Source organism: Paenibacillus sp. 1A_MP2 (assembly GCF_052244825.1).
In the GTDB taxonomy this organism is placed as follows: Bacteria; Bacillota; Bacilli; order Paenibacillales; family Paenibacillaceae; genus Paenibacillus; species Paenibacillus vandeheii.
Map to the genome: position 1 here is coordinate 6,456,853 of NZ_JBQQCS010000001.1, position 115,343 is coordinate 6,572,195.

Sequence of the window (115,343 nt, forward strand, 5' to 3'; positions counted from 1 at the left end):
CCCAGATCAGACCCAAATAGTACACTTGGTTACCCTCCTTGCACGAACAGACGCTTGCGCGCCTGACGCCAGATCAGCATCATCGGAATGAGCAGTATGACAAACCAGAACACCTGAATGCCGAGTACACTCCAGATGCCAGTGCCTTCCACTCTTCCGGTGAAGACGGAGCCGGGCAGATAGGTAATGGCCTGAAAAGGCAATACTTTCATCACTGCGGACATCCAGCCCGGATAGAGGCTGATTGGGATAATCAGACCGGAGAACAGATCAACCACGACGCGTTTCATGCGCATCATGCCCTCATTGTTTTCCACAAAGAATGCGGCCAGTCCCGTAATGACATTAATCTGGGAGTTAATCAGGAAACTGAAGAACAGCATGACCAGAAAACCAATCCACGCGGACGGCGCCGTGGGCAGTTCAACCGGGAACAACAGAATGGCAATGAGCATTCCCGGAATCATGAGCAGCAGGAAACGGAAAATCCCTTCACCCAGACCCTGCATCATTTTGACCATGACATAATTGATCGGTCTTATAAATTGAATGGCAATGGAGCCATCCCGAATGTCTGTGGCTATTTCCCGGTCCAGGTTGTTAAAATAAAACGCACGCGCCATCCACGATACCGCCACATAAGTCGTCATCTGAGCTGCCGTAAAACCGCCTAGTTCACCACTACTGCCGTAAATGGCTTGCCAGGTAAAGTAATACACGCCGATATTCAGCGTATATATCAAAATGCCGGAATAATAATTCACCCGGTATGCAAGCATCGTCAGGAACCGGATGCGCATAAAATCAAAAAATGCACTATTCATCTTAGGATACACCCACCGTTCCGTTCCCGGCTCCCACAATCTCGGGACGCTCAGCGGAACCGGATTGGTAAATACTGCGCACGATCTCATCCGTGTTAATCTCAATAATCTGAATATCGGTAATATCTGCCTGTCCAACAACACGCCCAAGCACATCCGACACATTGAGTTCAAGTGGAATCCAGACCGATGCGGACAGTTCATTCTCCACCGTCCAGCGAACAGGCAGTGCAGCAGTCCATTCCAGCATTTGCTCCATGGTGTGACCCGTGCCGAACTTGAATCGGATTTCTCGTTCCTTGCCCCACTGGGACTTCAGATGATCCAAACCGCCATCATAAATGATATTGCCTGCATCGAGCATAATAACTCTTGAGCATAACGCTTCGATGTCCTGCAGATCATGGGTAGTCAGCAAAATGGTTGTTCCGTGTTCCTTGTTCATGTCTTTCAGGAATTCACGAATTTCCGATTTCACGACAATATCCAGACCAATGGTTGGCTCATCCAGGAAAACAATATCCGGATTGTGCAGCAGTGCAGCGACCAGTTCACAGCGCATACGCTGTCCAAGACTGAGCTTACGAACCGGACGATTCAGCAGATCCTGAAGCTGTAACCGCTCAACCAGTTCATCCAGACGTTTGCGAAAATCGACCTCACCTACACGATACACCTTGCGCAGCAGATGGAAGGACTCAATGACACCGATATCCCACCATAGTTGGCTGCGTTGACCAAATACGACACCAATATTCTGTACAAACTTCTCACGTTCCTGATACGGAACATATCCACCAACCGATATCTGCCCTGAAGTAGGCACCAAAATGCCGGTCAACATCTTGATCGTTGTTGATTTACCGGCACCGTTCTCCCCAATATATCCGCATATTTCGCCCTGCGGAATCTGAAATGAAATATCATTTACAGCCAATACCTCCTGGTATTGACGTGCAAACAGGTCTTGGAATGCGCCCTTGAGCCCTCCTCGGCTTTTCTGGACGCTAAACGACTTGCGCAAATCTTTGACATCAATCGCCAGCATGATTATACCTCACTTGGATTTTGTTGAAATTGCTTGTAGCCCAAAAAGAAATTATAATAGTATCAGTCAAATTTCAGCAAGCTTTAAAAAAATAGTCTGAGGCCGCGTCCTCTGTTGCATCTCACAGAAATGTCGTGTACGGAAAGCCCGGGCTATATCAAATTGGAATCATCTTCATTTATTTTGAATACAAAGGAGAGCTAGCATGACCAGAAAGACGAAGAGAACCATTTGGATTTCTCTTGCCGCCTTCGTGCTGATTGTTGGAGGCGCTGCGGCATTTTATTTCGGTTCTATTCTCAATCAGTTGAATGGCTTGCAAAAGGAAGGCGACAAATCGCCGTTTGCCGGTATCGAAAATGTTGAAAAGTAAGTACACCAGACCCTCCAAAATGGGAAGGCACCGAAACGGTCAATATTCTCGTTATGGGTGTCGATGCCCGCGGGCTGGAGAAGGGGAAGTTCCCCGTTCTGACAGCATGATGGTCGTTTCGCTTGACCCACTCACCAAAAAAATCAATTTATTCTCCATTCTGCGCGACACATACGTCAATATTGACGGGTACGGCAAGGAACGAATCAATACCGCCATTACCCATGGCCCCAACGTGGCAATGAAAGCTGCAGGAGACTTGCTGGGTATCCCTATCCAGTATTATGTGTACACCGATTTCCAGGGATTCATCAAATTGGTTGATGCTGTTGGCGGTGTGGATTTTGACGTAGAGAAGGACATGCATTATACAAGTAAAGCGGACAATAACGAATACGATATTGATCTAAAAAAGGCTACCAGCATTTGGATGGCGATACAGCTCTCATGTACGTTCGTTTCCGTCATGATGCCATGTCGGATTATGCCCGCTCTGAGCGGCAGCGTGAATTTCTCAAAGCTGTAGCAGCGAAAATGCAGTCAACGACAACGATTGCCAAGCTGCCTTCCATTCTGGAAGAAGTCAATCCTTATGTAGATACCAATCTGACCCTCTCCGACATGTGGAAGCTGGGCGGACTCGGATATCAGAGCAGCATGAACGGCAGCGAGCAAATTCCGCCAATGAAAATGCTCAAGGAAGAGCGTACACCAGGCGGAGCTGAGGTGCTGTCGGTAACCAATGAAGAAAAACTTAAGCAATATATTCAAGATATCATTCATCCTCCTGCTCAAGAAGAAGGCAGCACTACCGGAGCCGAAGACAAAACGGCAAGTGGTGACGAGCTAGATACCAAGCAACCCGCACAGTAAAGAAGTGTAACACGCAGAGGGCAGCCCATATGCTGCCCTCTCGCTGTGTTTTGTTTATCTAATACGAAAGGAAGTTATCTAATGAATCCATCACGTACCCGTTCCGAAATTTTATACGAAGAAGCCCTTCAACATATTGTAGGAGGTGTAAACAGTCCCTCCCGCTCGTTCAAAGCTGTAGGCGGCGGTGCACCTGTATTTATGAAAAAGGCGCAAGGCGCGCACTTCTGGGATGTCGATGACAACCGATATATCGATTATCTCGCGGCGTACGGCCCGATTGTTACAGGGCATGCTCACCCCCATATAACCAAGGCCATTACTGAAGCAGCAGCGAATGGTGTCCTGTACGGCACACCAACAGAGCTTGAGATCCGGCTTGCCAAAATGCTGAAAGAGGCCATTCCTTCCATGGACAAGGTTCGTTTTGTAAACTCCGGTACAGAAGCGGTCATGACCACGATCCGTGTTGCACGTGCCTATACCAAACGTAACAAGATTGTGAAATTTGCCGGATGTTACCACGGTCACTCCGACCTGGTCCTTGTGGCAGCAGGTTCGGGGCCTTCCACGTTGGGTATTCCGGATAGTGCCGGCATTCCCACGAGTATCGCACACGAAGTTATCACAGTACCTTTCAACGATCTAGATAGCCTGAAAGCAGCTCTCGAGCGTTGGGGCGATGATGTCGCTGCGGTCATGGTTGAACCGATTGTGGGCAATTTCGGGATGGTTATGCCGGAGCCAGGCTTCCTCGAAGGACTCTGTGCCATGACTCGGGACAACGGCTCGCTGGTCATTTATGACGAGGTAATTACAGCCTTCCGTTTCCACTACGGCTCTACACAGACGTACGCGGGACTAGACAACCATGCCGAGATTGAACCGGATCTGACGGCACTTGGCAAAATCATTGGCGGCGGTCTGCCGATCGGTGCTTACGGTGGTCGCAAACAGGTCATGGAGCAGGTTGCTCCACTCGGCCCAGCCTATCAAGCCGGAACGATGGCTGGTAACCCTGCGTCTATCTCTGCCGGTATCGCTTGTCTTGAAGTTCTGCAAGGCGAAGGTATATATGCGGAGATGGAGCGTCTAGCTATCGACCTGACAGCAGGCCTTCAGGCTTCTGCAGATCGGTATGGCATTGCTTTAACCATCAACCGAATTCGTGGTGCCTTCTCCACCCACTTCTGTGACCATCCGGTTACGAACTATGATCAAGCACAGGATACCGATGGTGAACTGTTCGCTTCTTCTTCCGTCATATGCTGAATCGTGGCATTAATCTGGCTCCTTCGAAATATGAAGCCTGGTTCCTGACCACAGCACATACGGACAAGGATGTTCAAGAAACATTGGAAGCTGCTGAAGCTTCCTTCAAAGCTATGGCTCAGGAGTAATCAGTCATCTAACCATTCCCACATCGCACCAGAGCGAGCACTTTTGCAAGCATATAGAAATTATCACATGAAATAAGGCGTCCCACGAGCGATTATTCCGCTTGTGTGGACGCCTTTTGCAGTTTCGCTATCTCCTCACGGATAATCCGCATCCCTTCCTTGATTCGCTGCTTGGGTACATTGGATATGTTTAACCGCAGCATTTTATCCTGAAGTATCCCCTGTGCACCTTCCGGATAATATCGTTCTGTTGTATCGGCAATAACTCCCCGTTGATCCAAACGAGACAGCAAGACCCTGAGCGGCATATCCTTAGGCAGTGGAAGAACCGTATGCTCCCGCCTGTACGCGGCGCCTGTGCAAATGGAGCAAAGTCCGGGAAAGCATTAAGCTGTTGATACAATTTGTTCATCCGGGCAGCATAGCGGCTGCGGATGACTTTACCATGGTGAGCAAACATCCCGTTACGGATGTAAACCTCAAGTGCAGCCTGGGACAGTACCGCAGTGTCAATGTCGAGCATTTTTTTGTATGTACTAAACGATGCAGTAAGACTTGCAGGCAGAATAGCCACGCCAATCCGCAGGCCAGGAAACAGGATTTTGGAGTAACTTTTCAGATAAATGACCCGCCCTTCCGTATCATACGACATTAACGGGTCCTGCTTCGTGTTCTCTTCCAGATCAGCCAAAAAATCATCCTCTACCAGATAGACATCGTAACGCTGCGCCAGCCGGATCAATCTCTTCTTCTCTGCTGCAGTCAAAGAAGTGCCAATCGGGTTATGAAAACGCGGCATGACATAAAAAAATTTGATATCTCCTTCACGGAACTGTCGTTCGAGCGCGTCCCAATCCAGGCCATCCATTGAGCGTCTGACACCTGCAATCGGCACATTCAGCCCTTTCAGAAGCGAAGGCATATTATGATAACCCGGCAGTTCCAGCATTACCTTCTTTTTCCCATTCGGAAAAGGCATTAGCGCCAGCACAGCCAGTGCCTGCTGCACCCCTGACGTAATAAAGAACTGCTCTTTCCGGGCGAATACCTGGTAATCGGCGAATTGCTTCTGCAGCAATTCAATCAAGGAAGGCAAGCCCCTCTCGGTTCCGTACAAAAACAAGTCCGCCTGCTTCTTCTCCATCGCCTGGTCCACACAATGGCGAAAATCCGAATAAGGAAATACCCGCGGGTCAGGAGCTGCGGAAGCAAAATCCAGCGGGCCCTGCCACTCTCCATCCTCCACTTCGGCTCCATTCTGTACCGCATAATACCCTGACTGAGGCACCGCGTAGACCAGATGTCGCTCTTCCAGCCACTCATATGCGCGTATGGCTGTACTCACACTGCATTGATATTGCTCAGCCAGAACACGTACAGCTGGGAGCTTGATTCCTTTGTCCTGCCATTGTCCACTGTTTTGCTGCCGCAATTGATCCTGTATCCATTTCTTTAGCGATTCGGCGATCATTTCGTATTTCCTCATTGGATTCCGCCTTTCCTCCGACTTCTGTCTCACCTTAATTGTACCGGTACAGTAAACGTTTTTGTCTATTGTACCACTCTTTGTCTGGCAGTATATTGAATAAGGCCAGACAGCGTTCACAGCAACATATGCGCCGCTGTAAAAGAAAAGAAATTCGTATTTTATTGGAGGAAACCCCATGAACAATAATACCCAGTCTAGAACATACGCATATGTAGCAGCTGTTTTATATGCAGCCATTATTGGTTTATCCTTTTTGTTTGTCAAAATGACGGTGAGTGTTGCACATCCGATCGATGTACTTGCACATCGTTTTGCTTTGTCTTTACTCGTAGTCAGCATCCCTGTCATTCTCGGATGGATCAAGATCAAGCTAACTCTTCGTGATCTGTGGCGTATCATTCCGTTAGGACTGCTCTCTCCTGTTTTGTTCTTTGCCTTTCAGGCATTCGGACTCGTCTCGTCCAACTCATCGGAAGCAGGCATTATTCAGGCCATGGCCCCCGTATTTACACTTGTGCTGGCCTCTATCTTTCTGAAGGAACGTACAACAATCATGCAAAAACTGTTCCTGCTGCTGTCCGTGGCTGGTGTAGTCTTTATTTTCCTGATGAAAGGAAGCGGGATGTCGGCAGGCAATTTCAAAGGTATTGCTTTATTGCTGCTCTCCACGGTATGTTTTGCAGGATATGGAGTATTGGCAAGACCCTTGGCCCAAAAATACAAACCGATGGAATTAACCTGGGTTACCCTGATGGTTGGATTTGTAGTCTTTAACGCGGCTTCCCTGATTCGTCATGCTTCGGGGGAACCATGATGGATTATGTGAAGCCACTCGGAGATGCTTCTTACTTGGGAGCACTGGCTTATCTGGCCATCCTCTCCACCATGTTCTCCACACTTCTGGCGAGCTATGCCCTGACTCATCTGGAAGCTTCCAGAATGAGTGTATTCAGTAATTTGTCCACACTCATTTCGATTGCTGGCGGAGCCTGGATATTGCATGAACCAGTGCATGGATACCACTTCATCGGAGCCCTGCTGATCATTGCCGGTGTACTTGGCACCAATATGAGCGGAAGAAAACGCAGGCTGGTCATTCCAGATAAAGCGTGAAACAATGTGAAAAATTGTAAACGGGCATTATAAGCTTCGTCCATCTATTCTGTTCCCATCTGGGAAACAGACTGAAGGACGAGGCTTTTTTTATTTATTTACCTATAACTGTTGCAAGGATTGCAAGAAGATTGCGGGCATTGCAATTAACGAGCTGCTCTCCCTTTTCGAGAACGGCGACAGTACTATGAACAACGTGGGCAGGAAGTGAAAGAGATCCTCGTGGAAGGCACACGTCAAGCCCGCCGGGCTGCCCGTGAGACGATGCTTGAGGTTCGTGAAGCGATGGGAATACGTTATTTCGACTGACAGTATGAGAAGGCTTGATCACGTTAACACTGCTGAGAACAGTCCATTGGGAAAAGAGGTCCCCTCAGCATGAAACCAACACAGCCTTCTTTTTTGCAAGCCATGATGTTAATAATGTTATCTGTCGGCCTGATCAGCCACGTCCTGATCATCCCTGCCCTTTTGTCTGCAGCCAAAAGAGATGCATGGATATCCGTTCTGTTGTCTGCAGGCCCTTATCTTTTATTCACTTTAATGCTTGCCTATGTCTCGCGTTTTCTCCAGCACCAAACCCTGCATGAATGGCTGACTTCCCATCTTGGCAAGCCTCTTGGGCTGCTGTTTCGGGTGGTAAACAGCCTCTTTTTTCTGTCCGTAATCTATCTTACTCTGCATGATACCACCACTTGGGCCAAAACCAATTACCTGACAGAGACGCCAATATTGGTTACAAGCATTGCTCTTATGTCTCTCTGTGCCTATGCGGCGTATAAAGGAATACGTTCTCTGGCATTTACAGCAGGATTAGTCCTGCCCTTGGTTGTGCTGCTTGGCTTCTATGTCGCTATCGTTAATACACAATACAAGGATTACAGCCGTCTGCTGCCCGTGCTTGAACAAGGCTGGCGCCCCGTGCTCCACGGCACAGTCTACAGCCTTTCGGGCATGTTTGAGCTGCTGTTCATCTGGTACATACAGCCTCACCTCTCCAAGCAGATACGTGTATGGCAGTACCTCATGCTCGCGCTAATTATTCTTGGGCTGACACTTGGCCCACTTATTGGAGCTATCGTGGAATTCGACCCTTTTGAAGCTGCCAAAATGCGATATCCTGCCTTTGAAGAATGGCGCATTGCCTCCTTGGGCAAATATATTGCCCAGACTGATTTCTTTTCCATTTACCAGTGGCTTGCCGGTTCTTTTACCCGTATTAGTCTCGCCATGTATATTGTAATAGAAATTTGGAATATTAAGAGCGCCTCCAGAAGGATCCTATGTTGTGCCATTCTTGGCGTTTTATTTATTCTTTCCATGCTGTATCCTCTGGATGATATGACATTCGAAAGGCTGCTTGTCCAATACATATTCCCGTTCAATCTCATGTATCTGAGCGGACTAGCGGTGGTTGCAACAGCAGTTGCATACATCAGTTCACGCCATCAGAGGAGGAAACATCATGGAGCACCAAACGATTGATACCACGTCCCATGAAACACTGCTTGCCTCTTTCGAAGAGCAGTTCAGTCCCTGTGCAGATGTTGTTATTCAGACCTTTCCCGCCAAAGACACAACCGATATGTCGGTGATCATGCTCTATTGCGACGGTCTGGTCGACGGCAAACAAATCAATCAGTTTATTATCCCGCGGCTGGAACGGCATTCTCTGTTCATAGAAGAAGCACACCCCAAAGAGTTGGGATTAACATTGAATCCGGTAGATGATCTCACAGATGTAGAAAACTTAAACCTGTTGATTTTTAGCGGACAATTACTGCTTGTTTTCGGAAATGGTGATCAGTCCTGCAGTCTGGATATTGCGAATATCCCTGGGAGAAACCCTGAGGAATCGGCGATCGAGTCATCGATTAAAGGGCCCCGGGATGGGTTCACTGAGGAGCTGTCCGTGAATATCGGCCTCGTTCGCAAACGAATGAAAACCTCTTCCATGTGTTATGAGAAATACGTTAAAGGCGGTCGTACCCAGACCACTATTGGTCTGTTGTATGTCAAAGACATTATTAACCCGGATATTCTGAAAGAAGCACGCCAAAATCTCGACCAAATTGAAATTGATGGCCTTCTCGGTACCTCCATTATGGAACGTGCGATTATGGGGGGAATTCGCAGCATCTTCCCGCTCACGGATAACACGGAGCGACCCGATTATGTCGTGGACTCCCTATTAAATGGGCGCTTTGCTGTTCTAATTGAAGGTTCACCAGTAGCTATTATCGCTCCAACCACTCTATTCAATCAGCTGAAATCGCCCGAAGATGAGAGTACCCCTTTTTTTATTGTTACTTTTGAGCGAATTTTGCGCATTTCTGGATTACTGATTGCCTGCTTCTTTCCTGGCTTTTATATCGGCCTGACCAGTTTCAATGTGGAGCAGATCCCCCTGCCTCTGCTCGCAACCATTTCAGGTACCCGGATGGGTCTACCCATGCCAGTAACGCTGGAAGCATTTTTAATGATATTTATGTTCGAGCTATTTAATGAAGCTGGCCGCCGACTTCCACGTGCCTTGGGACAGACCGTCAGCGTGGTGGGCGGGCTTATTATCGGAGATGCAGCTATTCGAGCAGGAATTACTTCCCCACGATCATTGTCACGGTGGCTATCTCGGTTATCTCCAGCTATATTTTGGTGAATACCGTGCTCAGCGGGGCTACTGCTCAAGTCCGGATTGGGATGCTTATTATTTCTTCCATCCTTGGATTATTCGGTTTCATGCTTGGACTATTCGGTCTGCTGGTGCACCTCGTATCCTTGGAGTGTTATGGCGTCTCGTATCTCTCACCCGTCTCACCTTATATTCCCGGTGACTTCACCCAAGCCGTATCCATGCCTCCTTCCATGAAACGGACCAATCGTCCGGCCGTACTCCATACACAGGATTCCACTCGCCGGAGGAAACGCCCGTGACAAGATGGACGGCTAAGGTTAGCTTGTTTATAAGCTGCTTCATCCTGCTGACCGGGTGCTGGGATTCGAAAGAGGTTCAGAGCATTAACTTTATCACGGCTGTAGGGATAGACTATGTGGACAACCACTACATTGCTTACGCGCAACTGATTGACTTCTCCAGTATTGCCAAGCAGGATGGACCAACTTCAAGGGAAGCAAGTGATATCTGGATCGGACGGGGTGAGGGTACAACGCTGAGTATGGCTATTGACGACCTGTATCAAACTTCTCAGCAACAAACGCTGTGGACCCATGTAAAAGCGATTGTCTTATCGGAAAATGTGTTGAATGGAAAGCTGGAGGATGTCTTCAATACCCTGTTGCATTCAGGCCAACTAAGATATACCCCATGGCTCTACGGTACAGATCATAAAATTACAGATGTACTTACTCCCTCTGCCTTGCTGAACCAATCCGCCCAGACCATTGAGCTGTTTGAACCGATGAAGCTGTATAAGCAGCATTCCAGTTATGAACCCATCCGGCTTCATCAACTCATTGACGGATTTCGGGAGCCTGCTTCAGTTATTCTTCTGCCTTCCATTACTAATCAGAATCGGACATGGTTTAACGGAGATAAAACTCCCCCGCTGATTAGAATGGATGGGTTTTATGTCATTTCAAACGGTAAAAATCAAGGCAAGGTGACGGGCAAGGACGCTGATGGTACACGATTCGTAAATTATGACCACGTCTATCAATATCAGTTATACGTATACAGGAGTGGAAAAAAAACTCCGGCTCTGACGCTTAGGCTTAATAACCCGAAGACCAAGATTAAGGCGAGGAAAGAAGGAAATGGTGTTACCTTTGATCTGGTTACTTCGGTTAAAAGCGCTATCATTGAGGATCATGACTCTCACCAGTCTCCCCATGCCATGGAAAAGGAGGCGGAGAAACAGATTGAGTCCGAAATCCGCGATACGTTTGAAAAAAACAAATCACGCAAGATTGATTCCTACGGTTTTGTGGAACACCTCTATCGCCATGAACTCCCCTTATGGAGACAAGAGGTATATAAACGGGCTAATCCACTTGAGCGGTTTAAACTCGGAAAGGTGGAAGTTCATGTGAAAATCCTTAATGCCAGTACGTATAAATACAATGAGTAACCCAAAAAGACGATCAGCAGCCTGTAGTTCATCATCAGGTTCCTGGTCGTCTTTGCTATTTATAATTCATAAGTTATCTCAGTGGAAAAGCCATAACACTCATGAGTGCCAGTTCAGGCTGAGTTGTATCCAGGCGACTGTACTGGACGATAACTGGAACATTGCTGGAGACGGTAATCGCATAGGGTACTCCCGGGGGTATCAGTTGTTCATCCGATTTTAGCAACGCTGTCCGGATATGTTTTGTTCTCCGCGCAGGCACCTCAGCCATGATGTTTTCGAGCGGTTCCCTGTCTTCGAAGTAGATCGTTATTTGCAGCTGTGCGTCCACTGTGCCTGTATTTAATACACAGATGCTCTCATGACTCTCCAGAGAGCCTGAGCTGTCCGGTGGAATGTAACCATCGGGAATCACCCAGTAGGTGTGACCCGTCGCTGCGGAAGATGATTTACGTGCTGAAGTGTTCGTCTGATCCTGTTCCAATGAATTTCCTCCTTTGCCAAAGCAATAATTAGTTAAACACGCGGGGGCTAGCGGGGCAGACGCTTCGACGGGCGGATCGGGCTGTGGGCCGCTGTTGGCTCGGGATTTCTTTTCATTCCCCCTCAGCAGGGGAAATCCCGCTCCAAAGGCGGACGCTTCGCTCCCTCTGCTCCGATGCAGCCCTCCTTCGCTGCAACGCTCGCCATGGCTTTTTAAAGGCTTATTGCCTTCGCTATGCTCGCGGGGCAACTTTTCGAGATGCTCGTTATTTCATTAACTCGCTGAATAAAAAGGCTAATCGCGGGGCAGACGCTTCGACGGGCGGAACGGGCTGTGGGCCGCTGTTGGCTCGGGATTTCTTTTCATTCCCCTCAGCAGGGGAAATCCCGCTCCAAAGGCGGACGCTTCGCTCCCTCTGCTCCGATGCCGCCCTCCTTCGCTGCAACGCTCGCCATGGCTTTTTAAAGACTTATTGCCTTCGCTATGCTCGGTGGGCAACTTTTCGAGAGGCTCGTGTACTTCGTTAACTCGCTGAATAAAAAGGCTACTCACGGGGCTGACGCTTCGGCGGGCGGATCGGGCTGTGGGCCGCTGTTGGCTCGGGATTTCTTTTTCATTCCCCCTCAGCAGGGGAAATCCCGCTCCAAACGCGGACGCCTCGCTCCCTCTGCTCCGATTCCGCCCTCCTTCGCTGCAACGCTCGCCATGGCTTTTTAAAGGCTTATTGCCTTCGCTATGCTCGCGGGGCAACTTTTCGAGAGGCTCGTGTACTTCGTTAACTCGCTGAATAAAAAGGCTAATCGCGGGCAGACGCTTCGACGGGCGGATCGGGCTGTGGGCCGCTGTTGGCTCGGGATTTCTTTTCATTCCCCCTCAGCAGGGGAAATCCCGCTCCAAAGGCGGACGCTTCGCTCCCTCTGCTCCGATGCCGCCCTCCTTCGCTGCAACGCTCGCCATGGCTTTTTAAAGGCTTATTGCCTTCGCTATGCTCGCGGGGCAACTTTTCGAGAGGCTCGTTATTTCATTAACTCGCTGAATAAAAAGGCTACTCACGGGGCTGACGCTTCGGCGGGCGGATCGGGCTGTGGGCCGCTGTTGGCTCGGGATTTCTTTTCATTCCCCCTCAGCAGGGGAAATCCCGCTCCAAAGGCGGACGCTTCGCTCCCTCTGCTCCGATGCCGCCCTCCTTCGCTGCAACGCTCGCCATGGCTTTTTAAAGGCTTATTGCCTTCGCTATGCTCGCGGGGCAACTTTTCGAGAGGCTCGTGTACTTCGTTAACTCGCTGAATAAAAAGGCTAATCGCGGGCAGACGCTTCGACGGGCGGATCGGGCTGTGGGCCGCTGTTGGCTCGGGATTTCTTTTTCATTCCCCCTCAGCAGGGGAAATCCCGCTCCAAAGGCGGACGCTTCGCTCCCTCTGCTCCGATGCCGCCCTCCTTCGCTACTTACCTCAAATACATTTGCAGCGGCTGCAATCGCAGCTCGCGGATGGCTTCTGCCACCTCTATGGCGAGACGACGGGCACCTCGCTCCTGAAAGTGCGTGTTATCCTCCACGCCTGCCGGGAAGTTCACGTACTCGCCCGGCAGCACCCACATGAAATCCTCCTTGCTGCCTTCAACACCCGCTTGCTCGAACAACATGCGGCTTCTCTCAGCCAGATCGATCAGCGGTACCCCTTCCTCTTCGGCCAGCTCACGCACGGCGATGATATAATCGCCATGCGTGTCGGTCAATGTGCCGTCATCGGCGAAGTAGCGCCGATGCACCGGAGTTACCAGCACCGGGTGAGCACTCGCTCCGCGGGCTGCATCAATATACTTTTTCAGATACTCCTTATATGTTGTGAAAGGTTCCGTTCCCCGGTCAGGGCCCGGCTTCTCATCGTTATGTCCAAATTGAATAAACAGAAAATCCTCCGGCTTCATCTTCTCCAGAATGGCATCCAGTCTGCCCTCATTGATGAAGCTGCGGGAGCTGCGCCCAGACTGGGCATGATTATCAACAGCAACATCATGTTTGAACTGAGCCGGTAACAGCTGTCCCCAGCCACAGTATGGATATCCACTCTCCGGCTGATCCGTCACGGTAGAATCACCAGCGAGAAATACAGTCATCGTCTGATTCGCAAGCGTGATCTCCAATGCATTGATCCGTGGCGCGGGACCGGAGAACGATAATCTAAGCTTCCCACCACGGACCACAACGGAGAATCGTACTTCTGCCCATTGTCCAGGAAGGGCACGAATGGTCGGCAGCATCAGTCTGCCCTCTCCGGCTTTGACCCGGGTAATCGTCTCTGCCCATTCATCGCCTGCAATCAACAAGACTTGGTAGGTTCCATCGGGTACATCAACGATGAAAGATGCCTTGAGCGGAATACAAAAGCTTGAACGTAATGGGACAGACACATTGGCCTGACCTTGTATTCTATCATTTTCCTTGCCGGTGTCAGCCATCCCATATTCACTTTGCCGCTGCTTCTCATACACAAGGGAACCGGATTCAAAACCGTATTCCCCCTGTACTTCATATAGGGTGCTGGCAGACACTTTCAGATAACCCTCAATCTCACCCGAACTACCCGAGTCCGGTCCAAAATTGAACTTCCAGTGGGTGACGGATTCTTTACCGCCCTCTAACGTTACCTCCGTGGTAACAGCCTGACTCCCCTGAGCATTATTCAATAGGAAGAACCTCCTTTTTCAACGTGCTAATCCAGGTTAGGATCCAGTGAATATCGTTTATCCTTTCAATCCGCTGGTGCTCATGCCCTGTACAATTTGTTTTTGGAAAATAAAGAACACGGCTACAACGGGTACGAGACTCACAATGGACATCGCGAACATCGCACCCCAGTTGGAAGCAGATTCGCTATCCAGGAACATTTTCAGTGCCATCGACACGGTATATTTATCCGGCGAGTTCAGATACAGCACTGGACCGAGCAGATCCTCCCATCTCCAGTAGAAGGAGAAGATGGCTGCCGTTGCGAGTGATGACTTGATTAGCGGCATAATAATCTGCACATACAGTCTGAACTTGTTACATCCATCAATAGTAGCAGCCTCATCCAGCTCTTTCGGAATTGTACGAATGAACTGAACCATCAGGAAGATGAAGAACGGCATCCCGAAGAATGTAGGTACAACAATCGGCAGAATGGTATTCAACCAGCCAAGCTTCGTAAAGATAATATATTGGGGTACGAGTACAACGTCATGCGGTAACATCAGGGTTAACATCATCAGGGAAAACCAGAAGTTACGTCCTTTAAAGTTGAGCCTCGCAAAACCAAAGGCAATCAGCGATGAGGATAACACGGCACCAATCGTGGAAATGACTACAATAACGAGAGAGTTCGTAATGTAATCCATAAACGGTCTTCCGCCTGCACCTTTCCAGCCATCCGCGTAGTTGCTCCAGATCCATTCTGTAGGAAACAGGGACTCGGCAGTCACGAAGATGGTGCGGCTTTCCTTGAAGGAGCTGAACAGCATCCATAGCACGGGATAGAGCATCAGGAGGGCCAAAGCTGCAACGAACAGATGATAGATAGGCCATTTCACATTTCTCCAAACCATCGTTACTTCCCTCCTTCGGATTCATAAAACACCCAGAACTTGGATGTCAGGAATACCGCAACTGTGAGTATACCGATCATAATAAGCATGATCCAGGCCATGGCCGAAGCATAACCCATGTTGTTAAACATAAAGGCCTGACGGAACAGATACAGCGAGTAAAGCATGGTACCGTCCATTGGCCCGCCCTCGCCTTTAGAAATGATATATGCAGGTACAAAGGTCATGAATGCACCGATAGTCTGCATAATCAGGTTAAACAGAATGATTGGGCTGAGCAGCGGTAAGGTGATACCAAAAAATTTGCGTACCGGATTGGCACCATCCACACCTGCTGCTTCGTACATCTCGGGAGAGATATTTTTCAGACCGGCCAGAAAGATGAGCATGGAAGATCCAAACTGCCAAACTGATAGCGAGATCAGCATAACCAGGGACGCATTCGGATCACCAAACCAGCTGATTGGCCCAATTCCGATTGCCGTTAATGCGCTGTTGATGACACCTTCATTACTAAAAAGGTTACGCCACATAATGGACACGGCCACACTACCACCGATAATGGATGGCAGGTAGTACAAGGTTCGGTACGTTCCGACCATGCGGGAGCCCGTATTCAGGATCATGGCCACGAAAAGTGCAAAGACCAGCCTTAGCGGCACACCAATGAACACGTACAGGAACGTTACCTTAACCGAGTTCCAATACTTCGGATCATCAAAGAACATCTTGGTGTAGTTGTCCATCCCAATCCACCGTGGAGAAGTGAACAGATTATAACTCGTAAACGACATGTATAGAGATACAAACATCGGAATGAGCGTAAAGCCCAGAAAGCCGATGATAAAAGGACTAATAAATGCATACCCGGTTAAGTTTCTGCGCAACGACGAATATTGCCTCAACGGAACGAACCTCCTTTATGGATCTGATTACTTCCCACAGCCTTCGCTTCGATCTCATGGACGGGGAAAGGCCCTCGCAGTATGCGAGTAGCCCCCGTTCCCATCCATCCCGGTAATAGGATGAGCAAGCAATCATTCAACTGTTATTTATTGTTGGCAAGAACCGCTTCGGCATTTTTGCGGAATGTCGCTGCTGCTTGTTCCGGTGTAATCTTGCCAAAGTTCAGTTCCTCCACAACATCCGCCAGAGAAGCAATGACTTCCGGCGAACCTACCGGCGGCGGTGGGCTCATTGGCGAAGCTTTAGGCTCCATGGCCGCTACGAAGTCAAATACCTGTTTCGTTGCATCACTCAGCTCAGGAGCGATAGCTTCCTTGATTTTGCCCGAGATTGGCACACCGCGTTCGCCCTTGATCAGTTTGTTTGCTTCCACGTCGTTCACCCAGAAATCGATGAATTTGGCTGCTTCTTCCTTCACTTTCGAGTTCGATGTTACAGCCCAGTACATACTTGGCTGCATATAGAGACCTTTTTCCATGTCCGGTCCAGGCATTGGTGCAATCTCCAATGGACGATTGGCTACCTGCTGCAAGGCTACAAACTGGTTGGACCATTGCCATACACCAATTCCTTTTTCTTTGACCAGGTCGGATTCCTCGATAATACCTTTGGTTTGGTTCGCCAGATCCGGCGAAGGCGCTGCGCCCTGCTCAATCATCCGGCGCATGAGTCCGAAGAACTCAACGAACAGTTTGTCGTCATCATAGCCAAGACCCGTTCCTTCAGCATTGTACAGGGATAATCCTTTGGTCCGTAGGAAATAGTGGAAGAAGATATCCGGCGCCACGCCTCCATCCAGGAAAAGTCCTTTGGCAGCCGTTTGCTTGCCAAGCTCTTCATACGATTCCCAGGTCATATTTTCAGGTAGGCATCCACACCCGCTTTTTTGAGCAGAGCCGGATCATACTGGAAACCCAGTACGTTAACACCCGCAGGTACCCCATATTGTTTTTCATTGATAATGCCTGTGCTGATTACGTTCTCGGATACATCGTCCACTTTGATCTGATTTCCGAGATATGGGGACAGATCTTCGAGCTGTCCGTTCTGTGCATATTGGCTGATGTAGGAAATATCCATCTGTACAATGTCCGGCAGTTGATTCGCTGCAGCTTGTGGAGCGAGCTTTTTCCAGTAGTCATCGAACGACGCATATTCCACGTCAATTTTGACATTCGGGTTCTTCTCTTTGTACAAGTCAATGACCTTCTGTGTATACTCGTGACGTGCATCCGATCCCCACCACGCGATACGAAGTGTTACCGAACCATCCGCAGATGTTTCGCCCGATCCTCCGCTGCTGCTGCATGCCGTTGTTAATACCAGCAATGCCGCCATCATCAGGAATATTGCCTTTTTCACCATGCCAATCTCCCCTTTTATGTTGATATGGTTGTGTGAATGAGTTACCTTCATTTTCTGATAACGCTTTCACAAACTTTATATTGTCATTTTCGCAAATGTGAGACCATAGTTGAATACACAAAACCGTCTTGTTGGTTCAAAAAACAGAGGAGGACAACTGCACCCTCCCGGTGCGGTTCGTCCCCCTCATACTCCGACTACATGATCGTCAGTCTATTGTTATAAGCCAGTTCTGCGGAATTCGGTAGGTGTCATGCCAGTCCACTTTTTGAATACCTGACTGAAATATTGCGAGTTCCCCCGAAGCCAAACAATTCGGCAAGCTCAAATACCTTCACATCCCCACCTCTGCGAATATGTTCGCAGGCACGCTCAATGCGCAAACGATTCACATAATTGGAGAAGTTCTCGCCGGTTACTTTTTTGAAAATTTTACCTAAATAATCCGGGTTCATATATAACATCTGATGAGCGACACCGTTAAGGGATAGATCAGCTTCGCCATAATGACGGTCTACAATATCCATCATCTTCTCCACGGCAGAAGACTGACGGCTAATGTGGTTTTTGTAATAACCGGAGGTTATTCGGGCTGCGCTGCTTGCGACAAAGGATTTTAAGCCAGACAAGGTATCGATATGGGGCAGCTCTGCCATACGCTGAGTGAATTCCGTTGCCTCCTCAGGTGGACAGACATGAATCATAGCGGAGTACAACTGCACCACATACGAACGGGTAATCCCAATTTCAAGCTGCTGACCGGATAAAAGATCGAAGAGGCGATCCACTTCCGCTGCAGCTTCTTCGGTATTACCTGACTTAATCAACTGGCACAGCTGCTCTGCATCCTGTTCAACGTGTACCCCAGCACATTCCCCGGCCAGGGCCAGATCATTTTTGGTAATCAGCTTGCCTTCGCCAATAAAAAAGCGGTGGTTCAGGCATTGCATAGCCTCACGGAACAAACGCCTGGATTGAATCATTCGATCCGCCTCACTAAGGGCAGCCGTAACTTCGAGTTTATACAGTCTGGTAAAAGCAGCCCGCACTTCCTCAATGCTCTCCTTCAAACCGACCGGATCGGAAGAGTCCCCAGCAAAATTAACAGTTTGCCTTCAATGGTCGTGCTTAACAGAACATGGGGCAGCAGATCACTGGCGATGTTTTTGATCGCAAATAAATGACTATAATCATGTTCATCTGCAATCCGGAACAGCAGCAGCCGAACTTCACTATCCTCCAGCTCCAGTTCAAACAGCTCCTGGTAATACTCCAAATCAACCGGACCATAGGTTTGGTTCGTCATAAACTCCAGCAGGAACTGCTCCTTCACATGCGGGAGTACCCGTTGCAGCCGCTGTTTCATCTCTCCGGCCACATGTTCCTTCACCTGGGCATCCTGGTGTTCCTGAAGCAGCTCGGACAAGGCATCGTGGATCTGGTTCTCGTTACACGGTTTGAGCAGATAATGCTTCACTCCATATTGCATGGCCCGGCGAGCATATTCGAACTCTTTGTAACCAGACAACATGATAAACCGGAGTCCAGGGTAAGCTTCGGACGCCTTTTCAATTAATCCAAGACCATCCAGACCCGGCATGGAAATATCCGTAATGATAATATCCGGTCTGGAATGACCGATCTTATCCAGCGCTTCAATCCCGTTTCTCGCGGTATCCACCAGCTCCGTTCCTGCTGCAGCCCAATCCACGACTTGCGAAATCCCCTCCAGAATGACACGTTCATCATCTACGAGCATCACTTTGTACATCGTCATCGTCCTCTCTGATCCAAGGTATTCTGATCGATACTACGGTCCCTGATCCGGGATTGCTGCTCATGATCATTTCGCCTTCGTCCCCGAAGGTCAGCCTGATCCGTTCCTTGATGTTCGACAGTCCGATCCCCTGTCCCCTCGTCTGAATACGTCCCTCCTGCAATTGCTCCAGAAATTCGGGAGTCATGCCTGGACCATCGTCCTCCACCTCAATCACAATGTTGTCCCCATCCGCTCTCGCTCTGATCCGAATACGGCAAGGTTCTATGCTTGGCTCCAGAGCATAATGGATGGCGTTCTCCACCAATGGCTGCAGCGTTAACTTCGGAATGCGCGCAGTTCCCACTTCGGGCGCAATGTCCATGTCAAAATCAAGCCTTTCCTCGAATCGCGTGTGCTGGATTGTCACATAACTACGGACAATTTCCATTTCTCGTTCCAAAGTAATCCACTTCTCGGACATGTTCACGGAGCTTCGCAGCAGAAATCCAAGGGCCTCAACCATTTTAGAGATTTGATGCTGCTTCTGCACTTTCGCAAGCCAGTTGATTGATTCCAGTGTGTTGTACAGAAAATGTGGATTAATCTGCGCCTGAAGCGCTTTCAATTCAGTCTCTCGTATCACGAGCTGTTTCGCATAATTCTCATCAATGAGTTCGCGTATGCGCTGTAACATCATCTTGAACGTGCGATGCAGCAACCCAACCTCATTCTGCGAAGATACCGGAACGTTGCCAAGCGCTGCTTCCTCCAGCTTATCCAGATCCCCTTTTTCGATATTGCGCATTTTCTTGATCAACTGGGCGATCGGCTGTGTAATACTGCGCGAAAACTTAGCTCCAAATACAAGCGCCGCCAGGAATATCATGATAAAAATGACAGTCACCAGCTGTTTGACAAACTGGATCTGCTTAAACATTTGGTCAAAAGGCGTCATGTACAGGTACACCCAATCCGTATAGGAAGAATGTGCACGGGCGACAAAATTTCTACCCTGCTCAAACATGGCGATCCCATAAGGCTGTGTCCGCTTCAGTTCACACTCAATTTCAGATTTGCTGACAGTCGACTCTGTCGGGTAGATCACTTCCCGGCCATCTGTAATTAATAGCTGTGAATCCTCTGCCGGATGCTGCATCTGGTCCTGAACAATCCGATCCAGCCGTACTCGAATAACGAGGGTGCCCAGCTTCTCCAGCGTGAATGCTCCACCGGTAAAAGACTTTACCTGTCTAACCGACAGTAATCTGGCTTGTTGGTCCCACCCGTGTACCAGGCATTGGAGCCTGAATATTGCTGTCCCAAAGCAACCAATTCACTTTGCTTTGCTTCCGAGATTCCTTCACGGTTTCCAGCCGCCATAACATTATTATCATTATCGATAAAGATCATGGAATAGACGTATTTCTCTGAACCTGCATAGGCCACCAATCTGTTGGTGATTTTTTTGCGCAGGCCATTTTGCTCATATCCCGTTTCGGCATTTTCCAACTGGAGAAGGTATTGCTGTAGTGGTTCGTCAGACATGACTTTAAAGGATAAATTGGAAATCTCACGCAGCTGGTTCTCGATGCCCACCGAAGACATATTAAGCACCTGTGAGGATTTCTCATAGATTTGTCGGTCATAAATGTTGAACACGTATCTCAGGACAGATACATAGAATGTGAAGCTGATCAACATCAGAAGTCCGATGAGAAGAATGGTTTTGTGATGAATCGGCAATCTCGTGAAAGCGTTCTTAATTTTTCTCATCCAAAACGCTCCTTTGGCTTGCGAAGGGTGCTGTCATTCGAAATGGTTTTCGATCTACTGTAAGTTATTTTCATATTTACACATCCATGGTCAGATGACAAGCCATATTATATTTGGGCTTTACCATGTATTTTGATTCTCTAGTCGATTAACTGATTTAGTTAGTAAATCTAGAAAAATCTCAGGTAAATCTTTGAGATAGTTTTTCGACCGATTTAATTTTGGGGGAGGACTAGATGCATAACTAAAGAGTTTTCCACATATTTACCATATATCTACTCACTGATAGAAATCGGGAACAATGATTAATATCAAAGTTCCGTTCATTTTCTTTACTCAGGATAGACGGGTCTGCCAGTCCGCGCAATCCATAATTCGTCAAGGAAGCAAAAGGATACGTAAATCTTAGTATGTCTAGTAAACAATCTTATGTTCTAGCGTTAATGTTCTTCAACGTCTGTCATTATATTTTTTCAGATAATATGTTTTTTCGCTAAGAAACGGTTTAGTTTCACCTTTGTCCAGCAATGGCATCTGCAGTTCAGCAAAGCGCCAGCATTCCTCCATAGTTGTTTACTTGAAAACGATCCAAACTATTGACTAGAAATATAATTACCATCGCTGGACGAACTATATCAATGAAGGCAGCAAAATCCAAATGATAGCTTTTCAATGTAGAAACTACTTTACAAGTAAACGGAATCTATATGTTCAAGGATAATGGTAAAGTTCAATTAATATATTTTTCCAATTGCTTATTCGTGTTCGGTGGGGAAAAACATCCGAAGACTTGCCCTTCAAAAAAAGTTAGTTTTGGTTTTCTAAACTACTGTAACTGTAGATAGAACTCAATTGTTTTTTACTCCTATCTTTGAAAACTAATTATCATTTTTTTCTAATTCTAAAATCCTTCTGTCTCTTTTAAAAACTATAACCCCATAATATGGTATCCATTATAGAAATTCGCAATATTGATCTAAATAATTTGAATCGTATTTTTTCTATTTCGGGTTGGTCGTCACAAAAAAACAAGTTTTCCTAAAAATAATAAACGACCGTTTTTCCGGTCGTATAAATTGACATATCAACATTCAAAAAAAAGTTCCTAGAACAATAAAAATATTTCTATCTTTTTATAAATTTCTTTAGAGAGGATTAACTTTCAGATATCATAAGATCAGTTCACTATTTTTTGCACAGGTATAAACTTTATTTAGTGAATCAATTAACTCTTGAGGTTGAGGTAAAGACGCTTCAGAAAATAATATATTCCCACTAGAAGCTTCTATAGAATGAGCGGAGACATTTAAGAAATGAAAACCATCTTCTTTTAGTTGTTTAACATTGCGTTGTACAGAATGTGAGTTCCACATTAGAGGATTCATATTTGGGGCTACACACACAGGACCACCATAATTCAAAATAGCTAATGTCAACAAATCATCTGCAGCTCCATTGGCTATTTTAAACAAGAAATTTGCTGTTGCTGGTAATACCAAAAATAAATCTGCATCTCTTGGTAAATTAGCATGAGGAATTTTAACGCGGCTATGATCATTCATATTTGTATAAACATATTCTACATATGGGAGACATGCATTACTTACTAAGAATTTCTGAGAATTCTCCGTCATTATTAAATTTATTTCATATTCTTGTGCCAAATAAGCTAAGTAAGTGGGGACATTTGAAGCACCTATCGAACCCGTAACTCCAAACAATAATTTTTTCTTATACATATAATTCTTCCTCATGTATTAAATTTATATATCTTTTAATATTTTTTTTAATTGGTGGACAAGGTGTTCTATTAGCCTCTATTCTCTCTAAAGGACAAGCATTCCCTTGACAAGAAGGCCTGAAATAACATTTTGTGCAGTTGGAATCTTCATTGGCACCACCAGTTACCCACAACATTAATCTTTCCTCAAAAATTTCAAGGAATCCGTCCTCTTTTAAATTTCCTACGTGGTTATCTTGGTTATTAAAGGCAACCGTACATTTATAAATCATTCCATCTGAACCAATTACTAAAGAGTTTGGATTGGAAGCATAACATTCAGATCCATTAGGTCTAAGCGGTCCCTTATAGAAATCAAATGAAAAACCTTTTTCTTGAGCGTACTCATAGTACGGAAATAATTCTTTTGTATCACATAAATGGAGGTCTCCTGACTGTGACCCCTTTAGATCTTTTACTGTAACAAAATGGATGTCAAATCTTGGATCATCTTTGAAATATTCGTCTACTAAATCTATGTAGTTTTCCATGACCACCTTAACTGGATCACTTACATTAGTTCGAAGTAAAATGTGAAATTGATGAGAAGTATTTCGTAAGTTTATTAGATTAGAGAATATCGTAGCAAAAGTAGCTTCCCCTCTTTGCCCACTCGGAGTTTATCATGCGTTTCATCGATACCATCCAAAGTTATCTGAAAGCTTCTAACACCAAGTTTATTTAATTTATCCATTACATCAGGCGTAAGCAAATATCCATTAGTGGTCATTCCACTAGAGTACATAACGTTGTTTTCCTCACAAATTTTTATTATTTTATGTGACAGGAGCTCTAGTGCTCCAAGCGAAATTAATGGTTCCCCACCAAACCATTGAACTTGAAGATAATCATAGTGTTTTATATTGTTTAATAGAAAGTTTTCTATCCCTTGTATTGTAATGCTCGTTATCTCTTTCTTTTTAAAGTCTTCATAACAGTATACACATCTAAAATTACAATCCTCATTAACAAGGATGATTAACTGCAGTGTTCTATCTGATGAAACTGATCTCAATTTTTGTGCAGTCGCCCTTTTGAATTCATCCAATGATTGATCAACCAAATATTCATTCTCATATAAATATTTAATAAGTTCATCAGACTCAATATCTAAATCAGTTATTTTATTTTGTAATATTCTTTTGGCTTTATCGTAATGTTTCGAATCTATTTTTATAATTTTTCCAGTTAAACTATTATAAAGTTTAAGACCTCCATCCTTAGTATCTGAGATTACATTATATCGTGAAGCTTTAAACCCTTTCTTCAATTCTTTATTTTTAAGAAAATTACTATCTCTATTAAACATAGCTCTCCTCCTTATTAGTAAAACACACCACCCTAATTTCTTAGGTGGTGTGTTTTTGGGTTTCCTTAACAAAAAGCATTAATTACTGTTGGCTTATCATTGTTTGCTTGTTCGATCACAACCATTTATCTCAACTCCTTCCTTCAAATCAACTTACAAGTAGATTATAACAAATATTACCTTGCGTTGTAAATATTTTTTTCGGTAAATTTTTTTTTAATTTGCTTTCTCCTCTAATTTTACCCCTGTTACTAAGTGCGAAGAATTGCTTGCAGTAGATATTCCTCTTAAATTTGGATTCGATAACCAGTAAAGCGAGACATATATCAGACCTATTCCAGCTCCGATAAAAGCATATATACTTCCTAACCATTCAGAAACGAATCCACCTACAAGATTACCAAGCGGTGTGGCTACTACAGTTAAACTAACTATTAAAGAAATGACCCTGCCCAAGATGTTCTCATCAACAGAATTTTGAATAAGTGTCATAAAAATCACATTTGTTATCCCCATAATAATTGATGCTAAACCAAGTAGGATAACCGATATATAAGGGTTGGATATTAATCCAGAAGCCAGCCAAACTAAACCACTAAATAAGAAACCAATTATAGTTAGTTTACCTATTTTTACTTCCTTTAATAATAATGCTAACAAAGATCCTACAAGGGATCCTGCTGAAAAAGCTGCTAAATAATAACCATAGAATTCTACACCACCTCGATCTTGAGCGTAACTAGGTAAACTCACGATAAAAGCACCTATTAGGAAATTTGCAATGATCGATCCAAGCAATATCTGTGGTATAAGGGAATTCCTAATATAACTAAATCCTTCAGTTAGTTCAGAATAATAGTTCTTAATTAATTCATATATGTTCTCATTTGGAGTAGGATTTTCATGACTTCTCAGGTTTTTATATCTGATCTTTGTAAATAATATCGAGGTCACCAAAAACAAAAACGAGTTGTAGAAAAGAACTACATGAGTCGCTGTAATTGTAATTAACACTCCTGATATAGCCATAAATAGAATATCTGTCCCTTGATAGGCAAGTGCCATTAAAGAATTAGCTCTGGTCATACTATTTTTATTTACAATTCGAGGCAAAAGGGACATTTGTGCTGGATAGGCAAAAGCACTGGCACAAGAGGCAGCAAACATGATGAATAATAATGTGTATACATTTAAAAAGTTATAGTGGTAAAAAATAGGAATAGAGATTATCAATGCAAATTGCGTTAGTTGAGAAACAATCATTACCTTCTTTAGATTAGCTTTGTCTATATATGGTCCAATCAGAAACTGTAATCCTGATGGAACCATAGTTAAAAAGCCAGCTATACCTGTGAATACACTATTGCCTGTTAATTCAAAAATTAACCACATCGCTGCTACCGAGTATAGACTATCTCCAATATTGCTAAAAAGTCTCCCAGAGACTAAATACCAAAAATCTCGTTTAATAAGTCACTCCTCCATTTAAATTAATTTTAACGTTTAAAACAATTTTATTTCCATTTTTTTATTTTGTCAAATGTTTATATTTTTAGTTAATTACATAAACATAGTACGTAATAAATTGAACAATAAATACTTCTACTGTATGCTTTAGTTGAAGTGCTGGTTATTGTTATTGTATTAATTTAATGCTTTCAAATGAATTGAATATAGGAGTGATTTTCTTTGGAATATAATCATGAGAAGTTGGCAAAGGCTTTGCTAGATAAAACCAAGCAAAGGATTTTAGAATCAATTAGTTCTGAGGAAAAAACAATTAAACAAATTGCTGAAAGTTTAAACGAAGACGCATCCCGTTTGTATTATCATGTAAAACAATTGAAGGAATTAGATTTAGTTAAGATATCTCGAAGTGAGAATTTAAATAATCTAACTCAAAACTACTATTTATCGAATACTGAAAAAAATGTAAATATAACTTTTGATGGAACATTAGCTAAAGAAAGTGCCATTATTCTAAGCCAAAAAATTAATGAAATTTATACTAAGGGTATCTGGGTTTTGAACAGGGATTTTAAAAGAGGGGCGTCTAAAGAGAGTTCTGATGTTGAAGTAACTGTTACAACTTTATCTCTCACTAAAAAACAATGGAAGAAGGTCAATGAGGAAATTCGTCAAATATTAAATAACATTTACACCGAATCAGAAGAAAACTGCGAAGGCATAGAAGATAATCAATTCGAATATTTATTTCTAACTTATAAAAAAGAATTTTGAAACAATATTATGTGAACCTGAGTCTTACCATCAGATATTCACAATCAGAAAACAACTATATGTTATATTCATCATGAAAACGAGCCTTAGAAAAATCCTATAGGCTCGTTTTATCTGGCTATAAATTTGATTTCAAGTTGTTGTTTACGTTACGGATTCACAAATACAGTTTTTAACTTGGCTACATACTGCACATCAAAGCCAAGACCCTCGGCTACCATGGCGAGAGGTACATACGTTTTGGATTCTGTGCCCACTTTGTTCAGGAATGCAGGTGTATCCACAGTCACGGATGCTCCGTTCACTTGAACGGCAGCGGCACCGATCTTCACGGCAACCTTCCGGTCTCCGTATGTAATGGTTGCAGTTGAGGTTTTATTATCCCATACCGTGGTTGCGCCAACAGCGTTCACGATATCCTGGATCGCCACAAAGTTTTTGCCATTACGGATGATTGGTTTGTACGGTGTATCCAGCGTTTTACCACTTACGATGATATTCATCGGTTCACCACTTGCAGGAGCTGTCAGCTTGGTGTAGTCGCCCAGATCGTTTCTGCGAATACTTTGGCAATCGCTTCATATCCGAACTGATTCGGATGGAAATCGCGGTCCTTAATCATGTGCGTCATCGTGCCTTCTCCACCAATAAACTCCTTGGCGACATGAGCCACTTTTATATCCATCCCTTTAGCGGAAAATTCAGTCGCAATTCCATCAATGGTCTTCGTAAACCCTTGGGAAGCTTCCATTAGTTTCGCATAAAGCTCCTTACCAGCTACTTCTGGCATAGGTTGGTATTGATCTGCGATTACGATCTTGGCATTAGGATTAATCTCATGAATATCATTGATAACTGCGCTAACATTGGCTGTATAGGATGATAGCAATTCTTTCACTTTTGCTTCCAGTTCCGCATCACTCAGCTTATCTGCCGAGCCGAGCAGCTCGGATACATCGTTCCCTCCGATTGTGATAGCAACGAGATTCGCTCCAGCTACACTCTCCTGGATGGCAGCAATATTGGCTCCAACTTGTGCCGCTCTTGGATCAGGAAGACTCGGTTGAATGGCTTCGGAAGTGAGCGCTTTCCCTTCTTTAATCGCATCTGCAAAGTTTTTCAGACCACTGCTCTTCAATCCGGCTATACCATAGTTGTCCACCTGAGTACGTCCATGAAGCAGGCCTTGTTCCTGTAACCGTTCCACATAACCATACGGCAGTTCTTTCAGGTTCGGCTCGTAACCCACGGTAATAGAATCCCCCAAAGTGACGATGCGGAATTCCTTGGTTACTGCTATGGCATCCTTGTTCACAGGCAAAGATGCTGTTGTAGTTCCCGCAGGTAACGTATTGCTATCCGCAGCAAGAGCGGACTGGGCGGTTGATGCCAAAATCAGCATCCCTGCCAGCATACTTGCCGTTAATCCCGCGGCGGTACTTCTCCATATGCGTTTACGCTTCATTCTTAGAACACTCCTTGTCTCGTATCTATACTAAGTAAACAATAATTGCATATTACACTTTCCACTGCGATGACAGAAGTTCGTGTAACTCTATTCTAACATTATTAAAGGGGTGCTGTCGTCTGTACGAAAAAGGAGGAGCTCTCACTATACACGTAAATAGACTACCCCGAAGTCGTTCACCCACCGGTCGTCGTCGCTGGACCCTACGCTGACGATCAAAAGGAGCTTCCGTCATATTCATGCATGACTATTGGAAGCCCCTCATTTAACACAGATAAAATATCAACCTGTCAAGATTTCTGTTTACTTCGCGTCGCCAGAATCAGAACTATCCGTGTCGTTTTCCGGTTCGTTCCCGGCAGAACGCTCTATATAACGATCATAGCGATCGTCCACTTCGCGTGCCATATCCCGGTACTTCAACGTTTCCTCAACAATCGGATCACGTTCTGTCTGGATGCGCACCTCGTACTTGGGAGGAATGAGCTGGCGTTCACGCTTGTCAGCATCGCCGGACTCCTCCATGTCCCCTTCAGTCAGCATATCACTCAAACGTCGTTCCAGTTCTTTGGATTCATCCATTGTTGTTCGCTCCTTAGATTAAAGTCACAAATGCACTAATCTTACTATTACATTTTCACTTCGTGGACAGACAATCTCCACTCACTCCAGGCCGGTTGCCTTTGCTTCCTTCAGCACACCTGTCAGGGCATCATGAATCTTGCCATTGCTGGCCACTACATGACTCACCGAGAGTTGATAAGGCGTTCCGATGGTGTCAGTGACCTTGCCTCCGGATTCCTCCACCAGCAGTGCCCCTGCGGCGATATCCCATGGCTTCAGGCCAACTTCGGTATAAGCGCTGAGGCGCCCCGCTGCAACATACGCCAAATGCAGGGCGGCGGAACCGCCTGCACGCAGACTGCGTACTTGCGGTGCAAGGGCCTGGACAGCGGCCATGTTGATCGGCAAGGCGTATGTCGTATCTGCCGGGAAGCCAACCGCGATCAGGCTCTGAGCCAGTTCCTGTTCACCCGATACAAGCATCCGGTTTCCATGGACGTAAGCGCCTTTTCCTTTTTCCGCAACAAACATCTCGTCACGGGAAGGATCGTAGATTACTCCCACAATTACCTCACCGTTATGGGCCAAAGCGATGGATACGGAGTAGAACGGAAAACCATGTACAAAGTTCGTCGTTCCGTCCACCGGGTCCACAATCCAGAGAAACTCTTCTTCCTCAGCTTCTTTCAGTGCTTTGGCCGAAGCTTCCGGTCCTGGTTCTACGCCTTCTTCACCCAGAATGGCATGATGGGGAAAATGCGTCAGAATCAGGCGGCGGATCATCTGTTCCGCGCCTTTATCCACTTCAGTAACGAGATCCTGCGGGGAATACTTGGTTCCGGGCTCCCCCACAGTTCCGAGACGGCTCTTGATCCACTCTCCAGCTTTGGAGGCTGCATTAATGGCGACGGCAGTATAGCTTTTGCTTGTCACGACATAAGGTGTTTTTTCCTTCTCATTCAAAGCGTTCACTCTACTTTCTATATCAATCTACGAAAAATTAAAATACTTGTTAAAAGTATACGCCCCGAGGCTCGTAAAGTTTCTCGCTGCCCAGGCCCCTTTTGGCGCTACGGATGAATGATAACCGTCGACTCGTCCACCCACTCCACACCCTCTTCGTGATAGAATGCTAGTTTCTGCATCAGTTGAACCAATGCTTCATCCTTGCGCTTCGCCTCAATCATCACATCAAGGGCGGGCGTATCTGCTGCGATATGGCGCAAGAAAGTGAGCAAAGGCTCCACTTCAACACCGTCAGCATGACCTCGCAGGTCCTTCTCACTCTTGGGACTGGACACGTGAATTTTGGGCGGCAACGGCTTATCTGCCTGTGAATCCGCTTGGGCAAGCGGGGATTCCCATGTCTTCAATATATCAGTCCAGAGATCCCACGGCTGTTCGCCTTCATTGTTCACCCATTGATGATGAATATCCAGTACCATGGGCAGCCCCATCCGCTGGCATACTGCAAGTGTCTCGGGTGCATTGAAGGTCTTGTCATCATTTTCGAGCGTCAGCCGCTCCTGAATATCCCGATCCAGCTTTAGAAAATTCTCCTCAAAACGCAGCGCAGCACTAGGCTTGTCTCCGTATGCACCACCAATATGTATATTGTTCTTGGCAGTGGCATTCAGCCCCATCGCATCCAGCATACGTACATGATGACGAAGGTCGCGCATGGAATTGCGCAGCACTTCCTCCGCGGCGTGCTGAGTACTGTAAAATGATCCGGGTGGAAAGATACACGCATCTCGTTCTCCTTCACAAAATCGCCAATTACAGCAAAATCCTGCTTAAGCGCGGGAAACGGGTCCCAATCACTCAGATCCTCATGAGTAGCCAGCGGAATTAATTTGGAGGAGAAGCGATATACATGAATATGGCTGCCTTTATTGTGTCTGAGCAAACGTAATGTATTATGCAAATTCTCGGCTGCAATTCGTTCCAGCTTGCGAATTGCCGCTTCCCTATCATCAATTTTCTTAAAGCTGGACATGGTCATCGTCCGGGAAGGTGAAGCATTCTCCACAAGCACGGACATCGCCACATAGCCAAAACGTACGAGCATGAATTTCTTCCTCTCTATTAGGGCGGAATTCCTTCCCGGCATATGAAGCCGGCGGTCTTCCCTTCACTGTATATAACCAAGTTTTACCCTAAAAGAGTGACCATAATCGTAATTTCGACAAATCCGTCCATTCATTCCGGTCCATGTGTAACAAACTACCCCTGTGCCTGTTCACCAAAGAACATCTCGTCCGCAAGAGCGGTCTGAATGCGTGATTCTTCCTCGTTCAGTTTACGGATCAATTGCATCTCCACTTCGGTCACTTCCTGCCCCTGGAAGTTAATCTCTGCAATGGAGACTACGATTTTTACGATGGCTACCGCCACGTTATCCGGTGTGTAAGCAATGACTTTTTGTCCGGTAGGAAATACACGAAAGCCTTGTTTGACCATTTTGCCACGGCCGTATTCAAGCAATTCGAAAAGCTCTTGTTCATTCTTGAATTTGCACACGGAATTGAATTCGGTCTGAAATCCCATTCATACCCCTCCCTATATTGTCGTCCTCAGGCTACACCTGTACGCCGTTCTCGTAGTTCAGCGCCTGCTTGCGGTTGTAGCGTTCCAAAGCCAGCTCAATCATGCGATCCAGCAGTTCTGCATACGATACACCCGTCTCACGCCACAAGAGTGGATACATGCTGTAGGGGGTGAAACCAGGCATGGTGTTTACTTCATTAATAAGCAATGCCCCATCCGATTTGCGAATGAAGAAGTCGGCCCGGGAGATCCCATTGCCTTCAATCGCACGGAATGCCTGCAATGCGGCCTCGCGGATGCGATCTGCGGCTTCCGGGTCAAGCGGAGCAGGGATCAGCATCTGAGACTGACCATCGATGTATTTAGCTGCATAGTCATAATATTCACCAGAGGATACAATTTCTCCTGGTACGGAAGCCATCGGTTCGTCATTGCCAAGCACACTAACCTCGACTTCACGCGCCTCTACAAACTCCTCAATGACAACCTTCGTATCATAACGAAGAGCAAACTCCACTGCTGTCTTCAGTTCACCCCGGTTACGCGCTTTCGAGATCCCCACGCTGGAACCGAGATTGGCCGGCTTAATGAAACAAGGATAGCCCAACTGATCCTCCACCTGCAGGATCATTTCATGTTCGGTCTGCTTCCACTGCGTAGCGTTAAAATACGTAAAGGCACATTGGTCGATTCCAGCCTGTGCGAACAGTTTCTTCATGACCACTTTGTCCATACCACCTGCCGAAGCCAGTACACCTGCCCCAACATAAGGCATATCCGCCATCTCGAACATGCCCTGAATGGTACCATCCTCACCAAACGTGCCGTGCAGCAGCGGGAACATCACGTCCATCGCCTCTTCCCCGCCATATAAGCGGCCAAACAGCGCTTTCAGCGCTTCCTGGGTTCCGCCCGACGCCTGCTCCAGCTTCAAATCTTCAATCTGCGCGAATGGCGCATGCATGACAGATCCTTTTTTCCACGTACCCTGCTTGGAGATATAAAAAGGAACCAGTTCATACTTCTCATAATCAAATGCGTTCGTTACAGCAAACGCCGTTTGCAGCGATACCTCATGCTCGCCTGACTTTCCGCCGTAAACGACGCCTACTGTTAATTTATCCATACTCATGTGTAACCTCCGATTATCTGTGCAATGATGCTGTCATGCCTGCATGTTCAGCACCACTTTTATTCTGTTATCTAGACTTATTTTACACGGAACCTGATGTCCACGTCACCGAATCCCGTAAAATCTTTGACCATCAAAATTCATCTGCAATATGAAAAAGCCGATACACCGTCCGCTCGTTCCAAGCGTAAGAATCCCGGTAATCCCAGAAACGGTGGCGGCTGCTGACTGTATGTGCGTTCACAAGCGGCATGCCCCCCGCATCAAAAGCGGTCACAACAGTACTGTGTTGAAACCTGCCATCACCGTCCCAGTCGTAGAGAATGACATCTCCAAGCATTAGCTGCTCGGGACGCTCCACTTCGGTTGCTGACAACCCCCAGCTGCTGCCGGATAAATAGCGCTCCAGACTATTGGAGACCGCCCAACTGTAGCTCCACATTTCGGCGCCATTCACATAACCTTTGTACCACCATCCTGCTTCTCTTTTACCAGTATAGTGGATGGGTGCTCCCCCTGCAAAGAGACATTGGGACACATAGTTGGTGCAGTCCACATCGAATTCCTCATAGGCCGGATTACCCGCATTCCACCACCGATCCGCGTAGGCCACAGCAAGATCCCTGCGATACAGCTGCTGCTTTGATCTCCTACCCTGTCCCAGTACTTCCCGGTTAAGCAGTGGCCGATTCATCGCCTGTACAAAATCAGCTTGTTGAAAAGGGCGACCCTCGCCTACCGGACGACGCTCCGGGACCTCACGTTCCACCCGTGCAATGGTCCAAGCTCCTCCTTGCCTAAGAAAGGTCAGGCGTTCCCGCTCAATCCGGTCTTCCCGATGGGTCAAACCGTTCTTCTCATAGAACAGCCTGCTGTACAATTGCACGTCCACCACCGATTCATCTGCCCCATCCATCAGTGTCCGCACAAGCTTGGCGCTGGTCTCACTGCGAAGAGGCACGGCCCGCCGCTTGCGATACCATTGGTCCAGTCTGGCCATCCGCTCTCCCCGTTCCAGCACAAATTCCGGATCGGTTACAATCCGTTCGCTTGTCTGTGGACGGTAGTCGATCTCACAGCGATTATACTGGTTCACGTAGGTATATAAGGCACTCTTCCATTCGCGTTCCAAGCCTGTGTCCCCCTTTGGCATGAGTTCTGTCCGGAATGATCCATTGCATGAAAACTCTTTTTTATTTATATGAGAGAATTTCGGTTGTATGTGTCTGGTTCTGTTTTGAAGCCTTAATAACGGGGATAATGCGTACGGAAGAGATCAAGTCCATTCCCTTTACTTGAGAACGCATTCAATGTCTAATTCGCTTGGCTGGACAGGCAAAAAGCCCTTTACGTACGGCGTTGAAAACGGTATACTTAAAACTAAAGTTACGATTATGAAATTACGTTTCACCTAATGAAACCAGTGAACAAGGACACGGAACGATGAAGGCCTGTTCTTCACCTATATGGACGTTTTCTTCATCTCACCGACCATTTTAAGGAGGTACATGTATGTCAGCCAAGAATCATTTCTCCGCGGCCCGCAGTCTTGAGGTCGGAGGCAAGTCTTATCGCTACTACAGTTTAGATGCTCTTCAGGAAGGCGGCTACGGCGACCTTTCCAAGCTTCCTTTCTCCATTAAAGTGCTGCTCGAAGCAGCTATTCGTCAATTTGACGGACGTGCAATTACCGAAGAACATGTTAAACAACTGACCGGCTGGGCAGAAGGCCGTGACAATAACAAAGAAATTCCATTTATCCCTGCACGTATCGTTCTGCAAGATTTCACCGGTGTACCGGTTGTCGTTGACCTTGCAGCAATGCGTGATACCGTGAAAAAGCAGGCGGCGATCCCAAACAAATCAACCCACTCGTTCCCGTCGATCTCGTTATCGACCACTCCGTTATGGTTGATGCGTTCGGAACGAATGATGCACTCGACTACAACATCAAGGTTGAGTTCGAGCGTAACGAAGAGCGTTACCGCTTCTTGCGCTGGGCGCAAACGGCATTCAACAACTTCCGTGCAGTTCCACCATCCACAGGGATCGTTCACCAGGTTAACCTGGAGTACCTGGCTTCCGTGGCTGCAACCAAAACCATTGACGGCGAAACCGTTGTATTCCCGGATTCCCTCGTAGGAACGGACTCCCACACCACCATGATCAACGGACTCGGCGTTGTTGGTTGGGGTGTTGGCGGAATCGAGGCTGAAGCAGGCATGCTGGGCCAACCGCTTTATTTTGTAACACCGGACGTTATCGGTTTTAAATTAACAGGCAGCCTGAGCGAAGGCGCAACTGCAACGGATCTGGCACTCACTGTTACCCAAATGCTTCGTAAAAAAGGCGTTGTCGGTAAATTCGTCGAGTTCTACGGACCGGGTCTTAGCAACATCAGTCTGGCTGACCGTGCAACGGTTGCCAACATGGCACCAGAATACGGCGCAACAATCGGTTTCTTCCCTGTAGATAGCGAAACACTGAACTATATGCGTAATACGGGTCGTACCGACGAACAGGTGGATCTGGTTGAAGCTTATTACAAAGCTCAGAACATGTTCCGTACTGCTGATACGGTTGACCCTGAGTTTACAGATGTGATTGAACTTGACCTAGCATCTGTTGTACCAAGTCTCGCGGGACCTAAACGTCCACAGGATCGCATCGAGCTGACTCAAATGAAAGAAGGCTTCAATAGCATTATCCGCACGCCGATCGACAAAGGCGGCTATGGACTGAGCGACGAGAAAATCGCTGAGAAAGTGCCTGTTAAACACCCTGACGGTTCCACTAGCGAACTGTCTGCTGGTGCTGTCGTTATCGCGGCAATCACAAGCTGCACCAACACTTCGAATCCAAGTGTTATGGTTGGAGCGGGTCTGCTTGCGAAAAAAGCCGTTGAACGTGGTCTGACCAAGCCTGGCTACGTGAAAAGCAGCTTGACTCCAGGTTCCCTCGTAGTTACCGAGTATCTGGAAAAAGCAGGTCTGATTGAATATCTCGACAAACTCGGATTCAACGTGGCCGGCTACGGTTGCGCAACTTGCATCGGTAACTCTGGCCCACTGCCAGACGAAGTAAGCGAAGCAATCGCTGAGAACGACATGACGGTAGCGGCTGTATTGTCCGGTAACCGTAACTTTGAAGGTCGTGTGCACGCACAGGTCAAAGCCAACTACTTGGCTTCACCGCCACTCGTTGTGGCGTATGCTCTGGCGGGTACCGTTAATATTGATTTTGCAACCGATCCAATCGGCTATGATACCAACAACGAGCCTGTATTCCTGAAAGACCTCTGGCCTAGCTCCGAGGAAATCAAGGATACCATCGCTAGCTCGCTGAACGCACAGATGTTCCGCAACAAATATGAGAACGTATTTACAGCTAACGAGCGCTGGAATACGATTCCTGTACCGGAAGGCGAATTGTATGAGTGGGATCCTAACTCCACATACATTCAGAATCCACCATTCTTCCAGGAGCTTGGCGACAAGTTGACGGATATCGCAGATATTCGTTCCGCACGTGTCATGGCATTGCTAGCTGATTCCGTAACAACGGATCACATCTCGCCAGCGGGTAATATCGCACCATCCAGTCCGGCTGGACTGTACCTGAAAAAACATGGCGTAGAACGCAAAGACTTCAACTCTTACGGCTCACGTCGTGGTAACCATGAAGTCATGATGCGTGGTACGTTTGCAAACATTCGTATTCGTAACCAAGTGGCTCCAGGTACCGAGGGTGGTATTACGAAATACCTGCCAACGGACGAAGAAATGTCTATCTACGATGCTTCCATGAAGTATCAGGACGAAGGACAGAACCTGATCGTTATCGCTGGTAAAGAGTATGGTACAGGAAGCTCCCGTGACTGGGCGGCAAAAGGAACATTCCTGCTCGGCGTCAAAGCCGTTATCGCAGAAAGCTTCGAGCGTATTCACCGCAGTAACCTGGTCGGCATGGGCGTAATGCCATTGCAATTCCAGGAAGGTCATGGCTGGTCCAGCCTCGGTCTGAACGGTCGTGAAACGTATGACATCACAGGTCTGAGCAATGATGTGAAACCAGGACAAGAACTGACGGTTACCGTAACCCGTGAGGACGGCACCAAGTTCGACTTCCCTGTCATCGCTCGTCTGGACAGCATGGTGGACGTGGACTACTACCATAACGGTGGTATCCTGCAAACCGTATTGCGTCAAATGATGAAAAAATCTTAATTGCCTTTATATTTAATGCAATTAAGTTATACAGAAAAGCTCCTCGTCACGTGTGAAGTGCACCCCTTAGAATAGACATTGGAAAAACCCCTGGGTTTAGCCGATGAAATTCTAGGGGGTGTATTTTTTTATGGCGATTAAGGGACAAAAGTTTAAAACGTATTCGGAGAAGATAAAAAATGAGGCTATTCGTTTGCATACGGTTGAGGGGTGGACTTATCGAAAGATTAATGAACATCTGGGGATTCATGATCCAGGACGAATGAAGCGCTGGATGCGAAAATATCGGGAACAAGGTGAGTTTGGACTGATGGATCAGCGAGGTCGACGTAAAGAATACTTGGATCAAGACCGCTTTGTACAAAAACTGAAACGGGAGAATGAGTTGCTAAAAAAGTGCTTGGTCATCTGGAAGGAGGAAGCAAACAAGAAAGATTTCAGATCATAGAAAAAGTAGCGGCATACGGTGATATCCAGAAACTTTGTAATGTGTTTGGCGTGTCACGGAGTGGATTTTATGCCTATGTAAAACGTAAACGATTCGATCGCGACGCAAAGGCGAAGAAACAAGTGCTTCAAACGTATCAACGATATGAAGGCAAATATGGTTATCGGCAGCTCCAGTTGTTCCTTTGGCAAGATCAGGGGATTTGGATGAACCACAAAAAGGTGCTCCGCCTGATGCAAATGCTCGGTATTCAATCTCGAATCCGTCGTAAACGGCGCTCCAGCAGCTCGTATACACCTGCGCAGCGTGTAGCAGAGGACCTCTTGAAGCGAGATTTCAGTGCAGAAAAACCGAATCAGAAATGGGTAACGGACATTACCCAGTATCGTGTAGGAGAGCGCTGGATATATCTTTCAGCCATAAAGGATCTGTTTAATAACGAAATTGTGGCTTACGAAATAGGCGAACGCAACGACAATGAACTGGTGCTTCGCACATTCAGCAAGGCGTTTGCGAAGCAAAAAGACGTGACCGGACTGGTCGTTCATAGCGACCAAGGATTCCAGTACACGTCTCATGCTTACCACGACATGCTGCCAAAGGTTGGCGCCCGAATCAGCATGTCTCGCCGAGGAAATTGTTATGACAATGCCTCGATGGAGAGTTTCTTCTCGCATCTCAAAACGGAAGGACTCTATCCTTATCATATCCGAACGCTTAGCGAAGCACAAAGCAAAATCGAAAAATATATCCGTTTTTACAACCGAAAACGGCCACAACGGAAACTAAAAAAACTGACGCCGGTAGAGTACCGACGCCAGTTTGCAGCCTAGGGTCTTTTTATAATGTCTACTAAATGGGGTCTTGACCACGTGCGTTCTGCACGGTGACGGGGAGCTTTTTTTTATAGAATGAATAGGGGCATGCTCATGCTTGATGCCAACTTGCCTTTAATGTCCAATGTAATGTGAAGCTTGATCCAGGGATTGCGTGTACGCCCCCTCCTTACACGCGACTCTGATTGGAATTATACTCTTTTCTCGCGGTGCCAGCCGCTCCACCTACAATTATGCGTTTCAGACCGATAAGCATCGTATACAGGACATAACCAATCACCCCACCAAAGGTATTCAGCATAAGATCATCCACGTCGAATATGCCCATACCCGTCAATAGCTGTGTCACTTCAAAAGCAAAACTTAAGAGCAAGGAAAGTACAAGCACCTTTGCCCCTGACAACAGCTTGTTACCCATCAGCACTGGAATGAAGATACCCAGCGGGATAAAGGCCATGATATTACCGAGCAGGTGAATTGCCGTACCCGGACGATGTAACGATAAGCTATGCCAGTCTCTTGAAATTTCCTGAAATGGCGTCAGGTTAACGGTACGCGTATGAATCAGATCCGGCTGTTGCGCGAACGTCATAAGTTGAACTCTAACGACGTTCCAATCCATCGTATGTCCCTTGAAAAGAATCAGCTTGGTCAACAGATACAGATAGATGATGAATGCCGCCACCCAAACGATCTTCATATTGAACTCTTTAGGTTTCATAATGAACCTCCGTGTATATCTTGTTGTTTATTCCTCTACTGTCACGACAACTCCGTTCATGTTGTCTCCCGATATCTCATATTGACCGTGTTCAGGTACGTTAATGCTCTTCTCTTTGGATGCATCGTAATAACGCACATGATAGTGCTTGTCCCCGACTTCAGCGGAAATGCTCTTTTTCTGTTGCAGCAGCTCCAAATACTGCTCCAGCACCAGGTGATTATGATACATGATGGCACTGTGCGGCAGTCCCACATACCTAAAATGCCAAGGTTCATATTGAATGCCAGTGATGTGCACTTTATCCTTCGGGTAACGTAAAATGAATCCGTATTGCCATGCATTCTTCTCCAGCCAAGCTCCTTCTGGCGCTTCACTCATGGCAGCCAGGGTAGAGCCGATATCCATGGACAAGCCCAGATTATGTTCACTGTGACCCGCAGGAAGCGCATAGTCCGAACCCTTTTCCTCGTAAAGCTGCTCCTGTTTCGTAAAGTCTCGATAACCACTGCTGATGATGAAGTAACGCACGTCATCTTTCGAGGCAGCTTCAATCATCTTCTCGAACGCTTGCGCTACGTACTTTGACAACATGATATTGTGATCCAGCAAGCCGTATCCACGAACCAGATCTTGTTGTTCAGCCAAATTCACAATGTCCGTTCTAATACCCTCCGCATGAACAGGATACTCCGAATTGACGAGCAGTAAATTCCCTTTATGTACTTGATTCTTCATATCCACGTTAATGGTTTTGGTATATCCCGCCCGATTTTCAGCCGTATTCTGAATTTGCAGATTCGCTTCTTCCTTCTGCTCAAACAATGCAGGTGACTTGGAAAAAATATATCCCAGTACAATGATACATATCAAAAATCCCCACTTCTTCATCCCTTGTTCCTCCTTTACCTCGTATTATCAAGGATAGAGAAAACTAGTTAAAAAAAAGCAGGGCAATTCTAAAGTTTTTCTTAAATTCGGCATATAACTTCAATCCAGCGCAGGTAACCGAACTTCAAATACGGTCCGTACGACATCACTTTGGGCTGAAATGTTCCCATCATGCTGCTCCACAATATTTTTGGCGATAAAAAGTCCTAGACCTGTTCCACCTTCCTGAGGTGTCCGCGCCCGATCCCCGGTATAGTACATATCGAAAATATGAGGCAGATCATCTGGATGTATATGACCACCATAGTTCATGATCTGAATGATAACCTGTCCTGCATCACGATGCCCATGAATATCCACATAAAGACCATCCGTACCGTGACGTGCCGCATTGATTAACAGGTTCTCAAACACGCGTGCAAGCACCTCACCATCGCCGGAGATGGTTAATTCGGAATCGATGTGCAGTCGGGTGACCAGGTGGTTCTTTTCAAAAACGGGGTACAGCTCTTCGTTCATCTGCCTCAGCAGCTCGCTAAGATCAAGTCTCTTTTCTCAATTGGCAACATGCCATAGTTCATTCGTGTAATCTCAAACAAATCATCAATCAGTTTCTCAAGCCGCTGGGATTTGGTAAAAGCAATCGCTGTAAAGTGTCTGACCTGCTCTTCCGTCAGCTGATCATCCTTCATCAACAGATCCAGATAACCCAATACTGACGTTAGGGGCGTACGCAAATCATGCGCCAGGTTTACTACCAGTTGGTCCCTGCTGCTCTCCGCAAAATCTCCCCGTTCTACCGCTTCCTTCAGCTTCAGATTTGCCAGATTGATATCCTCTGCAATTGCCCCCAGCTCGTCCTTCGTCGAAATCTGCACACGGTGCTGGAAATCTCCACTCGCGAGTTGCCGGATACCTGTGGAGATATTTTTGAAATAGGTAACGTATGGCTTCGTAAACCAGAAGAAAAATAGTATAGCAAGCGGTATGAACAGGATAAGGAAAAAGTAAATATCCCCTATGCTTTTCATAAAGTGACGAAATTCGGCTAACTGATCTTCCGCACGCACTCCGGTGTAATAGTATTGCATCAGTTTATATACCCCAAAGGTAATCGCGCCAGATGCCAGCATGCTTAGACCAAGCAACAGAATCATGGTTGTTCGAAAACTTCTGCGTTTATTCATTGAATGTGTACCCCACACCCCAGATCGTTTTGATAAACTTGTTCTTGTCTACATCTTCCCCCAGCTTCTTGCGCAGGGTCCGAATATGAACCATCACGGTATTGCCGCTCTCATAATAAGCCTCTCCCCACACTTGTTCAAAGATGCTCTCTGCACTGAACACCTGTTTGGGATGATTTGCGAGCAGATACAGGATGTCAAACTCCTTCGGTGTTAATTCGATGGGCTTGCCATAAAGGGTGACGCTATGCTGATCTGGCGAGATAATGAGGCCGCCTTTCTCCAGAATGGAACGCTGGATCGGTACAGACTGGCTGAATTGAAGTGAACGACGCAGCTGGGAATTGACCCGGGCGACCAGTTCCATCGGGTTAAATGGCTTGGTCATGTAATCGTCTGCGCCCATCACGAGCCCAGTGATTTTATCCATATCCGAGGTTTTGGCGCTTAGAAAAATAATAGGCAGGTGATACTGCTCTCGAATTTTGCGGGTTACCTCATATCCATCCATACCAGGCATCATAATATCCAAAATAGCCAAATCGATCGTTTGTGTCTGAACGGCTTGAACCGCCGCTTTCCCATCGAATGCCTTGATGATGTGATATCCTTCTTTTTGCAAGTGCAATGCAACCAGATCAGCGATCTCAACTTCATCATCTGCGATCAAAATCGTAATACGTTTCATTGCTTATTCCACTCCTATATGTGATGCTCAACAATATAACATATCTGAATCCAACTTATAAATGATTGAAGGGAATCCAATATATGAAACTGGACCGTTTATTAGCCATTGTCGTGCTGTTGATCAATCGTGGCCGGGTGCAGGCCAAGGATTTGGCGGATACGTTTGAGGTGTCCATTCGTACCATCTACCGGGATATAGATACGCTGGGTCAGGCGGGTATTCCTGTCGTCACCTATCAGGGTGCAAGCGGTGGTATTGGCCTTGCAGAAGGTTACCGGCTTGACCGAAATGTGCTGACCGACAAAGATCTGGCCTCCATTGTCACTGCGCTGCGCAGTGTCTCCACCTCCCATACGAATGTGGCACGAGACCTGTTGATGGAGAAACTCAGCAGTATCGTGCCTGAAGCAAAAAATGAAGATTTCCAGGCCAATACCAGCCGCTTTATTGTAGATTATTCGATGTGGACGCATCCCGAAGCGCTGCAAATCAAGCTCCAGCTCATTGAACAGGGCATGGATCAACTGCGGCCCATTACATTTACCTATTGCAGTGCCGAAGGTACCCAGACCCATAGAACGACCGATCCGCATACCCTTGTGCTCAAAAAGCATTCCTGGTACCTCTATGCGTTCTGTCACGAACGCAACGAGTTCCGTATGTTCAAGCTGGTCCGCATGCGAGACGTCGCTCTTGCCCAAGGAAACTTCGAACGCAAGCCGGTTAACCTGCAGGACAGACCCTGGCAGCAGGATTGGGCAACCCCGGATAACAAGGTGCCTCTGACCCTCAGATTCCATGCGCGTATCCGTCACATCGCAGTGGAATGGTTTGGCATAGAGAGCGTCATCCCGGATGATGAGGGCTATTATATCAGCCAGGTCGCATTTCCGGAGGACAACTGGCTGTACGGGTTCATTCTTGGATTTGGCGCAGATGTCGAAGTACTGGAGCCACTGCATATTCGAGAAGAGATTCGTAGAATTGCCGAACAAATTGTGCAAAATTATAATGCCCCGCCTCGAACCTGACAGACAGGTGTCCAGTTCCTCCCGTTATACTTCTATTATATTCAAGCTTTACATAACGAGGAGGAATCGATTATGAACGTCACCGTATGCCAGAGCTGTGGAATGCCACTCACTACGCCTGCCCAATTCGGAACAGAAACGGATAGTACTACAACCCGCGAATACTGTATTTATTGTTATAAAGAAGGCAAGTTTGAGCAGCCCGATATTACGCTGGAAGGCATGATTGAAATGTGCACCGCCATCCTGAGCCAAGAAGGTATGGACGAGGAGTCAGCAAGGTCAATGCTGCGCAACCAACTTCCTTTTTTGAAAAGATGGCATGCAGCTGGTATTGAACGGAACGTGGCATTTCCAGCAGAACATTCGAATGGGTCCGATGGGCTTAATCAAGTAACGCGCGACAATATGCTCTCCACAGAGCCCATTCGGTATGTCACACTGCCAGGAAAACGCCTTGCGGGTGTGTCCGCCAGAACAACCAACGCCATTGAGATGAGTGGCAAAGGCTGCATTCAGGGACTTTGGAACAGCTACTTCGCTTCAGATCATCAACCCGCCCCTGAAGCGGCACGCTATGGCTGTTACGCTGACTATACGGATGGCATACATGGAGAATACACCATACTGGTGGGACATGAAGTGGGCCCGGATGAATCGTTGCCTGAGGGAGTGGATACCGTTGAGCTGCCGCCTGCAACATATGCGGTGTTCACCTCCAGAAAGGGCCCGATGGCCGAAGTCGTGGGTGAAGCCTGGGGTGCGGTGTGGGCCTGGAAGAAACAGGGGAACGCACGTTTACCGGAGATTTCGAATTGTATGATGAGCGAAGTCTCGATCCTGAGAACGTACAAGTAGACCTGTATATTGCTGTTCGCCGCGAAAAATAAGAAGAAAAGTGATCATGATCATTTCTTAATCCGAATTGGACTGTTTATATCTGTATCTGTATCTCAGCAATGAAATTCCGCTCATGGATTTATGCAAAATGCTGTTAGGCTGCCAGGTTTTCCTGGCGGCTTTTTGAATTTTCCCTTTTGTCTATCCGTCGAAAATTGCCCTAATATGCACCCGACAACCGACCATGGTACCAAGTTAGCTAGCTTATGTCGTACCTATACAACCAGACTATATGTCTTAATTTCGACACAATTGGCAATCCCAAAACTGGGTCTATTCACTTAACAATCGCTTCTATCCTCCCATACGAAACCTCACATATTCGGTCCTTTCCTCCTGAATTTCTTTAAAAACGTTTACATCTCCTCAATACGGGGTAAAATCACTACAACCCAATTGGAATTACACCTTAATTTGCCTGTTTCGTCTAACAAGTCACATATACCTATTTGCGTAACAGAGACGATAACCTGTTGGAATACATAAGCTATTTAATAATCACATATGCATATTCGAAAATGCATTAAAGGAGGAACCAAGATGATCCGCATGCCTATTCAGCAAATGATCCCGTACCACCACCAATATCCGCGCAACACGGCGACCGTTGCTCCTAAAAAGGAGAATGAGAACACTCAAGGTCTATCCTTTCATGAAATTTTGCAGCAAAAAATGGCTAAAAAGAACGCCTCCCCTTCTTTGCGATAAATGAAATGATGAGCAAAATGAAAATTGCTTGCTTGGCTGCACCGTTCTCTGCGAAGTTGTGGATGAACGGTTATTCGCGTTTTCGCTTTAATTTGTTGTTACATCAGCATTTTACATATGTACAGTCTATGGTCACATCCCTATAATGGGTTAAATATCTACGGCAGTTTAGTGAGACAACATCCATTTCAGGGGGCAAATATGATGATGACTATCGGCTGTTTTCACGCTCACTATTCCAACATTGCACTGATTGAAGAAGCACTCGCTCCTTATGAAGTTGAACTAGTTCATTATGTCGATCCGGGTCTGGATCGCCTCAAACATGATGCTGATTTCACCGAGGCAGTTACGCGTGAGAAAGTATCAAAGACGCTGCAATGGATCGCGCACTGCCATGCAGATGCCATCCTCGTCACCTGTACCCTGTTTGCAGCCGTACTTGAGCAAGAGGCACAGCATGTTCCTGTCCCAGTGGTTGGTATTGATGATCCATTACTTCAGGAATTGAAGCGAGTACCGGGGAGATACATATTGGCGTTTACCAACCCTGCGACGATTGAAGGAACGATGGCACGGGTGAATCAGGCTTTGCAGCAGGATGATGAGAATGGACAGCGAAAAGGGATTGATGCTGTAGAGACTGAATCGGTATTGATACCGGGTACATTCGAGTTAATCATGCGAGGCGATAAGGAAGGTTATCTTGCAGCGGTGAGTGCTGGATTGCAGCAGATTGCTGAGCAGTCCCCGGGAAGCAAGGTAGTAGCCTCTCAACTGTCCATGGCTCCCGCAGCAGCGCGAGTTACAGCAGATACAGGTTTGGCGATCTATAGCCCGTTGGCTTCGCTAGCGGCTTATTTGGAGAAGAAGTTGAGCATAGTTCGGCGTTAATGTTGAGCGGTGAGCGGTAAGTGTTTTTTGAGCGGTGCGTCGATATTTGAAACTGATTTTCCAGCTCTGCTTATATCGGTAACGCCACGCCTAAGATGAATCAGTGATGCGACATCTCATCTGAAGAACTTGTTCCAGAAGTTCTCTTGCTCTAGATTGGAGCAAAAGCTCTAACGAACCCAGCGCGTCTTATTATCAGAATTATCGTGATCTGCTAAGTTTAACGAACCTGAGCCACCTTAATGGGGTCAAGACATGCGATTTCCAGTACAGCAGGACTTGCATTTCAAGAAATAACGTCTCTATGATTCGTTAAATCGCAGACCTGTGGAAATTACGGCAAATAGCGTGTGCTCGGTTCGTTAGGGGCTGAGCTACTCTTTCAACGATGTAATCGTGTTCGCAATGTTAATTATTGCGCTCCTCACATACATCGACCGTAAAAGAAGTGACCCGCCACAGGTTGACGGCCTGACGGGTCACTTCGTCTGAACTATGCAGCACTTGGAGGAAGCCATGGAGGAATACCCACCGCAAATGCTGTGCAGGAGCAGCCATTGGCCTGCGAACACCACATACCGGGTTAAAGCCGCTCTTCTCCACGATCACGGAGAGGAACGGCATTTCACTATATCAGGCTGCCCAGATTGCGTTGTAACAACGCTTAGGAGCGTGTCCGGTATTCCTCTGCCTTTTCCTGCATGCCCGCAGCCACAGCCTCATTCTCGGACAATCCTTTGTCCGCGGCAAAAGCACGAATATCCTGCGTAATCCGCATGCTGCAAAATTTCGGCCCGCACATGGAGCAGAAATGGGCTTCCTTGGCCCCTTCGGCCGGCAGCGTCTCATCATGGTAGGATAGCGCACGTTCCGGGTCCAGCGACAGGTTGAACTGATCCCGCCAGCGGAACTCGAACCGTGCTTTGGATAACGCATCGTCCCGTCGCTGGGCACGCGGATGACCTTTCGCCAGATCGGCAGCATGTGCAGCAATCTTGTAGGCGATAACCCCTTCCCGCACGTCATCCTTATTGGGCAGGCCCAGATGTTCTTTTGGCGTAACATAACAGAGCATCGACGTACCGAACCAACCGATCATCGCTGCCCCAATCGCCGAGGTAATATGGTCATATCCCGGTGCAATATCGGTCGTCAGCGGTCCCAAAGTATAGAACGGCGCTTCCTTGCAAATCTCCATTTGCAGATCGACATTCTCCTTGATCTTGTGCATCGGCACATGTCCCGGACCTTCGATCATCACCTGCACATCATGCTTCCAGGCGATTTGTGTCAGTTCACCAAGCGTAGCCAGTTCCGCCATCTGGGCTTCGTCATTAGCATCGTAGATGCTTCCTGGGCGCAGCCCGTCTCCAAGAGAGAACGCCACGTCATACCTTTTCATAATCTCGCAGATTTCTTCAAAATGGGTATACAGAAAATTCTCCTGATGATGCGCAAGGCACCATGCTGCCATGATGGACCCGCCCCGTGACACAATGCCTGTCATGCGCTTGGCGGTCATCGGGATATAACGCAGCAGCACGCCTGCATGGATCGTAAAGTAATCCACGCCCTGCTCTGCCTGCTCAATGAGCGTGTCACGATACAACTCCCAGGTCAGTGCTTCGGCTTCACCATTGACCTTCTCCAGCGCCTGATAGAGCGGCACCGTTCCGATCGGTACCGGAGAATTGCGGATGATCCATTCCCGAGTCGTATGAATGTCCTTGCCTGTGGAAAGATCCATCACCGTATCTGACCCCCAGCGTACCGCCCAAGTCATCTTCTCCACCTCTTCCTCGATAGAGGACGATACGGCAGAGTTTCCGATGTTCGCATTAATCTTCACATGAAAATGACGCCCGATCAGCATCGGCTCACTCTCCGGGTGATTGATGTTCGACGGAAGGATCGCCCTGCCACTCGCCAGCTCCTGTCGAACAAACTCCGGCTCCACGCCTTCACGAATGGCTGCGAACTCCATCTCCGGCGTGATGATTCCCTGTCGTGCATAATGCATCTGGGTCACGCTGCGCCCAGCTATTCCTCGCAAGGGTTGACCACGCAACCCTGGATACTCCTCGGCTCCAGCTCGCTTCCATCCTGGCTTCAGACCGTTATCTTCCGGCTTTACCGTCCGTCCCCGGTAAGCTTCAACATCTTCACGCTCCGTAATCCATCGCGTACGCAGCGCTGGCAGACCTGCGCGGATATCGGCATGAAATCCGGGATCGGTCATCGGCCCGCTCGTATCATAGACACGCAGCGGTTCGTTATGCTCCACTCCTTGGGGAGTATTCGTGTCATGAAGGGCAATTTCACGCTCCGGTACAGCAATGTCCGGTCGAGAGCCATAAATGTAAACTTTGCGGCTGCCCGGGAAGGGCTGAACCCGTCCGGTCGCCCCTTTTTCTTTGCCAACTGCTGATCCTGCTCGTCCTGTCCCATCGTTCTGTTCCCTTTACTCATCGCTCTTGTCTCCTCCTCATTGGTGATCGTCTGGATTAAAATGCTTGCGCACTTGTCCCGAATCATCCACAACATAGATAAAGAAAGAGCGACCATACGACAGAAAGCAGGGACATCACATTTAGTAATACGTAGGCAGTGAATGCAAATGAACTCTATCCCAGAAGCTTGGCAGATGCTCCCCGGTACTTTGCCCAAAAGCAGTTCTGGCAGCTTCTTCCGCCTGTTTACTATATAAAAAAGCCGGTTCCCAAGGGAACCGGCTTATGTCCATCACCAATAACGCACCTTATAAAGGCTCCATAGCGGAGCCCATCCATAGGTCACATCATGTGGTGTTCGTGGTCGTATCGCCGATTACTTCCCTACGCTGGTATGATCCAGATCAGGTGCAAAGGGTCCGGAATCTCATGCGATTCCGTCTCAGTCCGGACAATTCGGACTCCCCCAGTAACGTTAACAAGTTGCAGCATTTAAGCCGCAAATGCATATTCAATTATGCTGGCCCCGTTAGGCCGTCCATTACAGAGTAGCGCAACCGAATCATAAAAACAACCTTTATATTCAGAAAATAAAATCAGGATAACATGAGTCCCATCTGTGTAGCAGCCTCCTTCAGCACAGGTGCGTATTCATGCAACGTCTCCTGGGAAAGGCGACTAACAGGCCCGGATACCGACAAGGCAGCAGCGATGTTGCCTTTCCGATCCAGGATGGGGACAGATACTGCCGCAGCTCCCGGTTCACGTTCCTCATAACTTGTTGCGTAGCCATATTCCAGAATGTCTTTCATCTGTGCCAAATATACTTTGGGATCGATAAATACCGGCCATTCCGGTCCATTCATCAGATCTTCACGGTCTTCCTCGGTGGCAAAAGCCATGAGCACTTTGCTGGACGCTCCAACGGATAGCGGAAGTCTGACTCCCACCGGAGCCACCCGGCGAATCGCCTGATCACTCTGCACAGCTTGAATCCGAATCCGCTCACTGCCATCACGCAGATATAAGCTTACGGTTTCGCCCAGTCGATCCCTCAGCCGCTCCATCGCAGGAAGGAGCAGAATGGCAGGATCATCGCTGCGAGACATATGGGCAGACAGCTCCCAGATGCGTATGCCGAGTCGATACTTCTCGGTGGCTGCATCCCGGATCACGAACCCTTTCTCCTCCAAAGTAGCCATCAGACGATGGACTGTACTTTTGTGCAGACCGATCTGAGTGGCAATTTCCGTGAGTCCCAGATCACTGCGCGTTGTAAAACACAATAATATATCCAGCGCCCGCTCTACAGCCCGGACGGTTAACTTTCGGTCTTCCATGGCATATTGCCCTCCTCATGTTTCATCACATGAAACTTGGTTACATAAATTATATGAGAAACGGTCTCATCTGTAAACTAAAAAGCGCCAATTGGAAGAGAGATAATTGTAAATATTTTCTTTTTATAAATCAAAATCCCCTGCAATTTGCACCCTAAGGAAATGTTAACCATATATCTTCAGAACTATATAACAATTGCGTAACAAATGGCTCCAATCAATTGACTTTGACTATATTGGAACATACGATAAAGATATATTAAATTAAGATTTTGCTTCATACGTAGTCAGAAAAATCGTTTATCCGCTCTGTTCGTCTCGTTGTTATCTTCATTTGATTTTTAAAGGAGGGGCAATCATGTATCCGACATCCCAGAGCGAAGCCCCGCTGCAAACGAAAGTGTCAGATCTGCCTTCTTCGTTATCACCGAGGCTGATCCGGTTCAAACATATTGTCGTGGCGCTGTTGCTCTCCGTTGTATTTTTTCTGCTCTTTTGTTTCATTGCACTACACGGTTATATTGCTTGGGTATTATCCAATCCAACGGTAGCGCCTGTCTTCTCCAATCCCATGCAGGCCAAGAACATGAAGTATCAAGACATCACGTTTCCGGCAGCAGACGGCAGTCGAACAATGCAGGGTTGGTATATTCCGGCTGACGATAATGCAAACAAAACCATCATATTCAGCCATGGATATGGTGCGAATCGTGAAGAAACCTGGGTACCAATGTATGACCTTGCCCATTATGCCCATCAACTTGGCTTCAATGTGGTGATGTTCGATTACGGTTTCGCTTCCCAGGTGAACAAAGCTGTCGCTACAGGCGGCAAAGCCGAATCCCAGCAGCTGCTTGGCGCAATCCAGTTTGCGAAGCAGCGCGGAGCTCAGGAGCTTGTTGTATGGGGCTTCTCCATGGGTGCAGGTACAGCCCTCCAGACTGGGCTGATTACCAAAGATGTGGATGCGATGATTCTGGACAGCACGTTCCTGCTTGAGCCGGATACACTGTACCATAACATCCATAATCAGATTGATCTGCCGCGTCAACCTACGCTGCAGATTATGAATCTGCTGTTCCCCATTCTGAACGGGACCGGATTGCAGCAGATTCCGTATCAGGAAGTGAAAAAGGAAGATTATCCGTTCCCTATTTTCTTCATCCATGGTACCGAGGATGAGAAAGCTCCTTACCCGATTGCGGAGCTGCTCGCTGCCAACCAGACCAATCCGTATTCCGATGAATGGATTGTGGATGGTGCGCATCATGAGCTGATCTTCCGGGAGCATCCGAAGGAATACCTGCGTCGTGTCTCCACATTCCTGAGTCATGTAACGAAGACGAGCAGCGATGATGTGGAAAATACCAATGCCGGAGAATCGTGAAGATCCGGTAATTCAAGAGCTCCTATACGGGGCTCTTTTTTTGTGTACATAGGACAACATGACTGGAGAATATACTTTTGGGACGTAATTAAAGACAGCTCTAGCTTGTATATTACAAAATTGAGCGAACCGGGGGATCCAATTTTATTTTTACTGCTGGATCTAGATTTGAATCCATTTGAACGGAGGTTTACCACTTATGAATTGGTATGGATATGGACATCTGCTGCCTCTGCGGGTACTTGAAGAAGTTCGTTTCTGGAAAGAGCAAGAAAAGGAACATACGATTGTCATCAGTGCATTGATTCCTGATCTTGAACCCGCATATGTCCAATGGTTTGCAGAATGGGAAGCCATCTTTGAGAACAGCGAAAGAGTCGCGAATCAGCTGTTGAAGCAAATACTGCCGGGAACCCAGCCTCCTGCCCCTACATCATTCGCTGTATTGAACAGCTCGTGGCTGCGGCCTGCGCACAATCGCGAGAGTTCATTAGACAGCTATATGTCCTCCTGGAGCAAAGCACTGTTGTTCAGTCTGTCCCACTTGCCAAATTGGTTATTTTACATTTCATTCGCGAATCCGAGTATTTCCTGGGGGTACTCGAAACGCTGAAACAACATGGAGCTATGCGAGATTCGGTGTCTGAATCAACTTTTTCACTGGAACATATCCTTCAAACCTCGGGGCAACCGGCTGATTCCAACGTACACATTGCATCAACGTCCGTATCTGGACAGTCCAATCGTGAAGCTGTAGAAAATCCGTCTTCGGCTGTGGGAAAAGTCAACACCCTCATCCATCCGTACAGGCGCAGGCTTCAGCTGCTGTTCAGTCTCCCAATGCAAACGAAGAGGGCACACCCAACGCTAACACAGCGGTGGTCAAGGAGAAACCTGTGCCGATTGGCGGACACACACTGCCTCCCCTACCTTATGCCTACAATGCGCTGGAGCCGCATATTGACGAGATGACCATGCGCATACATCATGACAAGCACCATCAATCCTACGTCGATGGACTGAACACCGCAGAGAAAAAGCTGGCAGAATCGCGTAAAAAGAACAATTTCGAACTCATCAAACATTGGGAACGTGAACTCGCGTTTAATGGTGCAGGCCATTACCTGCATACGATCTTCTGGACGATCATGAATCCCAAAGGTGGAGGTAAGCCTTCCGGCATGCTCGCAGAACAGATCAAGCGGGATTTCGGCAGCTATGAGGCGTTCAAAAATCAATTCACCGAGGCTGCCAACAAGGTGGAGGGCAGCGGGTGGGCCATGCTGGTCTGGAGCCCACGGGCGCACAGATTGGAAATTTTGCAGGCGGAGAAACACCAGAATTTATCTCAGTCCGACATCGTGCCTCTCCTACCGCTGGATGTATGGGAACACGCCTACTATCTGAAACACCAGAATGAACGCAAAAAATATATCGAGGACTGGTGGCAGGTTGTTTATTGGCCAGCTGTGGCGGAACGCTACGAAACTGCGCGCAAGCTGTTATGGCCGCCGTATTAGGATTGTCGGGCTAAGCATAGTATCGGGGAGTGCTCTGGAGCGCATTGAATCCATGGTGCAATATGTTGATGTAAAGAGATATCTCCAGCTTAAAGACTGAAAGATATCTCTTGGATCGCAAAAAAAGCAAGCCTCTTGATTCAAGAAGACTTGCTTGTATTAGAATAATCTAGGAACCTCACGCCATTAAGAGGCGCAACCCTCACAGGCAACATAATTGTCGCCAACCTGTTTGCTAATCGCGATCAGATCGCCCAGCTTGATATCTTCCTCACCTGTAAATTCAAGATCAGCGATACGTGCAATGATCAGAGCAGCAGCTTCTTCTTTGCTTGTTGCCATTTGACTGAACTCAGACTTTTCGCCTGTGGAAATGACCTCATATAAATACGTATATCTTAATGTTTCCATGTAGACACTCTCCTTCCGAAATCACATCATATCATCTCTATTACCCAATTCCAAGTCCAAGCTTCTGAACCTAATCATAACGCAGCTTCATCTGCTCAGCCGTCCGTCTGACAGCTTCCTGATCCACGGTCAACACTCGGCTTGTCTCCGCCAGGGGAAAACGCTGACGCAGTGTGCGTACCAGCGAGGCTGTATACGCCGCAGTAGAAGGGACACCCGCCAGTTCCTGCAAACTCGCCATCGTTCCGGGCCGAACATCCGGATACCCTTCGTTGGCACCGTCTGCTGCGTCCTGATAGAACTGACGCACATCTGCTGCCAGTTGATCTCCTTGTCCCTCCACGATGATAAAGGCAGTAATAATATAAGCCTTGGCCTGTCTGCGCTGGGCAATACCACAGAATTTCAGTCCACCCACACTGACATCATAATCGCCAGGACAGAAAGCACCCTCGATCTCCCCCGTACGTGCCTGACTCGACCATGGTGTTAGCGATTCAGCGATCAATGAGGCCATCTCCCGGAAATCGTCGTGAATATTGATGGCACGTCCCGGGTTGGGCAGAATCAAAGACACGTTAACGACCCCTGGATTCAGGGGAACTGCTGCACCACCGGATGGACGAACACAGACCGCTGTGCCTTGGCTTCTCATGCGTTCCATAGCTTCTACGGCCTGTGGCAATCTCCTGTCTCGCAGTCCCGCTACAAAGGCATCTGGATGCCGCCAAATGTGAGCAACAGGCAACTGACCTTCTCCCACTCGGCGGCACATGACTTCTTCCCAGGCAAATGCTTCTAGTACACTGCTCCCGGGCCGCAGGAGCGGTGTCTCCCAAATTTGCAGACGCAATGATTGATCCAGTTGCAAATGCTGCTCTGCTCCCCGCGATCCGGGTTGATCTGAATTGGACGGTATACTCATATAAGATAGCCTCCGACTAAACTAATCTGGATGAACTGAAATAATTGGGTGATCCTTATGTATCTCCTTGTGTGAATGCAAAAGTAATATATAAATAAGCCGGTTCCCCAGGGAACACGGCTTATTTATGAAAGCTTCCATTGGCACAAGCATCTATTCTTCCATTTCAGTTCCAGCAAAATTGCCGAATGGAAACAACATAATTACACCAAAGGATTCAAATGCTTCTGGCTTGTCCAACGCGTGGAATGAGCCAATCTTAATCTTTCACCAGTGACAGGAACTCTGCACGCTGTGCCGGATTGTCACGGAAAGAACCTCGCACAGCAGACGTTACCGTCTTGCTGCCCGGCTTCTTCACGCCGCGGGAACACATGCACAAGTGCTCGCCTTCCACGACGACCATGACACCGTTCGGCTCTACCGCCTCAGTCAGAATATCGGCGATCTGTGAGGTAATGCGCTCCTGAACCTGCAGACGGCGGGTAACCGCCTCCACCAAACGGGCCATTTTGCTCAGTCCCACAATCTTGCCGCTCGGTACATATCCAATGTGCACCTTGCCGAAGAAAGGCGCCATATGGTGTTCACATTGGCTGTAATAGACAATGTCCTTCACAATGACCAGTTCTTCGTGATTCTCGTCAAACGTAACCCCAAGTACATCACGCGGGTCCACTTCATACCCGCCAAAAATCTCTTCATACATCCGGGTTACGCGTGCAGGCGTTTCCAGCAGCCCTTCACGCGTACTATCCTCACCGATCAATTTCAGGATCTGCTCAACGTGATACTCGATCTTCTCCCGATTGTCGGATACTTTTGAATTCAAATAATCTTTAACGCCAGCCACTGCCGAACGCCTCCTTTCGAACCACATGCTGTAAGCAACTATTCACTTCAGCATTATGCATAATTCGATTCTAACCACTCCCGGGTATAATATATAGATGAATAAACCATTTCGATCTATACATTCATGATTGGAAGTCGCTCTTTTGATTTATGCAAAATGCTCACTCACAGCTATTATTTTCGGCGGCCCGAGTTTTACGCGCAGGATGTTGCCCCGGCTGAGGCATCTTCGCGCCAGGCTGCTGGTTCTTCATCATCTGCTGGGCGCGCTGCATTTGCTTGCCATTCAGGTTGTAACCCATTTGCTTCGCCATCTTCTGGAGCATGTCGGGATCACTTTGCATTTTCTCAAGCTGCTTCCGCAAGTAGTATACCCCAATGAAAAATCCTCCGACCAGACCAACAATCAATGTAATAATCGGTATTGCTATTGCCATCTCTTAGACACCTCTGTATGCAATCTAAAAAGCCTGATGATTCGTGTCAGCACATGATGTTGAACGCTCACGATGCAAACATGACACGTACCGGATTTCCTGAAAGTTATCATAGCATTTCCGCACGCCTTGAGCAAACGGATTTTCCAGCTAACTGCTGAATTTAACATCCAGGAAACAGATCGAAAATATTCAGTAAATCTCTCAGCAACATCCGTTTAAGTTACATCAGGACCGCCTCTATGAAAACGGTTGTATGCTGAGCCAAGTCCACTTCAATCACATCCAGATCATAACGTGTACTGCCTCGCGCAACCCGGATGACTGGCCTGCCGGGCAATCCCCGGTGCTGACGTACAATGACTCCGGTCTCCCTAGTAGACAATCGAACTGCTGTTCCATTCGGATAAACGGACACACTCCGGTTGAATTCGATCAGAATATCACGATCCAGCTTCGTGCCAGACATCGCCATCATTTCTTCGCAAGCCTCATGTGGCAGCATACTTCGACCCGAAAGGCCATTGATCAGATTATCATACGTGTTAGCTGCACTGACGATTCTGGCGAACAGATGAATGTCCTTTCCCTTGATACCTCTCGGCAGTCCTGTACCATCTACATGCTCATGATGCTGCAATGCCGTATGTGCCACAAGCAGATTGAACTCCCGTTTGGACTTGATCAACTCGAACCCTCTCCACGTGTGATGCAGAGAAGAATTCGCTGCTGAACCGCTGCCGGGTGGCCCCTCCACTTTGCCGATGTCATGCAATAGGGCTCCGACAGCCAGATCCTTGAGCTGCGCATAGTTAAGCCCCAGATTCAGACCAATGACAGAAGACAGCAAACATACATTCATGGCGTGAACATACTGTGCGTTATCTTTGGTCCGAATATCTGTGAGCTGGACAAGCAATTCACGCCCGTTCAAAACATCGTTCAACAATTTATCTATGCTGATGACGACCTTCTTCGGGCTCCAGTCCTTCCCGGAACGAATAGATTCAAGTGTGACACTCATTTCATTAATTACTGCCTTTTTCGTGGCTTCATCCAGAATATCTTCTGTATCCACATCTTTATACGCTTCATCCTGGATGTACAGCATGGTCACGCCAATACGCTTCAGCGTATTAACCATAAATACGGTAAGCTGGACTCCGGCAGACAGCAATACCGTGCCGTTGCCGGAATATATGGTTTTACCCAGAAACTCCCCCGCCTCCACGCTCTCCACGTTAACATACTTCATGAACGTCCCCCGCTCTTACGATTGCTGCTCCAATGTGAGCAATTGCTCTTTGGTTTGCAGACCGCCTACATAACCCACCAGGGTTCCGTCTTTACCGCTGATGCGGTGACAGGGAATCATAATCGGAATCGGATTTTTGCTAATCGCGTCCAGAACTGCTCGAACAGCTTTGGGCCTGCCGATGATTTCCGCAACCTGTTGGTGTGTTGAGGCCTCTCCATAAGATATATCGGACAGGACTTGCCATACTTGTAGCTGGAATGGTGTTCCAAACAAATCGAGCTTCAGTTCAAACGCTTTTCGTTCTCCTGCAAAATACTGCTTCAGCTGCTGTGCAGCTTCACTCAGCTTCTCTTCATTTTTCTCATATCGATATTCCCCAATCCAGGTACGGGCCCATTGTTGCAGATGCGCCTCGCGCACATGGAAAGCACCAAAATCAATGTGACACAGCCCCTTATCCGTAGCACAGAGCGTAAGTGTTCCGATCGGTGTCAGCACCTCATCGTAATATACGGGTGTACCATGCAGACCTGTTACGGCTGACGGTTTCCATGCTGCAGCTTCCGGTTTGGCAGGCTCCTTAGCCTGCCCGTTCTCCTGTTCGGGTGCCTCTTCCGTTACCTGATTTGGCTGCTGCCCATCCAATTGGTTAAGCTGATTATTCTGTTCCTTCTGATCCTCAGGCTTATTGTTGCTCGATTGCTCTGCCTGAGGCTTATCGGGTAAGGTCGCGGACGAACTCAGTCGTTCCTTGGCCTTCTGCAGCATGCTTAGCACGTTCCCATCTTGTTCGTTAGCGGCAGCTTCCCCAATAGCTCTCATTGCGTCTTCTCCTCCAATTCTGCTCAGCGCCCAGGCTGCAGTTCCCCGCAGCTCGGGACGCGGATCACGCTTCAGTACCTCCGTTAGTTTCGGTACAGCGGTTTTGTCTTTGAAATTGCCCAGGGCAATCACGGCGTTGCGCTGGATTGGCTTCTTGCCCCGCCAAGCGGCGGAGCTTTGGCCAAAGCGCTCTTTAAATTCACGGTTACCGATGTCGAGCAGCGGTATCAGCAAAGGTTTTACAATCTCCGGATCGGGATGAAACTCGGGATGGTGGTCCCAATTTTTACCCCGATTCTTCGGACAGACAATCTGACAGGTATCACAACCGTACAGGCGATTGCCAATTTTCAGCATAAATTCTTCATCAACGAAGCCTTTCGTCTGGGTCACAAACGATATACAGCGCTGTGCATTCAGCTGTCCTGGCCCCACCAATGCTCCTGTTGGACAAGCATCAATACACTTCGTACACTCACCACAATCCTCGGTCACCGGGTTATCTGGCTGAAACGGAATATTGGTTACCAGCTCCCCGAGAAAGATCCATGAACCGAATTTCGGCGATATAATGGCACAGTTCTTGGCACTGAATCCAATCCCCGCACGCTGGGAAACAGCCCGGTCCACCAATGCCCCGGTGTCTACCATACTTTCGATCATCGCTTCAGGTACGCGCTCACGTATAAAATGAACCAGCTTGTCCATCGCAGCACGCAGAACTTGGTGATAATCCTGCCCCCAGGCAGAACGTGCCGAAAATACCACGGTAGGCGCCCGGCTCCGACTTCGGCGGATTGATCATCTTCGAAGGATAAGCCACGGCTATCGCAATGAGCGAAGCAGGCTCGCCGTCCTTCAACTCGGGACGCACCCTTTTCTCAATGTCAGGCTCCTCAAATCCGGATTCAAACCCTTTAGCCCGATGCTGCTCCAGAATAGACTTCAATGTCACGAAAGGCTCTGCCGAGGCAAACCCAATATCATCAATGCCCATCTCGGGAGCGGCTGCCTTAATCTCTTGTTTTAACTTCTCCCATACAGCTGCCGCATTTGCTGCTCCGGTCTGTGCACTCGTCATATCTATTCCCTCTCTTCTTCCAACGCTAATTCCGTAAATAGTGAACGCCCGCCTCAGGTGGGAGGACAGGCGCTGATTTCGATATACAAGTCGGACATACCGGAGCTAAAAGAAACCGAGTCTATATCGTTTAACGCAAAATGCAGCGCGAAGTTGTTGTCCTTGTCCTGCTAACATTTTACAGTTTTTTAATTTCCGAGAACGGCCAAAAAATAAATTCCGCCCTGCCTACAATTTCACTGGATGTAATGCTTCCAAACACACGACTATCCTTGCTCTTGCCCTCATGACGGTTATCTCCCATCACAAAGTAATGATCCGCTTCCAGCGTAATCGGTCCAAAATCAGGGTCCTGAACCTCCGTATCCGTGTACGTTTCGGCTTGCTGCTCCCCATTTACGAACAGATGGTGATCCCGCACTTCAACCGTATCCCCGGGAAGTCCAACAATCCGTTTGACCAGAAAATCTTTTTTCTCTACACCTTCACTTGGATCACGAAGCACAATGACATCCGATCGGGACGGTGTCCCAAAATCATATACAATTTTATTCACAAACAGACGGTCTCGCTCCACCAGCGTGGGCTGCATCGATTGACCTTTGACCATTGAGAGATTAAATACAAACAGGTTCAGCAGCATCATGATCACAAAAGCTATCACAATGGTTTTCACCCAGTCCCAAAGCTCTGCACCCCAGGATTTCCCCGGTTGATCAGGCACTCCTGGCCCGTTTCGTTCCTTGGAAGCCACATGCTCCGTTGAAAGGTTATTGGAGTTCAAAGAGACACCTCGTTTATCAATTTTGTTAGAAAAACGTCTATCGATGTACTTTCAAGAAAGAAAGACCGCATAGTGAATGTTTTTCTTAAAATATCAGGAAGCTCTTGCTCCGCGTTTATATGTTCTGATATTACCAAAATCGAGTGATCATAATCCTTTTAATTCTACTTCATTTGCAAGGGTGAAACAATTGGTTATGAGCACCAGCACCCCTAAAAGGGTGAATAACAACGCGAATCAAGTAGTTAAACTGGGCATTAAGTTAAATGTAATAGCGTTCAGAAGTGGCGAAAAAAGGGGAATAATCGGTGAATAACACCCATATAAATAGAAAGGCATATCCCTCACGTTGTTACACGCTGAAAGATACGCCTAATATGAAATGAAAATCTGTTATATTTCTTTATTAACCATACAAACTAAGCTTTGGACAAGATACTGAGTTTCTGGAAAGCGCTCATAATCTGATTGGCACCGTAACCCATTGCTTCATATAGAGGCATGGCTACTTTGTTGTGCTCATCACCCGCCACCCAAATTTGACTGACTTTACGCTGCTGGAACCGTTGTTCCATGGCCTCGACAAGTTTTTTGCCGACTCCGCGGCGACGATAGTCTGGATGGACCGCAATACGATAGATGCATCCCTGGTTGTGGTCAATCGTACCGATCAAAGCGCCGACGAGGTCTCCCTCTTCTTCCGCAACCATGATCAGGTCAGAATCCCATGACAATTGACGGGCAAACGGGCCCATCGTGTTCTCATAACACTCTTCCGATAGTGCAACCTGGAGAAGCTCTGTCATCTGGCTTGCATCACTCAACTGAAAGGAACGAACGTGCATGTCTTAAATCTCCCTTTTCGTTAGCTTAGATGAGGTTTTACAAAAAGGGGCTCCCCTTTTTACCAAAAACCCAATGTTCATATAATGACAAAAAACGAGAAAATACCGCTTCTTCGTCAATTAAACCATACTTTACGCCATAAAACACGCATTTTCTTTTGAAAGCGCTTAATTGTAACCGTTTACATCCGGATATTAAACTTTTCCTCTATTTCGATCTCCAAAATCACATAAATAGTTTCATAATGGGTAAAATATGTTTGTTATCTCTAACCCATAAATGGATTAACGTCTGGGGGACTTAATAAACAAAAATGTTGCTTAATTAGCCCGGATGCGGTTTAATATTAGTGACAAGGGTATTATTACATATGTACCTGGGCAATTTGCATAAATCCTATGAGCGACTTTCATTCAACAAGATATAGATCGAAGTGATATTATTTCGTCTAAAACTTGTACCGGGAGCGCTTCGAATTGAATTATGCATAATGCTGACCTTAACAAAAATTCAAAAATCTCAGGAGGTATTTCACTATGACTTTTCAATTACCAGCACTTCCTTACGCTAACGACGCACTGGAACCACATATTGATGCGCAAACGATGGAAATCCACCACGATCGCCATCACAATACTTACGTAACGAACTTGAACGCAGCTCTGGAAAGCGCTCCTGAACTGCAAGGAAAAAGCTTGGAAGATCTGATTGCTAACCTTGACAGCGTACCTGAAGGTATCCGCACAGCGGTTCGCAACAATGGTGGCGGACACGCTAACCATAGCCTCTTCTGGGAAATCATCGGACCTAATGGCGGCGGCGCTCCTACTGGCGACATCGCAGCAGCAATCGATAGCGAACTGGGTGGCTTTGACAAATTCAAAGAAGATTTTGCAAAAGCAGCTACAACTCGTTTCGGTTCCGGCTGGGCCTGGCTCGTAGTTGGCAAAGATGGCAAATTGTCCATCACTAGCACACCTAACCAAGATAGCCCTCTCTTCGAAGGTCTGACTCCGGTTCTGGGTCTGGATGTATGGGAGCACGCTTACTACCTGAAATATCAAAACAAACGTCCTGACTACATCGGTGCTTTCTGGAATGTAATCAACTGGGATGAAGTAAACAAACGTTACGCTGCAGCGAAATAAGACTGCTGGCATAATAGAAGAGCCTGACTCGGTCAACGCGACCGGATCAGGCTCTTTTTTGTGTGCTTTTGTTTGCTTCACGTCAGTTCATTCAATGTACATATGGTACGCGCTCATTATTCATTAACACCGTCATAAGCCCCGGCAAAATAACTGCTGATCAGCTTCAGGAAGATGTTCGGGAATGCCATCTTATCCATATCTTCCGGACCAATCCAGCGGTAGGTCAGGTCATCGCCTTTGCCAGTCAGCGTAAGCTGAGCCTCATCTGCCGCTGGAGATTCATCCAACAGGTTCGCATCTTCCGATGGGTTGGAGAGCAGAGAAGTAATCGAACGGAACTGCTCCGAGTGAGTTGTTGCCAACTCAGACGCAGCAGACGCTGAGGATGAGTGATCGCTCGCAGCAGCCTGTGCGTCGTAGGCGGCTCTGGCTTCCGCAGCGATCAGCGGAAGCTCGTTACTCTGGTCCTGCTCGGTGCATTTGTACACCTGCAGGCTCCAGACAATATGGCTGAACACATGCTCCGCATGGGTAGCCAGCCCTTCCGGGCGGGCAGCGAAGCCTTCCGCCCACAGACTGCCGGCCAGCAAAGCCATGGCCGGCTCATCGGCCAGCGGCCCCGCCGCCTTGCCGGCTGCGGCGGGCGCCGCCAGCACATGCGGCAGCTCCCACATACGGGCCAATAGGCCCGTCGCTGGGCGCTGGCGCACAAGCACACGGCCGCGATGAGCACCGCGGCCCTCCACAATGGCGACCAGCCGCTGCTCAGGGCGCGGCGGCTTCGCCTTGGTCTTGACCGGCAGCGTGAGCTCCCGTCCGGCGATGCGGCCGGAACATTGCTCCATGACCGGGCAAGTCAGGCAGTGCGGCGCTTTGGGCGTACACACCAGCGCGCCAAGTTCCATCAGCGCCTGATTGAAATCACGCGCACGCCCTTCCGGAATGAGCTCTCCCGCGAGCTCTTCCATCAACACCCGGGTGCTGCCCTTCATAATATCCTCATCAATGAGGAAGTATCGGGACAGGACCCGCATCACATTGCCATCCACCGCTGGCTGCGGCTGGTTGAAGGCAATGCTGAGATGGCCCCGGCTGTATACGGGCCCACGCCTTTTAACGCAAAGACTGCCTGCTTGTCCTGCGGCATCTCCCCGCCATGCAGCTCCATGACTTGTCTGGCAGCTGCCTGAAGATTACGGGCACGCGAATAATATCCGAGTCCTTCCCAATTTTTCAAAACATCTTCTTCCGGTGCCTCAGCCAAAGCCTGTACGGTCGGAAAATTCCCGATAAAACGGTTGAAATACGGGATCACCGTATCCACCCGAGTCTGTTGCAGCATAATTTCCGATACCCAAGTAAAATAGGGGTTGTTGTGGCGACGCCACGGCAAATCCCGTCGGTTGACCATATACCAATCCAGCAAATTCACACTGAAATGTCGTTTCTGTTCCAATAAACCCATATTCCCGTCCTCTCCTGTTACCGTGCTTACATGCTTAAATTCTTACACATTCCATCATGGTTACTGTTCAGATCCAGACAACGTCTTCTCCATCTGTTCCACAATAGCAAAGGCCGCAGCCAGCTCCGTCTGGTGTGTAATGCTCAAATGAATGTCATACTGTTGGCCGTATGGCAGTTGCAGTCGTTCCCATGCCTCAGCAGACAGCGTGGCAACGGGACGTCCTTTCTCATCAGGCAGTACTTCAATGTCGGTAAAACTCATCACGCTTCCAATGCCGCAGCCAAACGCCTTGGACACTGCTTCCTTTGCGGCGAAGCGGCCGGATACAAACTCGACCCTCCGTTTTCCCCGATGATCCGCAATCTCCCGCTCGGCATGTGTTAAAATTCGCTTCATAAACGCTTCCGCGTGGCGACCGGACATCAGCTTGCGCATGCGTCCAATCTCCAGCACGTCGTTTCCAATGCCATATATCATCAAAGCTTCACCCGCTTAATCATTTATGCTGTAAACGATCTCCATTCGGTCATATGATCCGTAACTTATCCGAACACGTATTCTATTGTAGCAGGAGGGGCGTACGGATGCGAGTACCTTCGTCCACATTACCATTTATGTTAAAATATGAATCGGGAATAGTATGAAAATTGAGGAGGAATAAGATATGTCCACAGCATTTGAACTGCCTGCTGGCGGGGATGCCGTCATTCGCGGAAATATATTCACTGCGCGGCAACCCGCTCAAGGAATCATGATCCTGGCTCACGGTTACAAAGGCTTCAAAGACTGGGGCATGTTCCCCTACGCTGCATCCCAGCTAAGCGAGAATCATCACGTCCTGACCTTCAATTTCTCTCACAACGGCGTTGGAGAAGATCTGGAGCAATTTTCTGAACTTGAAAAGTTTGCAGTCAATACGTACAGCCGGGAGCTTGCCGACCTGGCAACGCTGCTAGACTATGTGTCCACACAGCCAGAGCTTAACGAACTGCCGGTAATTCTGATTGGACATAGCCGCGGTGCAGGCGTATGCCTCGTGTACGCGCTGGATCATCCCGAGCAGATTGCGGGCGTTCTATCCTGGAACGGCGTAACTAACCTGGATCTTTTTACACCGGAGCAAAAAGAGGAAATGCGTACCTTTGGCCGCAGCCATGTCACGAACGGCCGAACAGGCCAGCAGATGCCACTGGATGTATCCATTCTGGAGGATTTGGACAAGCACAAGGACCGCTATGCCATCATTGATCGTTTGTCTGCCTCACCTCTACGTGTAGCACTTATTCAAGGAACAGAGGATGGCCAACGGCTGCGTGACGGCTCGGCCGCACTGGTTCAGGCTCGTCCGGATGTCCCGTGGTACCAGATCCCTGGAGGAAACCACACGTTTAATACGGTACATCCATTCAAAGAATCGACTCCACAGCTTGAGCAGGCGATCACCGAAACCCTTCGCCAGATCGAGGCCTGGAGTAAGTAGTTCCTGCATAACAAAAGAGTCGCTGCCTTATGCAGTGACTCTTTGCTGTTTAGATGCTTGCATTGTCCATATCATGGTATGCTTGCCATCCATATTAGATGCCAGGAATGGCATTACGTTTGTGATGTGTACGCTTGTAAAATGCTTCAAGACGCTCCTGTGCAGCCGGATCGATCTGTTTGCCCTCCAGATAGTCACTGTTCGCTTCATACGAAATGCCCAGTTCATCTTCATCGGTCTGGCCTTCCCAGAGTCCTGCTGATGGAGCCTTGTCCAAAATGGCCTGTGGCACGTTCAAATACGCAGCCAGCTGACGCACCTGACGTTTGTTCAGGGTGCTCAGTGGTGTAATATCAACGGCGCCATCGCCCCATTTGGTGTAGAAACCAGTGATGGCCTCAGAAGCATGGTCTGTCCCGACAACCAACAGATTTTCCTCAAAGGAGAGAGCATATTGCATCACCATACGGGTTCTCGCTTTCACGTTCCCTTTGCCTTGGTGAGTCATGTGACGCGGGCTCCCCATGGATTTGAAACCTTGCTCCACTTCGAGTGCAATCTCGTTAACTGCATCTTCGATGTTTGTTTCCACAACATGCTTCAGGTCATAGGCTTTTGCCACAGCATAGCTATGGTCAATGTCCGACTGCTCACCGTAAGGCTGGAATACACCCAGTGTTTTGTATTCCTTGTTCTCCTCTGCTGTAAGCTCGTCCGTTGCTTTTTTGCAAAGCGCCGTAGCTACAGCGCTGTCAATCCCGCCACTGATCGCGATGAGCAATCCTTTGGAACCGGCATTTTTCACATACGTTTTGAGAAAGTCAACGCGCTTGCGCACTTCCTCTTCTTCATTAATGCTTGGTTTAACCTTCAATTCAGCGATGATCTGTTGTTGCAAACTCATCGTTCACACACCCCGTTTCTAAATTAATGAAATTTGATGTCCATTTTGAAAGGTCCGAATGGTTCAATAACCTTATTCGCTCAAAATGAAACGCCCCGGCATCGGTCATCCGAAAGGCGGGGCGTTTGCTTGAGCTAATTAACGGCAGTAACGGTCAAACACACTTGTGAGCTCAGCCGCGATTTCCTCTGCAGAACGGTCTTCCACTTGATGACGCTCAATAAAATGAACGAGTTCTCCGTCTTTCATCAAAGCGATGGAAGGTGAAGATGGAGGATACGGTGCAAAGTATTCACGTGCTTTTGCTGTAGCTTCCTTATCCTGACCGGCAAATACCGTGTACAGGTGGTCTGGTGTAATATCATGCTGAAGTGCTTGGGATACACCTGGACGGCATTGACCTGCGGCACATCCGCAGACCGAGTTAATAACAACCAGAGCGGTTCCTTTGGCATCCGGCAAACTTGCTTCAACCTCTTCTGGCGTACGCAGCTCCTGAATTCCCAAACGAGTCAAATCATCCCGCATCGGTTGAACCATATCTTTCATGTATTGATCAAATGACATAGACATTTCGGTTTCACTCCTTAAACATGTAGGTTCTATTATTTAAAAAATTAAATGCTTTTGTGCTATTCCTATTATACATCGCTAATCAATGAAAGCAAGGTTCAAAGACCGCCTGCGGAAAGGCTTCTTCTACAATATTATGTCTCAATCCTTGGCAAAACATGCTTGAAGTTCAGCGTTGGAATGCAACCTTGAACGTTGTACCCTGACCTTCCTCCGATTCGACGGTAATGGTTCCGTTATGTCGTTCAACAATGCTTAGACACATGGATAATCCCAGTCCGGTTCCTTTGGCTTTGGTCGTAAAAAAAGGTTCGAACAGCTTCTCCTTTTTCACTCTGGGTATACCCGGGCCTGTATCTCGTACACACAGCTCCACCGTGTCATCCACCAACCGGGTCTCCAGTGTAAGCACGCCTTTTTCATTCATGGCTTCCATCCCGTTGCGAGCCAGATTAAGTACCACTTGTTTGATTTCCTTTGAATTCAGATGTAGCTTGGGCACATCGTGAGCCAGCATAAATTCAATACTCTGACCTCGCAAATTTGCATCCGCCCATAACAAAGGACTTAGTTCATGAATGATATCATGCAGCTGAGATTCTTCTTCTCGGCAATTCTATTCTGCGCCAATGATAGAAAATCATTAATAATGCTGTTTGCCCGATCAAGCTCTTCCAGCACGATCCGGTAATAGTGATCCAGGGATTCCGGGCTCTTTTCCTGCATTAATTGAAGAAAACCACGTACAACCGCCATTGGATTTCTTACCTCATGGGTAATACTTGCGGCCATTTGTCCGACAAGACTGAGTCGATCCACATTATCGAGCTCGCTTCGCAGCATTTCAAGCTCAGTAATGTCCTGAATGATCAACATGGCTCCTATAGCCTCTCTTGGTTCTGGGGATAATGCGTAAATAGGAACCGTCCGGGACTGGAACACGTTTGAGCCATAACGCACTGTCAGCCCACTCACTTCTCCATGAACAATGGCTTTGCGAATACTGTTCTCCATCTTGTCTGCCTGAGCTTGTTCGACAAACTGGCTAGCGGGTTGCCCAATCAAATCAGGTGTTGTTGTGCAGGGCAGTTGATCCCTCGCCGTTTGCTCCATGGTATCATTCACGAACTGCACGGTCCCCTCCCTATCTACGGTAGCTATGGATAAAGGAACAGCATTCAGAATTTGGTTAAGCTTTTCCGTTTCGGCTATGTATCGATGATGAACTTCGGACAAATGCTGCTCCAGCCCCCTGTGATGCTGCATCTGTTCAATCCAGAGCATACTAAGACTTCCGGCGAGGATTGCACCGATCGTGTATCCCAGAGTTGGCAATAGCCCATGTACTATTGAGAATGTTGTTTCAATGGATAGGATATATAGCAGACTGTCCACAACCAGCTCTGCCGTTATCAAGGCGATAACTGTTCCCATTTTGCGTGAACGTGTATAATGCTTGAATCGTTTGGCTGACAACCATACAATAGGATAGAGAAGAATGCCCGTTTGAAATAGAAATCCGTACAAATTATAGGGATGCGCAAAGAGAAAATAGAAGAGTATCTGGAGAAGAGACAGCGTTAGGCCTACGCGGGGCCTGCAATACAATATGACGAGCGTCAGGGGCACAATGCCCAAGGAGATGGGAACGGATACTGGGCTTCCATAGAGAGCAAAAAGCAGACACAGTAACATGCTCACCACACTGGTCGCGGCAAAACTGGTCAGTATCATCCTGTGATATCCTGCCTTGGCGACCGTTTGCTTGGAGAGCCCCAAGTGCAATAATGGAATCAGGAATACCGCAGCTCCTGCAAGCAGTATTTGTAAAAGAATGTCCTTCAACGCAACCACAATGCCATCTCCCTCCTCTGCCTGCACATTCCCTTATGTATTTCTGATTAAAACATAGGCGACAGTATATTACAATATATCCCTTAAGACTGCATAATAGAACTGCTAATACATTTGTATTGTTTCATAAACAGGCAGGAGTAGACAGCTTTTTCGGAAATCAGACAAAATCAATGAAAAAAGAGGGTAATAACGCATGTATGATGTCATTGTAATTGGTGGTGGATCTGCGGGCCTTATGGCCTGTGTTGCTGCTGCCGAGCATGGAGCCTCCGTGCTTCTGCTGGATAAAGGAGATCAACTCGGCCGCAAACTCGGGATCTCTGGTGGCGGTCGCTGCAATGTGACCAATGCCAAGGAGACGGATGAACTGATCCGGCATATTCCGGGCAATGGACGCTTTTTATATAGTTCATTTCAGAATCTGGACAATCAGGGAATTATGCGTTTTTTTGAAAATCTGGGTATTGCCCTGAAAGAGGAGGATAACGGGAGAATGTTCCCGGTAACCGATAAAGCCAAAACGGTGGTAGATGCGTTGGTAGGCAAGATCATTTCCCTTGGGGTTGAGATTCGCACCAAACAGCCGGTTAAGGAATTGATTCAGAACGGTCAACACGTGCAGGGCGTGAAGCTGGCATCTGGTACAACCGTGCTTGGACGCTCTGTTATTATCGCTACCGGGGGCAAATCGGTCCCCAAACCGGCTCAACCGGGGATGGCTATCCTTGGGCTGAAGCGGCTGGCCATACGATTACGGAGCTATATCCGACGGAAGTGCCAATTGTGTCTGGTGAAAGCTGGATTCAATCCAAAGAATTGCAAGGCTTGTCCTTGCGGAATGTGGGGTTATCTGTTCTGGATGCCAAAGGCAAATCGGTTATCTCCCATCGCGGAGATATGATCTTCACCCATTTTGGCCTATCCGGGCCGATTGCGCTTCGTTGCAGCCAGTTTATTCGCAAAGTGCAGATGAAATCCGGACAACCACAGGTCACGATGAGTATTGATCTGTTCCCGGATCTGTCTGCCGGCGCTTTGGAAGCCCAGGTTCAGCAGGTGCTGGAGCAGGAATCCCGAAAGGCTGTCAAAAACATACTCAAAACATGGGTTCCTGAACGCATGATTCCATTGATGATGAAGCGTGCAGAGATCAGCGAAGACCTCACATTCCACCATTTTCCCAAAGGTATGTTAACTACGTTAGTGGGGTTGATGAAGGCTTTTACCTTCCGCGCAGACGGTACACGTTCTCTCAAGGAGGCCTTTGTAACTGGCGGGGGAATTCACTTAAAGGAGATATACCCAAAAACAATGGAATCCAAGCTGCTGCCGGGGCTATTCTTTTGCGGTGAAGTCCTGGATATTCATGGCTACACGGGAGGCTACAATATTACCGCTGCCTTCTCTACGGGGTATACGGCGGGTATGCATGCTGCAGAATATAAAAACAATCGCTCATAACATGAACCTACGATGTTGATGGACGGATTCACGTTCCACATCAGCTAAGGTCAATAAGAGTATTAAAAAAACCTCGAAATCCCACTATCGTGGGGTATCGAGGTTTCTATATGATATATGCCCATTCAAAATCCTTGTTACAAACACGTTTACATACTAAGACAAACAGCGGCATCACCCATATGTCTTTACGCCTTCACACTGCCCGAGAATCCATCGACTGAATCATCGAAGGTCGGATCATCATCCCGGTTATGCATCCCCTGTTCAGGATTGCTCCCTTGGCTTCCACTCGCATAACCTTCATGCCAATCTTCATTCACGAGATGAGCTGGAATAGATATATTCTGAAACTGATCCAATCCATCGGTTTCGGAAAGAAACACGGCACTTCCTCCGTGAGACTGTACGATTTCCACAGCAGACTGCGTATCCTGACGATCTGTAGGAATATACAATTCGAGCGGTCCTGACTGATATGGTTTATACCCCAGTTCCTCCAAAGTTGCTTGCGCAGCGAGCAGCGCTGCATGATCTGCGAAGTGCACCTGAAGTTCACTATCATCCATCATAATTTTTCCTCCTTGCGAGAGCTGATCTCTTATCTTCTAAAATGTTAAGATTCGTCTCCTCTAGCATGGTCAGTTATTTCATCGGATATGCTACTGCACAAGGAAGAATATCATTTAAGCAGATCGGATGTAACGAATCCAGCCTGTTACAGACAGGACGAACAGTCCAAATGCCACAGCAGCCGCAGCTGTAACGATACCTTCGAGCCAACCCAGCCAGGCTGCCCCCAGTGAATATCCCATTAGAATCCCGATCGGAACGAATAACATTCGGACCATGGTCGTCGCAGCTTGATTCAACGCCTCGGCATCGTAGGATACGAGCTGAACATAGTCGGAGGTTGCAAATACATCCCATGAACGATAAAAGAGCACGCTCAGCATAATAATTAATAATCCACACACAATCACATTGACCGGAAAAGGGGGCAAAGCAACGGCAGCGATGGACAGGCCACCAAGCTGCAAATACAGTTTCATGGTCGATGAGTTACGAAAGAATGCCTTGAATGCCGTCTCAGCTGTCCGATTAGAGATGGATCGATGACGCAGCAGCTTGCGCGGCTTGCGGAATATCACGGTCCGAGTGCGCGGCGCTTTGGGCTTGGTGATGGAGCGACTTAGTATAAGTGCTGTAAGCTTCAGTCTTTCCCGTAAATCCTCTCTCACATCGCCCTCAAAGGTCCCTTTCATCTCCAGCCTCATTCGGCCAACCATTATTAGTAGAAGGATTGCGGCCACGATGCCTGCAAGCAGTGTCCAGATCTGCCCATGCATCCAAAACGTTGCCCCAATCGTGATAATGCCCATTGCAATTGCGAGTGGAATCATGCGAATCCAGCGTCTCCAGCCGGTATACCGTACTTTTGTCATATGGAGCACAATTACCTGAAATGAAGCCACTGCGCCAAACCAAATCGATATAAGCGCGATATGGATAATTGACATGTCATACACACGGGACCATAGTGGTGCGGTCAACGCGGTAATTGCAATCATTTTGCCCAGATGCTGTATACAAGCCCGGTAGATCCCCTGTCTCATCAAGGTGCGCATCCACAGTGACCTCGACTTCAGGAATAACACATCCGCTTCTTCCACAAATATAATAATTCCGCCTGTGAGCATAACAATGTCGATTAGTCCTGTCAGTGTAGGCAGTGATAATCCGGTCGCCCATGAGGGAAGCGGTTTGGACCACAAGCTCATATACCATCCGCTAAGATACAACAGACCCGGAACAAGCAGATATACCCATACCGTCCAATCTACTACCAGTTTCAGGTTTTTCAACTGTTCATTGAAGTGCTCCTTGCGCCTGCGTTTATATAAACCAAGTGGTGTGTATGTTTGAAAGGTCTGCATCTCTTCTCCCCTTCCCGCTTAGGATGTCAGTGTGTCAAAACAATCGAATAATGAGGCTTCCGGCAAATCTGCGGCTGCACGGATTTCATCCAGCGTTCCTTCAGCAGCGGATTGCCCGGCATGGATGAGAATAAAACGATCACAGATTCGCTCAGCGGTATCCAGTACATGCGTTGACATAAGTACACCTGCACCACGGCGGCGCTCATCGTCCAGCAATTTCAGAAAATCCTTGGTTGCTCGCGGATCCAGTCCGATAAAAGGCTCGTCCACAATATATACATCCGGCGAGGACAAGAAGCCGATCATCAGCATCATTTTCTGCCGCATGCCCTTGGAGAAACTGGCCGGAAGATCATTGCGAACGTGGTCCATACCGAAACGAACCAGCAGTTCCTCCGCCCTGGCAACAAAGACATCTTCCTCCATCTCATAGGCGGCCGCGGCCAGGTCGAGATGTTCCCACAGGGTCATATATTCGTAAAAAACAGGCTGCTCCGGGATATAGGCATAGCGACCGTCTCCTCCAATGGTTACTTCATATTTTGCATGCTCAAGCAGGCCAAGCAATGTTTTGATGGTCGTGCTTTTGCCAGCCCCATTCGGTCCGATAATGCCTACCAATTCTCCATGAGCCACGTGTAATCGGATGTTTCTTATCGTGGATTGGCCTGCATCATATCCTGCTTCCGTAATATGTACGTCCAATATGGACTCCTGTGCGGGTATATCTTTGTTTTCGCTTTCCATATCATTCACTCCCTGTCCTGTCAGGTGCTTGTTCCGTTCTTTATTGTTATTGTAATCGAGTTCGTGAGGAATTGTTTGATCATTTTGAGCTTTTGTATTCTATATTAAATGGAACAAAGATATTTTACTCTTACCACTCCGATGCCAGAACAACCTTCCGATCGCTGTTATCCCCAGATTTTTTTGAATTCCCTTTTTCAAAGGGGAAAATCCGGGGATAAAGGCGAACGCTCCGCTTCTTCAGGTTATTTCTGTCCTCTCCGTTCTCGTGTAAATGTTTAGTTCAATTTATATAGATTATAAATTGGATTTAGATAGGAAATTAAAGAAAACAATAAATCATAGTAAGGAATGACCTATTGTTTCTTTTCTTCGTTTTTGGAAAAGCAGTATGTACGGATAGTCAAGACTACATCTTCAAAAGTATATTTGTGATTCACCATATCAACGGTAAAGTCCTCAGCCAAAGATTGTTCCATTTTGAGATGCAGATTGTTGTAACGCAGAAAGATAACTAATGCAGTAAAAGCAGTCCTTTTGTTAGCGTTATGGAAAGGATGATTTTGCCCCAAGGACTCAAACAAGGCTGCCGCTTTTTCATATATTGTTGAATACGCATCATTAGAAAAAGCGGAGGACCTGGGTCGCAGTACAGCAGATTCAAGCAGACCAGAATCCTTTACCCCGATCTGCTCCCCGGACTGTAACGTTTTATCATGGCTACGTTGATAGCTATAACTTCTTGGACAGTCAAATATCGGATTTGGTTCATCTGTCTTTAAGACCTTTCAAAGCTTGGTCATATTCATCCATAACATCAGAGAGTGTATCCATAAAATCACTGCTGATTCCATTCGGTAAATTAACTTTTGTCGACTTTTTAATAACAATTTCTCCGTTGGACTGGTCTACCTCGATGTGAACCATATCTCCCTGCTCAAGTCCAAGTTTCTTTAAAGCATCTGTCATGGTCAGGCCCAAACTATTACCAAATTTAGTTACTTTTCGTTCCATCTCTGTCACCCTATTCATTCAATATCCCTCCTTAATTATATTATTCAACTGTTATAACAATTATACTAACACTTAATCAACTCTATATAAATTCGAAATTTAAAGTATCCTTGTTGCGTGTTCCAGTAAAACGTAAAAAAGCAGGGGTCCGGGGCCCCTGCTTCTTTATATTACAGTGAAAATCTCATATTACCGAGTTGACTCCACCACAGTTGAAGTTTCGCTTTCTGCATCTGCATTTACGTTCAGACTCAGATTCAGCGCTCCACGGCACGTTTACTCAAAAGTTTTTCATTCAAAAAGTTTAAATTTTAATGAAAATCCTGCCAATAATTTCCCCATCTCCTACCACAGGAATCAGAGTACTTGCAAACTTATTTCACTAACCTGTAATCATGAATTTGCTGCAAGACTCCCATCCATGTCCTTCTTTGTTTGCCTGCGAATCACTACATACAGCACACCCAGCAACGTCAGCAAAATGCCTGAACAGACAAAAGCCGGAATAACTCCGAACGAGGTCACCAGAAATCCGCCTACCACCGGACCCATGATGTTACTGGCCGTCATGATGCTGCCAACTGTTCCAAACACACGCCCCGTCATGGATTCAGGGGTTTGTTCCTGAAGTAGAATTTGGAACGGAACAATGGCAAATCCAACACCTACACCTGCCAAGGCAAATAACGATATCAGCAGCAAATTGGCGCCAAGCCCGGCATGCGGCCATACTCCTACGATCATTCCTACTGCACCAATGACAAGACCCATCAATGATGTTCCAAGCCCCATCTTGATGACATGCCCTGCCTTTTTCCACTTCTGAACACTCATCGCGGCAATTAACGTACCCACACCGCTGGCCGCCACGCACCATCCGAGCAGATCACTCGAAATACCGGGAAGCTGTCGAAATAAGACTACCGTCTGTGAATCCGCAAATTGCAGAAACAGCAGAGCTGAGGCAAGCAGGACTAGAGAGGTTCCCACCTGAGGCAGAGATGCGAGCATACGGATGCCCTCCATTGTATCTTTCAAAAACGTAGCTTTTTTACCTGCTTGAGCAGTACCTGCTGTCTCTTCCTTTACCTGTAATACGTTCTGATTTGCAGATTGGATCACCCGGGCTCCAGGAATCCATAGCAAAATAATGCCGGAGATCAGAAAGGACGCGGAATCCAATGCAAAACACCAGGTGATCCCAAAAGCGGCAACCAACAGCCCGCCAAGGGCCGGACCAACAATTTTGGACATCTGTTCAATCACCGAGCTGATGGACATCGCCTGCCCCAATTGCTCCTGCGGTACAATCTCCTTCAGCTTGCCGTTCTTGGCCGGTGAGAACACCACATCGAACAAAGACTTGAGAATAAGTAATACATACACATGCCAGAGTTGGTCGGCAAAAATAAGCCCGCCAACGATCACAATTCGCGCACCATCAGCAACGATCATCAGCCACTTCCGATTAACCCGGTCCGCCAGCGCCCCTGCAAATGGACCCGTAAGCAAGACAGGCAATGCTGCACACAGTGTGGTAAACGTAATCTCCCACGGCGTGGCATTCCAGCGAATGCCCACCAGTGTAAGGATTGCCAGCAGATGCAGCCAGTCTCCAAGATTGGAGATGGCCTGCGCAGCCATCAACGTTATGAAGGACCGATTGTGCTTCAGGGGTCTTCGTTCCTGCATTGTTACTCCACTTATCATCATTCTTCTCCTCCGCCCTCAACCCAATCATGATATGAATTCATTATAAAGGGCAGGCTGTGCCCCCACCTCCTGCCAGAGACGGAGAAGAAGCGGTGTCTTCAGGATGATTTTTCCAGAACTTATTGAACTAAACATTTACACGAGAACGGAGAGGACAGAAATAACCTGAATAAGCGCAACGTTCGCCTTTATCCCCGGATTTTGCCCTTTAAAAAGGGAATTCAAAAAATCTGGGGATAACAGCGATCGGAAGGTTGTTCTGTCAGCGCAGTGACAAGTGTAAATATTCAATCGTTCAATTTATATAGACAAAAAATGATTAAATTTTAATTGCTAAAAATGCAAATCTTGTGACATATCGCATGTTTTTCACACAAACAGACGCTTACAATAAAAACATGGCGACCCTCTGAATCGTCAACTGTCAGTTCATTATCAATTTCAAACTAATCTGAAAAGGCGGGATCAGCATGCTGGAATTACAGGAAATCGGAACCGAACGTTCTCTTCATCTGTACCGCACCTTGGCCCAGACATTTAAGAGCGTGAATGAACACGCTGTATCCGGAAGCAAAGTGCATGGCTTCAACCCCACCGCTTACGGGGTGCTCGAAGTGTTATATATGAAAGGAGCACAGCCCATTCAACAAGTCGGTGCACAGCTTCTGCTGCAAAGCGGGAATGTCACTTATGTCATTGACAAGCTGGAGCAAAAAGGACTTTTGCATCGCAAACACTGTCCACAGGACAGACGCATCATTTTTGTAGAACTGACCGAGGAAGGCCAGCGTACCATGGATGAAATCTACCCAGGCTATGCACACAAAATTGATCGTGCTGTCAGCGGACTGAGCGAGGATGACAAAACATTGCTGTCTGAGCTGTTGGAAAGGCTTGCACTCGGTGCAGATCGTTTATCCGCAAACGGCTAGGACCAGCCCCTATCACCTGATCCAAATTAAAAATAACCGGTTCGCCTAAATAGGCGGCACCGGTTATTCGTATGTGTTAATCAAAGGTACAGAATCCACATCAACACCGTGAGGGCTGCGACGACCAATCCACCTGCAATCAGCAAATCGACAACGTATCTGGAAAGATCTGAGCGACTGTGCCCCTCAATCTCCCTCTGAGTCTCTTCGTACTTGCGTTTGGCTTCGTCTTCCTTCGACGAATTCAGATTATTGGGAAACATCATCCTCACCTCTACTCCCAATGAGATATCTATATTATTTTGTGTTGGTTTGCCTCTGATTACGGGCTTTATTCACTATCCATCCCAGACCGGATTGCCACAACAAAAAAACAAAGGTTGTTATTACTACGTATTGATAAGGGCCGACATACTGGAAGGCATCCATTTTGAACACAAAGATGGAGAACAACAGTGCACTGCCTATACCCAAAAGAAAATAAGTTCCGATTACAGATATCACCCTTGTTACAGGTCCATTCAATCTCAAGGAAGCAAGCACATTGTCCGCAAATAATGATAAAGGCAGGATCAGAAACAGAAGAACAGCTACATTGATAAGAATGCTTATGATCAATGTATACCAGAAAGGATAGTAATATGTATGTTCAGCTCGTTCAGCTAAGGGAACATATTGCATGAGTTCGACAACCATAGGAAGCGAAATACATGTTAGAAGGGCTGCCAGCGACTTGATTGAAAATGGCACAAACCAGTACGATTGCTGCGATTGTTTTCTCATCTTAACTCGCCTCCCATTCTATTACTGAACATTACAGAAAATCCCTTCTAGAAAATAATAAACAAAAAAGCAGCCAAGAAACAGCTGCCTTGATTCAAGAATTATTCTTTTTACTTTGTTTACTTCCCTGAAGCTTGCGCTTGCGGCGGAGCATCTGCATCTTCGGGAACGATTAGCCGTTTGCGCAAGGCCAGTGTCGTCACCCACGAGATAATGGCAATGACAAACATGATAACGAACAATGAGTGCAGACTTCCTTCCAGCACGTTACGCAAAAGTGACCATTTTTCATCCGACAGGGCAGCTTCCGTATGCGGGGCAAGCAGTTGATTCAGGTCCCCATCCGAGATCCCCGCCTCCGCCAGATGCTGCTCGCTCGACAACGTTGATATTCGATAGTTCAACCAAGTGCCGAAGGCTGCTGCACCAATGGTTTGTCCTAGCGTACGCATGAAGGTATGTAACGCCGTGGACGATCCACGCTCCTTATATCCGACCGAAGACTGCGAAATAATTGTGAATATCGTAAAAGCAAACCCGAAGCCGAGTCCATATATAAAGGTCAGAATAAACAGTACGGACTGGGCGACGTCCCACCGACCAGGAAGAGTCCTCCCGAGCCTATGGCGATCCCGGTTAATCCAATCACTGCCGTTAAGCGTGATCCAATCTTCATTAACAGACGGCCCGCAAGAACGCTGCCGATCAGCCAGCCGACTGACATGGGTGCAAGCAACAATCCCGATTCAGTCGCATTACCGCCCCGAACCCCCTGCACCCAAAGTGGCAAATAACTGGTTAGGCCAATCATCAGGGTACTAGTCAACAGTCCGGCGATATTCGCCACCCGGATGTCCCGAATACGGAACAGATGGAGAGGAACCATCGGGGCCTGAGCTCTCTTTTCCACTACAAAAAATAAAATCATGAACAAGATAGCCACAATGCTCAATCCCACAATAACAGGAGAACTCCAGGCGTAATACTGTCCACCCGCCGACAATACAAAGAGCAATGCGGTGATACCGACGGTAAAGGTCAACGCACCCATGTAGTCAATTTTTGCGGTACGCGGAGACATTTCTTCCTTCAAATAACGAAATACAAACCACATTGCCAGCAGTCCGAATGGCAAATTGAATCCAAAGATCCACTGCCATCCCAGATTGTCTACAAAATAACCGCCCAGCAGCGGTCCTGCCAGAGAGGATATGCCCCACACGGAGCTGATCCAGCCCTGTATTTTGCCTCGTTCTTCAATCCGATAGATGTCACCGATAATCGTAAACGTAACAGGCACAACTGCACCTGCACCAATCCCTTGAATCGCACGATAAATAATCAGCTGCTCCATGTTCTGCGAAAGGCAGCAAAGAAGCGAGCCTAGTAAAAATAAGGCACAACCAATCAGGAATACCGGCTTTCGTCCGTATATATCACTGATTTTGCCGAAAATCGGCGTGCTGACAGCCATCGTTAACAGATAAGCAGTGAAGATCCAGCTTAGCAGCTGTACACTACCCAGTTCACTGACAATGGTTGGCCCTGCCGGACCAATTACGGTACCTTCAATGGCCGACAAAAAAGTCGCCAACAGCAACCCCGCCAAGATGAAGCTGCGATTCAAACCTCCTGTTGTATTCACACAAACCCTTCTCTCTTTAATTCTCTCTCTTGCGCAAAAACTCATCGTATAGCAGGGAATACATCACCATATCCTTATATCCGGTAGACGTATGCTGCACCTGACGCAGCAGTCCTTCCCGCGTGAAGCCGTGGTTCGTCAGAAACTCACCCGAAGCGAGGTTACGCGGATCAACCAGCGCTTCAATTCGATTGAGACCCATCGTCTCATACCCAAACGGCAGCATAACCGAAAATGCTTCCGTCATATAACCGTAACGCCAGTAATCGCGCCCCAGTTCGTAACCGATCTCACCCCGAAATGCGCCTTCAAGCTGCCAAGTATTATATCCGCAGCTTCCGATAAGCCGGCCCGTTTCCTTGAGTTCAATCCCCAGCGAATCGCCTCCTCTTCTCCTGCCATATGATTCAGCAGCCCAATCATATCCGCAGCCTCACTTGTCCCAATCATGGGCGCCAAATTCATATAACGTGTCACTTCCCGGTCAGACCAGCAAGCGAACATCTGGGCCGCATCCCGGCGGCGCATTTTGCGCAAACGCAGCCGTCCTGTCTCTAGTTCGGGAATTCTCCCTTTGCATTTATACATGAAAAGACACTCCGATCCGATCCATCTCCACAGACCATAAGATTCAATAGCCATCTAACCATAACCTGCACCGAATGGCAACTGTTCAGTCATCGTACTAGAGTAAAAGGCTGGGCAAAACCCAGCCCCTCCTCATCAAACCGTACGTGAGGTTTTCCCTCATACGGCTTTCCGATGTTCGTCATTCATGGGCATGCAAATTACAACAGCGTTTTTAGTCCATATTGGCCGGCGATATATTTAACCTCAGATACTGAACCCATCCATTTTCTGCGTTGTCTCTTCTTCGCGTACCACCGTGTTAACCGTTGCAAAATATACCAGTCCAGCTTAGCTAGTCTCTTTTGGCTGTAGTTCGTGTAGTAATAATTTCTCCACCCTTGAATCTTCGGATTGAGCCATTTCACATGTTCCGCGAACGATCTGGATCGCATACTCGGTGGAGACAGTCGCTCTTTAACGACTCCACGAATACGTTCTTCCGCCTTTTTGGTTAGCCATTGCTGCGTGGTATAATATACCTTCCCTTGCGAAGTTTCTGCTTTCGTTTTTCGGTGGTGCATTCCTAAGAAGTCGAATCCCTCGTCTCCTGTCCATAGACCTACAATGCGAGTTTTGGTCGGGTGCAGGGTTAGCTCCAGACGTTCCATAATTTTGCCTATGAGTTCATACGCATGCTCGGCGTCCTTTTTGGTTTTACAGATTACTACAAAGTCGTCTGCATACCTTGTCAGTTCTCCCAGACCTCTTCCATGTTTCTCCCATAGTCGGTCAAAATAGTTCAGATAGATATTCGCCAGAAGCGGTGAGATCACACCACCTTGCGGCGTTCCTAAATCGGAGCGCCTTACGTTTCCTTCTTCCATCACTCCCGCCTGAAGCCACTTCCGTATTAATTTCAGTATCCGCCTGTCGTTGATGCGCATCTGCACCAATTTCATCAGCTTCTCTTGATTAATGTTATCGAAGTAACCTTGGATATCGACGTCGACTACCCAATTCCCTTTGCGGTTGCAAGCTTTCCGAATTCGTTCCAGCGCTCCTTTCGCACTTCGTTTCGGGCGAAATCCAAAGGATACGTCCTCAAAATCCGCTTCAAAGATGGGTTCAATCACGAGTTTCGTTGCCATCTGTATGACTCGGTCGCGCACGGTGGGTATGCCCAGCGGTCTTTGCTTCCCATCTTTCTTTGGGATATAGTGCCGCCGTACAGGCTGCGGATGGTAGTTGCCTTCTTTCAACGCTCGTTCGCAGTCCTTGAGGAAGTTCATTTCTCCTTGTTCCTCCACATCTGCCAGCGTTATGGCATCTACACCTGCCGCTCCCTTGTTCGCTTTCACTCGTCTCCAGGCTTCGTACAAGACATCCCACCGGTAGACTTTGTCGTACAAGGCATGGAATTTACGCTTGCTGTTCTCCTTGGCCACATGACCTAGCTTATCTTGGAGTTGTTGAACTTTTTCCTTTGGTGTTGTTAGCCGATTGGCATTCACTCACTCGTACCTCCTCCAAAAGCATAAACAACGCAGGGCTCCTTCCCTCCCCAAGGTTATGTTGTCCTTGGGTTCTTCGGTACTATGAGCCCCTCGGACTCCCTTCCCACAGACGTTTCACTTCGTCTTTTGGACTTATAGAGTGTCTCTTTACGAATTCCTAAAAAAAAAAATCCGAGTGGGGGAGGGTCTCCCCAGTTCACTGCATGATCTTTCAAGCCATGCCACTCCCTCTACGCCGGAAGGTTCTTCACTGTTGTTCCAAGTTCTACACAGCTTCCTTGGCCTTCGTCTATGTGATCGAGACTCGACACCTTCTTTTCCCCTTGCAGGGCCTTTTTGACGACGCGGCAGGATTCACTTTATGTTGCGGCCTGGCTTGTTGCTCGCCCTGTCTCTGACAGGTACTTTTGTCGATGCGCTTTTGCACACGGATTTCGCCATATGCAAGCATCCTAGCTACCAAGGTGGCTTGGCCCCTCCTTGGGTTGGACTTTCACCAACAAGATCATGCGTGCCTCTGGGCACGCATCACGTCAAAAAACCGGGCGCTTCCGCTCCCGGTCTTGTTGTACGTATCGATTAACTCAAGTTTGCATGAAATTTCGGGAGACTTTGACCCAAGGTAGATTTAGGCAGTAGACGTCTTCTTGCCCGTCGCCAGCAATTCCTCACTAACCCGGCCAAGTACAGCTGTGATTTCCTTAAACTCCTCAATGCCAGTCCCGGTAAGACTCCATTGATCTCCATGGGCGGTCAGGAAGTTCTCTTGCGTCAGATGCTCAAGCTCCTGCTTGATCTCCCGCTCACCAACGCGATATCCCCGTTCTTCCAATAGAGGCAATGCGTCGCTAACGGTTAAATCCTGATTTTGGGCCAAATATAGAAGATGAATTCGTACAAAAAGATTCTGTACCTCTGCATGCATAAGCCAAGCTCCTTCCCGGGTTGTAGCCCGCCGTGGTTGCTAAGTAATTACCCCACGCAGGAAGATGAGAAACAGGAGGAATTTTCAGGCAAGACCTGCCTTTTCCGAAATCCTCCGCTTGACTAACCGCATACTCTGCACTATCTTGAAAATAAGTACCATTTTTGCTCGGGAGGGTGATTCATCATGTTTCAAGCTGTTTCTTATGAAGGAACACGAAGCGAGCAGCAAACCGCCGTCCTGGGACAGTTAAGCGCTCTGATCCGCGATGAACCTAGCGACATTGCTAATCTGGCAAACGCTGCGGCGTTGCTCAATGTATTTATGACCGATACCAATTGGGTCGGATTCTACCTGTATGATGGAAAAGAACTTGTACTCGGTCCATTCCAGGGACTGCCTGCCTGCATCCGTATTCCACTGGGACGCGGTGTATGCGGCACTTCTGCTTCGGAACGACGTACGATTGTCGTTGAAGATGTTCATGCCTTTCCAGGCCATATCGCCTGTGATGCCGCATCGAACAGTGAAATCGTAGTACCTATTATCAAAAACGGCGAATTGTACGGGGTGCTCGACATCGATAGCCCGCTCAAGAACCGTTTTGACGATGAAGACCGCATCTTCCTGGAAAAGGCGGTAAGCCTGATTACAGAGCAGCTGGAATTATCCTAACTGCCTGAAGGGACATGTTCATTAAGCAGATGAAGCATTCATCAGCTTTACGATGATGTGCAATAACAAAGAGCGCACTCCTCACTAGAGGAGCTGCGCTCTTTGTTATGATTATTTTCTTCACACCCATGTTCTGCTCGCCCATGATACTTTATGCATCTAGGATAAATCCTGTTCCGCCTTAATCATCATCCCGTCTCGCAAAAACTCGGCCAGCTTGGGGTGATAGCCATCATACATCTGGCGAAAATTTTTGTGCTCGACATACAGATTGCCCAGATCACGGTAAATCTCGGCCGTTGGTGTGTAATAATCCTTGATCCATTCGAGATGTCTGCCAATAATTTGTTGTACCTCCAAGCTGCCGGGGTTAACCCCTCCTCAATGGCACCCTGCAAGTCCAAATGAATCCGGTCAAGCTTCGCTTGCGAATCGAGAAAATCTTCCTTTGACTTCATCTCCTGGCCCTCGGGCATGGTGGATTGCTCCAAGGAATGGACGCCTTGCTTCTGAGCGGCTTTGGTCTGCTTCTGTTCGTAATAATCATGCTTTGCCGCATGATCAGAGGTCGTTTCATTTAAAAGCCTGTGACGTCCTTTATTCGAAAAGCCTGCGTACAGTTCATCCTCATCCAGTTCCTGCTCTCCTCGTAAATAGGAAATGGTTTTGTCCAGTGTCTGGATCATCCTGTGAAGATGAAGAGCCTTCTCCAGCATCTCGATCCGATGCTGCTGCATAATACGGATCATGTCCCGGGGAGTATCCCTGAGCATGGGGGCGATTTCTTCCTCCTCCATGCCTACTTCTTTACAGAACAGTATCTGCTGCAGCCTTAGCAATTCCGGCTTCTCATAGTAGATATCATCATCTTGACCCACGAAGGCAGGATTCAGCAGACCTGTCTCTGCGTATTGTCCCAATTCATTAAGACTTACACCGGACATTCCGGATACATCAACCATGGAATATGCCACTTGAATACACCTCCTGTCTGGCCTGTATGCTCAGGCTTGCTCATTCTGCATTTTATTTGAATTTTGAGTGAGAGATTATAAAACGTTCGACAATCTGTACCCGAGTAATCCGTTCATTTCTCTGGATAAATACACAATACTTCGTTGATATGAACGGCATGTAATTGATAGATTCGCGGTATGATAAGTATTTATACCCTTCTCATCAAATGTGAACCCGGGGTCAGTGAAGAAAAGCTATGTATTTTTTACGTTAAGGACTGAATGTTAAAAAGCTAAAAAATCCTGCACCCGCTAATTCGGGCACAGGATCACCTTGTTCTATTTCATCTCGAATATCCGCTCATTTATAGGTCGATCTTAATTCTTGTTAAACATGACAAACTTCAATTCCGTCATTTCCTCCACGGCATATTTGACACCTTCACGCCCCATCCCGCTCTGCTTCACACCGCCATAAGGCATATGGTCCACACGGAATGTCGGAATATCATTAATCATTACGCCACCAGCTTCGATGTGGTCAGCAGCATGCAATGCGGTATGAATATCATTGGTGAATACACCTGCCTGAAGGCCATAGATGGAATCATTCACATGCTCAATCCCTTCTTCAACCGAATCCACTTTATTAATGACAACGATCGGCGCGAATACCTCCTGACAAGACACCTTGGCATCACGCGGAACGTTAACAAGCACCGTTGGACGCAGTACGCCTCCCTCGGCTTCGCCGCCTGCTGCAACCTCAGCACCTGCCTGCTTGGCCTCATTAATCCATTCGAGCGTACGTTGTACGTCTTTGGATGTGATGAGTGCAGAGACAACGGTATCCGGGTTCAGCGGGTCTCCTACCACGACTTGTTTCGCCTCTTCAGCAAAACGGCGAATGAACTCATCCGCGACCGCGCTGTGCACATAAATCCGCTGCAATGAGATACATACCTGACCTTGGTAAGTAAAAGCCCCAGTCACACATCTCGTTACCACCTTGTCCAAATGGGCATCCGCGTCTATAATGACGGCCGCATTTGACCCTAGCTCCAATGTCACCCGTTTCAGTCCGGCTTTGCTGCGAATGCTTGTGCCTACAGCGGGGCTGCCTGTGAATGTAATATGAGCCACATCAGGATGCTCTACAAGCACATCACCAATCGTTTTGCCTTCACCGCTCACCACATTCAATGCCCCATCGGGTAATCCGGCTTCCTGAAGCAGATTGGCGATGTAATAGGAAGACAGCGGCGTCTGCTCCGCAGGCTTCAGTACAATCGTATTGCCTGCTGCCAGCGCCGGTCCTACTTTGTGAGCCACCAGGTTCATCGGAAAATTAAACGGCGTAATGGCTCCGACAACGCCCAAGGGCTGCCGCATTGTGTATCCTATGCGTCCTTCTCCGCCTTTGGCTGCATCCATAGGAACCGTCTCCCCAGTGAGTCGCTTGGCTTCCTCTGCGGCGAAACGATACGTTTCCACTGTACGATCAACTTCAGCGAGCGCCGCAGTAATCGGCTTCGCTGCCTCCAGTGCAATAATGCGTGCCGCTTCTTCCTTCCGTTCTTCCAGCAGGACAGACAGCTTGTAAAGAATGTCTGCACGCTGATGGGCAGGCATTCTGCGCATCTCTTTGCGAGCCTGAACTGCGGCGGCAATCGCTGCTTCTACTTCCTCAGCTGACGCCGAGGATACTTCTGCCAGTGTTTCTCCAGAGTACGGTGCCTGAAGTGTTATATAATCTACTGATTCGGTGGGCTTGCCCCGATGAACAGATGTTGTTTTTTCATCGCTGCATCCTCCATTCATGTTTTCCGCAGAGTATTCCCATACCTATTTATACACCACTTTGGCATCATCAACACAAGTCATACCTCTAATTGACAGTCATCACCGGACATTCTGCATGTTTCAAGACGCCGTGACTGACACTGCCCACCACGATTTCGGCGAGCATGCTTTTCCCCGCTGTTCCCATCACAATAAGATCACAGTTTCTATCCTTTGCTGCCCGGCATATCTCATTCACGGGATCACCGGCAATCAGCAAAGTTTCATAATGAACAGAACGAGCACCTATCAATTCATTAACGGGTTGTATGATATGCTGACCTTCTTCAGCGATCCGCGCTTCCAGATCCACGCCAAGTGCGGGCTCATTCAGCGAGATCGAAGGATTGACATGAACAATAATCAACGTAGCCGGCTCTTTCAAACTTTCTGCCAGAACAACCGCTTGCTCCAAAGCCTTGTGTGCATGCTCCGACCCATCGACAGCAACCAATATTCGTTTCAGCATTTTCCATTCCTCCTGTTCTTAATGATGCGTAATGGCAGCATCGATATCGCGCAGATGTCTGCGGCGTACCAGAAGCACAACGACCCCGATCAGAACCATCAATGCGCCAAAATAAAACGGTGTCTCCGGCAGGAACCACTCGGATAACTTACCAGCAAGCCATGGTGCCAACGCACCGCCAAGGAACCGGACAAAGCTGTAGGCAGCCGATGCCACAGAACGTTCCACGGGTGCAGCTTCCATGACTGCCGTTGTAATTAACGTGTTGTTGATCCCAAGGAAAATCCCGGCAACGATAACAGCTACGATAACGGTTGTGGATGATCCCATCACCGTACCTACCGCCATCACCAGCAAATCAATTGCGAACAGGGTCAGCATAACGCTCATGGAAGGAACCGATCCGAATCGGCGTTGCAGTCTAGGTGCGACAAATACAGACGTGATCGCCAGCATCAGACCCCAACCGAAGAATACATAACCGAGTCCGTGCTCATCCAGATTCATGACATAAGGTGAATAAGCCATCAAGGTAAAGAAACCAAAGTTATACAGGAAGGCGGTAATCGCCAATGTTTTTAGTGAAGGATAACCCAGAGCCTTGAACGGATCGGACAAGGAGCTGCGTGTTTTGGGTTTGGCTATCTTGGGCAGCATAAACGTAATACTGATAAAAGCAATCGCCATCAGAACAGCTACACCATAGAACGGGCCACGCCACGAGATAGAACCCAGTTCACCACCGAGCAATGGACCAACGGCAATCCCCAGACCAAGCGCTGCTTCGTACAAAATAATGGCTTTGGCTGTCCCCGAAGTGGACAATCCCACGATAGCGGATAATGCGGTTGCGATGAACAGGGCATTCCCCAGTCCCCAACCACCACGGTAACCGACCAGTGCACCTACGGTATCAGATGTCCCGCCCAGGAACGAGAAAACAATGATTAGCAAAATCCCGCTGAGCAGTGTCCACTTCACACCAATCCGGCTGGATACAACACCCGTAATGAGCATGGCAACCCCGGTAACCGCGTTATAACTTGTAAATAATAAAGATACCTGGCTTTTGGAAGCATGCAGCTGATCTGCAATCGCAGGCAGAATCGGGTCAACCAATCCTAGTCCCATAAAGGAGATAATACAGGCGAAGGCTACTGCCCATACCGCTCTGGGTTGGGACAGCAGGCCTCCACGGGATGACGGTAATTCGTCAGGTAACGAGGGTTCTCTTTTCATACATCATTCCTCCTGATTCATGATTTATGTTGTGAAATAAATTGTGAAAACAATGAAATTCTTGTCTTCATTTTCAGAAATATGGGAAAGAAAACGGCACAAAGGACACCGGATCTCCCGGTGCTTATCGTGGAATATGAATTATGTGTCATTCTCATGCCCTTCTAATCGTCGAATGCCGTTCTGAACCCGTTCACGCAATTCCTCAAGTTCCTTCTGCACGGCATGAATGCTCTGAAGTTTCTGCTCAATCAGCTCCAGCTGGTCGTCCAGCGTCGTTTCCATCTTGGTGAGCTTCTCGATCCGTTCTTTTACTTCCGTGGTCTGCTGGTAGTCAAAACGCTGTTCGTTCAGCGCATCCGCCGTTGCCACATAGGTATGTAGCTCCTGAAGTGAGAATCCCAGCACTTCCTTCGCCCGGACCACCTTTTTCAGATAATCGATATCTTCTCGGGTGTATAATCGTGTGCCACCATCCGTCCGCTGAGGTGAAGGCATAACACCAATCTCTTCGTAATACCGAATGGTACGCTTGGTCAAACCACATTCCTTGGCTACGTCATCGATTTTATATAAACTCATTTCCTTCACCTCACTTTCATTATATGTCTATAATGTTATATACATAATTATATATATCATTAACGTTAACGTCAACGTTAGATTTTCGACCGGAATATGTAGTATGTCTCAAACATCGACTGAATATCTCAATAAAAGATTTCCAATATGTTGTTAAATGTAGTTATTATTCTCTGCCTCTATAAGACGCAAAAAAGATCCGCTCTCACGGATCTTTCATTCAGGTCGAATTCACATCATACTTCTAAGCGCCTTGCTTCTTCTGTCCCTGCTGCTGAACACGCTGCATTTCCTTCAAGCGACCTTCAACCTTGGTAAACAGCCGTACCGTATAGAACACGACAGCGAAAAGACTCAGAACCAATGCTTGTACATCGGTAAACCAGAAACCAAGAATACCAAACACCGTAATAATGACACCAAACTGCATCATCAGATTGGCGCTGTATCGTTGTGCTTCTTCCCACAATTCCGGGTTACTCATCGCGCGTGGGGTACGGTATCCATATATGCCATTGATTCTTTTAGGCGGTTTTTTGTAAACCATTAACCCCAATACGAAATAACACACGCCGCATATCAAACCAACAATTGCTCCAGCCACAATGTCCTCCCCTAACTCCATTCAAAATACACAACAGTTATTAAAACAAAAAAACGGCTCTACGTATATACGAAGAGCCGCCGGATCGTTTCGTAAAACTTAGATGTCCTTCACCCGCAGTACACGCATGGCGTTCAGGACAGCCAGCACGGTCACCCCTACATCAGAGAATACCGCTTCCCACATGGTGGCAATTCCGAACACACCCAGCAGCAGGAAGATCGCTTTGACACCCAATGCAAAACCGATATTTTGCCAGACAATGGTTCGTGTCCGTTTTGCAATCCGGATCGCACTCGCCAGTCTGGATGGTTCATCCGTCATGATGACCACGTCTGCCGCTTCAATAGCAGCATCCGAACCGAGTCCGCCCATCGCTACACCTACATCGGCTCGCGCCAAGACGGGCGTATCGTTAATGCCATCACCGACAAACACCATTTTCTCTTTTGGTGATTTGGAAGCTTCAAGCCGCTCTAACTGCTCGACTTTATGCTGTGGCAGCAGCTCTGCGTATACTTCATCGACACCCAGTTCACGCCCTACAGCCTCACCAACAGCCTTGGCATCCCCTGTCAACATCACTGTTTTGCGGATGCCCAGCTTCTTGAGCGCCTGAATAGCTGCCGCCGCATCGTCCTTCACCTCATCGGCAATGATCAGATGGCCCACATACGAACCTGATTCGGCAACGTGCACCACTGTGCCCACGGATTGTGGAGTCGTGTAGGAGATGCCTGCCTGTTCCATTAATTTGGCGTTACCAGCAAGCACTTCACGTCCATCTACACTGACCTTGATGCCATGTCCGGCTACCTCATCGTAATCGTCCACACCTTGTGTACGGATATCTTTTGCCCAAGCTGCACGAATGGATTCAGCAATCGGATGATTGGAATGGGCTTCGGCAATCGCAGCAAGCTCCATCAATTCTTCTTCCGTGCGCCCACCTTCAGGACGAATCGCTGTTACTTTGAAAACACCTTTGGTTAGTGTACCCGTTTTATCAAAAACAACGACTTTGACATCGTTCAGTGCTTCAAGGTAGTTACTTCCTTTGATGAGTATACCGTTACGTGAGGCAGCTCCGATGCCACCGAAAAAACCAAGCGGAATGGAGACGACCAGCGCACACGGACAAGAGATTACGAGGAACACCAGTGCACGATAGATCCAATCGGCGAATGTTGCACCACTAAGCACCAGCGGCGGAACGAGCGCAATCAATGCAGCCAAAATAACAACAACCGGCGTGTAATAACGGGCGAATTTGCTAATAAAATGTTCCGTTTTGGCTTTGCGGCTGCTTGCATTCTGCACCAGGTCCAGAATTTTGGATACCGTGGATTCACCAAAGGTTTTCGTTACTTCAATGGTCAACATCCCGTTTTTGTTCACGAACCCACTCAGCACATCACTGCCGGGCTCCAGTTCCCGAGGCACCGACTCACCCGTCAGAGCGGACGTATCTACCATGGAACGACCTGCCTTAACGATCCCGTCCAGAGGCACCCGCTCGCCCGCTTTGACCACGATGCGATCTCCAATGCGCACTTCTTCCGGAGAAACCCGCTTGGTCTCTTCTCCCGTACCGATCAGCATATTGGCATAGTCCGGGCGAATATCCATAAGGGACTGAATCGACTTCCTTGAGCGATTAACCGCCATTCCCTGAAACAGCTCACCGAGCTGATAGAAGAGCATGACCGCAACACCTTCGGGGTATTGACCAATGGCAAAAGCACCAATGGTGGCGACGGACATGAGGAAGTATTCATCGAATACCTGACCGCGAATAATGTTTTTGAACGCCTGGAGGACGATATCTCCCCCTGCAATCAGATAAGCAACAACATAGAGTGCAAGCTGCGCCCATCCTTCCAGCGGAGACCAGATCGCCGCTGCCAGCAGAATGGAGCCTGCCGCCAGACGTGCCAGCAGCACCTTCGTCTGCCCAGCGCCATGTTCATGCGAGTGTCCGGCGTGCGCGTCATGATCGTGACCGTCTGCATGTTCGTGATCGTGACCGGCATGACTTCCATGATCATGCGCGTGCCCTTGGACGCTGTGTTGATGGGCGTGGTCATGTGCATGATCATGGTCATGGGAATGACCAGCATGATCTTGACCACTCGGCGTGTGCTCATGCGTGTGGGCTCCGCTGCCTGCGTGTGCGTGCACATTGCCGTTGGCGCGGTTTATTGAATCGGCAGCAGCACGACTGCCTTGTGATGATTTATTTTTTTCCGAAATACGAATATGCGGCTCCAACCGAAGAACTTTGCGCTTCGCTTCTTCCACCACCTGCTCATCCATATCGGATGTGGTGTGCATGGATAAGGTTTTAGTTACAAAATTAACCGAGCAATCGGAAATACCTTTAATTTTTTTGACGCCATTCTCAATCTTCAATGCGCAGTTCGCGCAATCCAATCCATCCAGCAGCAGTTCCCTTTTCACCTGTTCCTGTCCGGTTCCCATGTGAACTCTCCCCTTTGCAGTACGTAAAACAAAGTTATCCGTAATTTTTTTGATCTTACAATCAATATATGAGCAATCATTCATATGTTTTGTTAACCCTATTATATGCACGCTTAAACATGAGTGTCAACAATTCCAGTTGATTTTTCATACAGAATATGCTAATAGTAATCATTTCGCTTTAGACGTTTTTTGGATATAATAGGCTTATCGAAGAACATTTGATCAAAGGTTGAGTTCATATAGGTGGTGATAGGAAATGGAACAACCGGTTAAAGCTCCTGCCGAATGCGACGCGGCCTGCTCTGGAACAGAGGCTGACGTGCAGACCCTTCGTGCTTCTCTCATGGATCGCGAGACCTCTTCCGAGATGGCCGATTGGTTCAAGGCTTTCAGCGACCCGACACGACTTCGTATTATTGATGCGCTGTTGCAGAAAGAATTATGTGTGCACGATCTGACGGTGCTGCTCGATATGGACAGTCGGCCATTTCGCACCAGCTGCGGTCGCTCCGCAACATGCGGATCGTCAAGCGGCGCAAAGAGGGCAAGACCGTGTATTATTCTTTGGATGATGCACACATTGAGCAGATCTTCCTGCAAACGCTCCAGCATATTAAACATGGCTAGGCATTAGCTAAACCTGTTCAACCAACAGAACCCCCGCCTGTCGGCTATTAGCCGATGGACGGGGTTCTGTTGTATAAGGGCACCGTTTTGGCAGAAAAAGAAGTGTATTATGGGGGTTCAGCTTAGGCTTGCCCACTCCGGTTACAATAGATTGTTATTTTTCGGATCATACAGGCCGGATCGTTCCTTGAACCAGTTGAAGATATGTGACACACATACTTTCAGCACCGCGTATCCCGGAACAGCCAGCAGAATGCCCACCACACCGAACAGATTGCCTGAAGTCAGAATGACAAAGATAATCGTGATCGGGTGAATCTTGAGCGTTTTGCCCATAATCTGAGGTGAGATGAATTTACCCTCAATTAATTGCACAATGGTCCACACGGCTACCATCTTCAGCAGCATGACCGGGGAAGTGACCAGAGCTACGATCAACGCAGGCGTAATCGCGATTGCAGGTCCCAGGTACGGAACGACACTTGTGAACGATGCGATAATCGCAAGAATCAGCGCATAGTCCAGACCAATAATCATATAACCGATGTAGAGCAAAATACCGATGCAGAAGCTGACGATAATCTGTCCGCGAATGAACGAACTAATCTGGTGATTGATATCTTCCAGCACATGCATTGCACCCGTACGGCTCTTGATTGGCAGGAATGACAGAATTTTCGCTGGAAGCTTCTTGCCGTCTTTCAGCAGATAGAACAGGATAAACGGAACCGTTACTATGGACAGCACCGTCTCGGTGAACGCTCCAAGGAATCCGCCCAATCGGGTCCAGGTCGAGTTCAGAATCTCAGTAGCTTTCTGGGAGATCGTGCCCCACCAGTCCTGAGAATTCAGATTCACTGTCTCCTGAAACTGACCGAACAGCTTGCTGCCCGTAAGTTCCTCAAACTGATGCTTTACCGTCTCACTGTACGTTGGGAAATTTTCGATCAGCCCCGTAATTTGGTTACGCACGACCGGAATGACTGCCAGTACGACGACTGTCAGGATACCTCCGATGGCGAGATACAAGATTAGAATGGACCATCCTCGCTTGATCTTCCACTTTTCCATGACATCCACAATCGGATTCAGCAGGTAATAGAGAATACCCGACAGAATAATCGGCAGCACAATCGTCTTGATCAGCACCGCAAGCGGGTGCAAAACAAAGGATACCTTGGTCAGAACCATCACGTTCAGTCCTACCAGCAGCAGAATTAACAGAAAAAGGACAAACTTGTTATTCAGAAAAAATCGCTTAAACCGATCCGGCCAAATGCGGGGTTGCTCAGGTTGCTCCATAGGCGTGTCTTCCTCTCTTATGTATCCTTTATCAAAGCATAAGCTGTAAACCAGCATGTTTCTTCACTGCACATAAAGTAGCTTGTACAAGCCAACATATGTATAACACATGGAGTTTATACGTACGGCTCTGTTTAACCGTTTCAAATTAGAGCGGTAAGATCATTTTACCCTAAAAAGATCCTTATGCCCCATAGGTCAAGTTGGGTTATCCTGTATATCTTTATAGACTCTCTTCTATTTTTCAAGTAACTTCTATTCTGCAAGGGCGATCGAGATAATTGATAGTATACTTGAATCATAATATCTCCACTCTCTATATGAGTTGATATGAATTACTTGAAGGCCTTCCAGTAACCGAGGTTCTTCTTTATGGTTCTGCTAGATGGAAATCTCGTATCGTTTCTTGCCTTCAGCCTACCTTCCCGATAAATATCATACTGAATCACTGTAAAATCCGAACCGAAGTGGCTTGCAGCTTCCCTTAATGCATCAACACAATTTTTAGGTGAATATAATCGGTTATTCATCTTATTGATTTCATGTACTAGCGTTCTTTGCTCCTTCCTTTCTATTAATTGTTCTCTCGGCTCGTTCGTTACACTCTTTGGGGTTTTTGCTAATATGCGTAAAACAGATGTATTTAGACTTGCCTTACCTTTCAAGAAATCCATAACATGAACATTGGTTTGTGATTTACCACTTTATCTAAGCCGATGATTAAGCTATATATTAGCTCATTGCTTGTGCCTACTAACTGAGTGAGATGATCTGATAATTCTATTGAGTTGTCGTGAAGTAATTTTGCAGTTGATAGATGATCTATTATTACATCAACAGTATTCATAATTCCCATCCTTCGCATTGATCTTGATCTTTACAAAAAAAAGCACCTCGCACAGACAGAAAAAAATTCTGAATGTACGAGGTGCTTCCTCGCTTAATTTTGTATGTAATTTTGTACTATCATTGTATGAAAATCACGGGCAAGTGTAAAATCGTCAACTCTTGTTTGTACGACCTGTTATCCCCATGAAAAAATCCCCTCCAGCAGACAACATGTAAGTCCATCTTAATAGATGTCTCTTTTCGTTGTATACCATAAGGGGTGTTACCATAACTCAAGCTCTTTTTGATTGATTCGTAAAAACAAAGGCGATTTTTTAGAAGGACTAGCAATGTTAAGCAGAAGAGTAATGTACTTTTTATTCAAGATTAATGTCATTATTTTGACTGCGGCATTCCGAAATTGGCTAAACTCTAATGTTTTTAAGTGTTTTCAACAAATCTCTACAATTTAAATAATAGTAATAAACAAACTATCCAAATATTCAAGGTGAAACCAAGGCTTATTATAACTCGATGCGATGTTTTAGTTTTTGTTTTTCGATTTTCATCTGTTAATAATTTTAATAACAAGTAGATACTAATGAATGATAATACTGGAACAACTGTAAAAATAAAATAAGCCATAATATCAATCATTTATCACAACTCACTCTCTAGTGAAATCAGGTATAGTCATGATTATATCATACCTATACCTGATATTTAAGATTACATATCTTTGTGATACCAGTTTAGTGTTCGAGCGTCTGCATTGGATTCAGATACTCCAGCTGTTGTACTAAAAGTAACTGCTGGCGTTTTGGCAACATTCACTTCTCCAGTCAAATTCCACTCTTTATGAAAATACTTAGCTTCAAATGCAGTTACTTCTAATCTTCCTGATTTATCATGCTCTCTATACAGTTGGAAACCCGACCAACCCTTATGGCGATTGACTATATATCTGGCTCCATTTTGTGAGAATTCACTGATTAGGTTTACCTCATAACCTATACCAGCTCCTGGTGGGGCTTTTAATTGGCCGCTTTGTTGAGTGCCGGCAGTTTCAGCGTAAAGGGTGGAGCCACTAGCACTGTGATAATACCCAAATGCTTTATAATTATACTTTGAAGAACCAGATACTAGGTTCCAGTCATCAGTCCATGCAATACCATATTGATCTGAAGAAGTGAAAATAGGGTCGTAATTCCAATCCCAGTTATAATTTACCGCTATTTTGGCAGTTCCAGGAGTAGTTGATGGTATACGACTAAAAGATGTTATGTGAGTAAAATTAGAGAGACTCATAGGTGTTATTGAATCTTCATTAGATGGAGAATTGTCCGTTAAAGTGTCATAAGTAACCTTATGCGAAATATATGTCGCTTGTGCAGCATAAAGTTCCATTTTTTGCTCTTCTTCATAAGCATCGATAAGTTCTTGAGGATAACCGGCATTTATTAGATACTGATCCAATTCCGATGTGGATACTGCAGAATCTGCACTTGCTGCACTTGCTACACTAGAAAATAAAGAAATTATTAATGTAATGGCAAGAATAAATTTAATTGGCTTACTTCTTTTCATAGACTTCCATCCTCTCGAAATTGTTAGAACACTAAAAGTAAACTTTTATTCCTCCTTCCTATATTTTTATTATATTTTACATTTCATATAATACAGTGTGTTTAATGTCAAAGTAAGGGGAATTTTGTAAGTTCTTATTTTTTTTGAAAAATAATAAACTGATAATCTCCATATCGGGATCGTGCAGTTATTCTAATTGTCTCGAAAAGCATGCTTATTGGAATATACGAAAAACACTAATTTGGATACCCGTTCCTCTTCCGGACTATTCCCCAAAATCCCCATTTATACAAGAACTGCAAATGAAATAATCTTTAAAGTAGACAAGGCCCTCCGTAGAGGAACAAAACATACACTCAGATGTTCTATTTTTCCTTAAAATCAGGCGTGAATCATCAGCAAAATATTCAAGCGGATCGACAAGCTAGTTTTTTTTCCTAAGTACCCAATCCTCTAGTTGAAGGAAGCCTCATCCATATTATCTTTGAAGCAACTTTTTGGAATCCAAATCGATTCCTCTGTAGTAATGTGCTTTTCAAAGACCATATTTCTGTTTAGGAAGTTGCTGCAGCTGGATGATAATTGTAGCAAGACTGCATTATCAGTCTCCTTCTTGATGGATATGCTTGTTTCATACTTTGTTATAAATAGGAGTTTTTTAGAAAAAAGCTTCCAATGTATTTAGTACGACGACCAACATAAAACGGACCTCTTCTATCTCAGGAAGAGGTCTGCGTTTATTGATTACTTTTATCTAATTATTGTTGTTTTCTACATAAAAGGTACCCTATTAAATAGGAAAGAGCAAAGCCACATAAGCTTATAAACATATAATCAAGCCAAGTTTGGTTTTGAGTAAATATGTATTGTAGTAGGCCCAGAGGAGTAGCGGCCACAGCGTTCACATTTCACATATAACAATATGTAACTTTCCCGGTGATCTGCAGCCCCTCCATCCGAGCACAGGTCTCATGCTGTCATTCAGTATCTTTTTGCTGGGGAACTGGCCTATGATGGTTTTGCTACTCGATGTCTGAGAGCTATGTTAATCTGACAATTAATAACTTAAATCCAACCTTTTGCGTGAAATCCAGTGATAGATCTTTAGACGGCATTCAATTTGATAATATCGGGGTGAGGAAAAGACGTGTCAGAAAATATAGAAAAAATAATTATGGGTGACAGTAAGGAAAAAGAGAACAGCAAACAGCTCTTTCAATCGTGTAAAACGTGGCAAAGGCGGCATGGTCACTGCTTTTAACTTGATGAGCAGATCAGAGCAGAAGGAATACGCGAAAACAAACGATGGCCCAAATTATAATGTTTATGGGGAGGTTGTTCCAGTAGCTTATCTTTCGCAATTACCTCAAGAAATACGCCTGAAAAGCTGGGCTAAGTGGAATGAACTATTCTTTTTGGAAGACATCATGAAAGTATGGTCCGTTCAGACTTCGGATGAACTTAATGATATCTTAAAACAACTTGAAATACCCGAAAAAGAACTGCTTGAAGATGAGAATAAGGTAAATCAGACACCGGACTTCCAGATCAGGGAATCTTCTTTAGTGTTGTCCTTAAATGATCTCATAGCAGATGATAGTAACTCAGCTTTTATCTATGATTTCTCAGGGGTATATGAAGCAGCGCAAGTAATTTCTCAATTAGAGTCCATAACGAAAGAACTTAAGAAACACCAGAATAAATTATATATCTGAACCACATCTTCGAAATCGTTCTGAGTTACTTCGTTAAGGTAACACCTCAAAGTTTCTATTGTTCTTACCTCCTATTTTAATCACTAGTTTTACTACCTTGTTTTTTTATTGAGTTTGATGAGTTAACGTGTTTTTGTATTCTATGTATCTAATATTATTGTATTCTATAATAAACATTGAGCTAACCTGCCCGTTAGTTGAATGAAATAACGGACAAAATAACGGATTAGATACACACCTAATCGGCAATAGGAACAAGTTCTTGTCCCTTAACTAACATTTCCCACCACTCATTCATTATTTTTGTATAACTCAAAAACAACAAATTAACGATAACAAAGCATCACAAAGTACGATCTTGGCATATGTTTTCATCCTCCAAAAGAAGATTCATCATTTTCCCCCTTTCTTTGCTAAAGTGCTTATTGGCTAGCTTGTTTTATTCATTTCGAGTGTTGAAGCTTATTTGCTCAAAACAGACTCACAAATCATACCTAGATATTTATCTAATAGGAAATGGGAACAAGTTCTTGTCCAATACGGCAATCGGTACAAGTTCTTGTCCTCAGCAGCTAGTTTCAGTCCGATATTTCGCTTTTTTAATACCTAGACACCGGTGTAGATATATGCCTATTCGGCAATAGGAACATAATACGGTAATGGGTTCAAGTTCTTGTCTCTAAGAATGACAAATCAGCATAAAGTACGATGTCTGTATATGTTCCCCTCCCTTTGATCTAAAAACCACTGTCAGTTGTTCCATAACAATGTAAACATTTTCATGAATTATGGTACTTAATGAGGTTTTAAGTGCATGTACCTAATGTTTAGATGCACATCTAATCGGAAATCGGACTATGTTCTTGTCCTTGGCTCGGGACACGAACTTGTACCGATAACATAAAAAAGCCGCTAAATTAGCGACTTCAATGGGACTATGTCCTTGTCCTCCGACAATAGGTCTCCTTTGAAAAATATCCCTACCAAAAAACGGCTCGTCTCCAAAAAGAGACAAACCGTTCATATGTCAGCTGCATCCGCATCTATGATTACGTTGGATGTTGCGCTTTAGCTTTTACTTATACTTTTACTTACGTTTATGCTTTTCCCGCCAGTTGAGCGATCAGCTCATACGAATGCAGGCGTGCCTGATGATCATAGATCATCGACGTAATAATCAGCTCATCCGCTTGGGTCTGAGCGATAAATGATTCCAGTTGACCCCGCACGGTTTCCGGAGAACCGTTCACAGCTGCTTTCAGCGTCTGCTCTACACCGGTTTTCTCACGATCTGTCCATTTGCCTTCCATATCGGCTGGTGGCTGCACCAATCCTGTTGTGCCGCGAATAATGTTCAGGAACTGCTGCTGCATCGTTGTACCGAGCCATGCTGCTTCTTCGTCGGTATCCGCAACGACAGCATTTACACCCACAATAACATGGGGTTCCTTCAAGTGATCGGATGGCTGGAAACTGCTCCGATACGTTTCAAGTGCAATCCGGGTGTAATCCGGTGAGAAGTGGCTGGCAAAAGCAAACGGCAATCCCAGCTGTCCGGCCAGACGAGCACTGAAATCACTGGAGCCGAGCAGGTAAATTGGGATATTCAATCCTTCACCGGGAACAGCACGAACGGGCGCATGATACGATGTAGCAGAAGCATCGAAGAAGGCTCTAAGCTCAGCCAGCAATTCAGGGAAATCTTCACCACTGTTGAGGTCTTTACGCAGGGCTAATGATGTGCGACGGTCACTTCCCGGTGCACGGCCCAGTCCAAGATCAATACGGCCTGGATACAGGGACTCCAGTGTACCAAATTGCTCGGCAATCACAAGCGGCGCATGGTTAGGCAGCATGATTCCACCTGAACCGAGACGAATGGTTTTCGTTCCTCCCGCGAGGTAACCAATCACAACCGAAGTGGCTGAAGAAGCGATGCCTGGCATGTTGTGATGCTCCGCTACCCAGTAACGGTGATATCCCCAACGCTCCGCGTGCTGAGCGAGATCCAGACTGTTGCGAAGCGCATCCGCAGGTGTGGCCCCTACAACGACAGGTGCCAGATCCAGAATGGACAATTTAACGTCGTTAATATGTTTTTTATGGGATGCAGCTGTGTTTTCGGTAGACATGATATATAGTTCTCCTCTGTAGTTATATTTATTTTTGTATATCCAGATATATAGATGTAAAAGCGTAAAAAAATGATGTGCAGAGCTACTCCTCAAGCCGTTTACATCCGGACGGAATACCCGCTTGCACCTGCATTCTTGCTTCCGTCTCGGCGTCCGGCTTATAGCTCGTGCTGTACGTACTCGGCAAATTGACGAATAGTTTCTTCGTTGCGGCGATAATACGTCCACTGTCCCCTGCGCTCGGAGATCAGTAACCCGGCTTTGAGCATGGTCAGCAGATAGCTGGATATGACGGATTGAGCCAGTCCGGCCTTCACCTGAATCGTACCAACACATATGCCGCTCTTTCCTGCATCCGGATGCTGGGATAGCTCCAGCGGTGGAAAGTGCTGCTCTGGGTTCTTGAGCCACAACAGAATCTGTCGACGTGTCTCGTTGGATAATGCTTTGAATATGAGTATAGTTTCCATGGGTACGATTATACCGCCTTTCTTTCATTTTGCAAACTAGACAGACCGATTCGACGAACGAACCGGCCTGCCAATAAATTCATGGGTATGCGTTTAGACTAGATTGGTAAGCCGCTGCCTCCAAATAACGGATACCGCTGAAGAACAAGTGATCTACCGCTCCAATGCCTACAAAATCAAAGATACCCACACTCGGAAGTCATTTTTATGCTGGTAGTCATGCCGATTTGTTCGTAAATTCAATCAATCCACTGAGTGATTTTTTCCAAAGGCTGACGGGATTTCTCGCGTGGCGGATCTTCCGCACGATAACCAAAGGCTGCCATAACGGAAACATCCCATAGTCCATCCTCCAGCAGACCTTCTTCTTCCAGAATCGAATGTACGCCCTCATAGTTAAACCCTTCAATTGGGCAAGAATCGATACCAATCAGCGCTGCCGCAGTCATCATATTGCCGAGAGCAATGTAAGTCTGTTTGGACGCCCAGTCCAATAAAGTACGGGGATTCTCCAGCATTCGTTGGTTCTTTTGAAATTTGCCATAAGCTTCACGGGTCAACTCGAATACGTCATTCGGCATGCCCTTAATTTCCTTCAGCATATATTCCGCGTAAGGTGAGTCATAACTTGCATCGGATCGCGCCAAAATAACAATAAAATGGCTGGCCGCTGCCAATTGTTTCTGAGCCCCGGAAGAAACTTCGGACAGACGCTTGCGCAAGTCCGGGTTTTGCACAATCAGAAATTTCCATGGCTCCAATCCGATCGAGCTTGGCGACAATCGTCCCGTTTCCAGAATATACTCAAAATCTTCAGCCGAAATGAGACGTGAAGCATCAAACTGTTTGGTTGCATGCCGAAAATGGTAAGCGTTCAAGACGTTTTCTTTTGTAATGGCGTTTGCCGAAGATTCCATATGATCTGCACATCCTTTTCTTGTTTATGTTCATGGTTTAAAACTGAATGCCTGAGTGTTATTTTAGATTCTATACTCATAAAATAAAAGTACGCACAATGTTGTTTCTTAGTTCATAAAAGTAACTATTGTTATCTAACAAGGTTTTTCTATGGTTAAGTGCATGCCCTGTTGTAACCAAAAACAAGTCGCCATGGATCTCCTGCTCCCCAAGGCGACTTATCTGTGATTCATGTCAGCGATGATGATGATTACAGCTGCTGCATAAACTCATTTTCCGAGATGACCGTAAACCCCTCTTGCCGCAGCAAAGCAGAAGTAACCCCTTCGCCCACAACCTTGTGGTTGGCAAAGTTGCCATCGTAGATCATCTGTGTACCGCAGGAAGGACTGAATTCTTTGAGCACCACACAGGTGACATCCAGTTTCTGCGCCCATTCAAGTGTCTGATAGGCTCCTTTAATGTATAGATCTGTTACGTCGTTGCCACTCTTCTCAATGACCTTGGCTGTACCTGCCAGCACATCCTTGCCCGTACCGCCGATAATTTCAGCTGGCTCCCGCGGGGTGGAAAATCCTCCAAGCAGCTCCGGGCAGACCATCTTCGCCTGTTCCTGCTCCACAAGCTCCTGAATCTTTGCATCCAGACTCGCTGTTCCGTTGTAACGGCAGGCTACGCCAGCAAGACATGAACTCACCAAATATTTCATCGTTATGCTCCTTATGATCCAATCATCTATTAAATTGATTGTACCATATGGGTCAGGCCTAGAGGTCAATTCTTGTAATCATTGTAATCCGTGCATCGTCTTCATATCGAACCTGAAAAGTATTGTAGATCTTTGTCTCTGCTGAACGAAATGTGACCATTCCAGGCGTGTTTGGATCTCTTTCAAGTTTATATTTATCAAGATCGATATTGAACATTTGTTTGATTACTGGTGCTGCGTTCTGCCTGATTACACTTTCCTTCATGTTACGTAACTTCTCAAAGTAAAGCTTATACTCTTCCCCAGTTTCAAGGTCTGGAATACCCCACTGGAAATCCATTACAGTATAGCCGTTGCTAAATCTCCCACCAATTCTACTTACTAAATACCGATCTCCAAAATACAGGTCCGTTGTATCTTCAAGCTTCTTGCCATTTTGTTTAAAAATTATATCTTTCAAATCCGGTGCAGGCTCACCAGACAAGGCTTCAATCGACATTCTGGCTTCTGTTATTAAATCTTGTGATACAGTATCTGAACTCACACTACCAGAAACGGATACTGCTTCATCCCTCGTCCATTCGATACTGCCCCTGCCCCTACTATTCTCCAAAAACACTGTTGTGAACCATACCGGTTTTTCCTGACCCTGCTTCATTTTTACATAACGTCTGGCTGAGATCGGTTTTAGCGTAGGGTCACTTTTTATTCCTTCAAGCAGTGACGGAATTGACGCAAATAACGGTGCTCCAGCTCATTAGCCGACATCTCCCGTCTCATCTGTACCTCACGTAGATTGCCTGTTGCCGCATCAAGCCAGATCAACGCATATTCTGCATCGCCCTCTTTTCCAGCCTCGACAGACACTCTTCCAGAGACAGGCAGGTCCTTCACTTTGGTTATAAGTAATTGTTTGCCAAGATAGTCTCGCATCGTGACGGCTACATTTTTTTCATCTTGTCTGTGAGCAGGCTCATGCCGGCGTCATCCGTAAATTGCAGCGCTGCTGTGGGATATACCGTTTCAATCACAGGGTCCACAATCTGTCCGTTCCAGAGAATGACAACCGCTGCCACGGCTGCTATCGTCGTGTACGCCATAACGGCTCTTCGGGAGCGAAAACGACGTCTGTGTTGATTGGGCAGTTTTTTTTGCTCGTTAGACTTATCCCCAGCATCACTCATTTTCTGTGCAGATCCCGATTTGAGCCAGGCTACCTGACGAAGTACGTTCTGCTTATGCTCTTCGGTAAAAGGAGACGCCGCAAACGGCTCCTGCCGAACTACTTTTTCCCATTCATCATCGATATGTTTCATTCGCTTCGCTCCTCCCACTGTTTCCGTACTTTGGCCTTCGCCCTCGATAGTCGCGATTTGACCGTTCCCGCGCTGATGCCCAGCATTTCCGCAATTTCCCCCGTCGTAAGCTCATACTTCAGATGCAGCAAAAGCAATTCCCGGAATTTGTCCGGCAGAGCCATGACGATGTCCCAGATTTCATGAACGTGCTCCCTGCTGATCGCCTCGGCTTCGGCAGAAGGGTGAACAAATTTTTCGGGCTTCATCTCGCCTTGGCTCGCATTAACCTGTTCCGTGTGGATTGGCAGGGTTTCTCCCCATAAACTGCTGCGAAAAAATCTGGATTTCCGGTATGTAAATGTCGTGTTCCTAGTAATGGTCAGCAGCCATGTCTTCAATGAGCATTCTCCTCGAAAATGGGCGATCCCGGAATATGCCCGGATAAACACTTCCTGTGACAATTCATCCGCCTGCTCGGTACTTTTGGTCAGAAAGTACGCGTAATTCCATACGTCGTTCCCGTAGTCATCCATCATGCTGCTAAGTGTGTAATTGTCGATGGTCTGAGCATGTGCCAGATATTGATAGTCCAACTGATGTTCACCTCACTTAATAAGACTGCGTCCAATCCGGTTTGGTTCCCCAACGCCTTATTTCTTTCCCCCTCTCCTGCAAAATAAAATAAACCAGCAAGGTCCACATGTGCTGAACGCGCTGGTCTATCTATGAGAAAGCCAAATAAAATTCAATCTGATGCGCAAGCTGCTCACACCTTAACCGCAGCAATCATGAGAAACATCGGTCGACGACTCTCGTCTCGCATACCGGGAACCTGCTCCATCATCTCCGGGGATGGCTTGGACTCGGCTACCTGTTGAATGACAAACCCCGCCTGAATCAATTCATTCAGATGCGTCGCCAGCGTCCGGTGGTATTTCACCACGTCCTGATTCAGAAAGTTCGCTACCCGCTGCCCTTCCTCATGATAATGATCCACAGGCCAGTACAGTATCTCACCCTCAGGTCCATAATGCCAATCCTGCTCCGCCCGCGCAGTGAAGATGGGATGTTCCGCAGACAAGACAAACGTGCCTCCGTGAACGAGACATGCATTAATTTTGGCATAGACCTGATCCAGACGCTCGATATAATGCAAAGCCAGTGAACTGATCACCACATCAAATTGTCCGGGTGCAAAATCAATATCCTCAATCGCCATGCGTTGGTACTCGATATGAGGGTCATCCGTCATCTCCCGTGCACGCTGCAACATATTTTCAGACAAATCCACGCCAACCACCGAACGTGCCTGCTGCTCACGTGCATATCGACAGTGCCAGCCAAAGCCGCATCCCAGATCCAATATGTTCTTGCCCTTTAATTCAGGCAGCATCGTTTGCAGCTCATGCCACTCACCAGCTGCCTCCAGTCCTTGGGTGGATCTAGCCATCTGACTATAATTGCCGAAAAATTCGGCTTCATCATATTTGTTTTGCTTCATAAAGTGATCCCTCCCGTGTCATAAAAGATGCCCCATTAACTCTACCATATAAACGATAATCTTTTGGAAAAGTTGCCAACCAAAATCATGGCATGTTATTATACAGAACGAACGTTCAGTATAATATAATACAGAATGAACATTCAGTATATTAACGGAGGTCACCATGAACACAAATTGGACGCATCCATTAGAAAGGCAATCTGTAGGTAAGGCATTTGTAAGCTACCTCGTGCCTTCCATATTAGGGATGCTGGTTATCGCTTTCAACTTTATTATCGACGGCATTATGGTTGGACACAAACTTGGATCTACAGCGCTGGCCGGAATCGGGATTGCTTCTCCTGTCTATACGCTTTTTGTAGCTATGTCGCTATGGATTGGAATGGGCGGAGCTACCTTGTATTCAACTTACATGGGGAAGAAAGACCCTGCGACAGCGAAGCAAATCTTCACCAAATCCATAACGATCATTTTGCTGATTACGATGGTCATCGGATATACGGCCTATACATTCAAAGATAAGCTGGTCTTCGCCCTCGGTGCCAATACCGAAACATTCCCGTTTGCTGCGGACTATATGAATATCATTTTGTTGTTCGGTTTCGTTTTCACCATTGAGAATGCACTCACTATTTTTGTTCGGAACGACGGAAATCCCAATACATCCATGTATGCTCAGATTACGTTTGCGGTAGCCAATATTGTACTCAATTATGTAACGTTATACGTACTGGAATGGGGTGTCCGTGGCGTGGCGATTGGCACAATCGTATCGGCATCTCTGGCGCTTCTCGTCCTGCTGACTCATTTTTTCAAAAAAACAAATAATCTTAAATTGACCCGCTTCAGATGGAATACCAAACTGCTGGGTTCCATTGTGCTCATTGGTTTCCCCAGCTTCCTGGCTGAACTGGGCATGTCCGTCTTCTCCATCGCTCACAACATTTCACTGGATCGGATTGCGGGCACGGATGGCGTGGCATCCTTTACAGTCCTGAACTATATTCATGGCGTTGTACTACTGGCATTTCTCGGCCTGGCGTCCGCTGCCCAACCTTTGGTCAGTTATTATCATGGAGCCAAACAGATGGATCGGGAAAAACAGACCATTCGCTTAGCCTCCAGAACGGCTCTGGCATGTGGGGTTCTGCTGTTGCTTGTTGTACAACTGGGCGCACCTTATTTTGTGCAAATCTTCGGGAACTTCAGTGACAGCGTGACGGATAACGCCGTGTACGGTTTGCGCATATTTACTTTTGCATACTTGTTTATGGGTATTAACTTTGTCATGAGCACGTACTTCCAATCTGTCGGGAATGCCAAAATGGCTATCTGGATTACGGCTGCACGCGAGATGATTATTATGGTTGCCTTGATTGTTATCCTCCCTTCATTCTTGGGTGTCACTGGTGTATGGCTTGCCGTTCCGCTATCTGAAATGATGGTTCTGGTGACTATTGGGATGTACTATAAAAAACGATCCATCTCTGAACGGATAAACAGTTTAACGATTGAATAAAGCATGTACATGTGAACAACCAAAAGACCTGCTTGATCTACAGAGATCAGGCAGGTCTTTTGGTTAAGGCAATCAACTCTATTTTTATCGATTGGCTCGTTTAATATGTTTACCTAAGGTTTTTAGATTGATACTATATTACTTTATACCCGAATATCGAATCGGCCATTGCTGTCCGTCGTGGCATTTGCAATTTCTTGCGGGGATGCGGCTTGCATGCCATTGTTCGCAGGTTTGGCTGGCGGCGCTTCTTTGGTTCCGGTTGTACCGCTGCTCTGGGCGCTTTGCTGCGAGATTTGAGCTTCGATTTGCTTGATTTGCTGCTGCAGCTGCTTCGTTTTGGTCTCCTTGGTTTTCTCATCGTCCTTGCTGGATTGTACCTTCTCCAATTCGGCCTCAAGCTTCGTCTTTTGTTTTTCCAACTCGCTTGTGCTGTTCGAACTGGATGAAGATGTGGATATGTAGGATGTCGTGGAACTTGCTGCTGAAGAAATATTCATCGTTGATCTCCTCCTCTTTCTTGGTTCCACTATATCCCATCCAGACAAAAGGAACGTTAAATTCAACTGAAAGGTTGCTGAATGATTAGCTTTCAAGTCGTCCTAAGGGGGACTTTTGAATAGCGCATTTATTTGCGCACAACGTTATACCCTTTATCCTTCAACAGCTGGATAACCCCATCCTTACCCAGGAAGTGGCCTGCGCCAACTACGATGAAATATTCCTCTTTCTTGTCGGATTTCAGGTAGCCATCGATTTTGTCAGCCATCCCGATATTCCGGTCAATAAGCATCGCTTTGTTATACTCTGGATCTACAGCCATGCTATTGGTGAATTCTAGCAATCCCTGGTCATCCCCGGTTTTCCACATTTCAGCCATCTGGTCGACAGAATCATCAAGGACACCAAAATTATCGATCACAGCGTTCAGATTCTTCTCTTGCAGTTCATTGGAGAAATGATCGAACATGCCTAACTGGGATTCATAGGATTCCAGTTCCAGCACGGGCAATTTTCGTTCAACGGCTTTCTGTATGAAATACAGATCGATACCCGCAGATGCTTCGTATCCGGCCTTCACTGATTTCAGACTGCTGAGAGTCGATTCCGCCACCCATGGTTTAAATGCATCAAGAGCATTGACTTGCAAGCCACTTTGCTTCAAAATGGCACCGAGTTTAGCATACGTTTCCTTGGACACATGATCCTTCAGCGTTGTCCCGTCCTGATACATCCCCATATCCATAATCAGCTTCTGCTGCGCTTCATCGGCAGCTTTGCTGATATCAATCTCCACACCGAGATAGTCGGCTTCGGCAAAAGCTTCTTCAAATTCTTTACGTAACGGGTAGAAGCTATCATCTGCAATATGCATGGAACCTACCAGATACACCGTATTTCCATTATGTTCGACTTCCCACATAAAACCGCGGGCGCCGGTTTGGACAGCTTCCGTCGCTCCACCTTTGGAGACCAACAGAACGGTGCGCGTTGTCCCATCCCAGCGAACTTCATAACCAGCTGCATCCCCGACGATACGGATCGGAGCATACGTTACGCCATTGATTCGTGTAAGTTTACTTTTAAGCGTGATTGTTTTGCCATCCACTACGGCAGTGATCTTGTCATCCGTTGCAGTTGTCAGCTTTACCTTCATCGCGTCAAGCGTGGTACGCAGCGGAACCAATGTGGTTCCCTTATCCATAATCGGCACTTCTGTCGCATATTCTACTGCCTGATCATTGACCTTGACGGAAGTCTTCTGTGGAGCCGCCATAACTGGTACTGCAGATGCGAGCAAACCTACCGAGACTGTAAGGGATAAGAGCATTCGTTTCCAATTTTTCATATTATGTATTCTCCTTCATTCACAATATATTTCTTTTTTGGCATCATTATCTTTATTATAACACAGCAAAAAGTCCGCTCTCTAAAAGTCGGCAGAGTGGGCTATGTGAGTACTTCAGAAGCGTCAACAAAGGTAGCGCTTTCAACTAACCAAAAAAAGGGTTGATTATTGAGAAATCATCCACTATGATAATGTCATCAGTCCGGCTACAAAAGTTAAAGCACTTTAACTTTCAATTACATAACATCATATGAAACCTTTCATTTAAGGAAACTATCTCCCTAAAGTTAAAGCGTTATAATTTTATGTCCAATAGAAAGGTTGGTGTTTATGTGACCCATCGCGAAAGCCGACGGCAGACATTTTACATGTACCTCTTCATCTCTCCATGGCTTATCGGTTTCATGGTGTTTGCCTTGTATCCGATTCTGTCATCCCTTTATTACAGCTTCACGGACTATGATATTATCCACCCGCCGAAATATGTCGGACTCGCGAATTACAACGAAATGTTTCACAATGACCTGTTTTGGAAATCTGTTGTCGTAACGGTGCGCTATACATTTATCAGTGTACCGATCCAGCTGCTGCTGGCACTCGGCTTTGCTCTCCTGCTCAATACGAAAATACCGTTCCGCGGATTTTTCAGAACCGCCATGTATTTTCCGAGCATGGTATCCGGCGTCGCGATGTCTCTGCTGTGGTACTGGATTTTCAACCCATCGATCGGTCTGTTCAATTACGTGCTGTCCTGGTTCGGCATTAGTGGCCCATCCTGGCTCATGAGCCCCGATTATGCGCTTTATGCACTGATGATTATGTCCTTCTGGACAGTGGGCTCAGGCATGATTCTGTTCCTTGCGGGACTTCAGGGCGTTCCTGCCAGTCTCGTGGAAGCCGCCAAGCTGGACGGTGCGGGACGCTTCCGGATATTCCTGAACGTGACGCTGCCCATGATTTCACCGGTACTTTTGTTCCAGCTGATTATGGGCGTCATCGATTCCTTCCAGGTGTTCACGCAGGCATATGTAATGACCCAAGGGGGTCCAAACTACTCGACCTGGTTCTACGTTTACAACCTGTACACCAGTGCCTTCAAGGAATACAGGGCAGGATACTCCTCGGCACTCGCGTGGGTGCTGCTGATCGTTGTCATGGCGTTTACGGCGCTCATTATTAAACTCTCGAATCGTTATGTTCACTACGAAGGAGGCGGACGCAAATGAGCACAATTCCGACTGCCGGCCCAGGGGCTACACCTTCTGTGAGTAAACGCCGTCGCAAAATCGACGCGGTTAGCATTGCCAGCTTCATTGCCCTGGTGGTCACTACTTTTCTCATGCTCCTCCCTTTGTTTTTCATGGTCTCGACCTCGCTGAAATCGAAGAAGGAACTGCTGAAGTTTCCTCCAACCTTTCTGCCGGAGTCCTGGCAGTGGAGTAACTACAGAGAGATTTTCGACACGCTGAATTTCGGTCAAATGTATATGAACAGTCTCATTATTGGCATTTTGACCGTTGTTGGCACCCTGTTTTCGTCGGCGCTTGCAGGCTATGGTTTCGCCAGATATCGGGGCAAGGGCAGCAACTTGTGGTTCATGCTCATGCTCAGCACCATGATGCTTCCCTATCCGGCGATTATGATCCCGCAGTTCATTCTCTTTTCCAAGCTGAACTGGATCGATACCTTCCTGCCGCTGATTGTCCCTGCATTTTTTGGTTCGGCATACAACATCTTTTTGCTGCGACAGTTCTTCTCCACGCTGCCGGATGAGCTGTTTGACGCCGGACGCATTGATGGCTGCAGCGAGTTTCGGATGTGGAGACAAATTGCTTTGCCTCTGTCCGGTCCGGCGCTTGCAACTGTTGCGATCTTTGCATTCATTTACAGCTGGAACGATCTTTTGACACCTGTGCTCTACTTAAGCTCATCGGATAAGTTTACGCTTCCGGTCGGTATGTCTTCCTTTACCTCTTCCCGTTTCCGGATTCCGCCGTGGCACCTGCTCATGGTTGCCTCCGTGCTCGCCATGCTGCCAATCGTGGCCCTGTTTGCGATAGCCCAGAAGCGGTTTGTGGAAGGAATTGTACTTACAGGCATCAAGTAAGGCTCCGCCGCAGGGGCGGCAAAAACTTGAATATATGGGGACTGTCATTCATGAAAAAGATAAGGATCAAAAAGACTTTTGCACTTTTGCTTGCGACCAGCATGCTCGTCGTATTGGCACTGTCCGGCTGCAGCGGCGGTAAATCAGCGGGAGATGTAGTACCTGGTAACGATGATGATAGCGCTAAATCCGGCTCCTCCGGCGAGCAAGTAACCATAACGCACTACACTATCGATTCCGAGGATCGCACCTTTATTGAGAAGCTGATTCCCGATTTTGAAGCCAAACATCCGAACATTAAGGTCAAAGTCGAAAAAGCTCCTTACGAGCAGTTCGACAGTAAGCTCCAAACGCTGATTGCCGGCGGCAAATCGCCTGACGTCACAAGCCACTATGGTTACGGTGGTTTTGCGGAGTATTACAACAAAGACATGCTGCTCGACATGAACGACATGATTAAGGAAGACGGATTTAAGGCGTCCGACTACAGCATCCCGGATGACCTTATGAAAATCTATACTGTTAAAGACCATGTCTACGGTATTCCGGTCAACATGTACGTCACTCTGATGCTCTATAACAAAGACATGTTCGACGCTGCCAACGTTCCTTATCCTCCAAGCGATTATGAGGACAAGAGCTGGACGTTTGACAAAATGGTCGAAGACGCGAAGCAAATGACACATGTGTCCAACGATATTGCCAACACTCAATATGGCGTTGACTTCACATGGTCCGAGCGCGATATGCGTCCGCTCTATTTGGAGCCGAACCTTACTCCCAGGATACCTGGACCAACGGCGGCGTACCATCCGAAACTTATTTCAATTCGCCGGAAGTCATCGCAGCCTATAACAAGCTGTTCAACCTGATTTTAAAAGATAAAGTGTCTCCGACAACGGAATGGAGCAAAAGTGTGGCGGGGCAAAACGGCGATGCATTCGTAACCGGTAAGGTGGGTATGACCGTTAGCGGCTCCTGGAGCCTTGCCGGCTCGAATGACTTTCCGTTCAAGGTTGGCGTGGCAGCAGTGCCTGCCGGCGGCAATGACAAGGTCCGCAGCGTGCTGTTTGTCGATCCGCTCTTGATTCTGAAAGGCTCCAAACATCCGAAGGAAGCTTTTGAATGGATCAAGTACCTGGTCAGCGACGAGGTTCAGGAAAAATCCATTGACCTGAGCGGCGGCAATCCTCCTGTAAATACGAAGGCAGCCGAGACCTATTACAAGCATTTTGAAGGCATCGATCCAGCAGATGTGAAGAAGGTTTACGAAGGCGCAGTGAAATACGGATTTGAATCCTACAACCACCTGATCACCCACTATTCTCAGATCAACGACATGTTCATCAACGAGATGCAGCCGATCGATACAGGACACAACACCGTTGAAGAAGTGATGCCGACGATTCAGAAAAAGGTTATGGAAATTATCAACCGTTAACGCCAGACATTGTGCCGTCCCGCAAGGGGCGGTGCATCTACTAAATTAGCTTCGCGGCTAAGCCTCCGTACATGTATACTAGTGTTAAATCAATATAAAGTACGGAAAATCTGCCGCAAGGAGAATAAACAATGAAGGTTAGTATATTTGATGTAGCAAAAAAATCAGGATTATCCGTTGTGACGGTTTCCCGGGTACTCAATGGTGCCGAATCCGTTCGTGAGAAAAATAGACAAAAGGTCCTTGACGCCATTAAGGAGCTTGATTACCATCCCAACGCTGCTGCGCGGAGTTTAGCCCGCGGCAAAACAGGAATCGTCGGTTTGATCATGACCACTCTTCAGGATTCCTTCTTTGACGCCGTCGTTAAGGAGCTGAACGAAGTGCTTTCGCTTCACGGCTATTTTCTTGCCGTTTCGGTCTCTACCGGCATTGGCTCGGATGAAACTCATTACCTGATCCAAGAGGACCGGGTGGACGGTCTTATTCTGCTCTCACCGATAGAAGAAGATAACTACATTGTAGAATTGAAACGGCGCAATATCCCTTATGTCCTAATCGACAATCAGAAGCCGGAGAATGATGCTTTTTCCGTAACGATCGACAACTACAAAGGCGGCTATGCCGCTACAAAGCATCTGCTTGATCTGGGCCATACCTCCATCGCACACATAAGCGGAGATGACATGTTCCGCAGTACGAAAGAGCGCCGCAGCGGTTTCCTGCAGGCACTTAAGGAACAAGACCTGGCTCCGTTTGACATGATCACAGGCGATTTCGAAATCGATTTTGGTTATGACATCTGCCGCAAATGGCTGCGTGAGGGGCGCCTTCCTTCCGCGGTGTTCGCGGGCGATGACCATATCGCGCTCGGGGTTGTGAATGCCCTAATGGAAGAAGGCATCAAGGTGCCTGAACAGGTAGCAATTGTCGGCTATGACGATCAGTATATTTCATCCAAGCTGCACCCCCATCTGACAACGGTCCGGCAGCCTGCCGACCGCATTGGGATTGCTGCTGCGGATATGCTGCTGAAACGTATGGACGGTACGATGAAGCGCGGGGCTAATGTGCGAATCGACCCTGAACTCATCGTGAGAGAATCTACTGGATCGCCAACAGAAGATACGACCGGATAAAAAATATAACCTTATATATAGGAGTGACGACCATTGACTTACTACTTGGGAATCGATGGGGGAGGAACAAAAACATACGCCCTGCTGACTGATGATTGCGGCAATGTGCTTGGCAAAGGCGTTGGCGGCAACGGCAATCACCAGATTGACCACGCCTTGGCCTCGCAAAGCATACGGGAAGCTGCAGAAGGAGCCCTGAACGAGGCAGGGTTGCAGATTCATGAAATCTCGCACACCTTTTTCGGGCTTGCAGGCGCAGATCGGGAGATAGATTACCGAATTCTGCACCCTCTGGTTCAGGGAATCGGATTCACCCGGAATTACTCGATTGACTGTGACACGATGATCGGCCTGCGCGCAGGCACGAACCGCCCTTACGGGGTAGCACTGATTTGCGGTACAGGCACCAACTCCGCAGGCCGCAATCCGGCAGGAGAACATGTACAGATCGGCGGTTTTGATTATATGTACGGCGATTTCGGCGGCGGGGGTTCCCTCAATATTGAGGTGTTCCGCTCTGTCATCCGTTCTTGGGACGGCCGTGAACAGACAACACTCCTGACTCCCCTCCTGCTGAACTTCCTTGGACATGATAGTGTCAGCGATATGTTCAATGATTTCCAGGATCACGGCAAGCATGTGCCTGTCCATGCTGCGAAGCTGCTGTTTGAAGCTGCCGCACAGAACGATGCTGTAGCTCTGGAAATTCTGAACCGTCAGGGCGCCGAGCTTGGTAAATCAGCGACTGCTGTCATCCACAAGCTCGGAATGGAAAAGGACACCTTTGACGTGGTACTGGCAGGGAGTCTGCTAACAAGGGGAGATCGCGGGTGGATTCGCAGCAAGGTTGAACAGGCTGTCGCAAACGTTGCTCCAAATGCGACCATCGTAACCTTGGCCACAGAACCTGTCGTCGGTGCTTTATGGTCTGCTATGGATGCGGACGGACATACGGTAAGCCATGATGTATATGACACAATGCGGACCTTCCGCGAATTCAAACATATTAAGCAAACAACAAGATAAACGTCCATAGGGACTGTCATCATAAAAAATTCTAAAAAGACTGGAGTGTGCAAAATGTCAAACGAACAAGGACTAAAAATAGCGGTAATCGGCGGTGGATCTTCCTATACTCCGGAGCTCGTTGAGGGGTTCATCCTTCACCATGCCGAGCTTCCGGTACGCGAGCTGTGGCTGGTGGATATTGAGCCGGGACAGCACAAATTGAACATTGTCGGCAACTTAGCCAAACGCATGGTGGAGAAATCCGGTCTGCCGATTGAAGTTCATTTGACGCTCGACCGCCGTGAAGCCATCCAGGGCGCGGACTTCGTCAGCACGCAAATGCGTGTCGGCATGCTTGATGCCCGTGGCCGCGATGAATCCATCCCCCTGAAATACGGCGTGATTGGCCAGGAAACCACTGGTCCCGGAGGCATGATGAAGGCGCTACGGACGATTCCGGTCCTGCTTGATATCTGCCGTGATATTGAAGAACTCGCTCCTAATGCCTGGCTGCTGAACTTTACGAATCCGGCGGGTATGGTCACGGAAGCGATTCTGAAGTATTCCAACGTTAAAAGCATCGGTCTCTGTAATGCGCCGATCGGCCTGATCAAGCAGACATCGGCCAAATACGGCGTAGAAGCGGACCGCATCTATGCCGAGTTTGTCGGCCTGAACCATCTGCACTGGATTACGCGTATCGATGTGAACGGAGAAGACAAACTGGATGAGATGCTGGCCGATACGGCCAGTTACAGCGCGAAGAACGTACCTGCACGGGAATGGAATCCGGAATTTCTGCAATCCCTGCATGCCCTGCCTTCCTACTATCTGAAATATTTCTATATGACCGATGCCATGCTCGAAGAGCAGCTGGAATCCTTACAAACAGGCGGCAACCGTGCGGAAGTAGTTAAACGCGTCGAAGAAGAACTGTTCGAGCTATATAATGATCCGGAGCTGAAGGATAAACCAAAGCAGCTGGAGCAGCGCGGCGGCGCCTTTTATTCCGAAGCAGCCGTGAACCTGATGCGCTCGCTCTATAACGGAACGAATGACATTCAGACGCTGAACGTTGCCAATCAAGGCATCATCGACTTCCTGCCAGACGATGCCAGCATTGAAGTCAACTGTGTGGTTACCAAAACCGGCCCGCTGCCTCTGCAGCTGACCAAGGTTCCTCCAATGGCCGTCGGACTGATCCATGCGGTTAAAACCTATGAGCGCCTCGCCATTGATGCTGCCGTGACCGGTGATCGCGGATTGGCCATCCAGGCATTAGCCCATCATCCTTTGGTTCCTTCGGTCGAAGTGGCGATTCAGATGCTGGATGAAATGCTCGAAGCCAACAAGGAATATTTACCGCAGTTCTTTACTGAATCTACAGCTAATGCATAATAATTCGGCTATGATCCACTCTTCGTGATGACATAATAAAAACGCCTAACGATGTATATTTACAGAAGACAGACCATATTTAAATATTATTTTTTTAGCGATTATAGGATGGTTATAAAATGGTTCAGCTTCGCTGATATTGATAGATTCTATAACCTTATACGAAACCGCCATATCCCATGATTTTCTGAGATATGGCGGTTTTACGTTTTATAGACACTTGCCCATCTATATCGCTTTGCTCAAATCATTCATCAAATGCATTCTCCTAGCTCATCCATAAAAAAGCAGGCAGGGAGCTAATCTCCCTGCCTGCTGGCATTCGAGCAATCACCCAACTTCAAGTTGCTTAGTATGTCCACCAGTTGCCGGACATCACGATCATGGAGAAGAGCTTGATGCTGTCTTCATAGTAGCCCTCATTGGAGCTGCCGGCCGTTTTGGTCCAGACGGAATTCAGCCAGCTTTGGTTCGTGGACGAGGTCATAGCGCTGACACCAAACGGTGCATAGAACGCGCCGCTACCGCCGGAACCTGTGACCGTGCCGTTAAGTTTATAACCATCTTTCACACTGCTAGGGTTGCCGCTTACTTTGGTCGAGATCCAGCTATTCATTTGGTTGAGCTGATTGAGCGCCCGACTGTCACCAGTCATCAGGTAATCCGTTGCGATCCGCCAAGGTGTACGACATGAATTGTAATCGTAGTTGCCGTCGTTCGCCCCTTCCAGAAAATCGGCTGAAGCCGGCTTGTACGTCGAGCCCGACAGAACGACGAAGTCTGGAAGCAATCCGGTTGATGAGCTGTACCCGTTGTATAAGGAGTTGATGATGGTATAGGTTTTGTTGATCACGTTTGTCCATTTGGCATCACCTGTTGCTGCCTGGAACGCCTTCAAGTGATTCAGCATAAAGTCCGATGGACGGGTAGCATTTTTGAACGTGTTATCCGTTGCCCAGTCGCCAAGACGCAGCGTCCATTGCGACTGATTCACGTCACTTTGCATAATAGCATTGATGATGTCCTTGCCCGCCTGAAGGTAGTTGATACTTCCGCTGCTACCCCACTGCTTGTCCGCAAGCAAGAGCGAATAAGCAATGTCCATGTCTCCATCCGTGGCCGAATCGGCACCTTCAATGTTCTGGAAGCTGCTGTTTTGTTTCCAAGCCATCAGTTTCGAATTGTTGGCGCTTGGATGAGCCTTATAATATTGATATAGTCCGTCAAAATAGGTCTGCGCATTGCTGTCATAACCCGCCAATAGAACCGTTGCCAGCATTCCGTACCCATGTGCCTCAGATACGGTATCCCCGTTGGACTGATACTTCACATAATACTTTCCTGTGCCCGCCGTCTTCAGATACGCTGATTTCCAGCTGTCCCATTTCGCTTTCACGGCGCTGTCCATTGCACTTTGCGTAACATGGTTCGGCTTGATCGAACCGCTGGTATATGTCGTGTGCTGCGGGAACGGCTTGTTTGGAGCAGCGAAAGCAAAACTCGCCGGAATTAGAAGAAAAGCGAGACAACACATCATAACAGCCTTGCTGCTAAACGAAAATCCCCTATTTTTTCTCATAAACTTACACTCCTTTTAGGTTTATATGGGTCTTGATCCATGACATAACCTTTAAGCCAAAAATTCAGTGCAGCATCTGGATGGTTTAAACAATGATTTGATACTCGCTAAACCATAATCACCTCCGTCTTAAAGTTTAAGCGCTTTAACTTTTAAAACGCTTACATTTATTTTAAATGTTCTTCTAATATTTGTAAACAGATATTTCCGCGATTGAATCTAAAGTCCTGAATTGACATTATACAGTAAAAACCCGGGAACGAATGTCCCGGGGTTTGCTTGCCTTTATACTTACTGTCTTACGTCCATTACTGATCATTGACGTTACTGTCTGTCGTTCTACCACTGTTACTGCATTGTCTTGTCTGCTGTTGTGCTCAGCAAAAAAGCTTATGTATTGACACACATTTTCATAATTAATGAGAAAAAAATTTATTATAACATTTAATCTTCTCAGTGATTTTCACAATTAGTGAGAAAAAACGAAAAACTCACTTTGTATCTTTATGCATGATAATGGATGCGGATTTTAGCGAGATATTCTTCTTAATTTTACACAGCAAAAAGACCACTATCTAATATTAGATTACAGTCTCGGTTATAATACTATATTCAGTTAAATTAAATCGCTATTCGTTTTGCCTTCTATATTAGAGTCTTCTACTGAAACATAATCCTTGATCCAACATGTATGGTATTAGAACTACTCCAACAATCTGGCTGTTAATACTAACTTATATCACTTATTTAATGTAACTTTTTCTAGCAATATGTGATGGAAACTCTGGATTTCATCACATGCATAAATAAATTTCACTCCCACTCTTTTATTTAATTCTTTTAAATATTCAAATACTGCTAAATTTAACTTAGTAGATTCAATCTTCTGCGAACCATCAATTATCAGGAGTTTAATATTCATATTATGAAGTATTTCCTCTAAACGGTAACCTAATCCCATCTGAGTTGTTCCGAAGAACACAGGAACATTAAATTCCTGAAGCATATTTCGTAGCATATCGCTAGGAAATTTTAAATCTATCATAGATGGTTTCATATAATATGTACTAGTATTATCTTGACAATACTTCTTCATAAATTTGTTCTTTCTGAACCAGATAAAGCTGAAGTAAAGAAAAAGGCTTTATTATCATCTTGAACAAAATCTAAAATAGGCGACTTGTTTTTTTTATATTTTTCGTTATTCTTATTCACGCCTCCTAATATTAAAATATGAGAAGTATGAACTTAAAAATTAATCTTTATACATATATCTCAGGAACTGCTCAAACGACTTTTCATGTTACCTTAATCTCCTCAACTCTGGAGGAGGACAAGAACTTATACCGATAAAACACAAATAAAGCTGTTAAAATAGCAAGCTTCCCTAAAACAGTTTTTTGCTCCTCGGCACTGGTGTATCGATGAGATTGTAAAGTTTCCGGCATGTGGTCGAATGCGGACGCTGACAAAACTTGAATGAAAAAAGCCCCAACAATATCCTATTCAGATAATGTTGGGGTATATATAACTATCTGTTGAAAACAGACAAGTTTTTAATATTCTTCCGAGCCTTTCTATTGCATCAACCACATTTCAGAGTGAAGCTATAGTTTCTCCTCGGCCACCTGTTGTCAAACCGCAATCCGGATTGAGTCAAAAAAGCTTTGGATCAAGAACGCGTAAGCAACATCACAATATTAATTACTAACGATACTTCTAACTGTAAAAGTAATTTCGCCATTTCCAGCGTATTTAATATTAATCTTCGTACTTATATCATAATATCGACCTGAACATGTGCCCCATCCACCAGGACAGGTTCCAGCAAAGTTATACTCTCCAAGCG

General features: G+C 46.9%; 94 protein-coding genes, 20 pseudogenes and 1 riboswitch (1 of these 115 running past the window's edge). Of the genes and pseudogenes, 33 read left to right on the top strand and 81 right to left on the bottom strand.

Annotated elements, in window-relative coordinates:
• Nucleotides 1-29: 29 nt before the first annotated feature.
• Both ACTWJ7_RS31745 and ACTWJ7_RS31750 read right to left on the bottom strand, forming a co-directional pair.
• Nucleotides 30-824 (bottom strand): ABC transporter permease, encoded by a 795-nt coding sequence (locus ACTWJ7_RS31745; RefSeq protein WP_024630763.1) that lies wholly within the window; start codon nt 822-824, stop codon nt 30-32.
• 1 nt (nt 825) lies between these two features.
• Nucleotides 826-1,872, bottom strand: a complete 1,047-nt coding sequence (locus ACTWJ7_RS31750) for an ABC transporter ATP-binding protein (RefSeq protein ID WP_024630762.1) — start codon at nt 1,870-1,872, stop codon at nt 826-828.
• 205 nt (nt 1,873-2,077) lie between these two features.
• Between ACTWJ7_RS31750 and ACTWJ7_RS31755 the strand changes: the two are divergent.
• Nucleotides 2,078-3,118, top strand: a pseudogene (locus ACTWJ7_RS31755) (LCP family protein).
• A gap of 81 nt (nt 3,119-3,199) precedes the next feature.
• Nucleotides 3,200-4,518 (top strand): annotated as a pseudogene (locus ACTWJ7_RS31760) (glutamate-1-semialdehyde 2,1-aminomutase).
• 190 nt (nt 4,519-4,708) lie between these two features.
• Here ACTWJ7_RS31760 and ACTWJ7_RS31765 read toward each other — a convergent pair.
• Complete coding sequence (locus tag ACTWJ7_RS31765) at nt 4,709-6,004, bottom strand: aminotransferase-like domain-containing protein (RefSeq protein ID WP_443146229.1); 1,296 nt, start codon at nt 6,002-6,004, stop codon at nt 4,709-4,711.
• Nucleotides 6,005-6,182: 178 nt separating this feature from the next.
• Between ACTWJ7_RS31765 and ACTWJ7_RS31770 the strand changes: the two are divergent.
• The 4 genes and pseudogenes from ACTWJ7_RS31770 to ACTWJ7_RS31785 all read left to right on the top strand — a co-directional run bounded on the left by ACTWJ7_RS31770 (nt 6,183) and on the right by ACTWJ7_RS31785 (nt 11,208).
• Nucleotides 6,183-7,120 (top strand): annotated as a pseudogene (locus tag ACTWJ7_RS31770) (DMT family transporter).
• Nucleotides 7,121-7,498: 378 nt separating this feature from the next.
• Nucleotides 7,499-8,605, top strand: coding sequence for a GerAB/ArcD/ProY family transporter (locus ACTWJ7_RS31775; protein ID WP_301882545.1), 1,107 nt, complete (start codon nt 7,499-7,501; stop codon nt 8,603-8,605).
• Nucleotides 8,586-10,054, top strand: a pseudogene (locus tag ACTWJ7_RS31780) (spore germination protein). Before ACTWJ7_RS31775 ends, ACTWJ7_RS31780 begins: the two are co-directional and overlap by 20 nt.
• On the top strand, nt 10,051-11,208 hold the full coding sequence (locus tag ACTWJ7_RS31785; protein ID WP_179132624.1) for a Ger(x)C family spore germination protein: 1,158 nt from the start codon (nt 10,051-10,053) through the stop codon (nt 11,206-11,208). The pseudogene ACTWJ7_RS31780 and the gene ACTWJ7_RS31785 overlap by 4 nt, the downstream one beginning before the upstream one ends.
• Before the next feature lie 73 nt (nt 11,209-11,281).
• Here ACTWJ7_RS31785 and ACTWJ7_RS31790 read toward each other — a convergent pair whose 3' ends face one another.
• From ACTWJ7_RS31790 to ACTWJ7_RS31840, 11 genes and pseudogenes are all read right to left on the bottom strand, one after another.
• On the bottom strand, nt 11,282-11,692 hold the full coding sequence (locus ACTWJ7_RS31790) for a sensory rhodopsin transducer (RefSeq protein WP_301882542.1): 411 nt from the start codon (nt 11,690-11,692) through the stop codon (nt 11,282-11,284).
• Nucleotides 11,693-13,138: 1,446 nt separating this feature from the next.
• Nucleotides 13,139-14,263: a rhamnogalacturonan acetylesterase gene (locus ACTWJ7_RS31795; protein WP_301882605.1), complete on the bottom strand. Its 1,125-nt coding sequence runs from the start codon at nt 14,261-14,263 to the stop codon at nt 13,139-13,141.
• A 174-nt stretch (nt 14,264-14,437) separates the two neighbouring features.
• Entirely contained in the window at nt 14,438-15,277 is an 840-nt protein-coding gene (locus ACTWJ7_RS31800; RefSeq protein WP_024633028.1) for a carbohydrate ABC transporter permease, read from the bottom strand.
• Nucleotides 15,278-15,279: 2 nt separating this feature from the next.
• Nucleotides 15,280-16,182 (bottom strand): carbohydrate ABC transporter permease, encoded by a 903-nt coding sequence (locus tag ACTWJ7_RS31805; RefSeq protein ID WP_024633027.1) that lies wholly within the window; start codon nt 16,180-16,182, stop codon nt 15,280-15,282.
• 143 nt (nt 16,183-16,325) lie between these two features.
• Nucleotides 16,326-17,608 (bottom strand): annotated as a pseudogene (locus tag ACTWJ7_RS31810) (ABC transporter substrate-binding protein).
• Nucleotides 17,609-17,827: 219 nt separating this feature from the next.
• Nucleotides 17,828-19,379: pseudogene (locus ACTWJ7_RS31815) on the bottom strand (response regulator transcription factor).
• A pseudogene (locus ACTWJ7_RS31820) lies at nt 19,354-21,140 on the bottom strand (histidine kinase). The pseudogenes ACTWJ7_RS31815 and ACTWJ7_RS31820 overlap by 26 nt, the downstream one beginning before the upstream one ends.
• 1,169 nt (nt 21,141-22,309) lie before the next feature.
• Entirely contained in the window at nt 22,310-22,879 is a 570-nt protein-coding gene (locus tag ACTWJ7_RS31825; RefSeq protein WP_179132625.1) for a flavoprotein, read from the bottom strand.
• Nucleotides 22,872-23,411 carry an SPASM domain-containing protein gene (locus ACTWJ7_RS31830; protein WP_443146230.1) on the bottom strand — a complete coding sequence of 180 codons (540 nt, stop codon included), beginning with the start codon at nt 23,409-23,411 and terminating at the stop codon, nt 22,872-22,874. The genes ACTWJ7_RS31825 and ACTWJ7_RS31830 overlap by 8 nt, the downstream gene beginning before the upstream one ends.
• A gap of 74 nt (nt 23,412-23,485) precedes the next feature.
• Nucleotides 23,486-24,229: a radical SAM protein gene (locus tag ACTWJ7_RS31835; protein WP_443146231.1), complete on the bottom strand. Its 744-nt coding sequence runs from the start codon at nt 24,227-24,229 to the stop codon at nt 23,486-23,488.
• Nucleotides 24,230-24,445: 216 nt separating this feature from the next.
• A complete protein-coding gene (locus ACTWJ7_RS31840) occupies nt 24,446-25,699 on the bottom strand; it encodes an MFS transporter (protein WP_079348894.1) in 1,254 nt (417 codons plus the stop codon).
• Nucleotides 25,700-25,918: 219 nt separating this feature from the next.
• On the opposite strand from ACTWJ7_RS31840, the gene ACTWJ7_RS31845 reads away from it, so the two are divergent.
• Complete coding sequence (locus tag ACTWJ7_RS31845) at nt 25,919-26,470, top strand: winged helix-turn-helix domain-containing protein (RefSeq protein WP_079348893.1); 552 nt, start codon at nt 25,919-25,921, stop codon at nt 26,468-26,470.
• Between the two features lie 149 nt (nt 26,471-26,619).
• On the opposite strand, the gene ACTWJ7_RS31850 is transcribed toward ACTWJ7_RS31845, so the two are convergent.
• The 8 genes and pseudogenes from ACTWJ7_RS31850 to ACTWJ7_RS31885 form a co-directional block, all read right to left on the bottom strand.
• Nucleotides 26,620-26,973 carry a copper amine oxidase N-terminal domain-containing protein gene (locus ACTWJ7_RS31850; RefSeq protein WP_443146232.1) on the bottom strand — a complete coding sequence of 118 codons (354 nt, stop codon included), beginning with the start codon at nt 26,971-26,973 and terminating at the stop codon, nt 26,620-26,622.
• Nucleotides 26,974-26,996: 23 nt separating this feature from the next.
• Nucleotides 26,997-27,935, bottom strand: coding sequence for an SGNH/GDSL hydrolase family protein (locus ACTWJ7_RS31855; protein WP_443146233.1), 939 nt, complete (start codon nt 27,933-27,935; stop codon nt 26,997-26,999).
• Nucleotides 27,936-28,241: 306 nt separating this feature from the next.
• A complete protein-coding gene (locus ACTWJ7_RS31860; protein WP_443146234.1) occupies nt 28,242-28,520 on the bottom strand; it encodes a hypothetical protein in 279 nt (92 codons plus the stop codon).
• Nucleotides 28,521-28,601: 81 nt separating this feature from the next.
• Nucleotides 28,602-29,465, bottom strand: a complete 864-nt coding sequence (locus ACTWJ7_RS31865; RefSeq protein WP_443146235.1) for an inositol monophosphatase family protein — start codon at nt 29,463-29,465, stop codon at nt 28,602-28,604.
• A gap of 107 nt (nt 29,466-29,572) precedes the next feature.
• Nucleotides 29,573-30,573, bottom strand: a pseudogene (gene uvsE / locus ACTWJ7_RS31870) (UV DNA damage repair endonuclease UvsE).
• 155 nt (nt 30,574-30,728) lie between these two features.
• On the bottom strand, nt 30,729-31,052 hold the full coding sequence (locus ACTWJ7_RS31875; protein WP_053779624.1) for a hypothetical protein: 324 nt from the start codon (nt 31,050-31,052) through the stop codon (nt 30,729-30,731).
• A gap of 31 nt (nt 31,053-31,083) precedes the next feature.
• Nucleotides 31,084-32,184: a D-alanine--D-alanine ligase gene (locus ACTWJ7_RS31880; RefSeq protein ID WP_301882598.1), complete on the bottom strand. Its 1,101-nt coding sequence runs from the start codon at nt 32,182-32,184 to the stop codon at nt 31,084-31,086.
• 133 nt (nt 32,185-32,317) lie between these two features.
• Complete coding sequence (locus ACTWJ7_RS31885; protein ID WP_443146236.1) at nt 32,318-33,316, bottom strand: amidase domain-containing protein; 999 nt, start codon at nt 33,314-33,316, stop codon at nt 32,318-32,320.
• Between the two features lie 380 nt (nt 33,317-33,696).
• Here ACTWJ7_RS31885 and acnA point away from each other — a divergent pair.
• The 3 genes and pseudogenes from acnA (at nt 33,697) to ACTWJ7_RS31900 (ending at nt 37,691) form a co-directional block, all read left to right on the top strand.
• Nucleotides 33,697-36,410: pseudogene (gene acnA, locus ACTWJ7_RS31890) on the top strand (aconitate hydratase AcnA).
• A 130-nt stretch (nt 36,411-36,540) separates the two neighbouring features.
• A complete protein-coding gene (locus ACTWJ7_RS31895; RefSeq protein WP_079350485.1) occupies nt 36,541-36,858 on the top strand; it encodes a helix-turn-helix domain-containing protein in 318 nt (105 codons plus the stop codon).
• A complete protein-coding gene (locus ACTWJ7_RS31900) occupies nt 36,807-37,691 on the top strand; it encodes an IS3 family transposase (RefSeq protein ID WP_301877092.1) in 885 nt (294 codons plus the stop codon). Before ACTWJ7_RS31895 ends, ACTWJ7_RS31900 begins: the two co-directional genes overlap by 52 nt.
• A gap of 172 nt (nt 37,692-37,863) precedes the next feature.
• Here the strand turns inward: ACTWJ7_RS31900 and ACTWJ7_RS31905 are convergent, their stop codons facing one another.
• From ACTWJ7_RS31905 to ACTWJ7_RS31920, 4 genes and pseudogenes are all read right to left on the bottom strand, one after another.
• Nucleotides 37,864-38,415: a VanZ family protein gene (locus ACTWJ7_RS31905; RefSeq protein ID WP_079348885.1), complete on the bottom strand. Its 552-nt coding sequence runs from the start codon at nt 38,413-38,415 to the stop codon at nt 37,864-37,866.
• Between the two features lie 230 nt (nt 38,416-38,645).
• Nucleotides 38,646-39,306: pseudogene (locus ACTWJ7_RS31910) on the bottom strand (M15 family metallopeptidase); the annotation flags it as partial.
• A 99-nt stretch (nt 39,307-39,405) separates the two neighbouring features.
• Nucleotides 39,406-40,493 (bottom strand): annotated as a pseudogene (locus tag ACTWJ7_RS31915) (ATP-binding protein).
• Nucleotides 40,486-41,181 (bottom strand): response regulator transcription factor, encoded by a 696-nt coding sequence (locus ACTWJ7_RS31920; protein WP_024633012.1) that lies wholly within the window; start codon nt 41,179-41,181, stop codon nt 40,486-40,488. The pseudogene ACTWJ7_RS31915 and the gene ACTWJ7_RS31920 overlap by 8 nt, the downstream one beginning before the upstream one ends.
• An 83-nt stretch (nt 41,182-41,264) precedes the next feature.
• On the opposite strand from ACTWJ7_RS31920, the gene ACTWJ7_RS31925 reads away from it, so the two are divergent.
• The 4 genes from ACTWJ7_RS31925 (at nt 41,265) to ACTWJ7_RS31940 (ending at nt 44,717) form a co-directional block, all read left to right on the top strand.
• Nucleotides 41,265-42,215, top strand: a complete 951-nt coding sequence (locus tag ACTWJ7_RS31925) for a helix-turn-helix transcriptional regulator (RefSeq protein ID WP_301882370.1) — start codon at nt 41,265-41,267, stop codon at nt 42,213-42,215.
• Nucleotides 42,216-42,287: 72 nt separating this feature from the next.
• Nucleotides 42,288-43,073: a zinc ribbon domain-containing protein gene (locus ACTWJ7_RS31930; RefSeq protein ID WP_443146237.1), complete on the top strand. Its 786-nt coding sequence runs from the start codon at nt 42,288-42,290 to the stop codon at nt 43,071-43,073.
• A 582-nt stretch (nt 43,074-43,655) separates the two neighbouring features.
• The gene (locus ACTWJ7_RS31935; RefSeq protein ID WP_179132768.1) at nt 43,656-43,823 is read left to right on the top strand and encodes a hypothetical protein; all 168 of its coding nucleotides are present in this window, start codon (nt 43,656-43,658) and stop codon (nt 43,821-43,823) included.
• 201 nt (nt 43,824-44,024) lie between these two features.
• On the top strand, nt 44,025-44,717 hold the full coding sequence (locus ACTWJ7_RS31940) for an aspartate/glutamate racemase family protein (protein ID WP_301882373.1): 693 nt from the start codon (nt 44,025-44,027) through the stop codon (nt 44,715-44,717).
• 408 nt (nt 44,718-45,125) lie between these two features.
• On the opposite strand, the gene ACTWJ7_RS31945 is transcribed toward ACTWJ7_RS31940, so the two are convergent.
• From ACTWJ7_RS31945 to ACTWJ7_RS31955, 3 genes are all read right to left on the bottom strand, one after another.
• Nucleotides 45,126-45,341 (bottom strand): hypothetical protein, encoded by a 216-nt coding sequence (locus tag ACTWJ7_RS31945; protein WP_443146238.1) that lies wholly within the window; start codon nt 45,339-45,341, stop codon nt 45,126-45,128.
• Between the two features lie 40 nt (nt 45,342-45,381).
• A complete protein-coding gene (gene thiC / locus ACTWJ7_RS31950; RefSeq protein ID WP_443146444.1) occupies nt 45,382-47,076 on the bottom strand; it encodes a phosphomethylpyrimidine synthase ThiC in 1,695 nt (564 codons plus the stop codon).
• 455 nt (nt 47,077-47,531) lie between these two features.
• Nucleotides 47,532-47,645: riboswitch (TPP riboswitch) on the bottom strand.
• A 118-nt stretch (nt 47,646-47,763) separates the two neighbouring features.
• Entirely contained in the window at nt 47,764-48,507 is a 744-nt protein-coding gene (locus tag ACTWJ7_RS31955; protein WP_024633007.1) for an IclR family transcriptional regulator, read from the bottom strand.
• Nucleotides 48,508-48,865: 358 nt separating this feature from the next.
• Here ACTWJ7_RS31955 and ACTWJ7_RS31960 point away from each other — a divergent pair, with 358 nt between their 5' ends.
• Both ACTWJ7_RS31960 and ACTWJ7_RS31965 read left to right on the top strand, forming a co-directional pair.
• Complete coding sequence (locus ACTWJ7_RS31960) at nt 48,866-49,894, top strand: alpha/beta hydrolase (RefSeq protein ID WP_079348878.1); 1,029 nt, start codon at nt 48,866-48,868, stop codon at nt 49,892-49,894.
• A gap of 199 nt (nt 49,895-50,093) precedes the next feature.
• Nucleotides 50,094-50,507, top strand: a complete 414-nt coding sequence (locus ACTWJ7_RS31965) for a DUF2935 domain-containing protein (protein ID WP_443146239.1) — start codon at nt 50,094-50,096, stop codon at nt 50,505-50,507.
• 104 nt (nt 50,508-50,611) lie between these two features.
• On the opposite strand, the gene ACTWJ7_RS31970 is transcribed toward ACTWJ7_RS31965, so the two are convergent.
• On the bottom strand, nt 50,612-50,740 hold the full coding sequence (locus ACTWJ7_RS31970) for a hypothetical protein (protein ID WP_443146240.1): 129 nt from the start codon (nt 50,738-50,740) through the stop codon (nt 50,612-50,614).
• Between the two features lie 56 nt (nt 50,741-50,796).
• Between ACTWJ7_RS31970 and ACTWJ7_RS31975 the strand changes: the two genes are divergently transcribed.
• On the top strand, nt 50,797-51,414 hold the full coding sequence (locus ACTWJ7_RS31975; RefSeq protein ID WP_443146445.1) for a superoxide dismutase: 618 nt from the start codon (nt 50,797-50,799) through the stop codon (nt 51,412-51,414).
• 186 nt (nt 51,415-51,600) lie between these two features.
• Here the strand turns inward: ACTWJ7_RS31975 and ACTWJ7_RS31980 are convergent, their stop codons facing one another.
• From ACTWJ7_RS31980 to ACTWJ7_RS32015, 8 genes and pseudogenes are all read right to left on the bottom strand, one after another.
• On the bottom strand, nt 51,601-51,825 hold the full coding sequence (locus ACTWJ7_RS31980) for a hypothetical protein (protein WP_024633003.1): 225 nt from the start codon (nt 51,823-51,825) through the stop codon (nt 51,601-51,603).
• A gap of 70 nt (nt 51,826-51,895) precedes the next feature.
• Nucleotides 51,896-52,750 (bottom strand): lipoate--protein ligase family protein, encoded by an 855-nt coding sequence (locus ACTWJ7_RS31985; protein ID WP_301882376.1) that lies wholly within the window; start codon nt 52,748-52,750, stop codon nt 51,896-51,898.
• A 259-nt stretch (nt 52,751-53,009) separates the two neighbouring features.
• Nucleotides 53,010-53,603: a GTP cyclohydrolase I FolE gene (gene folE, locus ACTWJ7_RS31990; RefSeq protein ID WP_024633001.1), complete on the bottom strand. Its 594-nt coding sequence runs from the start codon at nt 53,601-53,603 to the stop codon at nt 53,010-53,012.
• Nucleotides 53,604-53,766: 163 nt separating this feature from the next.
• A complete protein-coding gene (locus ACTWJ7_RS31995) occupies nt 53,767-54,042 on the bottom strand; it encodes a YneF family protein (protein ID WP_443146241.1) in 276 nt (91 codons plus the stop codon).
• A gap of 223 nt (nt 54,043-54,265) precedes the next feature.
• Complete coding sequence (locus ACTWJ7_RS32000; RefSeq protein WP_301882377.1) at nt 54,266-55,297, bottom strand: HD-GYP domain-containing protein; 1,032 nt, start codon at nt 55,295-55,297, stop codon at nt 54,266-54,268.
• A 15-nt stretch (nt 55,298-55,312) separates the two neighbouring features.
• A pseudogene (gene queG, locus ACTWJ7_RS32005) lies at nt 55,313-57,203 on the bottom strand (tRNA epoxyqueuosine(34) reductase QueG).
• 178 nt (nt 57,204-57,381) lie between these two features.
• On the bottom strand, nt 57,382-57,987 hold the full coding sequence (gene lepB / locus ACTWJ7_RS32010; protein WP_024632997.1) for a signal peptidase I: 606 nt from the start codon (nt 57,985-57,987) through the stop codon (nt 57,382-57,384).
• 419 nt (nt 57,988-58,406) lie between these two features.
• A complete protein-coding gene (locus tag ACTWJ7_RS32015) occupies nt 58,407-58,832 on the bottom strand; it encodes a GNAT family N-acetyltransferase (protein ID WP_024632996.1) in 426 nt (141 codons plus the stop codon).
• A 537-nt stretch (nt 58,833-59,369) separates the two neighbouring features.
• Here ACTWJ7_RS32015 and ACTWJ7_RS32020 point away from each other — a divergent pair.
• Nucleotides 59,370-59,981, top strand: a complete 612-nt coding sequence (locus ACTWJ7_RS32020) for a superoxide dismutase (protein ID WP_024632995.1) — start codon at nt 59,370-59,372, stop codon at nt 59,979-59,981.
• A 116-nt stretch (nt 59,982-60,097) separates the two neighbouring features.
• Here the strand turns inward: ACTWJ7_RS32020 and mutY are convergent.
• Together mutY and acpS are read right to left on the bottom strand one after the other, a co-directional pair.
• Nucleotides 60,098-61,449, bottom strand: a pseudogene (gene mutY / locus ACTWJ7_RS32025) (A/G-specific adenine glycosylase).
• A gap of 60 nt (nt 61,450-61,509) precedes the next feature.
• Nucleotides 61,510-61,929 (bottom strand): holo-ACP synthase, encoded by a 420-nt coding sequence (gene acpS / locus ACTWJ7_RS32030; protein WP_285080317.1) that lies wholly within the window; start codon nt 61,927-61,929, stop codon nt 61,510-61,512.
• 187 nt (nt 61,930-62,116) lie between these two features.
• On the opposite strand from acpS, the gene ACTWJ7_RS32035 reads away from it, so the two are divergent.
• The gene (locus tag ACTWJ7_RS32035) at nt 62,117-62,932 is read left to right on the top strand and encodes an alpha/beta hydrolase family protein (RefSeq protein WP_301882386.1); all 816 of its coding nucleotides are present in this window, start codon (nt 62,117-62,119) and stop codon (nt 62,930-62,932) included.
• 94 nt (nt 62,933-63,026) lie between these two features.
• On the opposite strand, the gene nadE is transcribed toward ACTWJ7_RS32035, so the two are convergent.
• From nadE to ACTWJ7_RS32055, 4 genes are all read right to left on the bottom strand, one after another.
• On the bottom strand, nt 63,027-63,836 hold the full coding sequence (nadE, locus tag ACTWJ7_RS32040; protein ID WP_024632991.1) for an ammonia-dependent NAD(+) synthetase: 810 nt from the start codon (nt 63,834-63,836) through the stop codon (nt 63,027-63,029).
• 138 nt (nt 63,837-63,974) lie between these two features.
• Nucleotides 63,975-64,409, bottom strand: a complete 435-nt coding sequence (locus ACTWJ7_RS32045) for a BrxA/BrxB family bacilliredoxin (protein ID WP_053779648.1) — start codon at nt 64,407-64,409, stop codon at nt 63,975-63,977.
• 169 nt (nt 64,410-64,578) lie between these two features.
• Nucleotides 64,579-64,950, bottom strand: a complete 372-nt coding sequence (locus tag ACTWJ7_RS32050) for an ATP-binding protein (protein ID WP_443146242.1) — start codon at nt 64,948-64,950, stop codon at nt 64,579-64,581.
• Between the two features lie 26 nt (nt 64,951-64,976).
• Nucleotides 64,977-66,263, bottom strand: coding sequence for a histidine kinase dimerization/phospho-acceptor domain-containing protein (locus ACTWJ7_RS32055; protein ID WP_443146243.1), 1,287 nt, complete (start codon nt 66,261-66,263; stop codon nt 64,977-64,979).
• Between the two features lie 196 nt (nt 66,264-66,459).
• Here ACTWJ7_RS32055 and ACTWJ7_RS32060 point away from each other — a divergent pair.
• Nucleotides 66,460-67,727 (top strand): annotated as a pseudogene (locus ACTWJ7_RS32060) (NAD(P)/FAD-dependent oxidoreductase).
• A gap of 188 nt (nt 67,728-67,915) precedes the next feature.
• Here the strand turns inward: ACTWJ7_RS32060 and ACTWJ7_RS32065 are convergent.
• The 6 genes and pseudogenes from ACTWJ7_RS32065 to ACTWJ7_RS32090 all read right to left on the bottom strand — a co-directional run bounded on the left by ACTWJ7_RS32065 (nt 67,916) and on the right by ACTWJ7_RS32090 (nt 73,141).
• Nucleotides 67,916-68,299: a hypothetical protein gene (locus ACTWJ7_RS32065; protein ID WP_079348867.1), complete on the bottom strand. Its 384-nt coding sequence runs from the start codon at nt 68,297-68,299 to the stop codon at nt 67,916-67,918.
• Nucleotides 68,300-68,413: 114 nt separating this feature from the next.
• The gene (locus tag ACTWJ7_RS32070) at nt 68,414-69,664 is read right to left on the bottom strand and encodes an ABC transporter permease (protein ID WP_301882390.1); all 1,251 of its coding nucleotides are present in this window, start codon (nt 69,662-69,664) and stop codon (nt 68,414-68,416) included.
• Nucleotides 69,665-69,682: 18 nt separating this feature from the next.
• Nucleotides 69,683-70,414: an ABC transporter ATP-binding protein gene (locus ACTWJ7_RS32075; protein ID WP_079348865.1), complete on the bottom strand. Its 732-nt coding sequence runs from the start codon at nt 70,412-70,414 to the stop codon at nt 69,683-69,685.
• A 356-nt stretch (nt 70,415-70,770) separates the two neighbouring features.
• Nucleotides 70,771-71,186, bottom strand: a pseudogene (locus ACTWJ7_RS32080) (type II toxin-antitoxin system death-on-curing family toxin).
• Entirely contained in the window at nt 71,183-71,446 is a 264-nt protein-coding gene (locus ACTWJ7_RS32085; protein WP_079348863.1) for an AbrB/MazE/SpoVT family DNA-binding domain-containing protein, read from the bottom strand. Before ACTWJ7_RS32085 ends, ACTWJ7_RS32080 begins: the two are co-directional and overlap by 4 nt.
• 375 nt (nt 71,447-71,821) lie before the next feature.
• Nucleotides 71,822-73,141 carry an MFS transporter gene (locus ACTWJ7_RS32090; RefSeq protein WP_301882394.1) on the bottom strand — a complete coding sequence of 440 codons (1,320 nt, stop codon included), beginning with the start codon at nt 73,139-73,141 and terminating at the stop codon, nt 71,822-71,824.
• 470 nt (nt 73,142-73,611) lie between these two features.
• On the opposite strand from ACTWJ7_RS32090, the gene ACTWJ7_RS32095 reads away from it, so the two are divergent.
• Nucleotides 73,612-74,073 (top strand): MarR family winged helix-turn-helix transcriptional regulator, encoded by a 462-nt coding sequence (locus tag ACTWJ7_RS32095; RefSeq protein ID WP_024632985.1) that lies wholly within the window; start codon nt 73,612-73,614, stop codon nt 74,071-74,073.
• A gap of 80 nt (nt 74,074-74,153) precedes the next feature.
• Here ACTWJ7_RS32095 and ACTWJ7_RS32100 read toward each other — a convergent pair whose 3' ends face one another.
• From ACTWJ7_RS32100 to ltrA, 5 genes and pseudogenes are all read right to left on the bottom strand, one after another.
• A complete protein-coding gene (locus tag ACTWJ7_RS32100) occupies nt 74,154-74,339 on the bottom strand; it encodes a hypothetical protein (protein WP_024632984.1) in 186 nt (61 codons plus the stop codon).
• Nucleotides 74,340-74,370: 31 nt separating this feature from the next.
• Nucleotides 74,371-74,856, bottom strand: a complete 486-nt coding sequence (locus tag ACTWJ7_RS32105) for a hypothetical protein (RefSeq protein WP_079348861.1) — start codon at nt 74,854-74,856, stop codon at nt 74,371-74,373.
• Between the two features lie 119 nt (nt 74,857-74,975).
• Nucleotides 74,976-76,483 (bottom strand): annotated as a pseudogene (locus ACTWJ7_RS32110) (MDR family MFS transporter).
• 34 nt (nt 76,484-76,517) lie between these two features.
• Nucleotides 76,518-77,089: pseudogene (locus tag ACTWJ7_RS32115) on the bottom strand (GNAT family N-acetyltransferase).
• Nucleotides 77,090-77,289: 200 nt separating this feature from the next.
• Nucleotides 77,290-78,582 (bottom strand): group II intron reverse transcriptase/maturase, encoded by a 1,293-nt coding sequence (gene ltrA, locus ACTWJ7_RS32120; protein ID WP_301882399.1) that lies wholly within the window; start codon nt 78,580-78,582, stop codon nt 77,290-77,292.
• A gap of 364 nt (nt 78,583-78,946) precedes the next feature.
• Between ltrA and ACTWJ7_RS32125 the strand changes: the two genes are divergently transcribed.
• Nucleotides 78,947-79,168: a hypothetical protein gene (locus ACTWJ7_RS32125; protein WP_301882400.1), complete on the top strand. Its 222-nt coding sequence runs from the start codon at nt 78,947-78,949 to the stop codon at nt 79,166-79,168.
• A 45-nt stretch (nt 79,169-79,213) separates the two neighbouring features.
• On the opposite strand, the gene ACTWJ7_RS32130 is transcribed toward ACTWJ7_RS32125, so the two are convergent.
• The gene (locus ACTWJ7_RS32130) at nt 79,214-79,510 is read right to left on the bottom strand and encodes a hypothetical protein (RefSeq protein ID WP_024632980.1); all 297 of its coding nucleotides are present in this window, start codon (nt 79,508-79,510) and stop codon (nt 79,214-79,216) included.
• Between the two features lie 186 nt (nt 79,511-79,696).
• On the opposite strand from ACTWJ7_RS32130, the gene ACTWJ7_RS32135 reads away from it, so the two are divergent.
• Nucleotides 79,697-80,185 carry a GAF domain-containing protein gene (locus ACTWJ7_RS32135; RefSeq protein WP_079348860.1) on the top strand — a complete coding sequence of 163 codons (489 nt, stop codon included), beginning with the start codon at nt 79,697-79,699 and terminating at the stop codon, nt 80,183-80,185.
• Nucleotides 80,186-80,344: 159 nt separating this feature from the next.
• Here ACTWJ7_RS32135 and ACTWJ7_RS32140 read toward each other — a convergent pair whose 3' ends face one another.
• The 8 genes and pseudogenes from ACTWJ7_RS32140 to ACTWJ7_RS32175 form a co-directional block, all read right to left on the bottom strand.
• Entirely contained in the window at nt 80,345-80,545 is a 201-nt protein-coding gene (locus ACTWJ7_RS32140) for a TipAS antibiotic-recognition domain-containing protein (protein ID WP_443146244.1), read from the bottom strand.
• A gap of 416 nt (nt 80,546-80,961) precedes the next feature.
• Nucleotides 80,962-81,147: pseudogene (locus tag ACTWJ7_RS32145) on the bottom strand (MerR family transcriptional regulator); the annotation flags it as partial.
• 372 nt (nt 81,148-81,519) lie between these two features.
• Nucleotides 81,520-82,943 (bottom strand): annotated as a pseudogene (locus tag ACTWJ7_RS32150) (aldehyde dehydrogenase family protein).
• 86 nt (nt 82,944-83,029) lie between these two features.
• Nucleotides 83,030-83,452 carry a universal stress protein gene (locus ACTWJ7_RS32155; RefSeq protein ID WP_079348857.1) on the bottom strand — a complete coding sequence of 141 codons (423 nt, stop codon included), beginning with the start codon at nt 83,450-83,452 and terminating at the stop codon, nt 83,030-83,032.
• 18 nt (nt 83,453-83,470) lie between these two features.
• On the bottom strand, nt 83,471-84,691 hold the full coding sequence (locus tag ACTWJ7_RS32160) for an MFS transporter (protein ID WP_024632975.1): 1,221 nt from the start codon (nt 84,689-84,691) through the stop codon (nt 83,471-83,473).
• A 141-nt stretch (nt 84,692-84,832) separates the two neighbouring features.
• A complete protein-coding gene (locus ACTWJ7_RS32165; RefSeq protein WP_301882409.1) occupies nt 84,833-85,273 on the bottom strand; it encodes a helix-turn-helix domain-containing protein in 441 nt (146 codons plus the stop codon).
• 244 nt (nt 85,274-85,517) lie between these two features.
• The gene (locus ACTWJ7_RS32170) at nt 85,518-85,877 is read right to left on the bottom strand and encodes an SdpI family protein (protein ID WP_285080285.1); all 360 of its coding nucleotides are present in this window, start codon (nt 85,875-85,877) and stop codon (nt 85,518-85,520) included.
• Nucleotides 85,878-85,976: 99 nt separating this feature from the next.
• The gene (locus tag ACTWJ7_RS32175; RefSeq protein ID WP_301882410.1) at nt 85,977-88,358 is read right to left on the bottom strand and encodes a heavy metal translocating P-type ATPase; all 2,382 of its coding nucleotides are present in this window, start codon (nt 88,356-88,358) and stop codon (nt 85,977-85,979) included.
• 259 nt (nt 88,359-88,617) lie between these two features.
• Here ACTWJ7_RS32175 and ACTWJ7_RS32180 point away from each other — a divergent pair.
• Nucleotides 88,618-88,988 (top strand): annotated as a pseudogene (locus tag ACTWJ7_RS32180) (ArsR/SmtB family transcription factor).
• A gap of 141 nt (nt 88,989-89,129) precedes the next feature.
• On the opposite strand, the gene ACTWJ7_RS32185 reads toward ACTWJ7_RS32180, so the two are convergent.
• Nucleotides 89,130-90,290, bottom strand: a complete 1,161-nt coding sequence (locus tag ACTWJ7_RS32185) for an AI-2E family transporter (protein ID WP_301882412.1) — start codon at nt 90,288-90,290, stop codon at nt 89,130-89,132.
• A 1,557-nt stretch (nt 90,291-91,847) separates the two neighbouring features.
• Nucleotides 91,848-92,705, bottom strand: coding sequence for a hypothetical protein (locus ACTWJ7_RS32190; RefSeq protein ID WP_301882414.1), 858 nt, complete (start codon nt 92,703-92,705; stop codon nt 91,848-91,850).
• Nucleotides 92,706-93,883: 1,178 nt separating this feature from the next.
• Between ACTWJ7_RS32190 and ACTWJ7_RS32195 the strand changes: the two genes are divergently transcribed.
• Nucleotides 93,884-94,420, top strand: a complete 537-nt coding sequence (locus ACTWJ7_RS32195) for a hypothetical protein (RefSeq protein WP_443146245.1) — start codon at nt 93,884-93,886, stop codon at nt 94,418-94,420.
• Nucleotides 94,421-95,517: 1,097 nt separating this feature from the next.
• Here ACTWJ7_RS32195 and ACTWJ7_RS32200 read toward each other — a convergent pair.
• From ACTWJ7_RS32200 to ACTWJ7_RS32240, 9 genes are all read right to left on the bottom strand, one after another.
• Nucleotides 95,518-96,552, bottom strand: coding sequence for an LLM class flavin-dependent oxidoreductase (locus ACTWJ7_RS32200; RefSeq protein WP_301882417.1), 1,035 nt, complete (start codon nt 96,550-96,552; stop codon nt 95,518-95,520).
• 161 nt (nt 96,553-96,713) lie between these two features.
• Nucleotides 96,714-97,025: an ArsR/SmtB family transcription factor gene (locus tag ACTWJ7_RS32205; protein ID WP_024632968.1), complete on the bottom strand. Its 312-nt coding sequence runs from the start codon at nt 97,023-97,025 to the stop codon at nt 96,714-96,716.
• 239 nt (nt 97,026-97,264) lie between these two features.
• Nucleotides 97,265-97,942 carry an NAD(P)H-dependent oxidoreductase gene (locus ACTWJ7_RS32210; RefSeq protein ID WP_301882420.1) on the bottom strand — a complete coding sequence of 226 codons (678 nt, stop codon included), beginning with the start codon at nt 97,940-97,942 and terminating at the stop codon, nt 97,265-97,267.
• 251 nt (nt 97,943-98,193) lie between these two features.
• Nucleotides 98,194-98,652 (bottom strand): DUF523 domain-containing protein, encoded by a 459-nt coding sequence (locus ACTWJ7_RS32215; RefSeq protein ID WP_024632966.1) that lies wholly within the window; start codon nt 98,650-98,652, stop codon nt 98,194-98,196.
• Nucleotides 98,653-98,710: 58 nt separating this feature from the next.
• On the bottom strand, nt 98,711-99,310 hold the full coding sequence (locus ACTWJ7_RS32220; RefSeq protein WP_443146246.1) for a hypothetical protein: 600 nt from the start codon (nt 99,308-99,310) through the stop codon (nt 98,711-98,713).
• Between the two features lie 47 nt (nt 99,311-99,357).
• Entirely contained in the window at nt 99,358-99,585 is a 228-nt protein-coding gene (locus ACTWJ7_RS32225; protein WP_443146247.1) for a hypothetical protein, read from the bottom strand.
• 8 nt (nt 99,586-99,593) lie between these two features.
• The gene (locus ACTWJ7_RS32230) at nt 99,594-99,968 is read right to left on the bottom strand and encodes a hypothetical protein (protein ID WP_443146248.1); all 375 of its coding nucleotides are present in this window, start codon (nt 99,966-99,968) and stop codon (nt 99,594-99,596) included.
• Nucleotides 99,965-100,543 carry an RNA polymerase sigma factor gene (locus tag ACTWJ7_RS32235; protein WP_079348848.1) on the bottom strand — a complete coding sequence of 193 codons (579 nt, stop codon included), beginning with the start codon at nt 100,541-100,543 and terminating at the stop codon, nt 99,965-99,967. Before ACTWJ7_RS32235 ends, ACTWJ7_RS32230 begins: the two co-directional genes overlap by 4 nt.
• A 173-nt stretch (nt 100,544-100,716) precedes the next feature.
• Complete coding sequence (locus tag ACTWJ7_RS32240) at nt 100,717-101,451, bottom strand: class I SAM-dependent methyltransferase (protein WP_301882423.1); 735 nt, start codon at nt 101,449-101,451, stop codon at nt 100,717-100,719.
• Nucleotides 101,452-101,617: 166 nt separating this feature from the next.
• Between ACTWJ7_RS32240 and ACTWJ7_RS32245 the strand changes: the two genes are divergently transcribed.
• Nucleotides 101,618-102,973 carry an MATE family efflux transporter gene (locus tag ACTWJ7_RS32245; protein ID WP_079348846.1) on the top strand — a complete coding sequence of 452 codons (1,356 nt, stop codon included), beginning with the start codon at nt 101,618-101,620 and terminating at the stop codon, nt 102,971-102,973.
• A gap of 143 nt (nt 102,974-103,116) precedes the next feature.
• Here the strand turns inward: ACTWJ7_RS32245 and ACTWJ7_RS32250 are convergent, their stop codons facing one another.
• Nucleotides 103,117-103,473, bottom strand: coding sequence for a FlxA-like family protein (locus ACTWJ7_RS32250; protein ID WP_285080269.1), 357 nt, complete (start codon nt 103,471-103,473; stop codon nt 103,117-103,119).
• Nucleotides 103,474-103,601: 128 nt separating this feature from the next.
• Entirely contained in the window at nt 103,602-104,822 is a 1,221-nt protein-coding gene (locus ACTWJ7_RS32255; RefSeq protein ID WP_301882425.1) for a TraB/GumN family protein, read from the bottom strand.
• Between the two features lie 368 nt (nt 104,823-105,190).
• On the opposite strand from ACTWJ7_RS32255, the gene ACTWJ7_RS32260 reads away from it, so the two are divergent.
• From ACTWJ7_RS32260 to ACTWJ7_RS32290, 7 genes are all read left to right on the top strand, one after another.
• Nucleotides 105,191-106,048, top strand: a complete 858-nt coding sequence (locus ACTWJ7_RS32260) for a carbohydrate ABC transporter permease (RefSeq protein WP_024632959.1) — start codon at nt 105,191-105,193, stop codon at nt 106,046-106,048.
• Nucleotides 106,045-106,929, top strand: coding sequence for a carbohydrate ABC transporter permease (locus ACTWJ7_RS32265; protein ID WP_301882427.1), 885 nt, complete (start codon nt 106,045-106,047; stop codon nt 106,927-106,929). Before ACTWJ7_RS32260 ends, ACTWJ7_RS32265 begins: the two co-directional genes overlap by 4 nt.
• 50 nt (nt 106,930-106,979) lie before the next feature.
• A complete protein-coding gene (locus ACTWJ7_RS32270; protein ID WP_443146249.1) occupies nt 106,980-107,801 on the top strand; it encodes an ABC transporter substrate-binding protein in 822 nt (273 codons plus the stop codon).
• Complete coding sequence (locus ACTWJ7_RS32275) at nt 107,771-108,370, top strand: extracellular solute-binding protein (RefSeq protein WP_443146446.1); 600 nt, start codon at nt 107,771-107,773, stop codon at nt 108,368-108,370. The genes ACTWJ7_RS32270 and ACTWJ7_RS32275 overlap by 31 nt, the downstream gene beginning before the upstream one ends.
• A gap of 131 nt (nt 108,371-108,501) precedes the next feature.
• Complete coding sequence (locus tag ACTWJ7_RS32280) at nt 108,502-109,509, top strand: LacI family DNA-binding transcriptional regulator (protein WP_301882430.1); 1,008 nt, start codon at nt 108,502-108,504, stop codon at nt 109,507-109,509.
• A 33-nt stretch (nt 109,510-109,542) separates the two neighbouring features.
• Nucleotides 109,543-110,535 (top strand): N-acetylglucosamine kinase, encoded by a 993-nt coding sequence (locus tag ACTWJ7_RS32285; protein WP_301882431.1) that lies wholly within the window; start codon nt 109,543-109,545, stop codon nt 110,533-110,535.
• Between the two features lie 54 nt (nt 110,536-110,589).
• A complete protein-coding gene (locus ACTWJ7_RS32290; RefSeq protein ID WP_301882432.1) occupies nt 110,590-111,915 on the top strand; it encodes a 6-phospho-beta-glucosidase in 1,326 nt (441 codons plus the stop codon).
• Between the two features lie 349 nt (nt 111,916-112,264).
• On the opposite strand, the gene ACTWJ7_RS32295 is transcribed toward ACTWJ7_RS32290, so the two are convergent.
• The 4 genes from ACTWJ7_RS32295 to ACTWJ7_RS32310 all read right to left on the bottom strand — a co-directional run.
• Nucleotides 112,265-113,494, bottom strand: coding sequence for a glycosyl hydrolase family 8 (locus ACTWJ7_RS32295; protein WP_301882434.1), 1,230 nt, complete (start codon nt 113,492-113,494; stop codon nt 112,265-112,267).
• 739 nt (nt 113,495-114,233) lie between these two features.
• Nucleotides 114,234-114,590, bottom strand: a complete 357-nt coding sequence (locus ACTWJ7_RS32300; RefSeq protein ID WP_443146250.1) for a hypothetical protein — start codon at nt 114,588-114,590, stop codon at nt 114,234-114,236.
• Nucleotides 114,587-114,709, bottom strand: coding sequence for a hypothetical protein (locus ACTWJ7_RS32305; RefSeq protein ID WP_301882438.1), 123 nt, complete (start codon nt 114,707-114,709; stop codon nt 114,587-114,589). Before ACTWJ7_RS32305 ends, ACTWJ7_RS32300 begins: the two co-directional genes overlap by 4 nt.
• Nucleotides 114,710-115,194: 485 nt before the next feature.
• On the bottom strand, nt 115,195-115,343 hold the 3' end of the coding sequence (locus ACTWJ7_RS32310; RefSeq protein WP_301882439.1) for a hypothetical protein. Its footprint extends 652 nt past the window's final position; the window shows 149 of its 801 coding nt (coding positions 653-801); its start codon lies beyond the right edge, outside the window; the stop codon is at nt 115,195-115,197.

Coding starts and splice junctions, on each gene's coding strand:
- ACTWJ7_RS32175 (WP_301882410.1), bottom strand. CDS start 88,358: ATGGGAACCGGACAGGAACAGGTGAAAAGGGAACTGCTGCTGGATGGA.
- ACTWJ7_RS32265 (WP_301882427.1), top strand. CDS start 106,045: ATGAGCACAATTCCGACTGCCGGCCCAGGGGCTACACCTTCTGTGAGT.
- ACTWJ7_RS31920 (WP_024633012.1), bottom strand. CDS start 41,181: ATGAAACGTATTACGATTTTGATCGCAGATGATGAAGTTGAGATCGCT.
- ACTWJ7_RS32225 (WP_443146247.1), bottom strand. CDS start 99,585: ATGCGAGACTATCTTGGCAAACAATTACTTATAACCAAAGTGAAGGAC.
- ACTWJ7_RS32270 (WP_443146249.1), top strand. CDS start 106,980: ATGAAAAAGATAAGGATCAAAAAGACTTTTGCACTTTTGCTTGCGACC.
- ACTWJ7_RS32210 (WP_301882420.1), bottom strand. CDS start 97,942: ATGGAATCTTCGGCAAACGCCATTACAAAAGAAAACGTCTTGAACGCT.
- ACTWJ7_RS32105 (WP_079348861.1), bottom strand. CDS start 74,856: ATGAGAAAACAATCGCAGCAATCGTACTGGTTTGTGCCATTTTCAATC.
- ACTWJ7_RS32300 (WP_443146250.1), bottom strand. CDS start 114,590: ATGAAGAAGTATTGTCAAGATAATACTAGTACATATTATATGAAACCA.
- ACTWJ7_RS32290 (WP_301882432.1), top strand. CDS start 110,590: ATGTCAAACGAACAAGGACTAAAAATAGCGGTAATCGGCGGTGGATCT.
- ACTWJ7_RS31895 (WP_079350485.1), top strand. CDS start 36,541: ATGGCGATTAAGGGACAAAAGTTTAAAACGTATTCGGAGAAGATAAAA.
- ACTWJ7_RS32255 (WP_301882425.1), bottom strand. CDS start 104,822: ATGAAAAATTGGAAACGAATGCTCTTATCCCTTACAGTCTCGGTAGGT.
- ACTWJ7_RS32295 (WP_301882434.1), bottom strand. CDS start 113,494: ATGAGAAAAAATAGGGGATTTTCGTTTAGCAGCAAGGCTGTTATGATG.
- ACTWJ7_RS31830 (WP_443146230.1), bottom strand. CDS start 23,411: ATGGAAAACTACATAGATTTAGTAGACGAATATTTCAAAGATGATCCA.
- ACTWJ7_RS32130 (WP_024632980.1), bottom strand. CDS start 79,510: ATGCATGCAGAGGTACAGAATCTTTTTGTACGAATTCATCTTCTATAT.
- ACTWJ7_RS32015 (WP_024632996.1), bottom strand. CDS start 58,832: ATGCACGTTCGTTCCTTTCAGTTGAGTGATGCAAGCCAGATGACAGAG.
- ACTWJ7_RS31980 (WP_024633003.1), bottom strand. CDS start 51,825: ATGGAAACATTAAGATATACGTATTTATATGAGGTCATTTCCACAGGC.
- ACTWJ7_RS32035 (WP_301882386.1), top strand. CDS start 62,117: ATGTCCACAGCATTTGAACTGCCTGCTGGCGGGGATGCCGTCATTCGC.
- ACTWJ7_RS32230 (WP_443146248.1), bottom strand. CDS start 99,968: ATGAAACATATCGATGATGAATGGGAAAAAGTAGTTCGGCAGGAGCCG.
- ACTWJ7_RS32100 (WP_024632984.1), bottom strand. CDS start 74,339: ATGATGTTTCCCAATAATCTGAATTCGTCGAAGGAAGACGAAGCCAAA.
- ACTWJ7_RS32160 (WP_024632975.1), bottom strand. CDS start 84,691: ATGAAAAGAGAACCCTCGTTACCTGACGAATTACCGTCATCCCGTGGA.
- ACTWJ7_RS32200 (WP_301882417.1), bottom strand. CDS start 96,552: ATGTCTACCGAAAACACAGCTGCATCCCATAAAAAACATATTAACGAC.
- ACTWJ7_RS32165 (WP_301882409.1), bottom strand. CDS start 85,273: ATGAGTTTATATAAAATCGATGACGTAGCCAAGGAATGTGGTTTGACC.
- ACTWJ7_RS31995 (WP_443146241.1), bottom strand. CDS start 54,042: ATGGCAATAGCAATACCGATTATTACATTGATTGTTGGTCTGGTCGGA.
- ACTWJ7_RS32240 (WP_301882423.1), bottom strand. CDS start 101,451: ATGAAGCAAAACAAATATGATGAAGCCGAATTTTTCGGCAATTATAGT.
- ACTWJ7_RS32095 (WP_024632985.1), top strand. CDS start 73,612: ATGCTGGAATTACAGGAAATCGGAACCGAACGTTCTCTTCATCTGTAC.
- ACTWJ7_RS32280 (WP_301882430.1), top strand. CDS start 108,502: ATGAAGGTTAGTATATTTGATGTAGCAAAAAAATCAGGATTATCCGTT.
- ACTWJ7_RS32065 (WP_079348867.1), bottom strand. CDS start 68,299: ATGATGGATGATAGTGAACTTCAGGTGCACTTCGCAGATCATGCAGCG.
- ACTWJ7_RS31800 (WP_024633028.1), bottom strand. CDS start 15,277: ATGGTTTGGAGAAATGTGAAATGGCCTATCTATCATCTGTTCGTTGCA.
- ACTWJ7_RS31880 (WP_301882598.1), bottom strand. CDS start 32,184: ATGAGTATGGATAAATTAACAGTAGGCGTCGTTTACGGCGGAAAGTCA.
- ACTWJ7_RS32155 (WP_079348857.1), bottom strand. CDS start 83,452: ATGCTGAAACGAATATTGGTTGCTGTCGATGGGTCGGAGCATGCACAC.
- ACTWJ7_RS32135 (WP_079348860.1), top strand. CDS start 79,697: ATGTTTCAAGCTGTTTCTTATGAAGGAACACGAAGCGAGCAGCAAACC.
- ACTWJ7_RS32220 (WP_443146246.1), bottom strand. CDS start 99,310: ATGAAGCAGGGTCAGGAAAAACCGGTATGGTTCACAACAGTGTTTTTG.
- ACTWJ7_RS32190 (WP_301882414.1), bottom strand. CDS start 92,705: ATGAAAAGAAGTAAGCCAATTAAATTTATTCTTGCCATTACATTAATA.
- ACTWJ7_RS32245 (WP_079348846.1), top strand. CDS start 101,618: ATGAACACAAATTGGACGCATCCATTAGAAAGGCAATCTGTAGGTAAG.
- ACTWJ7_RS31750 (WP_024630762.1), bottom strand. CDS start 1,872: ATGCTGGCGATTGATGTCAAAGATTTGCGCAAGTCGTTTAGCGTCCAG.
- ACTWJ7_RS32185 (WP_301882412.1), bottom strand. CDS start 90,290: ATGGAGCAACCTGAGCAACCCCGCATTTGGCCGGATCGGTTTAAGCGA.
- ACTWJ7_RS31860 (WP_443146234.1), bottom strand. CDS start 28,520: ATGGATGAATCCAAAGAACTGGAACGACGTTTGAGTGATATGCTGACT.
- ACTWJ7_RS32205 (WP_024632968.1), bottom strand. CDS start 97,025: ATGGAAACTATACTCATATTCAAAGCATTATCCAACGAGACACGTCGA.
- ACTWJ7_RS32020 (WP_024632995.1), top strand. CDS start 59,370: ATGACTTTTCAATTACCAGCACTTCCTTACGCTAACGACGCACTGGAA.
- ACTWJ7_RS32075 (WP_079348865.1), bottom strand. CDS start 70,414: ATGGAAAGCGAAAACAAAGATATACCCGCACAGGAGTCCATATTGGAC.
- ACTWJ7_RS31875 (WP_053779624.1), bottom strand. CDS start 31,052: ATGGGATTTCAGACCGAATTCAATTCCGTGTGCAAATTCAAGAATGAA.
- ACTWJ7_RS32000 (WP_301882377.1), bottom strand. CDS start 55,297: ATGAAGTATGTTAACGTGGAGAGCGTGGAGGCGGGGGAGTTTCTGGGT.
- ACTWJ7_RS32260 (WP_024632959.1), top strand. CDS start 105,191: ATGTACCTCTTCATCTCTCCATGGCTTATCGGTTTCATGGTGTTTGCC.
- acpS (WP_285080317.1), bottom strand. CDS start 61,929: ATGATATATGGCATTGGAAACGACGTGCTGGAGATTGGACGCATGCGC.
- ACTWJ7_RS31850 (WP_443146232.1), bottom strand. CDS start 26,973: ATGAATATCATCGTAAGTGGTAAAACGCTGGATACACCGTACAAACCA.
- ACTWJ7_RS31960 (WP_079348878.1), top strand. CDS start 48,866: ATGTATCCGACATCCCAGAGCGAAGCCCCGCTGCAAACGAAAGTGTCA.
- ACTWJ7_RS32125 (WP_301882400.1), top strand. CDS start 78,947: ATGTTGCGGCCTGGCTTGTTGCTCGCCCTGTCTCTGACAGGTACTTTT.
- ACTWJ7_RS32090 (WP_301882394.1), bottom strand. CDS start 73,141: ATGATGATAAGTGGAGTAACAATGCAGGAACGAAGACCCCTGAAGCAC.
- ACTWJ7_RS31905 (WP_079348885.1), bottom strand. CDS start 38,415: ATGAAACCTAAAGAGTTCAATATGAAGATCGTTTGGGTGGCGGCATTC.
- nadE (WP_024632991.1), bottom strand. CDS start 63,836: ATGAGTTTGCAACAACAGATCATCGCTGAATTGAAGGTTAAACCAAGC.
- ACTWJ7_RS31855 (WP_443146233.1), bottom strand. CDS start 27,935: ATGAAGCGTAAACGCATATGGAGAAGTACCGCCGCGGGATTAACGGCA.
- ACTWJ7_RS31930 (WP_443146237.1), top strand. CDS start 42,288: ATGAACGTCACCGTATGCCAGAGCTGTGGAATGCCACTCACTACGCCT.
- ACTWJ7_RS31985 (WP_301882376.1), bottom strand. CDS start 52,750: ATGAGTATACCGTCCAATTCAGATCAACCCGGATCGCGGGGAGCAGAG.
- ACTWJ7_RS31965 (WP_443146239.1), top strand. CDS start 50,094: ATGAATTGGTATGGATATGGACATCTGCTGCCTCTGCGGGTACTTGAA.
- ACTWJ7_RS32045 (WP_053779648.1), bottom strand. CDS start 64,409: ATGTCTATGTCATTTGATCAATACATGAAAGATATGGTTCAACCGATG.
- ACTWJ7_RS31765 (WP_443146229.1), bottom strand. CDS start 6,004: ATGAGGAAATACGAAATGATCGCCGAATCGCTAAAGAAATGGATACAG.
- ACTWJ7_RS31955 (WP_024633007.1), bottom strand. CDS start 48,507: ATGGAAGACCGAAAGTTAACCGTCCGGGCTGTAGAGCGGGCGCTGGAT.
- ACTWJ7_RS32250 (WP_285080269.1), bottom strand. CDS start 103,473: ATGAATATTTCTTCAGCAGCAAGTTCCACGACATCCTACATATCCACA.
- ACTWJ7_RS31935 (WP_179132768.1), top strand. CDS start 43,656: ATGATCCGCATGCCTATTCAGCAAATGATCCCGTACCACCACCAATAT.
- ACTWJ7_RS31825 (WP_179132625.1), bottom strand. CDS start 22,879: ATGTATAAGAAAAAATTATTGTTTGGAGTTACGGGTTCGATAGGTGCT.
- ACTWJ7_RS31945 (WP_443146238.1), bottom strand. CDS start 45,341: ATGCCGTTCCTCTCCGTGATCGTGGAGAAGAGCGGCTTTAACCCGGTA.
- ACTWJ7_RS31775 (WP_301882545.1), top strand. CDS start 7,499: ATGAAACCAACACAGCCTTCTTTTTTGCAAGCCATGATGTTAATAATG.
- ACTWJ7_RS32215 (WP_024632966.1), bottom strand. CDS start 98,652: ATGAAATATTTGGTGAGTTCATGTCTTGCTGGCGTAGCCTGCCGTTAC.
- ACTWJ7_RS31940 (WP_301882373.1), top strand. CDS start 44,025: ATGATGATGACTATCGGCTGTTTTCACGCTCACTATTCCAACATTGCA.
- ACTWJ7_RS31745 (WP_024630763.1), bottom strand. CDS start 824: ATGAATAGTGCATTTTTTGATTTTATGCGCATCCGGTTCCTGACGATG.
- ACTWJ7_RS32085 (WP_079348863.1), bottom strand. CDS start 71,446: ATGAATAGGGTGACAGAGATGGAACGAAAAGTAACTAAATTTGGTAAT.
- ACTWJ7_RS32070 (WP_301882390.1), bottom strand. CDS start 69,664: ATGCAGACCTTTCAAACATACACACCACTTGGTTTATATAAACGCAGG.
- ACTWJ7_RS31835 (WP_443146231.1), bottom strand. CDS start 24,229: ATGTTTAATAGAGATAGTAATTTTCTTAAAAATAAAGAATTGAAGAAA.
- ACTWJ7_RS31925 (WP_301882370.1), top strand. CDS start 41,265: ATGAAACTGGACCGTTTATTAGCCATTGTCGTGCTGTTGATCAATCGT.